At 65.6% G+C, this 114843-nt stretch carries 98 protein-coding genes, 2 tRNA genes and 1 riboswitch (2 of these 101 only partly in view); of the genes, 42 read left to right on the forward strand and 58 right to left on the reverse strand.

What is annotated here, in order from left to right; all coding sequences use genetic code 11:
* The 6 genes from VSR34_RS01665 to VSR34_RS01690 all read right to left on the reverse strand — a co-directional run.
* A protein-coding gene (locus tag VSR34_RS01665; protein WP_028210052.1) for a CTP synthase crosses the window boundary here: on the reverse strand, nt 1–223 show its 5' end (the start). The gene continues 1439 nt to the left of window position 1, outside the view; 223 of the gene's 1662 nt are visible here — the first part of the coding sequence; the start codon lies at nt 221–223; its stop codon lies beyond the left edge, outside the window.
* 138 nt (nt 224–361) lie between these two features.
* On the reverse strand, nt 362–1165 hold the full coding sequence (locus VSR34_RS01670; protein ID WP_342961708.1) for an alpha/beta hydrolase: 804 nt from the start codon (nt 1163–1165) through the stop codon (nt 362–364).
* Between the two features lie 82 nt (nt 1166–1247).
* On the reverse strand, nt 1248–3830 hold the full coding sequence (locus VSR34_RS01675) for a ComEC/Rec2 family competence protein (protein ID WP_342961709.1): 2583 nt from the start codon (nt 3828–3830) through the stop codon (nt 1248–1250).
* 155 nt (nt 3831–3985) lie between these two features.
* On the reverse strand, nt 3986–4774 hold the full coding sequence (locus VSR34_RS01680) for a TatD family hydrolase (RefSeq protein ID WP_342961710.1): 789 nt from the start codon (nt 4772–4774) through the stop codon (nt 3986–3988).
* A gap of 21 nt (nt 4775–4795) precedes the next feature.
* Nucleotides 4796–5527 (reverse strand): lipoprotein-releasing ABC transporter ATP-binding protein LolD, encoded by a 732-nt coding sequence (gene lolD / locus VSR34_RS01685; protein ID WP_028210056.1) that lies wholly within the window; start codon nt 5525–5527, stop codon nt 4796–4798.
* A complete protein-coding gene (locus VSR34_RS01690; RefSeq protein ID WP_028210057.1) occupies nt 5520–6773 on the reverse strand; it encodes a lipoprotein-releasing ABC transporter permease subunit in 1254 nt (417 codons plus the stop codon). Before VSR34_RS01690 ends, lolD begins: the two co-directional genes overlap by 8 nt.
* A gap of 397 nt (nt 6774–7170) precedes the next feature.
* On the opposite strand from VSR34_RS01690, the gene VSR34_RS01695 reads away from it, so the two are divergent.
* The 5 genes from VSR34_RS01695 to VSR34_RS01715 all read left to right on the forward strand — a co-directional run bounded on the left by VSR34_RS01695 (nt 7171) and on the right by VSR34_RS01715 (nt 13996).
* Nucleotides 7171–8292 carry a regulator gene (locus VSR34_RS01695; protein ID WP_342961711.1) on the forward strand — a complete coding sequence of 374 codons (1122 nt, stop codon included), beginning with the start codon at nt 7171–7173 and terminating at the stop codon, nt 8290–8292.
* 33 nt (nt 8293–8325) lie between these two features.
* Nucleotides 8326–10032, forward strand: a complete 1707-nt coding sequence (gene recJ, locus VSR34_RS01700; protein ID WP_342961712.1) for a single-stranded-DNA-specific exonuclease RecJ — start codon at nt 8326–8328, stop codon at nt 10030–10032.
* A gap of 107 nt (nt 10033–10139) precedes the next feature.
* Nucleotides 10140–11244, forward strand: a protein-coding gene (gene prfB, locus VSR34_RS01705; protein WP_167334409.1) for a peptide chain release factor 2 whose coding sequence is annotated in 2 segments (ribosomal slippage) — nt 10140–10220 and nt 10222–11244 — 1104 coding nt in all. Because the reading frame shifts where the segments join, the coding sequence is not laid out codon by codon here.
* Nucleotides 11245–11425: 181 nt separating this feature from the next.
* A complete protein-coding gene (lysS, locus tag VSR34_RS01710; protein ID WP_342961713.1) occupies nt 11426–12961 on the forward strand; it encodes a lysine--tRNA ligase in 1536 nt (511 codons plus the stop codon).
* Nucleotides 12962–13261: 300 nt separating this feature from the next.
* A complete protein-coding gene (locus tag VSR34_RS01715) occupies nt 13262–13996 on the forward strand; it encodes a glycine zipper 2TM domain-containing protein (protein ID WP_342961714.1) in 735 nt (244 codons plus the stop codon).
* Nucleotides 13997–14114: 118 nt separating this feature from the next.
* Here the strand turns inward: VSR34_RS01715 and iscX are convergent, their stop codons facing one another.
* The 12 genes from iscX to VSR34_RS01775 form a co-directional block, all read right to left on the reverse strand.
* On the reverse strand, nt 14115–14312 hold the full coding sequence (gene iscX / locus VSR34_RS01720) for a Fe-S cluster assembly protein IscX (RefSeq protein ID WP_342961715.1): 198 nt from the start codon (nt 14310–14312) through the stop codon (nt 14115–14117).
* A gap of 23 nt (nt 14313–14335) precedes the next feature.
* Nucleotides 14336–14677 carry an ISC system 2Fe-2S type ferredoxin gene (fdx, locus tag VSR34_RS01725; RefSeq protein ID WP_028210064.1) on the reverse strand — a complete coding sequence of 114 codons (342 nt, stop codon included), beginning with the start codon at nt 14675–14677 and terminating at the stop codon, nt 14336–14338.
* A 167-nt stretch (nt 14678–14844) separates the two neighbouring features.
* Nucleotides 14845–16716, reverse strand: coding sequence for a Fe-S protein assembly chaperone HscA (gene hscA / locus VSR34_RS01730; protein ID WP_342961716.1), 1872 nt, complete (start codon nt 16714–16716; stop codon nt 14845–14847).
* Between the two features lie 63 nt (nt 16717–16779).
* Nucleotides 16780–17328 carry a Fe-S protein assembly co-chaperone HscB gene (hscB, locus tag VSR34_RS01735; protein WP_028210066.1) on the reverse strand — a complete coding sequence of 183 codons (549 nt, stop codon included), beginning with the start codon at nt 17326–17328 and terminating at the stop codon, nt 16780–16782.
* A gap of 102 nt (nt 17329–17430) precedes the next feature.
* Nucleotides 17431–17754 (reverse strand): iron-sulfur cluster assembly protein IscA, encoded by a 324-nt coding sequence (iscA, locus tag VSR34_RS01740; RefSeq protein ID WP_028210067.1) that lies wholly within the window; start codon nt 17752–17754, stop codon nt 17431–17433.
* A gap of 142 nt (nt 17755–17896) precedes the next feature.
* Nucleotides 17897–18301 (reverse strand): Fe-S cluster assembly scaffold IscU, encoded by a 405-nt coding sequence (gene iscU, locus VSR34_RS01745; protein WP_028204173.1) that lies wholly within the window; start codon nt 18299–18301, stop codon nt 17897–17899.
* 142 nt (nt 18302–18443) lie between these two features.
* Nucleotides 18444–19667, reverse strand: coding sequence for an IscS subfamily cysteine desulfurase (locus VSR34_RS01750; protein WP_028210068.1), 1224 nt, complete (start codon nt 19665–19667; stop codon nt 18444–18446).
* An 84-nt stretch (nt 19668–19751) separates the two neighbouring features.
* Complete coding sequence (iscR, locus tag VSR34_RS01755; protein WP_028210069.1) at nt 19752–20285, reverse strand: Fe-S cluster assembly transcriptional regulator IscR; 534 nt, start codon at nt 20283–20285, stop codon at nt 19752–19754.
* Between the two features lie 181 nt (nt 20286–20466).
* Nucleotides 20467–20952, reverse strand: a complete 486-nt coding sequence (locus VSR34_RS01760) for a low molecular weight protein-tyrosine-phosphatase (RefSeq protein ID WP_342961717.1) — start codon at nt 20950–20952, stop codon at nt 20467–20469.
* Nucleotides 20953–21091: 139 nt separating this feature from the next.
* The gene (locus tag VSR34_RS01765; protein ID WP_028210071.1) at nt 21092–21322 is read right to left on the reverse strand and encodes a hypothetical protein; all 231 of its coding nucleotides are present in this window, start codon (nt 21320–21322) and stop codon (nt 21092–21094) included.
* 158 nt (nt 21323–21480) lie between these two features.
* Nucleotides 21481–22923 carry a lactate utilization protein B gene (locus VSR34_RS01770; protein ID WP_342961718.1) on the reverse strand — a complete coding sequence of 481 codons (1443 nt, stop codon included), beginning with the start codon at nt 22921–22923 and terminating at the stop codon, nt 21481–21483.
* A gap of 76 nt (nt 22924–22999) precedes the next feature.
* Nucleotides 23000–23722, reverse strand: a complete 723-nt coding sequence (locus VSR34_RS01775) for a (Fe-S)-binding protein (RefSeq protein ID WP_342961719.1) — start codon at nt 23720–23722, stop codon at nt 23000–23002.
* 188 nt (nt 23723–23910) lie between these two features.
* Here VSR34_RS01775 and VSR34_RS01780 point away from each other — a divergent pair, with 188 nt between their 5' ends.
* The gene (locus VSR34_RS01780) at nt 23911–24711 is read left to right on the forward strand and encodes an IclR family transcriptional regulator (RefSeq protein WP_028210073.1); all 801 of its coding nucleotides are present in this window, start codon (nt 23911–23913) and stop codon (nt 24709–24711) included.
* Nucleotides 24712–24864: 153 nt separating this feature from the next.
* Here the strand turns inward: VSR34_RS01780 and pbpG are convergent, their stop codons facing one another.
* Nucleotides 24865–26043, reverse strand: a complete 1179-nt coding sequence (gene pbpG / locus VSR34_RS01785) for a D-alanyl-D-alanine endopeptidase (protein ID WP_028210074.1) — start codon at nt 26041–26043, stop codon at nt 24865–24867.
* Nucleotides 26044–26724: 681 nt separating this feature from the next.
* Here pbpG and VSR34_RS01790 point away from each other — a divergent pair.
* A complete protein-coding gene (locus VSR34_RS01790; protein WP_028210075.1) occupies nt 26725–27300 on the forward strand; it encodes a phasin family protein in 576 nt (191 codons plus the stop codon).
* A gap of 253 nt (nt 27301–27553) precedes the next feature.
* Here VSR34_RS01790 and lpdA read toward each other — a convergent pair whose 3' ends face one another.
* The 3 genes from lpdA to aceE form a co-directional block, all read right to left on the reverse strand.
* Nucleotides 27554–29320 carry a dihydrolipoyl dehydrogenase gene (gene lpdA / locus VSR34_RS01795; protein WP_028210076.1) on the reverse strand — a complete coding sequence of 589 codons (1767 nt, stop codon included), beginning with the start codon at nt 29318–29320 and terminating at the stop codon, nt 27554–27556.
* A gap of 91 nt (nt 29321–29411) precedes the next feature.
* On the reverse strand, nt 29412–31088 hold the full coding sequence (aceF, locus tag VSR34_RS01800) for a dihydrolipoyllysine-residue acetyltransferase (protein WP_342961720.1): 1677 nt from the start codon (nt 31086–31088) through the stop codon (nt 29412–29414).
* 76 nt (nt 31089–31164) lie between these two features.
* On the reverse strand, nt 31165–33861 hold the full coding sequence (gene aceE, locus VSR34_RS01805; RefSeq protein ID WP_342961721.1) for a pyruvate dehydrogenase (acetyl-transferring), homodimeric type: 2697 nt from the start codon (nt 33859–33861) through the stop codon (nt 31165–31167).
* Between the two features lie 292 nt (nt 33862–34153).
* Between aceE and fixL the strand changes: the two genes are divergently transcribed.
* The 4 genes from fixL to VSR34_RS01825 all read left to right on the forward strand — a co-directional run bounded on the left by fixL (nt 34154) and on the right by VSR34_RS01825 (nt 40816).
* A complete protein-coding gene (gene fixL, locus VSR34_RS01810) occupies nt 34154–36667 on the forward strand; it encodes an oxygen sensor histidine kinase FixL (protein ID WP_028230466.1) in 2514 nt (837 codons plus the stop codon).
* Nucleotides 36664–37311 carry an oxygen response regulator transcription factor FixJ gene (fixJ, locus tag VSR34_RS01815; protein WP_028210080.1) on the forward strand — a complete coding sequence of 216 codons (648 nt, stop codon included), beginning with the start codon at nt 36664–36666 and terminating at the stop codon, nt 37309–37311. The genes fixL and fixJ overlap by 4 nt, the downstream gene beginning before the upstream one ends.
* A gap of 286 nt (nt 37312–37597) precedes the next feature.
* Nucleotides 37598–38452 (forward strand): bifunctional methylenetetrahydrofolate dehydrogenase/methenyltetrahydrofolate cyclohydrolase FolD, encoded by an 855-nt coding sequence (folD, locus tag VSR34_RS01820; RefSeq protein WP_342961722.1) that lies wholly within the window; start codon nt 37598–37600, stop codon nt 38450–38452.
* A gap of 264 nt (nt 38453–38716) precedes the next feature.
* Nucleotides 38717–40816: a M3 family metallopeptidase gene (locus tag VSR34_RS01825; RefSeq protein WP_342961723.1), complete on the forward strand. Its 2100-nt coding sequence runs from the start codon at nt 38717–38719 to the stop codon at nt 40814–40816.
* An 81-nt stretch (nt 40817–40897) separates the two neighbouring features.
* Here VSR34_RS01825 and VSR34_RS01830 read toward each other — a convergent pair whose 3' ends face one another.
* On the reverse strand, nt 40898–42184 hold the full coding sequence (locus tag VSR34_RS01830; protein WP_342961724.1) for an amidohydrolase family protein: 1287 nt from the start codon (nt 42182–42184) through the stop codon (nt 40898–40900).
* A 252-nt stretch (nt 42185–42436) separates the two neighbouring features.
* Between VSR34_RS01830 and VSR34_RS01835 the strand changes: the two genes are divergently transcribed.
* On the forward strand, nt 42437–43147 hold the full coding sequence (locus tag VSR34_RS01835) for an aspartate/glutamate racemase family protein (RefSeq protein WP_028210084.1): 711 nt from the start codon (nt 42437–42439) through the stop codon (nt 43145–43147).
* Between the two features lie 114 nt (nt 43148–43261).
* On the opposite strand, the gene VSR34_RS01840 is transcribed toward VSR34_RS01835, so the two are convergent.
* Nucleotides 43262–43338, reverse strand: a tRNA-Met gene (locus VSR34_RS01840).
* 140 nt (nt 43339–43478) lie between these two features.
* On the reverse strand, nt 43479–44021 hold the full coding sequence (locus tag VSR34_RS01845; protein WP_028210085.1) for a PadR family transcriptional regulator: 543 nt from the start codon (nt 44019–44021) through the stop codon (nt 43479–43481).
* Nucleotides 44022–44222: 201 nt separating this feature from the next.
* Between VSR34_RS01845 and VSR34_RS01850 the strand changes: the two genes are divergently transcribed.
* The 4 genes from VSR34_RS01850 (at nt 44223) to xth (ending at nt 46901) form a co-directional block, all read left to right on the forward strand.
* The gene (locus VSR34_RS01850) at nt 44223–45212 is read left to right on the forward strand and encodes a nitronate monooxygenase family protein (RefSeq protein WP_028210086.1); all 990 of its coding nucleotides are present in this window, start codon (nt 44223–44225) and stop codon (nt 45210–45212) included.
* A gap of 118 nt (nt 45213–45330) precedes the next feature.
* Nucleotides 45331–45612, forward strand: a complete 282-nt coding sequence (locus VSR34_RS01855) for a BrnT family toxin (protein ID WP_042289306.1) — start codon at nt 45331–45333, stop codon at nt 45610–45612.
* A complete protein-coding gene (locus VSR34_RS01860) occupies nt 45584–45859 on the forward strand; it encodes a BrnA antitoxin family protein (protein WP_028210088.1) in 276 nt (91 codons plus the stop codon). Before VSR34_RS01855 ends, VSR34_RS01860 begins: the two co-directional genes overlap by 29 nt.
* A 256-nt stretch (nt 45860–46115) precedes the next feature.
* Nucleotides 46116–46901, forward strand: coding sequence for an exodeoxyribonuclease III (gene xth, locus VSR34_RS01865; RefSeq protein ID WP_342961725.1), 786 nt, complete (start codon nt 46116–46118; stop codon nt 46899–46901).
* A gap of 9 nt (nt 46902–46910) precedes the next feature.
* On the opposite strand, the gene VSR34_RS01870 is transcribed toward xth, so the two are convergent.
* The 5 genes from VSR34_RS01870 to VSR34_RS01890 all read right to left on the reverse strand — a co-directional run bounded on the left by VSR34_RS01870 (nt 46911) and on the right by VSR34_RS01890 (nt 53913).
* Entirely contained in the window at nt 46911–49004 is a 2094-nt protein-coding gene (locus VSR34_RS01870) for a prolyl oligopeptidase family serine peptidase (protein ID WP_342961726.1), read from the reverse strand.
* A gap of 106 nt (nt 49005–49110) precedes the next feature.
* Entirely contained in the window at nt 49111–50694 is a 1584-nt protein-coding gene (gene ntrC / locus VSR34_RS01875) for a nitrogen regulation protein NR(I) (RefSeq protein WP_028210091.1), read from the reverse strand.
* Between the two features lie 78 nt (nt 50695–50772).
* A complete protein-coding gene (gene glnL, locus VSR34_RS01880) occupies nt 50773–51915 on the reverse strand; it encodes a nitrogen regulation protein NR(II) (RefSeq protein WP_028210092.1) in 1143 nt (380 codons plus the stop codon).
* A gap of 202 nt (nt 51916–52117) precedes the next feature.
* A complete protein-coding gene (glnA, locus tag VSR34_RS01885) occupies nt 52118–53533 on the reverse strand; it encodes a type I glutamate--ammonia ligase (RefSeq protein ID WP_028210093.1) in 1416 nt (471 codons plus the stop codon).
* A 110-nt stretch (nt 53534–53643) separates the two neighbouring features.
* A complete protein-coding gene (locus VSR34_RS01890; RefSeq protein WP_342961727.1) occupies nt 53644–53913 on the reverse strand; it encodes a hypothetical protein in 270 nt (89 codons plus the stop codon).
* A 100-nt stretch (nt 53914–54013) separates the two neighbouring features.
* Between VSR34_RS01890 and VSR34_RS01895 the strand changes: the two genes are divergently transcribed.
* Nucleotides 54014–54478: a rhodanese-like domain-containing protein gene (locus tag VSR34_RS01895; protein ID WP_028210094.1), complete on the forward strand. Its 465-nt coding sequence runs from the start codon at nt 54014–54016 to the stop codon at nt 54476–54478.
* 172 nt (nt 54479–54650) lie between these two features.
* On the opposite strand, the gene VSR34_RS01900 is transcribed toward VSR34_RS01895, so the two are convergent.
* From VSR34_RS01900 to hrpA, 5 genes are all read right to left on the reverse strand, one after another.
* Entirely contained in the window at nt 54651–55460 is an 810-nt protein-coding gene (locus VSR34_RS01900; RefSeq protein ID WP_028210095.1) for a competence/damage-inducible protein A, read from the reverse strand.
* Nucleotides 55461–55508: 48 nt separating this feature from the next.
* Nucleotides 55509–56342: an EI24 domain-containing protein gene (locus VSR34_RS01905; protein WP_342961728.1), complete on the reverse strand. Its 834-nt coding sequence runs from the start codon at nt 56340–56342 to the stop codon at nt 55509–55511.
* A gap of 140 nt (nt 56343–56482) precedes the next feature.
* Nucleotides 56483–57508 carry a sterol desaturase family protein gene (locus tag VSR34_RS01910; RefSeq protein WP_342961776.1) on the reverse strand — a complete coding sequence of 342 codons (1026 nt, stop codon included), beginning with the start codon at nt 57506–57508 and terminating at the stop codon, nt 56483–56485.
* 67 nt (nt 57509–57575) lie between these two features.
* Nucleotides 57576–58589 carry a beta-propeller fold lactonase family protein gene (locus VSR34_RS01915; RefSeq protein ID WP_342961729.1) on the reverse strand — a complete coding sequence of 338 codons (1014 nt, stop codon included), beginning with the start codon at nt 58587–58589 and terminating at the stop codon, nt 57576–57578.
* Between the two features lie 153 nt (nt 58590–58742).
* Nucleotides 58743–63464, reverse strand: a complete 4722-nt coding sequence (gene hrpA / locus VSR34_RS01920; RefSeq protein WP_342961730.1) for an ATP-dependent RNA helicase HrpA — start codon at nt 63462–63464, stop codon at nt 58743–58745.
* A 23-nt stretch (nt 63465–63487) separates the two neighbouring features.
* Between hrpA and argA the strand changes: the two genes are divergently transcribed.
* From argA to proP, 3 genes are all read left to right on the forward strand, one after another.
* The gene (argA, locus tag VSR34_RS01925) at nt 63488–64873 is read left to right on the forward strand and encodes an amino-acid N-acetyltransferase (RefSeq protein ID WP_028210099.1); all 1386 of its coding nucleotides are present in this window, start codon (nt 63488–63490) and stop codon (nt 64871–64873) included.
* A gap of 46 nt (nt 64874–64919) precedes the next feature.
* The gene (locus tag VSR34_RS01930; protein WP_028210100.1) at nt 64920–65195 is read left to right on the forward strand and encodes an oxidative damage protection protein; all 276 of its coding nucleotides are present in this window, start codon (nt 64920–64922) and stop codon (nt 65193–65195) included.
* 661 nt (nt 65196–65856) lie between these two features.
* Nucleotides 65857–67335 (forward strand): glycine betaine/L-proline transporter ProP, encoded by a 1479-nt coding sequence (proP, locus tag VSR34_RS01935; protein WP_154671172.1) that lies wholly within the window; start codon nt 65857–65859, stop codon nt 67333–67335.
* 70 nt (nt 67336–67405) lie between these two features.
* Here the strand turns inward: proP and VSR34_RS01940 are convergent, their stop codons facing one another.
* The 5 genes from VSR34_RS01940 to VSR34_RS01960 form a co-directional block, all read right to left on the reverse strand.
* A complete protein-coding gene (locus VSR34_RS01940) occupies nt 67406–67894 on the reverse strand; it encodes a metallophosphoesterase family protein (protein ID WP_028210102.1) in 489 nt (162 codons plus the stop codon).
* Nucleotides 67895–67935: 41 nt separating this feature from the next.
* Nucleotides 67936–68313 carry a cupin domain-containing protein gene (locus tag VSR34_RS01945; RefSeq protein ID WP_028210103.1) on the reverse strand — a complete coding sequence of 126 codons (378 nt, stop codon included), beginning with the start codon at nt 68311–68313 and terminating at the stop codon, nt 67936–67938.
* A gap of 23 nt (nt 68314–68336) precedes the next feature.
* Nucleotides 68337–69755, reverse strand: a complete 1419-nt coding sequence (locus tag VSR34_RS01950; protein WP_028210104.1) for an FAD-containing oxidoreductase — start codon at nt 69753–69755, stop codon at nt 68337–68339.
* Nucleotides 69756–70123: 368 nt separating this feature from the next.
* Nucleotides 70124–70342 (reverse strand): hypothetical protein, encoded by a 219-nt coding sequence (locus VSR34_RS01955; protein ID WP_028210105.1) that lies wholly within the window; start codon nt 70340–70342, stop codon nt 70124–70126.
* A 235-nt stretch (nt 70343–70577) separates the two neighbouring features.
* Entirely contained in the window at nt 70578–71192 is a 615-nt protein-coding gene (locus tag VSR34_RS01960; protein WP_028210106.1) for a glutathione S-transferase, read from the reverse strand.
* A gap of 468 nt (nt 71193–71660) precedes the next feature.
* Between VSR34_RS01960 and VSR34_RS01965 the strand changes: the two genes are divergently transcribed.
* From VSR34_RS01965 to VSR34_RS02005, 9 genes are all read left to right on the forward strand, one after another.
* On the forward strand, nt 71661–71909 hold the full coding sequence (locus tag VSR34_RS01965) for a hypothetical protein (protein ID WP_028210108.1): 249 nt from the start codon (nt 71661–71663) through the stop codon (nt 71907–71909).
* 345 nt (nt 71910–72254) lie between these two features.
* The gene (locus VSR34_RS01970) at nt 72255–72527 is read left to right on the forward strand and encodes a hypothetical protein (RefSeq protein ID WP_028210109.1); all 273 of its coding nucleotides are present in this window, start codon (nt 72255–72257) and stop codon (nt 72525–72527) included.
* A gap of 1049 nt (nt 72528–73576) precedes the next feature.
* Complete coding sequence (locus tag VSR34_RS01975) at nt 73577–74662, forward strand: LacI family DNA-binding transcriptional regulator (protein WP_342961731.1); 1086 nt, start codon at nt 73577–73579, stop codon at nt 74660–74662.
* Between the two features lie 180 nt (nt 74663–74842).
* Nucleotides 74843–75901 carry an ABC transporter substrate-binding protein gene (locus tag VSR34_RS01980; protein ID WP_342961777.1) on the forward strand — a complete coding sequence of 353 codons (1059 nt, stop codon included), beginning with the start codon at nt 74843–74845 and terminating at the stop codon, nt 75899–75901.
* Nucleotides 75902–75921: 20 nt separating this feature from the next.
* A complete protein-coding gene (locus VSR34_RS01985; RefSeq protein WP_028210111.1) occupies nt 75922–76746 on the forward strand; it encodes an ABC transporter permease in 825 nt (274 codons plus the stop codon).
* 28 nt (nt 76747–76774) lie between these two features.
* On the forward strand, nt 76775–77737 hold the full coding sequence (locus VSR34_RS01990; protein ID WP_342961732.1) for an ABC transporter permease: 963 nt from the start codon (nt 76775–76777) through the stop codon (nt 77735–77737).
* The gene (locus VSR34_RS01995; protein ID WP_342961733.1) at nt 77734–78786 is read left to right on the forward strand and encodes an ABC transporter ATP-binding protein; all 1053 of its coding nucleotides are present in this window, start codon (nt 77734–77736) and stop codon (nt 78784–78786) included. The genes VSR34_RS01990 and VSR34_RS01995 overlap by 4 nt, the downstream gene beginning before the upstream one ends.
* A gap of 22 nt (nt 78787–78808) precedes the next feature.
* Nucleotides 78809–79636: a phosphodiesterase gene (locus VSR34_RS02000; RefSeq protein ID WP_342961734.1), complete on the forward strand. Its 828-nt coding sequence runs from the start codon at nt 78809–78811 to the stop codon at nt 79634–79636.
* A 162-nt stretch (nt 79637–79798) separates the two neighbouring features.
* Nucleotides 79799–81013, forward strand: coding sequence for an MFS transporter (locus VSR34_RS02005; RefSeq protein ID WP_342961735.1), 1215 nt, complete (start codon nt 79799–79801; stop codon nt 81011–81013).
* Nucleotides 81014–81016: 3 nt separating this feature from the next.
* On the opposite strand, the gene VSR34_RS02010 is transcribed toward VSR34_RS02005, so the two are convergent.
* Entirely contained in the window at nt 81017–81583 is a 567-nt protein-coding gene (locus VSR34_RS02010) for a ferritin-like domain-containing protein (protein WP_028210115.1), read from the reverse strand.
* A gap of 29 nt (nt 81584–81612) precedes the next feature.
* Entirely contained in the window at nt 81613–81774 is a 162-nt protein-coding gene (locus tag VSR34_RS02015) for a DUF1328 family protein (RefSeq protein WP_028210116.1), read from the reverse strand.
* Between the two features lie 184 nt (nt 81775–81958).
* On the opposite strand from VSR34_RS02015, the gene VSR34_RS02020 reads away from it, so the two are divergent.
* A complete protein-coding gene (locus tag VSR34_RS02020) occupies nt 81959–82096 on the forward strand; it encodes an entericidin A/B family lipoprotein (RefSeq protein WP_028210117.1) in 138 nt (45 codons plus the stop codon).
* Between the two features lie 224 nt (nt 82097–82320).
* On the opposite strand, the gene VSR34_RS02025 is transcribed toward VSR34_RS02020, so the two are convergent.
* On the reverse strand, nt 82321–83274 hold the full coding sequence (locus VSR34_RS02025; RefSeq protein ID WP_081715837.1) for an EamA family transporter: 954 nt from the start codon (nt 83272–83274) through the stop codon (nt 82321–82323).
* A 704-nt stretch (nt 83275–83978) separates the two neighbouring features.
* Here VSR34_RS02025 and VSR34_RS02030 point away from each other — a divergent pair.
* From VSR34_RS02030 to VSR34_RS02050, 5 genes are all read left to right on the forward strand, one after another.
* A complete protein-coding gene (locus tag VSR34_RS02030) occupies nt 83979–84386 on the forward strand; it encodes a GreA/GreB family elongation factor (RefSeq protein ID WP_028210119.1) in 408 nt (135 codons plus the stop codon).
* Nucleotides 84387–84472: 86 nt separating this feature from the next.
* Nucleotides 84473–84602, forward strand: a riboswitch (TPP riboswitch).
* A 99-nt stretch (nt 84603–84701) separates the two neighbouring features.
* On the forward strand, nt 84702–86633 hold the full coding sequence (thiC, locus tag VSR34_RS02035; RefSeq protein WP_342961736.1) for a phosphomethylpyrimidine synthase ThiC: 1932 nt from the start codon (nt 84702–84704) through the stop codon (nt 86631–86633).
* A 190-nt stretch (nt 86634–86823) separates the two neighbouring features.
* On the forward strand, nt 86824–87045 hold the full coding sequence (locus VSR34_RS02040; protein WP_036017885.1) for a glycine zipper 2TM domain-containing protein: 222 nt from the start codon (nt 86824–86826) through the stop codon (nt 87043–87045).
* Between the two features lie 337 nt (nt 87046–87382).
* Nucleotides 87383–87859, forward strand: coding sequence for a hypothetical protein (locus VSR34_RS02045; RefSeq protein ID WP_051381355.1), 477 nt, complete (start codon nt 87383–87385; stop codon nt 87857–87859).
* Between the two features lie 233 nt (nt 87860–88092).
* Complete coding sequence (locus VSR34_RS02050) at nt 88093–89691, forward strand: L-lactate permease (RefSeq protein ID WP_028210123.1); 1599 nt, start codon at nt 88093–88095, stop codon at nt 89689–89691.
* 97 nt (nt 89692–89788) lie between these two features.
* Here the strand turns inward: VSR34_RS02050 and bamC are convergent, their stop codons facing one another.
* Nucleotides 89789–91033, reverse strand: coding sequence for an outer membrane protein assembly factor BamC (bamC, locus tag VSR34_RS02055; protein ID WP_342961737.1), 1245 nt, complete (start codon nt 91031–91033; stop codon nt 89789–89791).
* Nucleotides 91034–91406: 373 nt separating this feature from the next.
* Here bamC and VSR34_RS02060 point away from each other — a divergent pair, with 373 nt between their 5' ends.
* Complete coding sequence (locus tag VSR34_RS02060) at nt 91407–91877, forward strand: DUF2844 domain-containing protein (protein ID WP_342961738.1); 471 nt, start codon at nt 91407–91409, stop codon at nt 91875–91877.
* Nucleotides 91874–93175 carry a DUF3443 domain-containing protein gene (locus tag VSR34_RS02065; RefSeq protein ID WP_342961739.1) on the forward strand — a complete coding sequence of 434 codons (1302 nt, stop codon included), beginning with the start codon at nt 91874–91876 and terminating at the stop codon, nt 93173–93175. Before VSR34_RS02060 ends, VSR34_RS02065 begins: the two co-directional genes overlap by 4 nt.
* Nucleotides 93176–93279: 104 nt before the next feature.
* Here the strand turns inward: VSR34_RS02065 and VSR34_RS02070 are convergent, their stop codons facing one another.
* On the reverse strand, nt 93280–93828 hold the full coding sequence (locus tag VSR34_RS02070; RefSeq protein ID WP_342961740.1) for a hypothetical protein: 549 nt from the start codon (nt 93826–93828) through the stop codon (nt 93280–93282).
* Between the two features lie 152 nt (nt 93829–93980).
* On the opposite strand from VSR34_RS02070, the gene VSR34_RS02075 reads away from it, so the two are divergent.
* Entirely contained in the window at nt 93981–95726 is a 1746-nt protein-coding gene (locus tag VSR34_RS02075) for a VRR-NUC domain-containing protein (protein WP_342961741.1), read from the forward strand.
* Complete coding sequence (locus tag VSR34_RS02080; RefSeq protein WP_028210129.1) at nt 95723–98014, forward strand: ATP-dependent DNA helicase; 2292 nt, start codon at nt 95723–95725, stop codon at nt 98012–98014. Before VSR34_RS02075 ends, VSR34_RS02080 begins: the two co-directional genes overlap by 4 nt.
* Nucleotides 98015–98038: 24 nt before the next feature.
* Here VSR34_RS02080 and VSR34_RS02085 read toward each other — a convergent pair whose 3' ends face one another.
* The 5 genes from VSR34_RS02085 to xylA form a co-directional block, all read right to left on the reverse strand.
* Nucleotides 98039–99238, reverse strand: coding sequence for a sugar ABC transporter permease (locus tag VSR34_RS02085; RefSeq protein WP_028210130.1), 1200 nt, complete (start codon nt 99236–99238; stop codon nt 98039–98041).
* A complete protein-coding gene (gene xylG / locus VSR34_RS02090) occupies nt 99235–100788 on the reverse strand; it encodes a D-xylose ABC transporter ATP-binding protein (RefSeq protein ID WP_028210131.1) in 1554 nt (517 codons plus the stop codon). Before xylG ends, VSR34_RS02085 begins: the two co-directional genes overlap by 4 nt.
* Before the next feature lie 66 nt (nt 100789–100854).
* On the reverse strand, nt 100855–101883 hold the full coding sequence (gene xylF, locus VSR34_RS02095; protein ID WP_028210132.1) for a D-xylose ABC transporter substrate-binding protein: 1029 nt from the start codon (nt 101881–101883) through the stop codon (nt 100855–100857).
* Nucleotides 101884–102081: 198 nt separating this feature from the next.
* Nucleotides 102082–103572, reverse strand: coding sequence for a xylulokinase (gene xylB / locus VSR34_RS02100; protein WP_342961742.1), 1491 nt, complete (start codon nt 103570–103572; stop codon nt 102082–102084).
* A 115-nt stretch (nt 103573–103687) separates the two neighbouring features.
* Entirely contained in the window at nt 103688–105010 is a 1323-nt protein-coding gene (gene xylA / locus VSR34_RS02105) for a xylose isomerase (protein WP_028210134.1), read from the reverse strand.
* Nucleotides 105011–105313: 303 nt separating this feature from the next.
* Here xylA and VSR34_RS02110 point away from each other — a divergent pair, with 303 nt between their 5' ends.
* Complete coding sequence (locus VSR34_RS02110; protein WP_342961743.1) at nt 105314–106528, forward strand: DNA-binding transcriptional regulator; 1215 nt, start codon at nt 105314–105316, stop codon at nt 106526–106528.
* 49 nt (nt 106529–106577) lie between these two features.
* Complete coding sequence (locus VSR34_RS02115; RefSeq protein WP_342961744.1) at nt 106578–107678, forward strand: aldose epimerase family protein; 1101 nt, start codon at nt 106578–106580, stop codon at nt 107676–107678.
* 37 nt (nt 107679–107715) lie between these two features.
* Here VSR34_RS02115 and VSR34_RS02120 read toward each other — a convergent pair whose 3' ends face one another.
* The 3 genes from VSR34_RS02120 to VSR34_RS02130 form a co-directional block, all read right to left on the reverse strand.
* Nucleotides 107716–108576, reverse strand: coding sequence for a 3-hydroxybutyryl-CoA dehydrogenase (locus VSR34_RS02120; RefSeq protein ID WP_028210137.1), 861 nt, complete (start codon nt 108574–108576; stop codon nt 107716–107718).
* Nucleotides 108577–108761: 185 nt separating this feature from the next.
* The gene (locus VSR34_RS02125) at nt 108762–109082 is read right to left on the reverse strand and encodes a DUF190 domain-containing protein (RefSeq protein ID WP_036017891.1); all 321 of its coding nucleotides are present in this window, start codon (nt 109080–109082) and stop codon (nt 108762–108764) included.
* A gap of 112 nt (nt 109083–109194) precedes the next feature.
* Complete coding sequence (locus VSR34_RS02130; protein WP_081715831.1) at nt 109195–109764, reverse strand: acyloxyacyl hydrolase; 570 nt, start codon at nt 109762–109764, stop codon at nt 109195–109197.
* A 549-nt stretch (nt 109765–110313) separates the two neighbouring features.
* Here VSR34_RS02130 and VSR34_RS02135 point away from each other — a divergent pair.
* The gene (locus VSR34_RS02135; protein WP_342961745.1) at nt 110314–111738 is read left to right on the forward strand and encodes an MFS transporter; all 1425 of its coding nucleotides are present in this window, start codon (nt 110314–110316) and stop codon (nt 111736–111738) included.
* Nucleotides 111739–111871: 133 nt separating this feature from the next.
* Here the strand turns inward: VSR34_RS02135 and VSR34_RS02140 are convergent, their stop codons facing one another.
* From VSR34_RS02140 to pheT, 5 genes are all read right to left on the reverse strand, one after another.
* Entirely contained in the window at nt 111872–112810 is a 939-nt protein-coding gene (locus tag VSR34_RS02140; protein WP_342961746.1) for a DMT family transporter, read from the reverse strand.
* 631 nt (nt 112811–113441) lie between these two features.
* Nucleotides 113442–113518, reverse strand: a tRNA-Pro gene (locus VSR34_RS02145).
* Between the two features lie 126 nt (nt 113519–113644).
* The gene (locus VSR34_RS02150) at nt 113645–114043 is read right to left on the reverse strand and encodes a MerR family transcriptional regulator (protein ID WP_342961747.1); all 399 of its coding nucleotides are present in this window, start codon (nt 114041–114043) and stop codon (nt 113645–113647) included.
* 125 nt (nt 114044–114168) lie between these two features.
* Nucleotides 114169–114579: an integration host factor subunit alpha gene (locus VSR34_RS02155; RefSeq protein WP_028204248.1), complete on the reverse strand. Its 411-nt coding sequence runs from the start codon at nt 114577–114579 to the stop codon at nt 114169–114171.
* 90 nt (nt 114580–114669) lie between these two features.
* Nucleotides 114670–114843, reverse strand: the end of a protein-coding gene (gene pheT, locus VSR34_RS02160; protein ID WP_342961748.1) for a phenylalanine--tRNA ligase subunit beta. The gene runs 2271 nt beyond the window's last position; 174 of the gene's 2445 nt are visible here — the last part of the coding sequence; the start codon falls outside the window, past its right edge; it ends in the stop codon at nt 114670–114672.

A 114843-nucleotide genomic window follows, 5' to 3' on the forward strand; every position in this document is an offset into this window, starting at 1 on the left:
AGTGGCCGAGGTCGAGGTCGGTTTCCGCTCCGTCTTCCGTCACGAACACTTCGCCGTGCTGAAACGGGCTCATCGTGCCGGGGTCGACGTTGATGTAGGGATCGAGTTTGAGGAGGGTGACTTTCAGACCGCGCGATTCGAGGATCGCGGCGAGGGAGGCGGCGGCAATACCCTTGCCAAGGGAGGAAACTACGCCGCCGGTGACGAAAACATATTTGGTCATCGCTGGATGCTCGCGGGAAAAACGGATTATACCTGAAAGCAAGGGCTAACCCTGAATTTTGAGCGAGCGCGGCGCGGGTCGAATGCGTTGCGCCCCGCTCTCCCCCGCGCCGCCCCAGCAGCGCCGAATATCGATGGCTCAGGCTCCGTTTTCCATCGCGTAAAGCATGCGTTGCACCGCACGGGCAGTCTCGATCGGGCGCTCCATGGGATACAGATGGCTGCCCTCGATCCATTCGAAACGCTCGCCTGCAATGCGCCGCGTCGCCGCGAGTCCGACCTGACGGACTTCCCGCGATTGCGTGCCCGCGACGAAGCTCACCGGCACCGCCGAGCCGTGCACGAGCCGCGCGCCGAGCGTGTGCGGCAGCGTTCGGTAGATCATGTATTCGGTGTGGCGATCGAAGGCGAGCGTGCGGCCGCCCTCGGATGACGTCTGAGGAATGCCGAAGTCGATATAGTCGGACAGCACGCGCTCGTCCCAGCGCGCGAATGCGGCCTTCGAATGGAAATGCCGCCATGCCTCGTCGCGGCTCGCCCAGCTCGTGCGGCGCCTGCGCGTGGCGGCGGCGGGCGACAGGCGCTCGTCGAGACCGGTCCACTGCGATATGCGCAGCATGCTGCTGCGCCAGCCGGCGATCACGGGAGAATCGAGCATCACGACGCCCTTGACCCACTGCGGCTTCTTCAGCGCGGCCATCAGCGAGAGATAGCCGCCGAGCGAATGTCCGACGAGCCACACCGGATCCTCATAGGTACGTCCGATATCGTCCAGCAGTTGCTCGACGAGATGCGGCCAGTCGCGCGTGACAGGAAAGCGTGGGTCATGGCCGATCCGCTCGATGTAGCGCAGTTCGTAGTTGTCGGCCAGTTCGGCGAAGAACGTGCGATACGTCGAGGCCGGAAAGCCGTTCGCGTGCGAGAAATGGATGACGTTTTTCAAAGGCGGCTTGTCTCTCTATCTTGTTGATGTCTTTCGTTCGCGCTTCTGAGTTCTCACGTCGCATTGCCATCGGCCAGGCGCATCAGTCTCGCGTCGACGCGTCCATCCAATACCGCCGCTGCGTATCGCGAAAGCGCTCGACGGCGAGTGCGCCCGGGCGCGCATCGACGCGCGCCGCGCCGTCCGCGTCGCTACGCGCAAGCTCGATGCGGCGAGCCAGGTAGCGGGTGTAGACGCCCGGATACGGGTGATGAAAGCGATTCAAATAGCCTACCTGAAATATCGCGACGAGCGGCCAGACAGAGTCGAGGAACGGTTCAGTCGAAGAAGTGCGGCTACCGTGATGCGGCACGATCAGCACCTGCGCGCGCAGCCGCCCGGGATCGCGCGCCACGAGCGTGCGCTCGACGCCCGCCTCGATGTCCGCGGCGATCAGGGCGGAAACCGGTGCGCGCGGCGTCTCGAACGCGTCGCTCGCCGCGGTGGTCACCCGCAGGACGCAGCAATGCCCATTGGGTTTGCCCGTGAGCGGGCCGGCATCGGGCCACAGCACCTCGAAATCGACGCCGTCCCACTGCCAGCGCTGGCCTGCGGCGCATTGCACGGTCTGCGCACCCTTTGCGCGGGCGCTGACCCACAGCGGATGCGCGGGCAGAATGCCCGCCGCGAACTCGCCCACGTCGATCGAATCGAGCACGGCCTGTGCGCCGCCCGAATGATCGGAATCGTCGTGGCTGATCATGAGCGTATCGAGCCGCGCGATGCCGTGCGCCTGCAGAAACGGCACGACGATGCGCTCGCCCGCCTGTGTCGATTCCGGGCCGGGCCCCGCATCGAAGAGCAACGTATGCCGCGCCGTTTCGACCAGCACCGAGGTGCCCTGCCCGATGTCGAGCGCGGTGAGCCGGAACTGGCCCGGTAGCGGCCCCGTCGGCGCAGGCATGAGAAGCGGCAGCCAGGTGAATGGCGCGAGCCAGCGCATCGGCCAGCCGCGCGGCGCGAGGCACCAGGCGACGCCCACAGCCGCGCAGCCGAGTGCCCATGAGCCTGGCTGCGGCAATCGCAATACCGCCCACGGCAGACCTTCGAGAGCGCGCAGCACCTCGGCGAGCCAGTCGAGGCAGGTATGCGCCGCGCGCAACGCGACGGCGTCGAGGGGTGCCGGCAGCGCCGCACTCCCGATGACGAGCGGCGTGACGAGCATGCTCACGCAGGGAATCGCAAAAGCGTTGGCGAACGGGCCGATCAGTGGGATCTGCGCGAACCAGTACGCCGTGAGCGGGGCAAGCGCCAGCGTCACGGCCCATTGCACACGTGCGCTATCGCCCGCGCGCGCGGCAATCCTTCGCGCGGCACCGGGCCAACCGCCGCCCGGCACCACGGCGGCGGCGAGACGACGGAGCCAGCGCTGGCGCTCCTTTGGTTCGGCTCGATCGTGCATTGGATCGAGCTCGTCGACGGACAGCGCCTGCGACGCGTCCTTGCTCAGGCGCGGCACCCCGGTCGCCGCGAAAAGAATCGCCGCGACCGCGCAAAACGAGAGCCAGAATCCGGCCGCCGTCACGGCCCAGGGATCGCGCAGCAGCACGAGACCCAGCGCCCACGCGAGCACATGCGATCGCGCAACCTCCCGCCCGGCGAATAGTGCGAGCGCCACGACTGCAAGCATCCAGAGCGCACGCTGCACGGGTACGTTGAAACCGGCGAGCGCCGCGTAAATCCCGGCCGCGATCAGCGCGCCCGCCACCGCGGCTTTCTGCGCAGGCATCAGGAGCGGCGCCTCGACACCGCGCCAGCGGGCGCGCCGCCAGAGCGCGCCCGCCAGCCAGCCTGCAAGCCCTGCGACGAACGCGAGATGCAACCCGGAAATCGCCACCAGATGACTCGTGCCCGTATTGCGCATGAGGCGCCAGTCCGCGTCGCTCACCGAGTCTTGTGCTCCGGTTGCCAGCGCGATGACGATGCCGCGATGGGGAGCGTCGCCAAGCACAGCGTCGATGCGCGAGCGCAGCGCAGCGCGAGCGCGCTCGATACGCACGCCCACGCCCGATTCATCAACGGGAAGACGGGTGGCGCGCGCCGGATCGCTCACATAGCCCGTGGCGCGCACACCCCGCGCGAGCAAGGCGGCTTCCGTGTCGCGCAAGCCGAAGTTGCCGTTGCCGTGAGGACGCTTGAGGCGCACGGGCAGACGCCAGCGTGAGCCGGGCACGAGCGGCGGCAGCGGCGTCTCGCGCGGCACCCAGGACAGCTGGATCAAACGCGGAAGCGATGCGGCGGGCATCGATGCATGGGGGCCGCCCCAGGATTCAACGCGAAAGAGAAAGCTCGCCCCATTCGCGCCATAGGAAGGCAAGCTCGAGATATAGCCGCTGACGTCCAGATCGCGCGCCTGCCAGGCAGCGGGAAGCGCCTCTGCAAGCCGCAACTCGGCGCGCCACGAGGCGTAACCCACCCCTGCGCAGCCCCCCGCGAGCCACACCGCGGCCCAGCCGCTGACGACACGCCAGCGCCGCCCGTCGCCTCGCCCGAGTGCCCAGGTCGCCCATCCGGCAGCGAATGTGGTTGCCAGCACGAGCCCAGTCCACACGCCCCAGCCCGGCAATGCAGTCTGCCGCTGCAATACGATCACGCCCAGCGCAAACCCGCACCAAATGACTCGCATCCTGCCTCCTCGCAACGAGGGGGCCTGATGTACGAACTGACACGAACTGCCACGAAACGAACGAACTTGCACCAGCCGCGCGACGCGCCCGGATCACGTCGATCGCGCCGCGGCACGCATGCCGCGCACGCCACCACGCCACCCTCTGGCAACGATTATGCAGACGAAAGCGCGAGCCGAGGCAGCGCAGCCGCCGCGTTAGCCGTCGTGCCAAGAGCAAGTTCCCCGACGCTCAGGCCGCGCAAGCCCGCGAGCACAGCGCCGATGCCAGGCACCTGGTCGGGCGTGTTGCGTTTGCGGTAGAGCCATGCCGGCGAGATGTCGGGAGCATCGGTTTCCATGACGATCGACTCGAGCGGCAACTGCTCCGCAAGACGCCGGATCTGCAACGCGCGCTCGAACGTGACGTTGCCGCCGAAGCCCAGATGCATACCTTGGTCGATGAACGCGCGCGCCTGCTGAAAGCTCCCGTTGAACGCGTGCGCAATGCCGCTCGTCACGCCATTGCGCCGCAGGCCTTTCAGGACCTGATCCTGCGACTTGCGCACATGGCAGATCGCCGGCAAGCCGAACTCGCGCGCAAGGCGCAGCTGGGCATCGTAGAAGTGCTGCTGGCGCGCAGGGTCGAGGCCCGCAACGAAGTAATCCAGCCCGATCTCGCCGATGCCGACGAAGCGTGGATCGGCGAGACTCGCCTCGACTTCGCGCCGCAGCACTTCGAGGTCTTCGTCGTGCGCCTGCGGCGTATAGAGCGGATGGATGCCGAGCGCGTAGACCGCGCCCGCGGTGCGGTGCGCGAGCGCTCGAACCACCGCGAAATTCTCGCGCCCCACCGCCGGTATGACGATGCGCGACACGCCCGCCGCGTGCGCGGCCGACGCGACCGCGTCGCGGTCCGCGTCGAACTCGGCCGCGTCGAGATGGCAGTGGGTGTCGATCCACATGGCGTTCGTTCGCCGCGCGACTCAGACCGGCACGACCGGCTCTTCGTGCAACCTGCCGTCGCGCAGGCGCACGATGCGGTCGCAACGCGCAGCCAGATCGGGATCGTGCGTGACGATCACGAAGCTCGTGTCGAACTGGTCGGAAAGCTCGAGCATGAGATTGAAGACCGTGTCCGCGGTCGCGCCGTCGAGGTTGCCCGTGGGCTCGTCGGCCAGCACGCAGGCGGGCTTCGTCACGAGTGCGCGCGCGATCGCCACGCGCTGGCGCTCGCCGCCCGAAAGCTCACCCGGCCGGTTGCGCGCGCGATGCGCGAGGCCCACGCGCTCCAGTATCGTCATTGCCTCGGCGCGCGCGGCTTCCTGCGTCATGCGGCGAATGCGCAGCGGCATCGCCACGTTGTCGAGCGCCGAGAACTCGGGCAGCAAATGATGGAACTGATACACGAAGCCGAGCGCGCGATTGCGCAACTCGTTGCGCTCGCGCTCGGAAAGCTCCGTGAACGGCTTGCCGAGCACCGAGACCTTGCCAGCGCCCGGCTCGTCGAGGCCGCCGAGCACGTGCAGCAGCGTGCTCTTGCCCGAGCCCGAAGCGCCCACGACCGCGAGCTTCTCGCCGCGCTTCACCTTGAGTTCCGTGTCGTGCAGCACCTGCACGGCGAGCGCGCCCTGGCCGAACACCTTCGAAACGCCCTGTGCCTCGAGCACGTACGGATAGTCGCCGGCCGCGGCGACGAACGATTGACGGTCATTCATAGCGCAGCGCCTCCGCGGGACGAACCTTGGCCGCGCGCCAGCTCGGATAGAGCGTGGCGAGCGCGGACAGCACGAACGCGATCACGCCGATGCGGATCACGTCGGAAGCCACGAGTTCGGAAGGCAGCTCGCTGATGAAATACACGGATGGCGGCAGGAACTGGATGCCGAGCAGATGCTCGATTGCCGGCACGCTCCACGGAATGCTCCAGGCGATCAGACAGCCCAGTGCGATGCCGAGGCCGGTGCCCACGAAGCCGATCGTCACGCCCTGCACGACGAAAATCTTCATGATCGAGCCCGGCTGTGCGCCGAGCGTGCGCAGGATGGCGATATCGGCCTGCTTGTTGGTGACGGTCATGACGAGAGACGAAACGAGATTGAACGCGGCGACCGCGATGATCAACGTGAGGATGATGAACATCATGCGCTTTTCGATCTGCACGGCCGAGAACCACGTCTTGTTCTGCTGCGTCCAGTCGCGGATATAGAGGTCCCCGGAGAGCGTGTGCACGAGCTGGCGCGCCACCGCCGGCGCGCGCTGCATGTCCTTCAGGCGCAGGCGCACGCCGCTTGGCGCGCCAAGTCGATAGAGCACCTCGGCGTCGCGGATGTTGGTCAGTGCGAGCGAGCTGTCGTACTCGTAGTGGCCCGACTCGAACACGCCCACCACGGTGAACTGCTTCAGACGCGGCAGCATGCCGGCCGGCGTAATCGAGCCCTCGGGCGCGACGAGCGTGACCTTGTCGCCCACCGTCACGCCGAGGTTCACGGCGAGGTCCGCGCCGAGCACGATGCCGAAGCTGCCGGGCGTGAGGTCGTTAAGACTGCCCGCCTTCATCTCCCGGCCGATGTCCGAGACCTGCGGCTCTTCGGAGGGCTCGATGCCGCGCAGCGCCACGCCGTTCACGCTGTCGCCGCGCGTGAGCAGCGCCTGGGCGTCCACATAGGGCGCCGCGCCGATCACTTCGGGATTGGACTTCGCTTCCTTCGCGGTGAGCTGCCAGTCGGGCATCGTGCCCGTAGGCGAAAAGATTTCGATGTGCGCAAGCACGGAGAGCATGCGGTCGCGCACGTCGCGCTGGAAGCCGTTCATCACCGAGAGCACGACGATCAGCGCCGCGACGCCGAGCGCGATGCCCGACATCGAAACGAGCGCGATGAACGAGATAAAACCGTTGCCGGTCGTGCGTTTGCCGGCGCGGGTGTAGCGCCAGCCTATCTGCCATTCGTAGGGAAGTTTCAAGCGAATCCTTTTTGCGTCTTCGTTGCGCTGCTGCGGCCTCTGGCGGCGCGCCCTCTGGCGGCGCGCCCTCTGGCGGTGCGCCCTCTGGCGGTGCGCCCTCTGGAGGCGTGATGGCCGCGGGGCCAGTGCAGCGTAGCCGGAAGAATTTCGTGCCCGGCCGGGCGGCGATCAAGCGCGAAGTTTGCCATACTGGCGGCGCTTCACGGACTTTGGCACGGACTTTTGCGGTGACTTCCATCGCCCGCTCAGGGCTTCAACGACGTTTTGTCCGCGCTTTGTCCCATGCCGCGCCCGATTCACGCGCCCTCTCCTTCGAGCCGCTTTTCGGCCACAAGTGCCGCAGCCGGGGCGTGAACCCACCGTAAGGCGCGCCCGGCGCGCGGAGCGCCGAAGTACAATGCGCACCATCATGCCCGCCGACCGACTCCATCTCCTCGTTCCCTTCGCCTTGCCGTCGGCGGCCTCCGCCTCCACCGCGCTCGCGGGCCTCGAGTATCCGGCGCTCGCGAAACTGGTTGCGCGCGCGACGCTCGGCGAGCAGGTGATCGGCGAGGACTTTCAACGCACGCTGCCGCACGAGCGCTGGGTCGCGCGGCAGTTCGGCGCGCTCGGCCCGAGCGCCACCGGCGCACAACGCGCGCCGTCCGCCGACGACGAAGCACCGCTCGCACCCTACATGCTGCTCGCCGACGGCGGCACGCCCGGCGACGCCTCGTGGGCGTGCGTGCAGCCCGTGCATGTGCGTATCGCGCACGATCATCTGGTGCTGATCGACCCCGCGTCGCTCGAACTCGCCGACGCCGATGCCGCCACGCTCTACACCGTAGCGCGCCCGCTGATCGAGGAGCTGGGCGTGCGCGTCGAGGCCCCCACGCCGCAGCGCTGGTATCTCTCGTCGGAGGCATTCGGCGCGCTGGCCGGCGCGTCGCCGTTGCGCGCGAGCGGTCGGAACATCGAGATCTGGCTGCCGCACGAGGCCCACTCGGGCCAGCGTTCGCGAGCCTGGATGAAGGTGCAGAACGAAGTGCAGATGGCCTGGTTCGAGCACCCCGTCAACGAGGCGCGCGAGGCCCGCGGCTTGCCCGCCGTCAACTCGATCTGGTTCCACGCACAGGGCGCATTGCGCGCCGTCACGAGCCCGTTCGCGCGCGTGCGCTCCGATGCCGCCGCCACGCGCGGCCTCGCGCTCGCCGCGAAGGCGCAGGTGGACGCCACGCCGGCCACCTTCGGCGCGCTCATGAACACGCTTGATGCCGCGGGCCCGGGCGCGACGCTCGTCGAGCTGGACCCGTTCTCGCAAGCCTTCATCCAGCAGGACTGGGGCCGCTGGAACGCCGCCTTCGCGCAACTCGAGCGCGACTGGTTCGCACCCGCCCTCGCGGCGCTGCAAACGGGCGCACTCGCGGCGCTCGACCTCACGCTGTGCGGCGACACCGGCTCGGTCACGCTCTCCGTTACGCGCGGCGATCTGCGCAAATTCTGGCGACGCCGTCCGTTCGCGTCGCTCTTCGTCGAATGATCCCCGAATGACCTCTTTCTTCCGCCGCCCCGCATGACCCGAATCGTCACACGCGCCTGTTCGCCCGCCGACGCCGAAGCGCTCGTGCGCCACGGTCTGCACCCGGTGCTCGCGCGTCTCTATGCGTCACGCGGCATCTGCCAGCCCGACGAGATCGAAACCGGCCTCGCGCGCCTCATTCCGCCCGCGGGCATGAAGGGTCTGGACGACGCCGCCGTGCTGCTCGCCGACGCCCTCGCCGCGAATCGCCGCATGCTCGTCGTGGCCGACTACGATTGCGATGGCGCCACCGCCTGTGCCGTGGCCGTGCGCGGCCTGCGCATGCTCGGCGCGCAGATCGACTATCTCGTGCCGAACCGCTTCGAGTATGGCTATGGCCTCACGCCCGAGATCGTCGCGCTCGCGGCGCAGCGCAAAGGCGGCAAGCCCGATCTGCTCATCACCGTCGATAACGGCATCGCCAGCGTCGAAGGCGTGGAGGCCGCGAACGCGCTCGGCATCGACGTGCTCGTGACCGACCACCACCTGCCCGGCGACACGCTGCCCGCCGCGCGCGCCATCGTCAATCCGAACCAGCCAGGCTGCGAGTTTCCGAGCAAGTGCATTGCCGGCGTGGGCGTGATGTTCTATACGCTGCTCGCGCTGCGCGCCGAACTGCGCCGCCGCGGCGCGTTCAGCGACGCGAAGCCGGAGCCGCGTCTCGATGGCCTGCTCGATCTCGTCGCGCTCGGCACCGTCGCAGACGTCGTGAAGCTCGACTGCAACAACCGCGTGCTCGTCGCGCAGGGCTTGCAGCGCGTGCGCAACGGCCGCATGCAGCCGGGCATCGCGGCACTCTTTCGCGCCGCGGGCCGCGACGCGAAAAGCGCGTCCGGCTTCGACTTCGGCTTCGCGCTCGGCCCGCGCCTGAACGCGGCGGGACGTCTCTCGGACATGTCGCTCGGCATCGAGTGCCTGACGACCGACGATGTGGGCCGCGCGTGGGAACTGGCCCAACAGCTCGACGCGATGAACCGCGAGCGCCGCGAAATCGAGGCGGGGATGCAGCAACAGGCGCTCGCCGATCTCGCCGACGTCGACCCGCAGGGCAAGGCCACATTGACGCTCTTCAACGAAGCCTGGCACCAGGGCGTGATCGGCATCGTCGCGGGGCGGCTCAAGGAGCGCTTTCATCGCCCCTCGTTCACTTTCGCGCCCGCCGACGACGGCGGAGAACTCGTGAAGGGTTCGGGCCGCTCGATTCCCGGCTTTCATCTGCGCGACGCCGTCGATCTGATTTCGAAGCGCGAGCCCGGCCTCATCCACAAGTTCGGCGGCCACGCGATGGCCGCGGGCCTGACGATCGCCGCCGCCGACGTGCCACGCTTCGCCGAGGCGTTCGAGCGCGTGGGCCGCGAGTGGCTCACGCAAGAGGCGCTCGCGCGCACCCTGGAGACCGACGGCGATCTCGAAGACGCGTATTTCACGCCCGATTTCGTGGAAATGCTCGACGCCGCAGTGTGGGGCCAGGGCTTTCCGGCGCCCGTGTTCTCGGGCGAATTCGAAGTCGCCTCACAGGCGCTCGTGAAAGACAAGCATCTCAAGCTGCAACTGCTGCGCGGCCGCCAGCGCTTCAACGCGATCTGGTTCAATCACACCGAGTCGCTGCCGCAGCGCACGACCGTGGCCTACCGGCTCGTGCGCGACACCTGGAACGGCGTGTCGCGTGTGCAACTGGTGGTGGAGCACGCGGCGCTCTGACGCTTGCCGCGCGGTCCGCCCGACGCGTCCGCGCCGCCCTTGATCCAGGTCCAATCCAGGCCCAATCGGCTATAATTCAATGTTTTACACGCCGGATCACGACACAAATGGAAGCGGAACGTCTCAACGCGATCGAAGCCCTCTTGGCGGACCTGCGCACGCGCGCGGGCGAGCTACGGGGGTATCTTTGACTACGACGTAAAAGCCCGACGGCTCGTCGAAGTCAATAGCGAACTCGAAGACCCCAACGTCTGGAACGACTCCAAGCACGCGCAGGGTCTCGGCAAGGAAAAGAAACTGCTCGAAGGCGTCGTGCAGGTGCTCGACAGCATCGAGAACGACACGCGCGACACGCAGGATCTCTTCGAGATGGCGCGCGAGGAAGGCGACGACGACACGCTCGCCGCCATCGAATCCGACGCGCACGAGATCGAAAAGCGCGTGGCCGATGTCGAGTTCCGCCGCATGTTCGCGAATCCGGCCGACCCGAACAACGCGTTCATCGACATCCAGGCCGGCGCCGGCGGCACCGAAGCCTGCGACTGGGCGTCGATGCTGCTGCGCCAGTATCTGCGCTACTGCGAGCGCAAGGGCTTCAAGACCGAGGTGCTCGAAGAATCCGAAGGCGACGTCGCCGGCATCAAGAGCGCGACGATCAAGGTCGAAGGCGAATACGCCTACGGTTTCCTGCGCACCGAAACCGGCATTCACCGCCTCGTGCGCAAGTCGCCGTTCGACTCGTCGGGTGGGCGGCATACGTCGTTCTCGTCGGTGTTCGTGTATCCGGAAATCGACGATTCGTTCGAGATCGACGTCAATCCGGCCGATCTGCGCATCGACACCTTCCGCGCTTCGGGCGCGGGCGGTCAGCACATCAACAAGACCGACTCCGCCGTGCGTATCACGCACATGCCGTCGGGCATCGTCGTGCAATGCCAGAACGACCGCTCGCAGCACCGCAACCGCGCCGAAGCCATGGCGATGCTGAAGTCGCGCCTGTATGAAGCCGAAATGCGCAAGCGCCAGTCGGAGCAGGACAAACTGGAAGCCGGCAAGTCGGACGTGGGCTGGGGCCACCAGATCCGCTCCTATGTGCTGGACAACAGCCGCATCAAGGATCTGCGCACCAACGTCGAAATCAGCAACACCAAGGCCGTGCTCGACGGCGATCTCGACGACTTCATCAGCGCCAGCCTGAAACAGGGCGTGTAACGCAATCACTCGGGCGGCAGCACCGCCCTCTCCCGCTGCGCCGCCCGCTTTCGCTCCAGGGCGGCGCGCGCAGCAGGAACCGAAGTCCGCTTTTGCGTGCGCGTCCCACGAAGGACCACGCCGGGGCCGCAGCCCCGAACACTCGCCGAAACACCCGCGACTCAAAGAACTCCGAGCCATCATGACCGAACCGACCCAGCAGAACGCGCCCAGCGCCGCGCCCGAACTCGACGACAACCAGATCATCGCCGAGCGCCGCGAAAAACTGCGCGCACTGCGCGAGGCGGGCGTCGCCTATCCGAACGACTTCCGCCCCACTCACCACGCCGCCGACCTGCAGCGCGACTACGCCGACACCGACAAGGAGGCGCTCGAAGCGAAGCCGCTCGAAGTCGCCATCGCCGGCCGCATGATGCTCAAGCGCGTGATGGGCAAGGCGAGCTTCGCAACGGTGCGCGACGGCTCGGGCCAGATCCAGTTCTTCATCACGCCCGCCGACGTGGGCGAAGCGACCTACGAAGCGTTCAAGAAGTGGGACCTGGGCGACATCGTCGCGGCAAAGGGCGTGCTGTTCCGCACCAACAAGGGCGAGCTCTCGGTGCGCTGCACGGAACTGCGCCTGCTCTCGAAAGCGCTGCGTCCGCTGCCCGACAAGTTCCACGGCCTCGCCGACCAGGAAATGCGCTACCGCCAGCGCTACGTCGACCTGATCGTCACGCCCGAAGCGCGTCAGACTTTCCAGGCACGGACCAGGGCGGTTTCGTCGGTGCGCCGCTTCATGGCCGATGCCGGCTTCATGGAAGTCGAAACGCCGATGCTGCACCCGATCCCGGGCGGCGCAGCCGCGAAGCCGTTCGTCACTCACCACAACGCGCTCGACATGCAGATGTTCATGCGCATCGCGCCTGAGCTCTATCTCAAGCGCCTGATCGTGGGCGGCTTCGAGCGCGTGTTCGAAATCAACCGGAATTTCCGCAACGAAGGCGTGTCGCCGCGCCACAACCCGGAATTCACGATGATGGAGTTCTACGCCGCGTACACCGACTACGCATGGCTCATGGACTTCACCGAGCAACTGATCCGCCAGGCCGCCATCGATGCGACGGGCACTGCCGTGCTCACGTACCAGGGCCGCGAGCTCGATCTCTCGAAGCCGTTCCATCGTCTGACGATCGTGCAGGCGATCCAGAAGTACGCGCCGCAGTACACGAACGAGCAGCTCGGCGACGCGGCTTTCCTGCGCACGGAACTCAAGAAGTTCGGCGTGGACACGAACCAGCCGGCGTTCCTGAACGCGGGCGTGGGCTCGCTGCAACTGGCCCTCTTCGAAGAAACAGCCGAGTCGCAATTGTGGGAGCCGACCTACATCATCGACTACCCCGTCGAAGTCTCGCCGCTTGCGCGCGCCTCGGACACGCTGCCGGGCATCACCGAACGCTTCGAGCTCTTCATCACCGGCCGCGAAATCGCCAACGGCTTCTCGGAGCTCAACGATCCCGAAGACCAGGCGGCGCGCTTCAGGAAGCAGGTCGAGCAAAAGGACGCCGGCGACGAAGAAGCCATGTTCTACGACGCCGACTACATCCGCGCGCTCGAATACGGCATGCCCCCGACGGGCGGCTGCGGCATCGGTATCGACCGTCTCATCATGCTGCTCACGGACAGCGCAAGCATCCGCGACGTGATCCTCTTCCCGCACCTGCGCCGCGAAGAGTAAGCGGCACATCGCCTCGCAAGAAGGGCGCATGCGGTTCACGCCGCATGCGCCCTTTTTTCCTGGGGCGTTCCGGCGTGCAGGTTTGTAACCATCGGTAAAAAGTGCCCCCTGCCAGTGGGCCGGGAACAGGGGCGCCGGCTATACCGGTCTCGAAAACCGCGCCGCGCCTCGCTTCGCGACGATCAGCCCCCTTGCGCCTCGGCGCCGTCGCGGCGGAGGGTTACAAATTGAAACGCTCCCCGACCTGCGTTGTCTCAAACTGGCTGACAAGAGCCAACTCTGCAAAAGACGGAGCCTGTCATGAACACAACCGATCCTGCCACACCGAAACGCCGCCTACATCCGCTCATCGCGACCGCCGCGGCCACCGTCATCGTCGCGAGCCTCGCGGCCACCGCGGCCATCACGGGCGTCTTCCCGAAGGCCTCCAGCACAGCCGAACAAAGCGCCCAGGTTCAGACGGGGCAGACCACCCTGACGGCGCCGCCGCCGGCGATCGACTCGACCAGGGCGGTGGAGGCCTCGCAATACGCACAGAACGAACAGAATGCGCCCGCGGAGTCTCAACCGGCCCCGGCCCAGGCGCGACCGCAAACGGCTGTGCCGGTCGCCCCGGCGCAGCAATATGGACAACAGCCTGTCCAGCAGCCGCAGCCTTCGCAGCAGCAGTACGCGCAGGAGGCGCCGCCGCCGCGGGCTGCCTGCTCGACGTGCGGCACCGTCGTGGCGATCTCCGAAGTCAAGCAGGAAGGCCACGGCACCGGTATCGGGGCAGTGGGCGGCGCGGTGGCCGGCGGCGTGGTCGGCAACCAGTTCGGCTCGGGCAACGGCCGCACTGCGATGACGCTGCTCGGCGCACTAGGTGGCGGCTTCGCCGGCAACTCGGTCGAAAAGCATCTGCGCAGCACGACGAGCTATTCGGTGCGCGTGCGCATGGAGAACGGCAAGATGCGCTACTTCACATATCACCAGCCGCCGCCGTTCCGGGAGGGTGAGCGCGTGCGCGTGGAGAACGGCACGCTGGTCGCAGGCTGATCGCGCCGACCCTTCGCGCGGGTGGATCTGGCCAATGCGCGCGTAGCGGAACAAAAAAGGCGATTCGCCACTATGGCGAATCGCCTTTTCTCGTTTACATCCCTGGAAACGCCGCGAATCAATAGCCCGCTTCTTCGATCCATGCGGCCTGGATGGCTTCCAGGATCTTCTCGTTAGAGCGCTCGGGGTCATCCGCGAAACCGTCGAGTTCCGTGATCCAGCGGTGCAGATCGGTGAAGCGCACGTACTGCGGATCGACCTCCGGATGGGTGTCCGTCAACGCCATCGCGATGTCCTGTGTATCGGTCCATTTCATGGCTGCCCGCTCCTCTCTTTGGCTCAGTGGTTTTCCTTCGCGTGGTTGATCGAGTAACGCGGAATCTCGACCACCAGGTCGTCGTTCTCAGGCACGAGGGCCTGGCACGACAGCCGCGACGTCGGCTCGAGTCCCCATGCCTTGTCGAGCAGATCGTCTTCGTCCTCCTCCGACGGCTCGAGCGCCTCGAAGCCTTCGCGCACGATGATGTGACACGTCGTGCAGGCGCACGACTTCTCGCATGCGTGCTCGATTTCGATGCCGTGTTCGAGCAGCGCGTCGCACACGCTCTCACCCGGCTTGGCGTCGATGACGGCGCCCTCAGGGCACAGTTCGACATGGGGCAGCACCACGATTTGAGGCATTGTGATTTCCGTATCCAATAACTTTTCATCTCGGGCGCATGCCCCGCCTGCGACGGCGGCATGTGCCCATTCTACTGGCGCGGCGCGCTCCCCTGCATCGGGAAAGCACGCACGCGAGCGGCGTTCGCCAACGCCGCGTTTGTTCCAATCGCCACTCCGGCTCGTCTTTAGCCGATCTCGTCGAGCTTCTTGCCCGCCAGCGCGCGCTTGATGCCCTTGTCCATGCGGCGCGCGGCGAACTCGTCGGTGCCTTCGGATAGCGCCTTCGTTGCCGCTTCGATCGTGCCGGCGTCCTCGCCCTGCGCGACCTGCGCGAGCGCGGCGATCAGCGTGTCGACCTGCGCGCGTTCGGCCTCGTCGAGCAGCTCGCCGTCCGCGGCGAGCGCGGCGTTCGTCGCTTCGATGATGCGCTGCGCCTCGACCTGCGCCTCGCGCAGCGCGCGGGCGCGCATGTCGACTTCGGCGGTCTTGAAGCTGTCTTCGAGCATGCGGGCCACGTCGTCGTCGGCGAGACCGTAGGACGGCTTCACCACCACCGAGGCTTCCACCCCCGAATGTTGCTCGCGCGCGAACACCGACAACAGACCATCGGCGTCCACCTGGTAGGTCACGCGAATGCGCGCCGCGCCCGCCGCCATCGGCGGAATGCCGCGCAGCTCGAAGCGCGCCAGCGAGCGGCAGTCGGCCACGAGCTCGCGCTCGCCCTGCACCACGTGGATCGCCATGGCCGTCTGGCCGTCCTTGAACGTCGTGAAGTCCTGCGCGCGCGCGACCGGGATGGTCGAATTGCGTGGAATGATCTTCTCGACGAGCCCACCCATCGTCTCGACGCCGAGCGACAGCGGGATGACGTCGAGCAGCAGCCAGTCGTCGTCGCCGCCGCGGTTGCCCGCGAGCAGGTCGGCCTGGATCGCGGCGCCGAGCGCGACGACCTGGTCCGGGTCCAGGTTCGTGAGCGGCGCCTGTCCGAAGAACTGCTCCACGGCGCGGCGAATCACCGGCATGCGCGTCGCGCCACCCACCAGCACCACGCCCTTCACATCCTTTGCGGCGACTTTTGCGTCCCGCAGCGCCTTCTTCGTGGGCGTGAGCGTGCGCTGCACGAGCGCCTGCGTCAGCGCTTCGAAGCGCGGCTCGTCGATCGTCAGGGCGATCTGTTTGCCGTTCGAGAGCGTCGCGTCGATGCGCGCCTCGGGCGCGAACGAGAGTGCTTCCTTCGCGTCACGCACGCGGTCGAGCAGGAGGCGCACGTCTTCGGGCGCGAGCGTCGCGCGTTCGATGCCCGACTGCTCCAGCGCGTACGCAAAGAGCGCATGATCGAAATCGTCGCCGCCGAGCGCCGAGTCGCCGCCGGCCGCGAGCACTTCGAACACGCCCTTCGTGAGCTTGAGAATCGACAGGTCGAACGTGCCGCCGCCGAGATCGTAGACGGCATAGAGACCTTCGGCGCCGTTGTCGAGCCCGTACGCGATCGCGGCTGCGGTCGGCTCGTTGAGCAGGCGCAGCACGTTCAGGCCCGCGAGACGCGCGGCGTCCTTGGTCGCCTGGCGCTGGGCTTCGTCGAAGTACGCGGGCACGGTGATCACCGCGCCGACGAGTTCGTCGCCGAGCGTGTCTTCGGCGCGCTGGCGCAGCGTCGCGAGAATTTCCGCCGAGACTTCGACGGGGCTCTTCACGCCATCGGCGGTCTGGATCTGCACCATGCCCGGCGCGTCGACGAAGTCGTAAGGCGCGTTCGCCGCGCCTTCGACGTCGGCTTTGCCACGGCCCATGAAGCGCTTGACCGACACGATGGTGTTGCGCGGATCGGTGGCGGCCTCAGCCTTCGCCGTGCGGCCGATGCGGCGGCCGCCGTTCGCGAGATAGCGCACGACCGAGGGCAGCAGCACGTGCCCGTCTTCGTCGGGCAGCACGTCGGGCACGCCGCTGCGCACCGCGGCGACCAGCGAGTTCGTCGTGCCGAGGTCGATGCCGACGGCGAGTCGCCGCTGATGCGGCGCCGGCGCCATGCCGGGTTCGGAGATTTGCAGTAAGGCCATCTGTGTGATCTGCTTGTTAACCTGGGTTGGGCGCGAGCGCCCGATATCCGTTTCAGCCGGGGTTCAGCCTTCGAGCCGCTCGATCTGCGAGTCGATCTCGCCCGCCACGCGTTCGATGAACATGAGCTGGCGCACCGCCTCGGCCGCAGGCTGGTTCGAACCGCTGTCGAGCAGCGCCGCGAGCTTCGTGAAGCGCACGCGTTCGTCGTCGCGCAGCTCGCTCGCGAGCGCGTCGAGCGCGTCGATATTCTTCGCGCCGACCGCGTCTTCGATCGCCTCGCGCCACTCCATCTGCTGCATGAGGAACGCGGGCTCCATCGCCGTGTTGTTCTCCGCGCCGACGTCGATCCCGCGCAGATGCAGCAGATACTTCGCGCGCTTGAGCGGATCGCGCAGGGTCTGGTACGCCTCGTTCGTACGCGTCGCCCATTGCATGGCGATGCGCTTTTGCGCCTCGCCGGCGGCGGCGAAGCGGTCGGGATGCACTTGCGCCTGCACCGTGCGGTACGCGTGATCGAGCGCGTTCGCGTCGATCTCGAACCGCTCTGGCAAACCGAACAGCACGAAGTGGCTATCGGAGAGCGAGCGCGAAGGCGTGGAAGGCGTGGTCATCGGCTGGAATGTTCGGGTGGGGCTATCAGGCCTATCAGGCCTGTCAGGGCCATCAAAATCAAAAAGGCGGCACAGGCCGCCTTTTCACCGCTCTGCGCGGGCTCAAACGCGGAAGGACTCGCCGCAGCCGCACTCGTCCTTCACATTCGGGTTGTTGAACCGGAAGCCTTCGTTCAGGCCTTCGCGCACGAAGTCTAGCTGCGTGCCGTCGATATAGGCGAGGCTCTTCGGATCGACGATCACCTTCACGCCGTGGCTCTCGAAAACATTGTCCTCGGGCGCGAGCTCGTCGACGTACTCGAGCTTGTACGCAAGGCCCGAGCAGCCCGTCGTGCGCACGCCGAGGCGCAGGCCCACGCCCTTGCCGCGACGGGTCAGGTACTTCTGCACGTGCTGTGCCGCTTTTTCTGTCAACGTAATTGCCATAGCATCTTCGCCGCGCCCCGCGCCGCCCGGTCGGGCTTTCGCCTTACCTTGCGTCGCGACGCAACCCTGCTGCATCCAAAATCGTTAGTCCTGCGACGCCACGCCTCGTCGGCCGGCGCCGTCCCGCCTCAACACCGCGCGCTTACGCTGCGTCGGCCTTTGCTTCCGTCGTATGACGCTGGCGATAGTCGGCGACCGCTGCCTTGATCGCATCTTCCGCGAGAATCGAGCAGTGGATCTTCACCGGCGGCAGCGCCAGCTCTTCGGCGATCTGCGTGTTCTTGATGTCGAGCGCCTGGTCGAGTGTCTTGCCCTTCACCCACTCGGTCACGAGCGAGCTCGATGCGATCGCCGAGCCGCAACCGTAGGTCTTGAACTTCGCGTCTTCGATCACGCCGTCCGCGCCCACGCGGATCTGCAGCTTCATCACGTCGCCGCATGCCGGCGCGCCGACCATGCCGGTGCCCACCGCGTCGTCGTCTTTCGAGAACGAGCCGACGTTGCGCGGGTTTTCGTAGTGGTCCAGAACCTTGTCGCTATATGCCATGATCACACTCCTTCAATTCGTTGGCCGCGCTGCATGTTCGATGCGCTGCGGCCGGTTCGTTATTCGCTGCTGACTGCGCCACTGTCGCCTTGGTGCGGCTTCAATGCGGCGGCTTCAATGCGGTGGCTTCAATGCGGTGGCTTCAGTGCGCCGCCCACTGAATGGTCGACAGGTCGATGCCGTCCTGATGCATTTCCCACAGCGGCGAGAGCTCGCGCAGCTTGGCGATCTTCGTCTTCAGCAGATTGATGACGTAGTCGACGTCCTGTTCGGTCGTGAAGCGGCCCACCGTGAAGCGGATCGAGCTGTGCGCCAGCTCGTCGTTGCGGCCGAGCGCGCGCAGCACGTACGACGGCTCCAGCGACGCCGACGTGCACGCCGAGCCCGACGACACCGCCACGTCCTTGACCGCCATGATCAGCGACTCGCCTTCGACGAAATTGAAGCTGATGTTGAGGTTGTGCGGGACACGCTGTTCCATGTCGCCGTTCACGTAGGTTTCTTCGATTTCCTTCAGGCCGTTGAGGAGCTTGTCGCGCAGCATGCGCACCCGCTCGTTTTCGGTGGCCATCTCTTCGCGCGCGATGCGAAACGCCTCGCCCATGCCGACGATCTGGTGCGTGGCCAGCGTGCCCGAGCGCATGCCGCGCTCGTGGCCGCCACCGTGCATCTGCGCTTCGATGCGCACACGCGGCTTGCGGCGCACGTACAGCGCGCCAATGCCCTTCGGACCGTAAGTCTTGTGCGCCGAGAACGACATCAGGTCGACCTTGAGCTTTTGCAGGTCGATGGGCGCCTTGCCCGTGGATTGCGCGGCGTCCACGTGGAAAACGATGCCCTTTTCGCGGCAGATCTCGCCGATCGTCTCGATGTCCTGGATCACGCCGATCTCGTTGTTCACGTGCATCACGGAAACGAGGATCGTGTCCGGGCGCAGCGCGGCCTTGAACACGTCGAGGTCGATCAGGCCGTCGTCCTTGACGTCCAGATATGTCACTTCGTAGCCTTCGCGCTCGAGTTCGCGGCAGGTGTCGAGCACGGCCTTGTGCTCGGTCTTCACCGTGACGATGTGCTTGCCCTTGCTCTTGTAGAAGTGCGCGGCACCCTTGATCGCGAGGTTGTCCGATTCGGTCGCGCCGGAGGTCCAGATGATTTCGCGCGGGTCGGCGTTGACGAGCGCCGCGACCTGCTCGCGCGCTTCCTCGACGGCACGCTCCGCGTCCCAGCCGTAGGCGTGGCTGCGCGACGCCGGATTGCCGAACTGCTCGCGCAGATACGGGATCATCTTGTCCACCACGCGCGGGTCGACCGGGGTCGTCGCGCTGTAGTCCATGTAAATGGGCAGGTGGGGAATGTCGTTATTCATCTATCGCTCCGGGGAATCTTTTTGTGCTGCGCTGTACTGTGTATTGCGTTGCCGGCTCGTGTCGTGAACCGCTCGGGAAGGCGCTTACGAACCCGCCATGTTGAAGATCGAGTTCGGACCAAGCGGCATCGTCCTCACCGGCTCCACCGCCGGGGCCTCGGTGCGGCGGTCGCGCAGGACGGCGGGCGCCGCGCCTTCGCGGGCGCGCTGCTTGTCCACCAGGTCCTTGAGCGACACGGAATCGAGGTACTCGACCATCTTCTGGTTCAGCGTCGACCAGAGTTCGTGCGTCATGCAGTGGCCGTCGTGCTGCTTGGTGCCTTCGCAGGCGCCCTTGCCGCCGCACTGGGTGGCGTCGAGCGGTTCGTCAACGGCGATGATGATGTCCGCGACCGTGACATCCTCCGCGCGGCGCGCGAGGTTGTACCCGCCGCCCGGCCCGCGGACCGATTCGACGATTTCGTGACGGCGGAGCTTGCCGAACAGCTGTTCGAGGTACGACAGCGAAATATGCTGGCGCTGGCTGATACCCGCAAGCGTCACCGGGCCCTGCTCCTGGCGCAGGGCCAGGTCGATCATCGCCGTGACGGCGAAACGGCCTTTGGTGGTGAGTCTCATGATGTATGGGAACCGCAATTCTCGACAATTTTCGTCAAGTATAAATACATGACTAGTTTAGTCAAGTATCCGCATCGCGATTTGGGGTTATTACGTGTGTTGCGACCAGGGAAAATGGCGCGTTTTCTACGGCTGGCCAAATCTGGCCGCATCTGCCCGAATCTGGCAGATTGCGCGCCGCTCATTCAACCATCAGTTGCGGACGCAGTGCGGCCAGCAGGCCCGCGCAGGCTGTCTCGCACTGATCAAGCACCGTTTCGAAGCCCGCGTCGCCGCCGAAATAAGGGTCGACAACCACGCGCGCTTCGGCCTGCGGCGCGAATTCCATCAGCAGGCGGATCTTGTCGCGCTCCGCAGCGGGACAGATGCCCTGCAGCGCTACGACATTGGCCTCGTCCATCGCCACGATCAGATCGAAGCGCCGAAAATCCTCTTTGGCAATCTGCCGCGCACGCAGCGGCGCGAGATCGTAGCCCCGCTGACCGCCCGCACGCTGGGCGCGCTCATCGGGCGCCTCGCCGATGTGCCAGTCGCCCGTGCCAGCAGAATCGACTTCGAGGTGTTCCGTCAGTCCCGCTTCGTCGACGAGACGCCGCATCACGGCCTCCGCGGTGGGCGAGCGGCAGATGTTGCCAAGACAAACGAAGCAGACAGAAACCGTTTTCATTGCTGGGACGCTGGAGCGGCGGCCGGCACACAGCGCGCGTCGGCGAGTCGCCAATTATACAAAGGGCAACAATTATGCGCGGCGCGGCCGGTAGGCACGCCGACTCGCAGCGCCCCGGCAGCGTTGCGCGAGCGGTTCATCAGATCGCGTTCGACTGCGGCAGCCCCGCAGCGCCGGTCATCGCCTTCACGGGCGTCTTGCCGTCGCTGCCTACGAGGCCGTACGACACGGCGCGCGCGAGCTCGGCCGTGAACTGTCCGGCGGCGAGGGGCATTTGCTGCTCCGCGGTTTTCCACGCATGGATCCACGCGATCGCCGCGAGCGGCACGATGAGCGCCAGTGGCCAGTACACCGTTATTTTCTTTCTCATGATGCGACTCTCTATCGACTGTTGGGCGAAGAGCACGAGCGCACTATCGCCAGTCGAGATGATATAGAGAGTCGCAATCAGGAAAAACCCGCGCGGCACGAACACACTGTTGCGCCCGGCTAAATAGTCGGCGAACAACGCTTGACTATCACGGGAGGTCAAGCCTCGTCGGCGCGCCTGGACCTGGTCGTGTCGAGATGCGTGTTCCGGGCCGCATACAACTCGCGGAACGTGCGGCCAACCGGGGCAGGCATGTCGCGGCCGTTTGTCCAGCCGCGCGCGAACGGCAGCTTGCGGATGAGCCGCGCCTGCCCGCCCATGCGCTCCAGGATCCGGACGCCCAGGCGTGTGACGAGCCCATAGGCGCCCGGATGCAGCGCGAGCCAGCCCCACGCGGCCAGTGCAGCGCGTTCCCGCCAGGGGCGCAGATGGCGCTCGGTTTGTTTCTCGCGCAGCTTGCGCAAAAGATCCGAAAGCGGAATGCCGACCGGGCAGACGCTGTTGCATTCACCGCAGAGCGTCGCCGCCTGCGGCAGATCGAGGGCCTGGTCGATACCGACGTAGCTCGGCGTGAGCACGGAGCCCATCGGCCCCGGATAAACCCAGCCATAGGCATGGCCACCCACCTTTTGATAGACCGGGCAATGGTTCATGCAGGCGCCGCAACGGATGCAGCGCAGCATCTCCTGGAACTCGCCGCCGATGAGGCCAATGCGGCCGCCGTCCACTAGCACGACATACATGTGCTCGGGGCCGTCCTGGTCGTCGGACCCGCGCGGCCCCGTCAGCACCGAGAAGTAATTCGACGTGGCCTGCCCCGTCGCCGAGCGCGGCAGCAGGCGCATGGCGGTAGCGAGATCTTCGAGCGTGGGGAGCACCTTCTCGATGCCGGTGACCGCCACGTGCACGCGCGGCATCACGGTGCACATGCCCTCGTTGCCCTCGTTCGTCACCAGCACCACCGAGCCCGTTTCCGCGACGAGAAAGTTGCCGCCCGTCACCCCCATGTCGGCCGAGAGAAAGTGCGGGCGAAGCACTTCGCGCGCCTCGCGCGTCATGTCGGGGATTTCGGTCAGGCGCGGCTTACCGTGCGTCCTGGCAAAGAGCCCGGCGATCTCGTCCTTGTCCTTGTGGACGACGGGCGCAATGATGTGGCTGGGCGCCTCGTTGTCGTTGATCTGCAGGATGTACTCGCCCAGGTCGGTCTCGATGGACTGCACGCCCATTTCCGCCAGCACCGCGTTGAGCCGCATTTCCTCGGAGACCATCGACTTCGTCTTGATCACCTTGCGCACGTCGTGCCGGCGCGCAATGTCCGCGACCAGCTTCGCGGCGTCGCGCGCCGTTTCCGCATAGAGCACGGTCACGCCCCGCCGCGTGGCCTCGGTCTCGAACTGCTCGAGCCAGACATCGAGGTTTTCGAGCGCGCGATTGCGGCGAGCCTTGAGCGCCGCGCGCGTGGCTGGAAAGTCGATTGCCGTGATGGCCTCGGCGCGCGCGGAAACGAACTTCGTCGAGAGTTTCTTGAGGTTCTGCTGCAGACGCTGGTCGGCCAGCTTCTGGCCGGCGCGCGCCTTGAACTGCATCGATTGGACTTGCATGGTGTCAGCGCAATGGTGGGCGGGTTCGGGCGAGGCGTGACGAATGGGCGAGGAATCGGCGACGACGAGCGGCGCGTCAAACGTCGCCGGCCAGCACCTGCGCGATGTGCAGCACGCGCGTGGCGGTATCCCCGTTGCGGCGCAAACGACCTTCGATGTTCAGCATGCAGCCGAGGTCGCCGAGCACCACGGCGCCCGTACCGGTCGCCGCTACATTCGCGCATTTTTCGTCTGCAATGGCCGTCGAGATATCGCCGTATTTCACGGCAAAGGTGCCGCCGAAGCCGCAGCAATGCTCGCAGTCCTTCATTTCCCGCACTTCCACGCCGCGCTGGGCGAGCAGCGCGCGCGGCTGTTCCTTCACTCCGAGTTCGCGCAGGCCGGAACACGAATCGTGATAAGTCACGGGGCCGTTGAACTCCCCTTGGGGCAGCGTGACCTTCGCGACATTGACGAGGAAATCCGTGAGTTCATACACGCGCTCGCGCAGCTTGCCGTAACGCGCCATCAATTCTGGATCGTCCCGGAACAGGTCGCCGTAGTGCACTCGGACCATGCCGCCGCACGAGCCCGACGGCACCACCAGGTAGTCGAACTGCTCGAATTCGCGCAGTGTCTTTTCCGCGAGATCACGAGCGATCGCCCGCTCCCCCGAGTTATAGGCCGGCTGACCGCAGCAGGTTTGCGCGGGCGGCACGATGACCTCGTAGCCCGCATCTTCGAGCAGCTTCAGCGTCGAAAAGCCAATTTCAGGGCGCATCGTGTCGATGAGGCAGGTGACGAACAGACCGACTCGCATGGGAACTCCTCGTGAAAACCGTCCCCGATTATCCGCTGTTTCGCCGCCGTCACCAACGCGGGCCTGGGCTGCCTGGCCGGCTAAATATATTCCGCACTGCAGCGCACATCGGCCGCCAAGCGCTTACTTTTTTCACAATACGAGATACAATGCCTTTTCCGCCTCACGCGTCAAACGAATCTGAACCCATGAGCGACACCCATCCAGATCCGAAGACCTCGATTCAGGTGATCGAGCGCATGATGCGCCTGCTGGACGCGCTGGCCGCGCATAGCGACCCTGTGAGCCTGAAGGAACTTGCGCAACGCACCGAACTGCATCCTTCGACAGCGCACCGCATCCTCAACGACATGGTGAGTTGCCGTCTCGTCGACCGTTCCGATCCCGGCACGTACCGGCTCGGCATGCGCCTGCTCGAACTCGGCAACCTCGTGAAAGCGCGACTGTCCGTGCGCGACGCGGCGCTCACGCCCATGCGCGAACTGCACCGCCTCACGGGCCAGACCGTCAACCTTTCCGTGCGCCAGGGCGACGAGATCGTCTATATAGAACGCGCTTACTCGGAGCGTTCGGGCATGCAGGTGGTGCGCGCGATCGGCGGACGCGCCCCGTTGCACCTCACGTCGGTGGGCAAGCTCTTCCTCGCCGCCGACGAGGCGAACCGCGTGCGAGCCTACGCCACGCGTACCGGCCTGTCGGGCCATACGCGCAACAGCATTACCGATCTGGGCCGCCTCGAGCGCGAACTCGCTCATGTGCGCCAGCAATTCTGCGCACGCGATAACGAAGAACTCGAACTGGGCGTTCGCTGCATCGCGGCGGGTATTTACGACGACACCGGCAAACTGGTGGCGGGCCTTTCGCTTTCGGCCCCCGCCGATCGCCTGCAGGATTCGTGGCTCGGCCAGTTGAGCAAGACCGCGCTCACCATTTCAGAATCGCTCGGCTACCACCCGGAGCCCGCCGAAGGTAACGCCCAGCCCGCCTGAAGCTGGCCAGGACCGCCGTCCAGAGCCGCTTACGGAAACGAACGGAGCGGCAACCTCTCAAAGCAGAACGCCCCGCGATTGCGGGGCGTTTTCGTTGCAGTGCGAAATCAGTCCGCAACTCGCACATCGGCACGCTGCGTGCCGGACTACCGTTCAGGTGCCGGGACCGCTTGCATCCGCACTCGTGATACGCGGCTGCTGGTCGGCGCCGCCATTGTCGAGCCACGTACGCACGCGCGTAGCATCCGCGAAGCGCGAGTACTTGCCGCTCGAATCGAGCAGCACCATGATCACCGGACGATTGTGGATCGTGGATTGCATGACGAGGCACTCACCGGCTTCGTTGATGAAGCCTGTCTTCTGGAGGCCGATGTCCCACGAGGCGTTGCGCACCAGCGCGTTCGTGCTGTTGTAGGCAAGATTGCGCTTGCCCGTGAACACGTCGTAGCTGCGGTCGGTCGAGAACTGGCGAATCATCGGGTATTGGTAAGCCGCGTTCACCATCTTCACGAGATCCCGTGCGGTGGCGACGTTGCGGCTCGTCAGACCCGTGGAATTCTCGAAGTGCGTATCGGTCATGCCGAGCTGCTTCGCCTTCGCGTTCATCGCCGCGATGAACGCCGGACGGCCACCCGGGTAGTAGCGCGAGAGCGCCGCCGCCGCGCGGTTTTCCGAGGCCATCAACGCGATGTGCAGCATGTCTTCACGCGAAAGCACCGAACCCACCGAGAGACGCGAACCCGTGTTCTTCTCGTAATCGCGGTCTTCATCGGTCACTTCGATCGATTCCGAGAGGGGTGCCTTGGAATCGAGCACGACCATGGCGGTCATCAGCTTCGTGATCGAGGCGATCGGCACAACCGCATGCGAATTCTTGTCGAAGAGCGGCTCGAGCGTGTTCTGGTCGACCACGTAGGCCACACCCGAACGCAGCATCAGCGAGTCGGGCGTCTCGTGCAGGCCGAAGGCCTGGCCGACCGTCGGCTGGCGCGGCTCGAACGCCACGCGGCGCATCGCCGAATGATGGCGACCGTTCATCGTGTAGGTGACGCGGCGTTTTTTCGCCACCGGGCGCGCAACGTCTTCCTTCGAGGCGGCGCTGCGGGTTGTGGCCGCCTGGTTGCCGGCCGTTGCCGGCTCGGCCTTCGCAACCTTCTTGCTGGCTTTCTTCGCCTTGGCCGTTTTGGCCGGCGCGGCGTCTTGCGACGCAGCAAAGGCGCCTTCGGGCGCCACGAGCGTCGCACCGATGGCGACGGACACAGCAACCGACAACGCGGCGCTGATGACCGACGACGGCATCAGTGAGAACGACAGGAGCTTGTCGGATTTCATTGGTGTTCTTGATGGAGCGGCGGGATCGTTCGCCAAGTGTAGTAAAACCACAAAAAATTCGCAAATTGAAGCACTTATCGGCGCTCATTAAACCGAAATATGACCTTCGATTGAGCAGATCAATGCACTTCCCGCGTTCGATTGCGTTCGATGGAGGCAGACAATCCCCCCGCCACGACGCCGCTTGCTGAGAACGCTTACGGCGCACGCAAAGTGCGCTTGCTGCGTTAACGGCGTTCGTCGTACAGAACTTGAACTGAGGAAAATGCGGATGAACCGCCTGACCACCGGTGCCGCCGTGCCGCGCGACACGCGTTCGACTGCAATAGATCATTAACGTTCCATGTAGCAATTCGGTAGACGCATTCGGTGAAATCCCGCATCTGCTTTCACGCGAGATCAGGCGCACCTTGCAGAAAGCGGTTCTCCGCCGCTCCCCGAGCCCGCGCACTGGTTGCTGTCGCGATTGTCGCAGCCCTCCTAACCATCATGCATAAGTGATTGTTTAATAATAATTTGTTGAGATTGTGCGACGCACCAAAAAATCTTGACTTTCTTCCGCGAGATCCTAAAATCGAGGTAATGTTGCGACGCACAACGCGAGCGACAGAGCACCAGCGTAGTGCCACTTCTTACTTCAGGCGACCCAAGAAGGCCGCCGACCAATCCAGGAGCGTAAACATGAGTCTGCTGACCCCTGAGCAATTCGCCGCTGCCCAGAAAGCCAACGTCGAAACCCTGTTCGGCCTCACCGGCAAGGCATTCGAAGGCGTGGAAAAGCTCGTCGAATTGAACCTTCAGGCTGTCCGCTCGAATCTGGCGGAAACGCAGGAACACGCCCAGCGCGCACTGTCGGTCAAGGACGCGCAGGAATTCCTGGCCCTGCAAACGAGCTATGCCCAGCCGCTGACCGAAAAGCTGCTGTCGTATGGCCGTCACGTGTATGAAATCGCCTCGGCCACCCAGGCCGAGTTTGCGAAGGTCGCCGAAGCCCACTACGAAGAGCAGAACCGCAAGGTTCAGTCGCTCGTCGATAACGTCGCGAAGAATGCGCCGGCTGGCTCGGAAACCGCGGTCGCCGTGATCAAGTCGGCCATCAACGCCGCGAACACGACCTACGAAACGGTCCACAAGGCCACGAAGCAAGCCGTGGAAATGGCCGAAAGCAACTTCAACGCCGCCACCGCCGCCGCCAGCAAGGCCGCCGCACAGGCTTCGCGCTCGGCTGCCGCTTCGGCCACCAAGAAGCCGGTCTGAACGTAGTGCGTCGAACCCGGGGCCCGCACTGAAACAGCGCGGCGCCCGATGCCGGACCTGAACGCTCCGGCATGCCTCACGGCGTGCCACTTGCCCGGTCGCCGACCGGGATTTCTTTTTACGCTCAGGCGCCTCTCGTAGCACCGGCAGGACCACGCGGCACACAGCGTTACCCCAAATGCAAACGGCGCACTCCTCGCGGAGTGCGCCGTTTCTTCATGGGCGCCGCCCGGTGAGGCGGCGCGGCACGAGCTTACTTCTTCTTTTGCGGCGGCAAGTCGGTACACACGCCTTCATACAGCTCCGCAGCCATGCCGATCGACTCGCCCAGCGTCGGGTGCGGGTGGATCGTCTTGCCGATGTCGGTCGCGTCCGCGCCCATTTCCACCGCGAGGCACACTTCGCTGATGAGGTCGCCCGCGTTCAGGCCGACGATGCCGCCGCCGATCACGCGATGCGTCTCTTCGTCGAAGATCAGCTTCGTGAAGCCCTCGTCGCGGCCGTTGGCGATCGCACGGCCCGAAGCGGCCCACGGGAACACGGCCTTGCCGTACTTGATGCCTTCGGCCTTGCACTGGTCCTCGGTCTTGCCGGCCCACGCCACTTCCGGATCGGTGTAAGCCACCGACGGAATCTGCAGTGCGTCGAAGTACGCCTTCTCGCCGTGCGCGGCTTCCGCCGCCACATGGCCTTCGTGCACGGCCTTATGCGCGAGCATCGGCTGCCCGACCACGTCGCCGATCGCGAAGATGTGCGGCACGTTGGTGCGCATCTGCTTGTCGACTTCGATGAAGCCGCGATCCGTCACCGCCACGCCCGCCTTGTCCGCGCCGATCTTCTTGCCGTTGGGCGAGCGGCCCACGGCCACGAGCACGAGGTCGTAGCGCTGCGCCTCGGCCGGCGCCTTCTCGCCTTCGAAGCTCACATAGATGCCGTCCTGCTTCGCCTCGGCCTTCGTGGTTTTGGTCTTGAGCATGACGTTCGCGAAGCGCTTCGCGTTGTACTTCTCCCAGACCTTCACGAGATCGCGGTCCGCACCGGCCATGAGGACGTCGAGCATTTCCACGACGTCGATCTGCGCGCCGAGCGTCGCATAGACCGTCGCCATTTCCAGCCCGATGATGCCGCCGCCGATGACGAGCATCTTCTGCGGAATCTGGCGCAACTCCAGCGCGCCGGTCGAATCGACCACGCGCGGGTCTTCCGGCATGAACGGCAGCTTCACGGCCTGCGAGCCCGCCGCGATGATCGCCTGCTTGAACCTGACGATCTTCTTGCCGCCCTCGCCCACCACTTCCATGTGGTGCGGATCGAGGAACGCGCCCACGCCCGTCACGACTTCGACCTTGCGCGCCTTGGCCATGCCGGCGAGGCCACCGGTGAGCTTCTTGACGACGCCCGACTTGAAGTCGCGCAGGCGGTCGAGATCGATTTGCGGCTTGCCGAACGTGATGCCGTGCGAGGCGAGCTCTTCGGCTTCGTCGATCACGAGCGCCGTGTGCAGCAGCGCCTTCGACGGAATGCAGCCCACGTTCAGGCAGACGCCGCCGAGCGTCGAATAACGCTCGACCAGCACGGTCTTCATGCCGAGGTCGGCGGAGCGGAACGCCGCCGAGTAGCCGCCGGGGCCCGCGCCGAGCACGAGCATGTCGCACTCGACGTCCGCGTTGCCGCTGAAACTGCCGGCCTGCGGCGCCGGCGCAGCTGCCTTCGGTGCTTCGGCGGCCTTGGGTGCTTCAGCCTTGGGCGCCTCAGCCTTCGGCGCCGGCGCCGCTGCGCCTTCCGAAGCCTCGACCAGTGCGATCACCGTGCCTTGCGACGCCTTGTCGCCGGCCTTGATCTTCACTTCCTTGACGGTGCCCGCGACATCGCTCGGCACTTCCATCGTGGCCTTGTCCGACTCGAGCGAGAGCAGCGTCTGTTCTTTCTCGATCACGTCACCGGCCTTGATGTTGACTTCGATGACGTCGATGTCCTTGAAGTCGCCGATATCCGGCACTTTCACTTCGACGAGACTCATGGTGTCCCCTTTTGGACGACCGGCCGCGCCCGCCGCGGCGCGCACGCATTCACACGTGCGGCGCCGCCAGCGTAAGCCGGTCGATGCGGTTTTACAGAATCACGCGGCGGAAATCGCCGAGGATCGAAGCGAGGTACGCGTTGAAACGCGCGGCAGCCGCGCCGTCGATCACGCGGTGGTCGTACGAGAGCGAGAGCGGCAGCGTGAGGCGCGGCACGAACTGCTTGCCGTCCCACACCGGCTTCATGGCGCTCTTCGACAGACCGAGAATCGCGACTTCCGGCGCATTGATGATCGGCGTGAAATGCGTGCCGCCGATGCCGCCGAGCGACGAGATCGAGAAGCAGCCGCCTTGCATCTGGTCGGGCTTGAGCTTGCCGTCGCGCGCGAGCTTCGAGAGGTCGGCCATTTCCTTCGCGATGTCGACGAGACCCTTCTTGTCCGCGTCGCGGATCACGGGGACGACGAGGCCGTTCGGCGTGTCGGCGGCGAAGCCGATGTGGTAGTACTGCTTGAAGACGAGGTTGTCGCCGTCGAGGCTCGCGTTGAAGGTCGGGAACTTCTTGAGCGCCGCGACGCAGGCCTTGATGACGAACGCGAGCATCGTGAATTTCACGCCTGCCTTCTCGTTCTCCTTGTTCAGCTGCACGCGCAGCGCTTCGAGCTCGGTGATGTCCGCTTCGTCGTTGTTCGTGACGTGCGGGATCATGACCCAGTTGCGGTGCAGGTTCGCGCCGGAAATCTTCTTGATGCGCGAGAGCGGCTGCGTGTCGATCGGGCCGAACTTCGTGAAGTCGACCTTCGGCCACGGCAGCAGGTTCAGGCCCGCGCCACCTGCGGCGGGAGCGGCTGCAGCGCCGGCAGGCGCGGCGAGCGCGCCCGTCATCACGCCCTTCACGAACGCGGTGACGTCGTCCTGGGTAATGCGGCCCTTCGGACCCGTACCCGTCACGCGGGCGACGTCCACGCCGAGTTCGCGCGCGAACTTGCGCACCGAGGGTGAAGCATGGCTCGGACGGCGCGCGCCGCCTTCGCCAGCCGGGATGATCGGCGCCTGTGCGAGCGCCGACGGTGCGGCAGGCGCGGGCTGGGCTGCTGCGGGCGCAGGCGCGTCCGACGGCAGTTCGACGGGCTTCGCAGCCGGCGCGGCGGCCGCAGCCGAAGCACCTTCCGCTTCGACGACGACGATCTCCGTGCCTTCCGACACGTTGTCGCCGACCTTGACCAGGATTGCCTTGACGACGCCGGCCACCGGGCTCGGCACGTCCATCGTCGCCTTGTCCGATTCGAGCGTGACGAGCGACTGCTCCTTCTCGACACGGTCGCCGACCTTCACGCCGACCTCGATGACGGGCACGTCCTTATAGTCGCCGATGTCCGGCACCTTGACGGTTTGCGCGCCGCCGCCCGCGGCGGCCGGTGCAGCGGCCGGTGCCGGTGCAGCAGCAGCCGCTGCGGCAGGCGCCGGTGCGGCGGCAGCCGGTGCCGCTGCCGGGGCAGGTGCAGCGGCCGGAGCCGCAGCCGCGCCGGCGCCGTCCAGCACGAGCACGAGCGAGCCTTCCGACACGTTGTCGCCGACCTTGACCTTCACGTCCTTGACCGTGCCCGACGCCGGGCTCGGCACGTCCATCGTCGCCTTGTCGGACTCCAGCGTGATGAGGGATTGTTCTTTTTCGACGGTATCGCCCGCCTTTACCAGCACCTCGATCACAGGAATGTCCTTGTAATCGCCGATGTCCGGCACCTTGACTTCGATCGCTTGACTCATTGTTTTGTCTCCGGGGCCGCATAAAACGCGCCTCCCCGCTTCGGGGAGGCGCGCATGCCATGCACGGGGTGATGGGTTAGACGGTCATCGGGTTGGGTTTGGACGGATCGAGGTTGTACTTGGCGATGGCTTCGCCCACCACCTTGCGCTCGATCTTGCCTTCGTCCGCGAGCGCATTGAGCGCCGCGATCGTGGTCCAGTAGCGATCGACTTCGAAGAAGTGACGCAGCTTCTCACGCGTGTCCGAACGGCCGAAGCCGTCGGTGCCGAGCACCACGAACTTGCGCGGCACCAGACCGCGGATCTGGTCGACGAGCGCCCGCACGTAGTCGGTCGATGCGATGACCGGGCCTTGCGTGCCCTTGAGCAGCTTTTCGACGTGCGATTCGCGGCGCGGCTCGCTCGGGTGCAGCAGGTTCCAGCGCTCGACTTCATGGCCTTCGCGGGCCAGTTCGGTGAAGCTCGGCACGCTCCAGAGGTCGGCTTCGACGCCCCAGTCGTTCTTCAGCAGGTCGGCGGCGGCGATCACTTCGTTGAAGATCGTGCCCGCGCCCAGAAGTTGCACGCGCGGCGCCTTGGCGTTGTCCGCGCCCTTGCGGAACGCGTACATGCCCTTGATGATATCGGCCGCCACGCTCTCGCCCTGCGGAATCGCCGGGTGCTCGTAGTTCTCGTTCATCACCGTGATGTAATAGAACACGTCTTCCTGGTCCTGCACCATGCGGCGCAGACCATCCTGCATGATGACCGCGAGTTCATAGCCGAACGTCGGGTCGTAGCTCACGCAGTTCGGCACCGAAGCGGCCCACAGGAGCGAGTGGCCGTCTTCGTGCTGGAGGCCTTCGCCGTTGAGCGTCGTGCGGCCTGCCGTGCCGCCCAGCAGGAAGCCGCGCGAGCGCATGTCGCCCGCGGCCCATGCGAGGTCGCCGATGCGCTGGAAGCCGAACATCGAGTAGAAGATGTAGAACGGGATCATGATCTCGCCGTGCGTCGAGTACGACGTCGCGGCTGCGATCCAGTCCGACATGCCGCCGGCTTCGTTGATGCCTTCCTGCAGGATCTGACCCGTCTCCGATTCCTTGTAGAACATCAGCTGGTCGGAGTCTTCCGGCACGTACTTCTGGCCCTGCTGGTTCCAGATGCCGATCTGGCGGAACAGGCCTTCCATGCCGAAGGTGCGCGACTCGTCCGGCACGATGGGCACGACGCGCTTGCCGAGCGCCTTGTCCTTCAACAGGATGTTGAGGATACGCACGAACGCCATCGTCGTGGAGATCTCGCGGCCTTCGCCCGTGCCCTTGAGCAGCGGCTCGAACGCGTCGAGGCTCGGCACCGGGAGCGACTCGGCCTTCTGGCGGCGAGCCGGCAGGTAACCGCCGAGGTCCATGCGCTTCTGGCGCATGTATTCGAGTTCCTTCGAGCCTTCCTCGAACGTGAGATACGGCACGTCGACGATCTGCTCGTCCGTGATCGGCAGACGGAACTGGTCGCGGAACTTCTTGAGCTGATCCACCTGCATCTTCTTTTGCTGGTGGGTGATGTTCATCGCCTGGCCGGCTTCGCCCATGCCGTAGCCCTTGATCGTCTTCGCGAGGATGACGGTCGGCTGGCCCTTGGAGTTCGATGCCTCGTGGAACGCCGCGTAGATCTTGTGCGGGTCGTGGCCGCCACGGTTCAGGTTCCAGATGTCGTCGTCGGACCAGTCGGCGACCAGCGCCTTCAGCTCCGGCGAGTTGAAGAAGTGCTCACGCACGAAGGCGCCCGACTCCGACTTGTACGTCTGGTACTCGCCGTCGACGACTTCCATCATGCGGCGCATCAGCGCGCCCGATCTGTCACGCGCGAATAATGCGTCCCAGCGAGATCCCCAGATGACCTTGATGACGTTCCAGCCCGCGCCGCGGAACTCGCTTTCGAGCTCCTGGATGATCTTGCCGTTGCCGCGCACCGGACCGTCGAGGCGCTGCAGATTGCAGTTGATGACGAACACGAGGTTGTCCAGACGCTCGCGGCCGGCCATGCCGATCGCGCCGAGCGATTCGGGCTCGTCCGTCTCGCCGTCGCCGAGGAAGGCCCATACCTTGCGGCCCTCGGTCTTCGCGATGCCGCGCGCCTGCAGGTACTTCATGAAGCGCGCCTGGTAGATCGCCATGATCGGGCCGAGGCCCATCGAGACGGTCGGGAACTGCCAGAAGTCGGGCATGAGCCACGGGTGCGGGTACGACGAGATGCCCTCGCCGCCCACTTCCTGGCGGAAGTTGTCGAGCTGCTTTTCGGTCAGGCGGCCGAGCAGGAACGCGCGCGAGTAGACCCCCGGCGACGAGTGGCCCTGCACGAACACGAGATCGCCGCCGTGCTCGGCCGAAGGCGCGCGCCAGAAGTGGTTGTAACCGACGTCGTAGAGCGTGGCCGCCGAGGCGAACGAGGCGATATGGCCGCCGACGTTCGTATGCTTGCCCGCGCGCAGCACCATGGCCATGGCGTTCCAGCGCGTGTACGAGCGGATGCGGTGCTCGATGTCCTGGTCGCCGGGATTGCGGGCCTGGTTGGCGACCGGAATCGTGTTGATGTACGGCGTGTTGGCCGAGAACGGCAGATGCTCGCCGTGCACGCGCGCGAACTCGATCTGCTTCTCGATGAGGTAATGGGCGCGATCAGGGCCGACCGTCGAGATGACGCCGTCCAGCGCTTCGAGCCATTCGGCAGTTTCCTGGGGATCCTCGTCCTTGTCGGCGGCAACGTACTTTAGGACTTCGTCGGGTACAGCGGACATGCTCGTCTCCTGATGGGGGAACGCTGTTGATCGGGCCATGTTGGCGGCAGCGCTTGAGGCGCGACCGGGCCAACCGCAGCAGCTTCCGGGCGATTGTAATGACCCCCCTGGGCCTTGCGCAACAAAATTTTCGAATTGCGAGATGTGATTTTATAATGTGGAAAATTGCTGCAGCGCACGCTTAATCGTTCGCGCCCCTGTGGCGATAACGGTCAGTTTGCACCCGTTTATCGGCGATTTACTGCTTTTTTCGCGGCATTTCCGTGTCTTACGCTGCGCTACAATCCTTGCCATGTTGACCGAACGGCTTTTCGCACGCTCGGCGCGGCCGCCCGGAACGCCCGGCGAGTCGTCGCCGTCCCGCTGGCACCACGGACCCTGGTGGTCGAATTCCTATTTGCTGACGCCGCTCCTGTCGATCCTGGTGTTCCTGGTCGTCATGAGCCTGATCTTGTGGAGCCTCAACCGCCGCGAGCAACAGCAGCAGGAAGACACGCTTTACCGCAACGTCGCGTGGGCCCAGCAGCAGATCCGGCTTTCCATGACGGGCGCGCAGGAGCAACTGCAGGCGCTGGCGCGCGACCTCGCGGCGGGCCACAGCGATCCGCAATATTTCCAGACGTCCACCACGGACATCATGCAGGGCCATCCGGAGATCCTCTATCTCAACTGGTACACGAGCCAGCAGGAGCCGAGGTGGCCCAACACGGCAATGCCGCTGTTCGGCCAGCGCCTCGCCAAGCCCAACGACGCGCAAATGGACGAAGCCGTGAAGGCCGCCTTCGCCGAAGCGCGCTCGACGCGGCGCCAGGTGTACTCCCCGCTCATCTACGACGACGTCGGCAACGGCTACATCACGCTGCAAACGCCGGTATACCGCGATCGCGAGTTTCTTGGCTCAATCGCGGCCGTGTTCTCGGTCGAAGGCATTCTGAAGCACGACATCCCGCCCGAGCTGTCGGCCAAGTACAAGATCTCGATTCTCGACGCGAACGACCGCGAGCTCGCCACCACCTCGACGCGCCCGCGCCTGCCGCGCGACGTCTACTACGACCTGCCGCTCGATCCGCCGGGCCAGGGCGTTTCGGTACGCGTGTACTCGTTTCCGCAGATGACCAACTTCACGAACAACACGCTCGTGTGGCTGGTCGCGGGTCTGTCGTGCTTCGTGCTGTGGAGCCTCTGGAGTCTCTGGAAGCACACGCGCCAGCGCTTCGAGGCGCAGCAGGCGCTCTACGCGGAAGCATTCTTCCGTCGCGCGATGGAGAACTCGGTGCTGATCGGCATGCGCGTGCTGGACATGCACGGGCGCATCACGCACGTGAATCCGGCCTTCTGCCGCATGACTGGCTGGGATGAAAGCGACCTCGTGGGCAAGAATGCGCCGTTCCCCTACTGGCCGCGCGACGCCTACCCCGAAATGCAGCGCCAGCTCGACATGACGCTGCGCGGCAAGGCGCCCTCCTCGGGCTTCGAGCTGCGCGTGCGCCGCAAGGACGGCTCGCAGTTCCATGCCCGCCTTTACGTCTCGCCGCTCATCGACAGCTCGGGCCGTCAGACGGGCTGGATGTCGTCGATGACCGACATCACCGAACCGAAGCGCGCGCGCGAAGAGCTCGCCGCCGCGCACGAGCGCTTCACCACGGTGCTGGAGAGCCTCGACGCGGCCGTCTCCGTGCTCGCCGCCGACGAAGCCGAGCTGCTGTTCGCGAACCGCTATTACCGCCACCTCTTCGGCATCCGTCCGGACGGCCACCTCGAACTGGCCGGCGGCGGCGGCTTCGACTCGGCCAACGCCTCATCGGACTCGATCGACATGGTGGACGCCTTCGCGGGCCTGCCCGCCACCGCGCTCACGGAAAGCACGGCGGACGCACAGGAGGTGTACGTCGAGGGCATCCAGAAGTGGTTCGAAGTGCGCCGCCAGTACATCCAGTGGGTGGACGGCCACCTCGCGCAGATGCAGATCGCGACCGACATCACGACGCGCAAGCAGGCCCAGGAGCTGGCCCGCCAGCAGGACGAAAAGCTCCAGTTCACGAGCCGCCTGATGACGATGGGCGAGATGGCCTCCTCGCTTGCGCATGAACTGAACCAGCCGCTCGCCGCGATCAACAACTATGCATCCGGCACGGTCGCGCTCGTGAAGTCGGGCCGCGCCGCGCCCGACAACCTGCTGCCCGTGCTCGAGAAAACGGCCCAGCAAGCGGTGCGCGCGGGCATGATCATCAAGCGCATCCGCGAGTTCGTGAAGCGCAGCGAGCCCAAGCGCCAGGCCACGCGCGTGGCCGACATCGTGGCCGACGCCGTGGGCCTCGCCGAAATCGAGGCGCGCAAGCGCCGCATCCGCATCGTGACCGACATGCGCTCGCGCATGCCCGTGATCTACGTCGATCCGGTGCTGATCGAGCAGGTGCTCGTCAACCTGCTGAAAAACGCAGCCGAAGCCATGGCCGAGGCGCGTCCGAATGCGATCGATGCGATGATCCGCGTGATCGTGAAGCGCGAAGGCGGCAACGTGTGCATCAGCGTCGTGGACCAGGGTCCGGGCGTGGACGAAGCCACGGCCGAACGCCTCTTCGAACCGTTCTACAGTACGAAATCCGATGGCATGGGCATGGGCCTGAACATCTGCCGTTCCATCATCGAATCGCACCGCGGGCGTCTCTGGGTGGTCAACAACGTCGAATCCGACGGCCACATCAGCGGCGCAACGTTCCATTGCAGTCTGCCCATCGGCGAAACGGACAGCCCTTCGCGGGGCTCCGAAGAACCGACTCCACAAACCGTTACGGGAGAGCCATGAACAGCCCAGTCACCACCCAGGAAACCGTCTTTGTTGTCGATGACGATGAGGCCGTACGAGACTCCCTGCGTTGGCTCCTCGAAGCGAACGGCTACCGCGTCCAGTGCTTCAACAGCGCGGAGGAGTTCCTCGATGCTTATCAGCCGGCGCAGCAGGCCGGACAGATCGCCTGCCTGATACTCGACGTGCGCATGTCCGGTATGAGCGGCCTCGAACTGCAGGAACGCCTGATCGCCGAAAACGCCTCGCTGCCGATCATCTTCGTGACGGGTCACGGCGATGTCCCGATGGCCGTCTCGACCATGAAGAAGGGCGCGATGGATTTCATCGAAAAGCCCTTCGACGAAGCCGAGCTGCGCAAGCTCGTCGAGCGCATGCTCGACAAGGCGCGCAACGAAAGCAGCAACGTGCAGCAGCAGCGCGCTGCGGCCGAACGACTCGGCAAGCTCACGGCGCGCGAGCACCAGGTGCTCGAGCGCATCATCGCGGGCCGCCTGAACAAGCAGATCGCCGACGACCTCGGCATCAGCATCAAGACCGTGGAGGCGCACCGCGCCAACATCATGGAGAAGCTCAACGTCAACACGGTCGCCGACCTGCTGCGTCTCGCGCTCTCCAACAAGCCGCAACAGGCGCAGCAGTAAGCGCGCGGTCTTAAGTGCATTCGTGCGCCGTGGTGCGCGCGAATGCAGCCTGCGGCGCGCCGCCGCCGCATCTGGACCTCCTTCCCTTTACCGGTCTTCGCAGGTCGCCGCTCGCCCGTCCAGGCCGAAGCGCGGCCGCCGCGCGGGTATAATGTCGGCCTTCGCACAGAAGCCGGCCCCATGCCGCTCGCCTGCGCCCTGTGCTGTGCGCCAGCGCTCGCGCCTCCACGAGTCTCCACAAGCGCCCGCACGTGCCCGCAACGCCCACTTTCGATCCAGACCGACCATGACTGCCACCCTCATCGACGGCAACGCCCTCTCCAGGAAACTTCGCGCCGACGTGGCCACACGCGCCGCTGCCCTCACCGCCCGCGGCCATCAGCCGGGGCTGGCCGTCGTGCTGGTGGGCGACAATCCGGCGAGCGAAGTCTACGTGCGCAACAAGGTCAAGGCGTGCGAGGACAACGGCCTCCATTCGTCGTACGACCGCTATGCCGAATCGCTTTCCGAGGCCGATCTGCTCAAGCGCATCGACGAGCTGAACCGTGACCCGAAGATCCACGGCATTCTCGTGCAGCTGCCGCTGCCGAAGCACATCGACAGCCACAAGGTGATCGAGGCCATCGCGCCCGAGAAGGACGTGGACGGTTTTCACGTCGCCAACGCGGGCGCGCTCATGACGGGCCAGCCGCTCTTTCGCCCCTGCACGCCCTATGGCGTGATGAAGATGTTCGAGGAGTACAAGATCCCGCTCGAGGGCGCCAACGCCGTGGTGATCGGCCGCTCGAACATCGTCGGCAAGCCGATGGCGCTGCTGATGCTCGAAAAGGGCGCGACGGTCACGATCTGCCACAGCAAGACGCGCGACCTCGCGAAGCACACGCGCGACGCCGACATCGTGGTCGCCGCGGTGGGCAAACGCAACATCCTGACCGCCGACATGATCAAGCCCGGCGCGACCGTGATCGACGTGGGGATGAACCGCGACGACAACGGCAAGCTCTGCGGCGACGTCGATTTCGCGGGCCTGAAGGACGTGGCCGGTTTCATCACGCCGGTGCCGGGCGGCGTTGGCCCCATGACCATCACGATGCTGCTGGTGAACACGATCGAAGCGGCGGAACGCGCAGCAGGCGCGTAAGGCAGTTGCGATCGAGCATTGCGGCGTCACGCTCAAGAAGCGGCCCTCATGGGCCGCTTTTCTTTTGCTGCTCGGGCGGGAGCTCAGTGAGCCGGATGATCGAATCGGGCCGTGATTTCGCCGACTCCCTGCGACATCTGTTAATTTGATCGGATTCACCGGTTGGAAAGCGCCCCTCGCGCCCCAATACTCGCTCTAACGGGCGCGCGCAGCGCTGCCGCGCCCCCGTCCCCCGACCCGCGACAGACAGGAACAGGAAGCATCATGGCAACTACCCCCTCCGACAATCCGCTCCTCGATTTCACCGCCCTGCCGCGCTTTGGCGAAATCCGCCCCGAGCACGTCACGCCGGCGCTCGACGTGCTGCTCGCGAACGCAAAAGCAGCTGTCGAGCGCGCCGCGCAACCCATGACGCCCGCCCAATGGAGCGACGTGGTCGAGCCGGTCGAGCGCGCCACCGAGCCGCTCTCGCGTGCCTGGGGCGTGGTCGGCCACTTGAACGCCGTTGCCGACACGCCCGAGCTGCGGGCCGCCCATGGCGAGAACCTGCCGCGCGTGACCGAATTCTGGTCGAGCGTCGGCCAGAATCTGGAGCTCTTCAAGAAGTACAAGGCCATCACGCATCACGACTCGTTCGAGCTGCTCTCTGGCGAACGCAAGAAGATTCTCGAGAATTCGCTGCGCGACTTCCGTCTCTCGGGCGCGGAGTTGCCCGAAGAGCAGAAGCCGCGTTTCGCCGAACTGCAGGAGCGCCAGGCTGCGCTCGCGAAAGCCTTTTCCGACCACGTGCTCGACGCGACCAACGCCTACGCGTTCTACGCCACCCGTGAAGCCGAGCTCGCGGGCCTGCCCGAGGATGTGATCGCCGCCGCGCGCGAAGCCGCCGAGCGCGAGAATAAGGAAGGCTGGAAGTTCACGCTGCACTTCCCCTCGTACTTCCCGGTGCTCCAGTATTCGGAAAACCGCGCGATGCGCGAAACGATGTACCGCGCCTACGTGACGCGCGCTTCGGAGCTTGGGCCCGTCTACGGCGCTGGGAAAGCCGAATGGGACAACACCGCGATCATCGAAGAGCAGTTGAAACTGCGCGCCGAGGAAGCGAAGATGCTCGGCTACGACAACTTCGCCGAAGTCTCGCTCACGCCGAAGATGGCCGAAACGCCGGCCCAGGTGATGAGCTTTCTCGAAGACCTCGCCACGCGCGCGCGCCCGCATGCGGAGAAGGACTGGAAGGAGCTGCGCGACTTCGCGGCCAGCGAGCTGGGCCTCGCGCAGATCGAGCCGTGGGACATGGCGTTCGCCGCCGAGCGCCTGCGCCAGAAGCGCTACTCGTTTTCGGAAAACGAGGTGAAGCAATACTTCCCCGAAGACTTCGTGCTCCAGGGCCTCTTCAAGGTCACGGAAACGCTGTTCGGCGTGCACATTCGCCCCGACAGTGCGCCGGTATGGAATCCCGACGTGCGTTTTTTCCGCGTCGAGAACGCAGATGGCACACTGGTCGCGCAGTTCTATCTCGACCTCTACGCGCGCGAAGGCAAGCGCGGCGGCGCATGGATGGACGATGCACGCTCGCGCCGCAAGCTCGACGGCAACGGCGTGCAAACGCCGGTCGCGTATCTGACCTGCAACTTCTCCGCGCCGGTGGGCGGCCGCCCCGCGTGCTTCACGCACGACGAAGTCATCACGCTCTTCCACGAGTTCGGCCACGGCCTGCACCACATGCTCACGCGCGTCGACGAACTTGGCGTCTCGGGCATCAACGGTGTGGAGTGGGACGCCGTCGAACTGCCCTCGCAGTTCATGGAGAACTTCTGCTGGGAATGGGACGTCGTGCGCGAAATGAGCTCGCACGTCGAAACGGGCAAGCCACTGCCGCGCGAACTCTTCGACAAGATGCTCGCGGCGAAGAATTTCCAGAGCGGTCTCGGCACCCTGCGCCAGATCGTGTTCTCGATGTTCGACATGGCGCTGCATGTGGACTTCGACGCCTCGAAGGGCAAGAGCGCGAACGACCTCGCACGCGAGATCAACGAGCGCTATCACGTCATTGCGCAGGCTTCGTTCTCGCGCTGGCCGAACACGTTCAGCCACATCTTTGCGGGCGGCTACGCGGCCGGCTACTACAGCTACAAGTGGGCAGAGGTGCTCTCCGCCGACGCGTACGCGGCCTTCGAGGAAGCGGCACAGGCCGCGAAGTCGAGCGTGCTCGACGAAAGCACTGGTACGCGCTACCGCAAGGAAATTCTGGAAGTGGGCGGCAGCCGCCCGGCGATGGAATCGTTCAAGGCCTTCCGCGGCCGCGAGCCGAATATCGACGCGCTGCTGCGTCACAACGGCATGGAGCAGCCGCCGGCACAGCAATAGGCATGTGACATGCTTGTAAGCGGTCCGAACTAAAACCGCGCATGGGATGCACCCATGCGCGGTTTTTCCTTGCCTCACGCCTTATCGATGTAGCCTGAAATCGACAGTTTCGGGGCGCCCGGCGAGCGCAAGCGCCGCGCGCTGCTCGGGCTGCCGGCTCACCACCCTGCCCCGGCTCACCACCGCGAGGCGCGCCGCGCGCAGCCGGATCGCCTCGATGGGATCGCGGGCGTCGAGCACCACGAGGTTCGCGGCGCAACCGGGCGCCACGCCGTAGTCTTCGAGACCGAGAATGCTCGCCGCGTTGACGGTCACTGCGTCGAAGCATGCGCGAGAGGCATCGGTGCCCGTCATCTGCGCGACGTGCAACCCCATATGCGCGACTTCGAGCATGTCGCCCGAGCCGAAGCTGTACCACGGGTCCATCACGCAGTCGTGACCGAACGCGACGGTCACGCCCGCCGCCATCAACTCGGGAACGCGCGTCATGCCGCGACGCTTCGGATAGGTGTCGGAGCGCCCCTGCAGCGTGATGTTGATGAGCGGATTCGCGATCGCCGCGACACCCGACTCGCGCATCAGCGGAATCAGTTTGCTCACGTAGTAGTTGTCCATCGAATGCATCGACGTGAGATGCGAACCCGCCACGCGCCCATGCAGGCCGAGCCGATGCGTTTGCGCCGCGAGCGTTTCGATGTGGCGCGAGAGCGGGTCGTCGGATTCGTCGCAATGCATATCCACGCGCAAGCCCTTTTCAGCGGCGAACTCGCAGAGCAGGCGCACCGACTCGGCGCCGTCCGCCATCGTTCGCTCGAAGTGCGGAATGCCGCCTACCACATCCACGCCCATCGCGATCGCGCGCTTTAGGTTGTCGAATGCCCCGGGGCTGCGCAGCACGCCATCCTGCGGAAACGCCACGAGTTGCAGATCGAGATACGGCGCGACGCGGCGTTTCACTTCGAGCAGCGCTTCGACGGCGAGCAGACGCCCGTCGCATACATCGACGTGCGAGCGGATCGCCAGCAGCCCGCGCGCGACGGCCCAGTCGCAATACTGGAGCGCGCGCTCGATGAGCGCCTCCTGCGTGAGTTGCGGTTTGAGTTCTCCCCACAGCGCGATGCCTTCGAGCAGCGTGCCCGAAGTGTTCACACGCGGTAGCCCGTACGAGAGCGTGGCATCCATATGGAAATGGGCGTCGACGAACGGTGCGCTCACCAGCGCACCAGCCGCGTCGATCTCCTCGCGCGCCGCCGCGGCGAGATGCGGCTCGACGGCGGCGATACGCCCCCCCTCGATGCCGATATCCACCGAGGGATGCCCGGCGGGATGCGTATGCGCGAGCACCGCGCGGCGAATGATCAGGTCCATTTGCGGCTCCTTGTTCTGGCATGGCGAAAACGCATCGTCCGCGTCGATTCTATCGACGCCAGAATGACGGCGCCATCGCCGCGAGCCAACACAAACGCGAAGACGCTCACGTGGGCGCGACGTTCGGACAAGACGTCGCGATGCTCGCCATTTCCGTACCGCGGTGGAATCGCGAAACCGTATCTGGACGACGGCCTGCACGCGCCTATACTCGTGCCGACTGACCCGTCCATGAGCATGCGAGGCAAATCGATGAAAACGATCGGTGTGATCGGAGGAATGAGCTGGGAATCGTCGGCCGAGTATTACCGGCTGCTGAACCGCCATGCGAAGGCGCGTTTGGGCGGTCATCACAACGCGCGCAGCCTGATGGTGACGGTGGATTTCGCGCAGGTCGAGGCGCTTCAGCGCGCGGGCGACTGGGACGCACTCGGCGCGCAGATGGCCGAGGCCGCGCAGCAACTCGAACGCGGCGGCGCGGATATCGTGCTGCTCGCGACGAACACCATGCATCGCGTTCGAGCGGCGATCGAGGCGGTCATTTCGATCCCCTTCCTGCATATCGCCGACCCGACAGGCCAGGCGTTGCGCGCCGCAGGCTACACGCGTGCGGGCCTGCTCGGCACGCGCTACACGATGGAGCAGGACTTCTACGTGGGGCGGCTACGCGAGGCGCATGGCATCGAAGCCGTCGTGCCTGACGAGCACGATCGTGCGGACATCCATCGCATCATCTACGATGAGTTGTGTCACGGCATGGTGGATGACGAATCGCGGCGCACCTACCAACGCGTGATCGATAGCCTCGCGGCTCGTGGTGCGCAGGCGGTCATTCTCGGTTGCACCGAAATCACGCTGCTGATCGGCCCTCGCGATTCGACGTTGCCGGTGTTCGATACCACGGCGTTGCACGCGCAGGCAGCGGTGGACTGGGCGATTGGGGGCGAGGCAAGCGCTCGGTGACGAGCCTTGTAGACAACGCGCCTTGCACAGGCGCGGAAAACAAAAAACCCGCTCTGAGCGGGTTCATTGATCGGCGCGAAGCCTTGGTGCTGCTTAAGACCTGACTAATACGTTTGGTTGCGGGGGTAGGATTTGAACCTACGACCTTCGGGTTATGAGCCCGACGAGCTGCCAGACTGCTCCACCCCGCGTCCGTCAGAGAAAAGAATTATAGGGCCTCTCGCGACGCTCGTCAACTAACTTTTTGGACACGCATGAATTAATGCGTCTTCGAACGCAATCGCAGACACACTGTGCCACTCACCAATTACTTCGGATAACCAGGCAAATCTCATTGTGCCGCTGCCGGATCCACCAGCGGCCTCACCTCGGCCGCCCATGCGAGCCACATCTCCTGAGTGAGAATACCCGCCTTCAGAATCGCGTACTGAATCTGCTGACCGCGCGTGAGCGAAGCGCCGCCGAAGTCCCGCTGCTCGATCTCCCGATAAACCGCGAGCCGCGCACGATTTTCGCCGATGAGCCTCTCCAGTTCGTTGGCCAGGCCGAGCGGACCGATTACGGCGTCGGCACGCAGCTTGAGCAGGAACACATTGCGCGAGTCGAGATCGAGCGGCGTCTCGCGCGCCCAGCGCACCACCTCGTTGCGCCCCACCGGCAGCACGCAATACACCTTCTTGCGTGTGGCCGCGGCCGCGTCGTCCTCGATGACGGACACCCAGCCAGCGTCGACCATGCGGCCAAGCTCGCGATAGATCTGCTGATGGGTGGCGTGCCAGAAGTAACCGATCGCGCGATCGAAGCGCCGCGCGAGGTCGTAGCCCGACGAAGGCTTTTCCAGCAAGGCAATGAGGATGGCGTGCGGGGTGGACATGCGCCGATTCTAAACCACGCTTCCGATCAGGCTGCCGCTGTTGTGGCTCGAATTTTTCCACTATGCAACTGGTTGCATAGTGTCCGGCGGTTTGCTATGTTTGGTCCTGCCCGCTGGCGCAATGAAGGAAGGCCCCGCATCGCGCCAGCAACGAACAATGCGGCGGCCACACCCGGCCGCCGCCCAGTCCAGGAGATCTAGATGTCTCTGCCCGCCGTGCTGCGCCGCGGCCTGTCGATTCCGGTCGTCGGCTCGCCGCTCTTCATCATTTCGAACCCCGATCTCGTGATCGCCCAATGCAAGGCGGGCGTCGTCGGCTCCTTCCCCGCCCTCAACGCGCGGCCCGCGCACGTGCTGGGCGAATGGCTGGACCGCATCACCACCGAACTCGCCGAGTACAACGCGAAGCACCCTGAAGCTCCCGCGGCGCCCTTCGCCGTGAACCAGATCGTGCACAAGTCGAACGACCGCCTCGAGCACGACCTTGGCGTGTGCGCGCAATACAAGGTGCCGATCATCATCACGTCGCTCGGCGCGCGGGAGGAAGTCAATCACGCGATCCACGCATGGGGCGGCATCGTCTTGCACGACGTGATCAACAATACGTTCGCGAAGAAGGCCATCGAGAAAGGCGCGGACGGCCTGATCGCCGTCGCCGCCGGTGCGGGCGGCCATGCAGGCACGCTCTCGCCGTTCGCGCTCGTCCACGAGATTCGCGAATGGTTCGACGGCCCGCTGCTGCTCTCGGGCGCGATCGGCAACGGCAACGCGATTCTCGCGGCGCAGGCCGCTGGCGCCGACCTCGCCTACGTCGGCTCGGCCTTCATCGCCACGCACGAGGCGAACGCCGTCGACGCGTACAAGCAGATGATCGTCGAAGGCAGCGCGGGCGACATCGTCTACTCGAATCTCTTCACGGGCGTGCATGGCAACTATCTGCGCCAGAGCATCGTGCAGAGCGGACTCGATCCGGACGCGCTGCCGGAATCGGATCCTTCGGCGATGAATTTCGGCTCGACGCGCGTGAAGCCGTGGAAGGACATCTGGGGCTCGGGCCAGGGCATCGGCGCCGTGAAGAGCATCGTGCCGGCTGCCGAGCTGATCGCGCGGCTCAAGCGCGAGTACGAAGCGGCGCGCGTGCGTCTGGGCGTCGCCGCCGCGCCGCAAGCCGAGGAGCAGACCGCGCTCTGATGCGCGGCGCCGACGAAGCCAGTCGGCGAGCCGGGTGCGCTGTGTGGAGGGGTTCGGCGGCAATAACGTAGTTACAGGAATACCTTGCCCCCGTATGTTTTTGTAACTACAATAACCAGTGAAAACGACCAACGATCCGATCAAGAGCGAAGCCAACCCCCGCAAGCACCGCGTCTCTCTCGCCCTGGCAGAGCGGATCGACTGGTCATCCGTATGGTGCATGCCCGACGATCGCAAGGACTATGGCGAGCTGCGCGAAATTGGCTATGCGGTAATCGAATCCCGGCTCTATTGCGTCGTGTTCACACAGCGTGGCGACATCTTCCGGGTCATCAGTCTGCGCAAAGCCAACAACCGGGAGATTGACCGCTATGAAGAAGCCACCCAGATTGATCCGTAACACACCTGACGAAGAAGCCGCGATTGCTCGCGGCATCGCGGCTGACGCAGACACGTTCGAACCCACCGACGAACAGTTCGCGCAGATGAAGCGACGTGGCGGGCGACCCAAACTAGCCAATCCGAAGGTTGCGGTAACGGTGCGCTATGACGCCGATATCGTCGAACGTTTCAAGGCGGGCGGTGATGGCTGGCAAACCCGGATGAACAACGCCTTGCGCGAATGGCTGGCGACGCATCACGCGTGATGAGGACCGGTGCCATGAGCAAAACAGAATGCCGTTCCGTTGCTGAACGGCATTCTGTTTTAGCGGTATGCGCATTTTGCGGTTAACAGGATCGAGAGCCGGGGTATAGCCGCCAGCACTGATACGATGGCGGAAAAACGACAGGCAGAGCATCAGGCGAGCCCGTCCGGACCGGGTAGTCAAATGGGTAGCCAGAGCCCAAAGTACCGGTCGCCTACCGACATAAATCATTGATATACAACGGCTTCGTCTTTATATGAAAATCGCCACCTGGAACGTCAACTCCCTCAAGGTCCGTCTGCAGCACGTCATCGACTGGCTCAATGCGAGCAAGACCGACGTGCTGTGCCTCCAGGAGCTTAAGCTTCCCGACGAAAAATTTCCGCGCGCCGATCTCGAGGCGCACGGCTATCGCAGCTGGTTCGCCGGCCAGAAGACCTATAACGGCGTGGGCATCCTCGTGCGCGAGGGCCTCTTCGTCGACGAAGCCACGATCGTGCGCAACATTCCCGGCTTCGAAGATGCGCAGCAACGCGTGATCGCCGCGACGGTAGGCGACGTGCGCGTGGTGAGCGCCTATTTTCCCAACGGACAGGCGCCGGGCACGGAGAAGTTCGCGTACAAGCTGCGATGGCTCGACGCCATGCACGACTGGCTCGCGCAGGAGATGCAGCGCTACCCGAAGCTCGCGCTGCTCGGCGACTACAACATCGCTCCCGAAGACCGCGACGTGCACGACCCCAAGGCGTGGGAAGGCCAGAACCTCGTCTCGCCGGAAGAGCGCGCGCAGTTCCGCCGCCTGATCGAACTCGGTTTCGTGGATGCATTCCGCCGGTTCGAGCAGCCCGAAAAAACCTTTACGTGGTGGGACTATCGCATGTTCGCGTTTCGCCGCAACGCGGGCCTGCGCATCGACCACGTGCTGCTCTCGCCGGCGCTCGCGGCGCATCTCACCGCATGCGAAGTGGACAAGGTTCCGCGCAAATGGGATCAGCCCTCCGACCACACGCCGGTGATCGCCACGCTCGATCTCGGCAATTGAGCGCCTTCCTCACCAGTTCGCCGCGAGCGTCGTCCACAGGAAGCGATAGACGAGCGCGTCATACTGCGCGCGCTCGAGCGAATCGCTGCCGGGGCCGTGGCCGCCTTCGGTGTTCTCCAGGTACCACACGTTCGCGTGCCCCTGCTGCAGCATGCGCGCGACCATCTTGCGCGCGTGCGAGGGGTGCACGCGGTCGTCGCTCGTCGAAGTCGTGAAGAGCGTGGCAGGGTAAGTCACGCCGGGCTTGACATGGTGGTAAGGCGAATACGCGGCCAGCGCGAGCGCTTCTTCGGCATCCTGAGGATCACCGTATTCGTCGATCCACGAGGCGCCCGCGTGCAGCAGCGGATAGCGCTGCATGTCGAGCAGCGGCACCTCGCACACCACGGCGCCGAATAGCTCGGGTCGCTGCACCATGCACGCGCCCACGAGCAGCCCGCCGTTGCTGCCGCCCTTGATGCCCAGCTGCGCGGCGCTGGTGTAGCCGTCGGCGATCAACTGCCCGGCCACTGCGATGAAGTCGTCGAACGAGCGCTGCCGATGTTCGCGCTGCGCCTCCACGTGCCAGGCGGTGCCGTACTCGCCGCCGCCGCGAATGTGGGCGATTGCCACCACGCCGCCCTGCTCCAGCCAGCCGATGCCCGAGCCCACGAGATATTGCGGCGTGAGCGCGATTGCAAAGCCGCCATAGCCCGTAAGCAGACACGGCGACGCCTTGCGAGCCCCGCCTTCCAGCACGGCCTTCGGGCCGATGACCGTAAACGGTACGCTCGTCCCGTCGGCGGAACGCGCGTGCGAGCGGATCACGGTGAGCGGTCCGGCCTCGAACTGCGTGGGCCATCGGTCGAGCAATTCCCACTTCTGGAGATCGGTCTGCGCGAGATCGGCGAGCCAGTATTCGGGCGGCAGCAGGTAGTCGTCCACGTCGACGAACACTTCGTCGTTGAGCGTGTCTTCGATCGGCGAGACGTCCACTTGCGAACTTGCGCGCGTAGGGAACGCCCGCGGCTCCCAGCGCCATGCGCCATCCGTTTGCCGGGGCTGCCAGAGCATCGTGCGGCTCTCCACGTCGTCGAGCCAGGAGACGATCAGGACGTTTTTCGTATTGCTCCAGTCACACGCCGAAGTGACGGGCGTTGGCGTGAAGAGCGGCGTGAACGCGCGGCTGCCCGCAAGGAAAGCGTCTTCGCGGATCGCGAGCAGCGCGCCGCCCTTGTACGTGACGTCGGAAGCGACCCAGTCGAGCCGGGGCTCCAGCAGCAGCCAGCCGTGCCACGCCCCGACTGCCACATGCGTGGGCACGTCGTACATCTGCCAGTTGCCCCGCTCATCGAGACGATAGGTGTACGAATCGAAGAAGTCCACGCTGCGCACGACGTCGTGACGCTTCTCGACCGGATCGTAGTCGCCCTCCACGCTGATGTCGTCGAACTCGCCGCGGAACACCACGGGCGCGTCGGCGAGCGCCGTACCGCGCGTCCAGCGGCGCACCTCGCGCGGATAGCCCGAACGCGTGAGCATCTTGTTCCCGTTCCTGCCGCCCGCGTCCCACCCGACGTACACCGCATCGCGGTCGATCCAGGAGATCGTGTGCTTGCCCTCCTTCGCGATGGCAAAACCATCTTCCATGAACTCACGGCGCACGATATCGAACTCGCGCACCACGACCGCGTCGGAGCCGCCATCGGAAAGCTGGATCAGCGCGCGGTCGCCGTCCGGGTAGAGGATGTCGATGCCCGCGCAAACCCACGGCATGCCCTCTTTTGCACCGAGGGCGTCGAAGTCGATGAGCGTCTGCCACTGCGGCTCGTGCGCGCGCCAATCGGCCCACAGCGCACGGCGCCACAGGCCCTTGGGATTGTCCTCGTCCTCCCAGAGGTCGTAGGCCCACTCCTGCCAGCGGCTCGGGATCACCGGCCGCTCGCGCGGCAGGTAGGCCTGCGCGAGGCGCTTCTCCAGCGCATCGAAACGCGCGCCGCCCTGCCACGCGGCACGCGTGCGCGCGTTCTGCTCTTCGACCCAGGCCATGACGGCAGGATCGTCGAGCGATTCGAGAGAAAGGAACGGATCGGCCTCGGCGGGCCACGGGGAAGTCACGGGCATGATCGGTCGTCGACAGGAAAACAGCGACGATTATGCCCTGTGCGCGCGCCGGCGCACTGCGCATCGGGCTGCCTTGCGTTGCACGAGGCCGGCCCGATGCGAAAGATCACTCGAGATTGAGCTCCTGGATCTTGCGCGTGATCGTGTTGCGGCCGATGCCCAGGCGCTCGGCCGCCTCGACCTTGCGCCCGCGCGTGAAGTCGAGCGCCTCGCGGATCACGGCGGCCTCGAAGCGGCGCGAGAGTTCGTCCATGACGTCCGCGCTGTTCTCGCGCAAGAGACGCGCGACTTCCGTGCGCAGACCACTCTCCCACACGCTGAGCGGCGAGACGGCCGTGCCGTTGGACGCGCCGAACGCGGGCGTGCCGAACACCACGCCACCCGCCACGCCGCCGATAGCGCCAGGCATCCCCGCAGCCGCCACGTGCGACGCATGGTTCGCGCCGTTCGTCGCCAGAGCCGAGACCGCAGCCGACGAGGCATCGGCAGCGCCCGCGGCTTCACCGAGGGGCGATGCAGCACCGGGCGCAGCGTGCGCGGGCATGAGGTCAGGCGGAAGATCCTTGATCTCGATGGTCTGCGCAGGCGCCATCACCGTGAGCCAGTTCGCGAGGTTCTCCAGTTGGCGAACGTTGCCGGGGAACGGCAGCGCGGACATCCAGGCAAGCGCCTCGTCCGACACGCGCTTGGGCTCCACGCCCAGTTCGCGCGCGCTCTTCTGCAGGAAGTGGCGCGTGAGCAGCGGAATATCCTCGCTGCGCTCGCGCAGCGCGGGCAGACGCAAGCGAATCACGTTGAGGCGGTGATACAAGTCCTCGCGAAACAACCCCTGGCGCACGCGCGTCTCCAGGTTCTGATGCGTCGCGGCGATCACGCGCACGTTCGCACGCAGCGGGTTGTGTCCGCCCACGCGGTAGAACTGCCCGTCCGAGAGCACGCGCAAGAGGCGCGTTTGGAGATCGAACGGCATGTCGCCGATTTCGTCGAGGAACAGCGTGCCGTTCTCGGCCTGCTCGAAGCGGCCCTGACGCATGGCCTGGGCGCCCGTGAACGCGCCGCGCTCGTGGCCGAACAATTCGGATTCCAGAAGATCCTTTGGAATGGCGGCAGTATTGAGCGCAATGAACGGACCGTTCGCGCGTGGGCTATGTCGGTGCAAAGCGCGCGCGACAAGCTCCTTTCCGGTGCCAGACTCGCCCGTGATGAGCACCGTGGCCGCCGAATGCGAAAGCCGCCCGATGGCGCGGAACATGTCCTGCATGGCCGGCGCCTGGCCGAGCATCTCGGGCGCTTCGGCGGGACGCTCGTCCCATTGCTGCTCGCCGCGCATGCTTTCGTCCACGGCGCGGCGAATCAGCTCGACGGCCTTGTCGACGTCGAAGGGCTTGGCGAGATACTCGAACGCGCCGCCCTGAAATGCGGCAACCGCGCTATCGAGGTCCGAGAACGCCGTCATGATGATGACGGGCAAGCCCGGCAAGCGCTCGCGCACGGTCTGCAGCAATTCGAGGCCGGAGCCGCCGGGCATGCGGATGTCGGAGACGAGCACCTGCGGGCTGTCGTGATCGAGCGCGCTCGCGGCTTCGCGCACGTTCGAGAAGCTGCGGGTGGCGAAGTTCTCGCGGGCGAGTGCCTTTTCGAGCACCCAGCGTATCGATTGATCGTCGTCTACTATCCAGATCGGCTTCATAAGATCGGTCAGAAGTCCTGGTGGCGTGCGGTATCGGTAAATCTGAAATCAGCTTCGGTTATCGGCTCGATGATCCGTTCAGCTATCGAGCGGCAACAGAATCTGAAACTCGGTGTGTCCGGGCCGGCTATCGACTTCGATGAGTCCGTCGTGCTGCTGGACGAACGTCTGCGCGAGCGTGAGGCCGAGACCGCTGCCATCCTCGCGTCCGGAGACGAGCGGATAGAAGATGCGATCGCGGATTTCCTCGGGAATGCCGGGCCCGTTGTCCGTGATATGCAAGTCCAGTGCCAGCTTGCACAAGCGTTTGGATATCGTGACCTTGCGCGCGACGCGCGTGCGCAACTCGATGCGCGCATCGCCCTGCGAAATGCGTTCGCGCAGCGCCTGCGCCGCGTTGCGCACGATGTTCAGCAGTGCCTGGATCAGCTGCTCCTTGTCGCCGCGCAGGTCGGGCACGCTCACGTCGTAGTCGCGCTCGATCGTGAGGCCGCGCGGGAATTCCGCGAGGATCACGGCGCGCACGCGCTCGCATACCTCGTGGATGTTCACGTCGCCGACGATGTGCGGATGCCGGTGCGGCTCCAGCAGCCGGTCGACGAGCGTCTGCAGGCGGTCCGACTCCTTGATGATCACCTGCGTGTACTCGCGCAATTCGTCGCGCTCCAGCGCGCCGAGTTCGAATTCGAGCAGTTGCGCCGCGCCGCGAATGCCGCCCAGCGGGTTCTTGATCTCGTGCGCGAGATTGCGGATGAGATGCTTGTTCACGGCCGTGAGGTCGTGGATGCGCTCTTCGCGATCGCTGCGCAGGTGCCGCTCGTTCTCGAAGAGCTCTAGCAGCACGTAATCGGGGGCGCTCTCGAGAAAGCCCACGACCACATGCACGTTCAGCGGCTCGCGGCCGGGGCGCTCCAGCGAAGCGTCGAGACGCGTCGCGTGAAAGCGATGCGCGGCAATCGATGCGATCGTCGTGAGCAGTTCGTCCGCGTTCGAGAAGAGATCGGACCACGCCATCTGCGCGAGCTGACGGCGCGAGAGATCGAGCATCGCCTCGGCCGAAGGATTCGCGAAGGCGACGCGCAGCGTGCGCTTGTCGAGCACGAGCACGACTGTGGGCAGCGCCTCGAAGCCGGGCAGCAGGCCCGACTCGACGAGTTGCCCGTCGTCGGAAAGCGGATCCGCGTGGCCTTTTCTAGCCTTGATCAGATTCTTGAGCACCATGTTTCAGGCCAGCCACCTTGCGGCACGCCGGCAACGGTCCAGGTCGTGAAGAACGGGGCACAACTTCGTGCCAATCATGCGGCCCAACGAAAAAGGGACGGCACCGCCGTCCCTTCGAGACCATTTCGCAACGCGATTGCTGCGAGTCGGACGAACTGAACCGGCGCTTCGCTGAACCGGATCCAGCGAAGCGCCATCGCCATTACAGCGAGTAGTACAGTTCGAACTCGACCGGGTGCGTGGTCATGCGCACGCGTTGCAGTTCGCCTTCCTTCAGCGCGAGGTAAGCGTCGATCATGCCGTCGGTGAACACACCACCGCGCGTCAGGAACTCGCGATCCTTGTCGAGCGCTTCCAGCGCCTGGTCGAGGCCGGCGCAAACGGTCGGGATCTTTGCATCCTCTTCCGGCGGCAGGTCGTACAGGTTCTTGTCGGCGGCTTCGCCCGGGTGGATCTTGTTCTGCACGCCGTCCAGACCTGCCATCATCAGCGCCGAGAAGCACAGGTACGGGTTGGCCAGCGGATCCGGGAAGCGCGTTTCGATACGGCGGCCCTTCGGATTCGAGACGTGCGGAATACGGATCGATGCCGAACGGTTGCGTGCCGAGTAAGCGAGCTTGACCGGTGCTTCGAAGTGCGGAACGAGACGCTTGTACGAGTTCGTGCCCGGGTTCGTGATGGCGTTCAGCGCGCGAGCGTGCTTGATGATGCCGCCGATGTAGAACAGCGCGAATTCCGAGAGGCCTGCGTAGCCGTTACCCGCGAACAGGTTCTGGCCGTCCTTCCAGATCGACTGGTGAACGTGCATGCCCGAACCGTTGTCGCCGACGACCGGCTTCGGCATGAACGTCGCCGTCTTGCCGTACGTGTGCGCCACGTTGTGGACGATGTACTTCAGTTGCTGCGTCCAGTCCGCGCGCTGAACCAGCGTCGAGAACTTCGTACCGATTTCGTTCTGGCCCTGGCCCGCGACTTCGTGGTGGTGGACTTCGACCGGAATGCCGATCTGCTCGAGCAGCAGACACATTTCCGAGCGGATGTCCTGGAACGTGTCGACCGGCGCGACCGGGAAGTAGCCGCCCTTCGTGCCCGGACGGTGACCCGTGTTGCCGCCTTCGATTTCGCGGCCCGACGACCAGGGCGCTTCATCCGAACCGATCTTCACGAAGCAGCCCGACTGGTCCGTGTTCCACTGGACCGAGTCGAAAATGAAGAATTCCGGCTCCGGACCGAAGAAGGCCGTGTCGCCGAGGCCCGTGCTCTTCAGGTACGCTTCGGCGCGCTTGGCGAGCGAACGCGGGTCGCGCTCGTAGCCCTTGCCGTCGGCCGGCTCGACCACGTCGCAGGTCAGCACGAGCGTCGATTCCTCGTAGAACGGGTCGATGTACGCCGTGTTGGGGTCCGGCACGAGCAGCATGTCCGAGGCTTCGATGCCCTTCCAGCCGGCGATCGAGGAACCGTCAAACGCATGGCCCGACTCGAACTTGTCTTCGTCGAATGCCGACAGCGGAACCGAAACGTGCTGCTCCTTGCCGCGCGTGTCGGTGAAGCGGAAGTCGACAAACTTGACGTCTTCGTCCTTGACGAGCTGCATGACGTCGGCCACGGATTTACTCATAACCTTTTCTCCTGATTAACGATTTCGGCGAACGCTGCCGCCGTCCCAATCTTGTTGATCCTCGCCGGCCGCCTCCTTCCCAGGTCTGTCCCGCTGACCCGGTTGGCCGGCTACGAATCGATCGCGACGTATAAAGCAGCTTCCATGCCATGCATGCGCCAAGCTGGCGCAAATCCCTTTCGCGACGCGCACTTGGAGTGAAAAAACGTGCGCGGCGCATTGGTGGTGCCGCCGGTGCGGCGGCCTATCGGCACCAAACCCGTGCAATCCCGAATTTGGCGCGCGAATCTCTCTTCATTATGGTGCAAAAGCACCGACATGCACCAACTCAATGCATCCCTCCTTCGCCCGCAAGTGCGTGGCGTCTGCATCATCTGCATGATGCGCTCTCCGGTACGCGGATCGCGCTTCGCGCTTCGCGCTCGCCGCCGCGCGCTAGAATGATTTTTTGGTCCAACGCGAAACAGGAGATCCGTTGTCATGAGTACGCTCGAACAGTTGTACGCCCAGGCCGAAAAGCGCCGCGTCGAGAACCAGTTGCCCTACGCGGGCGCGGTTTCCCCTGCAGAGGCATTCGAGCTTCTGCAACTCGACCCGCGAGCACGCCTCGTCGACGTGCGCACGCGCGCGGAGCTCGACTGGGTCGGCCGCCCCGTGGTCGGCGATGGCCAGTACGCCCATGTCGAATGGACCCGCTACCCGGGCGGGGTGCCCAACGCCGAGTTCCTCGCCCAACTCCGGAGCGCCGTCGAAGGCGACGCGCCCGTCCTGTTCCTCTGCCGCAGCGCCGCGCGCTCCAAGCTCGCCGCCATCGAAGCCGCCAAGGCCGGCTTCACGAAAGCCTACGACCTGCTCGAAGGCTTCGAGGGTGACAAGGACAGCCAGGGGCACAGAAAAACCGTTAGCGGCTGGTGCTTCCGTGGCCTGCCGTGGATCGGGGCATAAGCCTCGCCACGGCGGCGCTGCCCCGCGCCCAGCCCAGCACAGCGGGCCACTCTGGGCGCCGCGTGTGACACGCCGATGATGCGCCGCCGCGCCGTCTGACACGCTGCGGCCGCCGGCGCACTCCTCGCTACCCGGCGCGCGGCCCGCTGCGGCGCTCGCCATCGGCAGATGCCTAGCCCGGCGCGGCCGGCTCGACCACATCGCCGCCCAGTTCATGCACGCCTTCGCGCAGCTTCACGAAGGCAGCCGCCACCGCCTCGGGCTCGCCCTTCACGCCAAGATCGATGTGCCGGCGCGCGTAAATGCCGCCCCGCTCCGTGTCGCCCACGCTCGGCAGACTGAACACGCGCACACCGGGAAAATCGCGCTCGATGCGCTCCATGAGCGGCGTGAGCGTCGACTCCGGCAACTCGAACACGAGCAGCGACTTCTCGGCATGCGGCGTCTGATGATGCAGATGCGCGTACTTCGTGTCGAGCACCCACTCGATCATCGGCCAGGCCATCACGGGGAAGCCCGGCATGAAGTGATGATCGCGAATCGAGAAGCCCGGGATCTTGTTGTAGCCGTTCGGGATGATCTCGCAGCCCTGCGGGAACGTGCCCATCTGGAAACGGTGCTGATTCTCGGGCGACTGGTAGTTCACCGGTTCGGGGCCCGTATGCATGTCGCGAATGCGCTCGCTGATGGCCGCCCTTGCGTCGGGATGCAGCACGAGCGGCACGCCCAGCGCCGCCGCCGCGCACTGGCGCGTGTGGTCGTCCGGCGTCGCGCCGATGCCGCCCGTCGAGAACACGATGTCGCCCGAAGCGAACGAGCGCCGCAGCGTTTCCGTGATGCGCGCGGGATCGTCGCCCACGTACTGGGCCCACTCGAGCGCAAGTCCGCGCGCGCCGAGCAGTTCGATGACCTTCGGCAGATGCTTGTCGGAGCGGCGCCCCGAGAGAATCTCGTCGCCGATGATGATGACGCCAAATGCCATGTGTCGCCTCGCTGAATGTGTCCTGCTGATTATCTTGATGAGGGAGCGTCAGCGCACGACCGTCACGTCGCCGGACGCCGGCTGCGCGTCGTGCGCGCGCATGCGCTGGAGCGCGCGCAAGCAGTAGTGCCCGAACCAGAGCGCAGTGAAAACCAGAATGAACGCATAGATCCAGATGGTCACTGCCGCCAGCACCGGGAAGAACAGGAGCAGCCACGCGGATACGGCCCAGATCGCCGTGGGCAGGGAGCCGAGCAGCCCGCTCACCACGCCGATCACGAGCAGCGGCAGCCGGTGGCTGCGCACCAGCGCGCGCCGCTCCTCGACGCTCGCGTGCAGCGCCAGCGCGTCGTAGGTCATCACACGATACGTGAGCCAGCCCCAGAGCAGCGGCGGGATCAGCGCGAAGAACGGGGGAATGAGCCAGAGCGGCAGCGTCACGACCATCACGATCAGGCAAACGAAGGTGGTGACGAGCGAATGGAACAGGCTGCCGTACCAGCTGCCGCCGCGCCGCAATTCGAGCATCGCGTACTGGCGCTTCGAAAGATGACGGATCACGCGCGGCATCGAAATCGCGACGATCAGCAGCAGAACCGTGATGACGATGAGCGGAATCGTCAGGACGATGACGAGAAATGGCGCGATCGTTGCGCGCAGCCCGCCGAACCCGAGCACGTCGAACAGATGATAGACGTAGTTCATCGACGTCCAGTTCGCCAGCGCCCCCCGCATGAGGTCGAGCAGCGGCTGCCAGAACAGATAGAGCACGGCCCCCCACGCCAGCGCGGCCACCAGAAACGGCACGAACGTGAGAACCAGCATGGCGGGATGGAACACGCTCGAGAGCGCGCGTCCGAACGAACGCAACAGGTCATTCATGCGAGCGGAATACGGCGAAAAGGACGGGTGGAGAACACGGTGTCGGCAAAATCGGGGAAGCTGGCCGACAGGATAAACCACCGGGGCGCACGGCGGGCAAAGCGCGGGCGGCCGGCGGCGAAGGCAAGCGTCCGGTGCGCTCAGGAGACGGTGGCGTCGTCGCGCGCCGCGGCCTCGGTGGTCTGTGCAGCCTGTGCAGCCGCCCCGGCGCGAGCGAGCGTGCGCAGGCGCCGCGCGATGCGGGCGAACGCATAACCCTGTTGCGCCCAGAAACCCTCGCCATAGCACACGCCTTCGAGCTGGTCGCGTATGCCGGTGGGCTCGATCTCGCGATTGAACGACGCGCTGCCGAACATCATGTCCCACCACGGGAACAGCACGCCGAAATTGCAGCCATACGTGGTGCCCTCATGGCCATAGCCGATGGCGTGATGGCGGCGGTGAAAACGCGGGCTCACGACGAGGCGCTCGCCGAGCCAGCCGAAGTGCAGGCGGATGTTGGCGTGCTGCACGTTCTGCACGAAGTTCGTCAACGCGACGAGCACCACGAACTGGGCCGGCGGCACGCCGATCACGAGCGCCACCGCGGCAAACATGCAGGATTGCCCGAGCACGTCGAGCAAATGGTTGCGGTTATCGCACCAGAGCGACATCTTGCGCTGGCTGTGGTGCACGGCGTGCAGTTCCCACCAGATGCCGTAGCGATGCGACAGCCGGTGGTACCAGTAACCGCAGAAGTCGAGCACCACGAGGTAGATCGCGAACGCCACGAGCGGCTGCGTGGTCACACCCGGCCAGAGATTGTCGAGGTCCACGCTCTTCACGCCCATCAGCCGCAGCGCGCTTTGCGCGCGGTCGAAGAACGGCTGCATCGTGAAGAAGAACAGCAGGTTCAGAACGCCGAGCCGCGTGATCCACGTGTAGAGCGCATCGATCCCAACGCCCTTGCGGTCGCGCCACTTCTCCACCGGCGCGAGCGCTTCGAGCGGGCGCAGCAGCGCATACATGAGACCCACTTCGAGCACGCCGACGATCACCCAGTAGAGCGCGTCGTAGGTGTCGTCTTCCACGTCCATCATGCCGATGTGAAACAGCATCGGCTGGACGACATTGACGAAGAGAAGCGACTGGAGCCACGAGACGAGATCACCGGCGCCCGCGCCCACCGCGTGCCCCGCCTCGGCAACGAATGCCAGCACAGCCGCCGCCATCTCCACGCGCCCCTCTTCCTCTTTATGCCCCGTTCGGCGCCGTGACGGGCGCGCGATCGTAGAAGTAGATGCCGTGCGGCGAGCGGCCCACGGCGATCGTCTTGATGAGCTTCTTCGTCTGCATGTCGATCAGGCCGATGTGCTTCGCGAAGCGGAACGTCACCCACAGGTAGCGCTTGTCGGCGGTGAGTTCCATGTCGTCGGGCCCGGGCATCAGGCCGCTGATCTCGCCGGTCTTTTCGAGCGTTTCCTCGTCGATGATGCTGATGACGTTCGACACCCGGCTCGACACCAGCACGTGACGGCCATCGACGAGCGAGCGGAAGTTGTGGGCGGCCTTGCCCACCTGGATCGTTTTGACGATCTTCTGGTTGCGCCAGTCGACCACGGCAACGTAGTCGGCGCCGGTCATGCCGATGAGCAGGTACTTGTCGCCGGGCGTGAGCCACAGGCCGGCCGGTGCGGGGCCGACCTTCATCTTCCAGAGGACCTTCTGCGTGGGCAGATCGACCGCCGCGATTTCGCCCGACACCTGAAGCGACACGAACACGGTACGGCTGTCGTTGGTGAACGCAAGGTGGCTCGGCATGGCCGAGAGCGGCAGGCGCTTCGCGAGCGTGATATTGCTGCCGCCCGCGTAGTTGTAGATATCGAGGCGGTCGAGGCGCAGGCCCGTCGTGACGAACCACTTGCGGTCAGGCGAGAAGCCGAGCTGGTACGGGTCTTCGATGTTCTCGACCCAGTGCTGCACCTTGCCGGTTTTGGGGTCGACGAACAGCAGGTTGTTCGACACCGAGTTCGCGACGATCAGCGCACTGTTGTCCGGCGTGGGGAAAAGGTGATGCGGCTCCTTGCCCGTGGGCACGGTGCCGACGACTTCGTGTGTCTTGTCGTCGATGAGGCTCAGCGTAGCTTCGCCCGAATTGAGGACGATGATGTTGTCCGCATGCGCGGACGTTGAAGCGAGCGCAGCGAAAGCGAGCGCGACGCCGACGGCCTTGCTGGCGATGCGGCTGAGAGTTGCGTTGTTCGGCATTGAAGTATCGTTCCCGGGCAGATGCGTGCGTGATTGTAGAACGTCTGTTTGCCTGCAAGGTTGACGTAGGGCCCTTGAAAAATGCAAAGAACGCAGATATGCGGCCGTTTTCGGACCAGTGTTATGGCCCGTAATGCGCGGCCGCAGTGCCGTTCAGCGCTGCATCGACTCCCAGACCTTGTGCAGGCGCTTCACCGAAACCGGCATCGGCGTGCGCAACTCCTGCGCGAAGAGCGAAATGCGCAGTTCTTCGAGCAGCCAGCGGAATTCCGAGAGACGAGGATCGAACACGCCGCCGCGCTGCGAGAGCGCGCGCTGGTATTGCTGCGCGAGCGGCTGAAATTCGGCGGCCTGGCGCGCGTCGCGCGCGGGATCGGCGCGCAGCTTGTCGATGCGCAGCGCAACGCCCTTCAGGTAGCGCGGGAAATGCACGAGCTGCGCATACGGCGTCTCCAGAATGAAGCGTTTGCTGATGAGCGCATCGACCTGTGCCTGCATGTCGGTCGCGGGCGCACCGAAGGCCCTGGCCTGCACAAGCTTCTTCGCGAGCGCCGCGTATTCCGCGAGGATCTGCCCCACTAGCCGCGCGATTTCCTGGGCGAGCAGCGAGAGACGTCCGCGGCCTTCGTCCTTGCGCGCGTGAAAGCTCGCGTCGTCGTCGGGCAGCGGTTCTTGCAGGCAGGCGCGGTCGAGCGCGAGTTCGATCAGCTGGTCGCGCAATTCCTCCTGCGTCGCCCGCGTCATGAACTGCATCGCCATTTCGCGCAGGCCCGGCAGATTCTTCTCCAGATAGCGAATGGGCTCGCGCAACTGCAGCGCGAACAACCGCCGCAGGCCAGCGCGATGAATACGCGCCGCCTCCTCCGGCGAATCGAATACTTCCACGTCGCAATGCGTGCCGCGATCGACCAGCGCCGGATAGCCGAACAGCGTCTGTCCGCCGCGCCGGATTTCCAGCAGCTCGGGCAACTTGCCGAAATTCCACGTCGTGAGGTTTTCGTAGAGGGCGGTGGCGGGCGTCGCTTCGCCGGGCGTCGCTTCGCCGGGCGTCGCTTCGCCGCGCGTCGCTTCGCCTGCTGCGGGCGTGTGCGGCGCGAGGCTCCTCTGCGGTGCTTTGCCGGCTGCCGCTTGCTGCGCTGTTTCGGCAGCAGCGCCACCCTGCGCATGCGTTTCCAGCGCGGCAAGCGCCGTCGCGCTCGCGAGCTTCTGAAACTGCTGCTGAGCCTGGGCGCCGAGTTCGGCGCGCAGTTGCGCGAGGTTGCGGCCCATGGCGAGCTGCCGGCCGTGCTCGTCGATCACCTTGAAGTTCATGAAGAGATGCGCGGGAAGCGTTTCGAGCTTGAAGTCGGCCGACTTCAACGCGATCTGCTTCTGCTCGCGCACGTCGGCAATCAACGCCTCCAGCAGGCCACCTGCGCCGAAGCGTTCGCCGCCCGCGCGCCCGGCGAAGCCAGCCGCGTACTCGGGCAGCGGCACGCAGTGGCGGCGCAGCTTTTGCGGCAGCGACTTCAGGAGCAGTTGCGCCTTCTCCTTGAGCATGCCGGGCACGAGCCATTCGCAGCGGCGCGCGTCGACCTGGTTGAGCGCGTAGAGCGGCACCGCGAGGGTCACGCCGTCGCGCGGCGAGCCCGGCTCGAAGTGATACGTGAGCGCCATCGCCACGCCCGACATCGTCATGCGCTTCGGGAACAGGTCGGTCGTCACGCCCGCCGCTTCGTGGCGCATCAGGTCGTCGCGCGAGAGGAACAAGAGACGCAGCTTGTCCTCGGGCTGGCCGCTCTTCTTCACCTCGTCGCGATACCAGCGCTCGAACGACGCGCCCGAATAGATGCCCTCGGGAATCGCCTGATCGTAGAAGCCGTAGATCAACTCGTCGTCGACGAGCACGTCCTGGCGGCGCGACTTGTGTTCGAGCTGCTCGATGTCGGCGAGCAGCTTGCGGTTGTGCGCGAAAAATGCGAGCTTCGTGTCGAACTCGCCTTCCACGAGCGCGCCGCGAATGAAGAGTTCGCGCGCGCGCGCCGGATCCTGCCTGCCAAACGCCACCCTGCGGCGCTGATACACCGGCAAGCCATAAAGCACGCCGCGCTCGAACGCGCTGACCTGTGCGGCCCGTTTTTCCCAATGCGGCTCGGAGAGCGACTTCTTCAGCAAGTGCGCGCCCACCTTCTCCAGCCATTCGGGCTCGATCTTGGCGATACAGCGCGCGTAGAGCCGGCTCGTTTCGACGAGTTCGGCGGCGACGACCCAGCGCCCCGCCTTCTTCACGAGCGCCGAGCCCGGCCACAAGTGGAACTTGATGCCGCGCGCGCCGAGGTAATGCGGTTCGTCGTCGGCCTTCAGGCCGATGTTGCCGAGCAGGCCCGTGAGCAGCGCGTGATGGATCTGCTCATAGGTCGCGTCGGCTTCGTTGATGCGCCAGCCGTGCTCGCGCACCACCGTCAGCAGTTGTGAGTGGACGTCGCGCCATTCTCGCAAGCGCAGATGCGAGAGGAAGTTCGCACGGCACGCATCGAGCAGTTGGCGGTTGGACTTCTTGTGCGCGACTGCATCCTCGAACCAGGCCCAGATCTTGAGCCATTGCAGAAACTCGGAGCGCTCGTCGGCGAAACGGCGATGGGCCTGGTCCGCCTGCTCCTGCGCCTCGATGGGCCGGTCGCGCGGGTCCTGGACCGAGAGCGCGCTCGCGATCACGAGCACTTCGCGCAGCGACTGCTCGTCGCGCGCGCCGAGAATCATGCGGCCCACGCGCGGATCGAGCGGCAGGCGCGCGAGTTCGCGGCCGAGCGGTGTGAGCGCGTTGTCGTCGTCCACGGCGCCCAGCTCGTTGAGCAGCTGGTAGCCGTCGGCGATCGCGCGGCCCGGCGGCGGCTCGATGAACGGGAACGTCTCGATCGCCGTGAGATGCAGCGACTTCATTCGCAGGATCACGGCGGCCAGCGACGAGCGCAGGATCTCCGGATCGGAAAAGCGCGGGCGCGCGACGAAATCCGACTCTTCATAGAGCCGGATGCAGATGCCGTCCGCGACGCGCCCGCAGCGGCCCGCGCGCTGGTTTGCGGCAGCCTGCGAGATCGACTCGATCTGCAACTGCTCGACCTTGTTGCGGTACGAGTAGCGCTTGACGCGAGCGAGGCCCGTGTCGACCACGTAGCGGATGCCCGGCACCGTCAGCGAGGTTTCCGCGACGTTGGTCGCGAGCACGATGCGGCGCGCGTTCGAGGGCTTGAACACGCGCTCCTGCTCCTGCGCCGAGAGGCGCGCGAAAAGTGGCAGGATTTCGGTGTGCGGCGGATGGTGCTTGCGCAGCGCCTCGGCGGCATCGCGAATCTCGCGCTCGCCGGGCAGGAACACCAGCACGTCGCCCGAGCCTTCGCGGCAGAGTTCGTCGACGGCGTCGACGATCGCTTCCATGAGGTCGCGGTCGGTGTCGCGCTGCGACTTGCCGCTCTTTTCGCGCCCCGCCGTGCCCTGTGCGTTCTTCACCGCCGGGCTGTCTTCCTGCACCGGCCGATAGCGCACCTCGACGGGATACAAGCGCCCGCTGACCTCGATCACGGGTGCCGGCTTCTCGTCGCTGCCGAAGTGGCGCGCGAACCGGTCCGCGTCGATGGTCGCGGAGGTCACGATCAGCTTGAGGTCGGGCCGGCGCGGCAGGATCTCCTTCAGATAGCCGAGCAAAAAGTCGATGTTCAGGCTCCGCTCGTGCGCCTCGTCGATGATGATCGTGTCATAGGCCTTGAGCAGCGGATCGGTCTGCGTCTCGGCGAGCAGGATCCCGTCGGTCATGAGCTTGACCGAGGCGCCCGGCGAGAGATTGTCGGTGAAGCGCACCTTGTAGCCGACCACTTCGCCGAACGGCGTGTTCAGTTCGTCGGCGATACGCCGCGCGGTGGCCGACGCCGCGATCCGCCGCGGCTGCGTATGGCCGATCAGACCCGTGCCGCCCGCGCCGAGGCCGCGACCCAGCGCGAGCGCGATCTTCGGCAACTGCGTGGTCTTGCCCGAGCCCGTCTCGCCGCTCACGATCACGACCTGATTCGCTTCTAGCGCGCGCGCAATTTCTTCGCGGCGGCCGGATACCGGCAGCGCCTCGGGGAACGTGATGGGCGGCACCTTGTTCGGCTCGATCACGCGACGCGGCTCACGTTCGCCACGCGGCTTGCCCGGGTTGCCTTCCTTCGCTTCGTTGCCCTGCGGGCGTTCACTGCGCTCATTGGGGGAGCGTGTGGCGCGCTCCGCTTGCGGTCGCGGCGCGCGTTGCGGTTGTGCCGGTCGCGCCGGCTTTTGCTGCGGAGACGGATCGCGCGGCTGCGCATGTCCCGAGCCGCCGGGCGCATCGGGCCGCGTATGTTGCCCACGTTGCCTACGTTGCGTGTGTTCGCGCGAGGCTTCATCGGACGGCGTGTGCCCCGCCTGCTTTTGTGTTTGCGCGCGCGTCTCGCGCGGCGAGTCCGGCTTGCGTGCCTCATCGCGCGGCGCGCGCGCTTCGCGCTGCTGCGCACGTTGCGCGCCTTGCGGTGCGCGGCTCGCCTCGCCGCGCGCCGGCTCGCGACGGCGCGCACGCTCATCCTGCGCGTGCGTGGCGGCGGCATCGCCCTGTTTCACGCCGCTTTCGGCACGCGCGCCTTGCGCGTCTTTCGCCCTCGCGGGCTGCGCCAGCGCCTGCTCCGTTGCGCGCTTATCCTGCACGCGTGCGCCGCCCAGCACGCCGCCGCCCATGAGCGCGGCAAGCTTGTCCGCCGACGCGAGCTTTTGCCCGTCGCCGTACTTCTGCGACGCGCTTTTCCGCTGCGCGCCGTCCTGCGCCGATTCCTTCCCGGCCGGGGTGTTGCTGCCCTGCGCCGAGGCAGGTCTTTTGGGTACATTCGACATGGGGGCGCATTATAATCCCGGGCATGAATTCCCAAACCGACCTCGCCCCCGCCACCGACAGCGCGCCCGCCGCCGCTGCGGATCCCGACTCGCAGATCCTCGCGCAGCACGCGCAGTTCGTCGACTGGATGCGATCGGTCGCGCCCTACATCCACAGGTTCCAGGGCAAGACGTTCGTCGTCGCGTTCGGCGGCGAGGTCGTCCACCAGAATCTGCTCAACGCGCTCGTCGCCGACATCGCGCTGCTGCAGGCCATGGGCATCCAGATCGTGCTCGTGCACGGCTCGCGCCCGCAGGCCGAAGAGCAGATGAGCCTGCACGGCGTCGAATCCGAGTTCTCGCACGGCATGCGCATCACGAATGCCCGCGCGCTCGAGTCCGCGAAGGAAGCGGCCGGCGAAGTGCGTCTCGACATCGAGGCCGCGATCAGCCAGGGTCTGCCGAACACGCCGATGGCGCACGCACACATCAGCGTGGTGTCGGGCAATTTCGTGACGGCGCGACCGGTCGGCATTCTCGACGGCGTCGACTTCCAGCACACGGGCGTCGTGCGCAAGATCGACGCGGATTCGATCCGCCATTCGCTCGCGAGCCGCAAGCTCGTGCTGCTCTCGCCGCTCGGTTTCTCGCCCACGGGCGAGGCGTTCAACCTCTCGATGGAAGATGTCGCTTCGGCGGCGGGCATTGCGCTGCGCGCCGACAAGATCATTTTCCTCACCGAAACGCCGGGCCTGATCGACGAAGATGGCGAGCTGATCCGCGAAATGTCGCTCGACGACGCCTACAAGCTGCAGGAAAGCGGCACCGTGCTCGGCGACGCGGGCTTCTATCTGAAGCACTCGATTCGCGCCTGCCGCGGCGGCGTGGGCCGTGCGCACATCATTCCTTATGCGCTCGACGGCAGCGTCCTGCTCGAACTGTTCCTGCACGACGGCGTGGGCACCATGATCTCGTACGAGAACCTGGAAAGCCTGCGCGAGGCCACACCCGATGACGTCGGCGGCATTCTCACGCTGATCGAGCCGCTCGAAAGCGACGGCACGCTCGTGCGCCGCGGCCGCCACCAGATCGAGCGCGACATCGACCACTTCTCGGTGATCGAGCACGATGGCGTGCTGTTCGGCTGCGCGGCGCTCTACGCGTACTCGCAGGAGCGCATCGGCGAAATGGCGTGTCTCACGGTCTCGCCCGAGGCGCAAGGCTCCGGCGACGGGGAGCGGCTCTTGCGGCGCATCGAACAGCGCGCGCGGGCACGCGGCCTCACCCGCATTTTCGTGCTCACCACGCGCACGGAACACTGGTTCCTCAAGCGCGGCTTCGTCAAGGTAACGGTGGACGACCTGCCCGAAGACCGCCGGCGGCTCTACAACTGGCAGCGCAAGTCGCTCGTGCTGATGAAACAGCTCTGAGCGCCCGCTCACGCCACCCCCACATACGATCAAGGAGAAGCACAGCATGGCCCGTATGATTCAATGCGCGAAGCTCGGCAAGGAAGCCGAGGGTCTCGACTTTCCCCCGCTGCCCGGCGAACTCGGCAAGCGCATCTACGAAAACGTCTCGAAGGAGGCGTGGCAGCAGTGGCTCAAGCAGCAGACCATGCTGATCAACGAAAACCGCCTGAACATGGCCGATCCGCGCGCACGTCAGTATCTGATGAAGCAAACGGAAAAGTACTTTTTCGGCGAAGGCGCCGACCAGGCCGCCGGCTATGTGCCGCCGACCGAAGGCTAAGGCCTGCTGGAACTCTCTCAGGAAGTGCTCTGCGCCAGTCGGTGGCGCAGCACAGCCGACCGAAAACCGCGCCCCGGGCGCGGTTTTTTTATGTGCTTCATGCGCGTTGCAGGCGCAGGAAACGGTTCCATGAAATCGGCGCAATCGCCCGCCACACGGGCATCTGGCCCGCTTCGAGGAACCCCGCCTGGCAAGCGATTTGCAGGATCTTCGGCGATCATGCTACCATTGGGCCTCGTTCAACAGGCTATTCCATCAAATAGCCATCAATCGGCATTCGTCAGTGTTGCGGCGGCGGCACTTCCCGTATCGCGGCAGAACGCCATCGCCCCGAGTGCACACATCGCAGAAAGACACGCTCCGTAACGCGGGCTGCTTTTTGATTTCAACGGCGCTTTACCGGGCACCCCCGTGCCGGTCCAGCGTCCTCATGTGCCCTGCCCCCCTTCCACGGCCACGCAGGCGCAACGCTTAAACACAACTCGTCCGAGTGTCGTTTCGCGGCGCTTCAGCATTGCTTTCGTGCGCCTCTTGCCTGGCGCGGCACAGCAGCGGCCGCCATCCGGCGACGCGCGGTGCGCGAAATGTCGTCGCTAACCCGAAACGGTACTCTCCGGCAACCGTGGCGAGCCTCGTCTTACGCTCGTCGCAGTCATTGGAGATGCAGACCTTGACCGCTTCCACTTCCGCCACACCGGCGGCATACGCCGACCTCACTGTCGACGACATCACGATCGTCGACCAGGGCCTTCTCAAACGCGCCGTCGGCGCCATGGCGCTCGGCAACGCCATGGAATGGTTCGACTTCGGCGTGTACAGCTACCTCGCCGTCACGCTCGGCCAGGTGTTCTTCCCCTCGAGCAGCGCGTCAGCACAGCTCATTGCGACGTTCGGCACGTTCGCGGCCGCATTCCTCGTGCGCCCGATCGGCGGCATCGTGTTCGGGCCGCTGGGCGACCGTATCGGCCGCCAGCGCGTGCTCGCGATGACGATGATCATGATGGCCTGCGGCACCTTCGCGATCGGGCTGATCCCGTCGTACCACTCGATCGGCATTGCCGCGCCCGCGCTCCTGCTCGTGGCGCGTCTCGTCCAGGGCTTCTCGACAGGCGGCGAATATGGCGGCGCGGCGACCTTCATCGCCGAGTTCGCCACCGACAAGCGCCGCGGCTTCCTGGGCAGCTTCCTCGAGTTCGGCACGCTGATCGGCTACGTCCTGGGCGCGGGCACCGTTGCCCTGCTGACGGCCATGCTCTCGCACGAGCAGCTGCTCGACTGGGGCTGGCGCGTGCCGTTCATGATCGCCGGCCCGCTCGGCCTCGTCGGTCTCTATATCCGCACGAAGCTCGAAGAAACGCCCGCGTTCAAGCGCGAAGCGCAACTGCGCGAAGCCGAGGAACACGCGCGCCCGAAGCTCACGCTGCACGCGCTGCTCACCCGCCATCTGCGCCCCTTCCTGCTATGCGTGGGCCTCGTGCTGATCTTCAACGTGACCGACTACATGGCGCTCTCGTACCTGCCGAGCTACCTCTCGGCCACGCTGCACTTCAACGAGACGCATAGCCTCTTCCTCGTGCTCATCGTGATGGTCCTCATGATGCCGATGACGCTCGCGCTCGGGCGCCTGTCCGATGCCGTCGGCCGCAAGCCCGTGATGCTCGGGGGCTGCGTGGGGCTCATCCTGCTCTCGATCCCGGCACTCACGCTGATCCAGACGGGTACGCTCTTGCCGGTATTCTTCGGCCTCCTGATTCTCGGCGCGCTGCTCTCGTGCTTCACGGGCGTGATGCCATCGGCGCTGCCGGCGCTGTTCCCGACCGCGATCCGCTACAGCGCGCTCGCCATCGGCTTCAACGTGTCGGTGTCGCTGTTCGGCGGCACGACGCCGCTCGTGGCGGCGTGGCTCGTCGAGCACACGCAGAATCTGATGATGCCCGCGTACTACCTGATGGGCGCGGCGGTGATCGGCATCGTCTCGGTGCTCGCAATGCCCGAAACGGCGCGCCGTCCGCTGCCGGGTTCGGCGCCGAGCGTCAGCAGCAAGTCGGAAGCGCATGCGGTGCTGCGCGGCGCGCGTCTCGCGCGCGAACTCGACGAGGAATACGCCCTCGCCGACGCGGTGCGTGCCGTGCGCGCCTGATACGGGATTAAACCGCCCGCATCGAAAGGCCAGCTTCGTGCTGGCCTTTTTTCTTGCTGGCCCGACAGCGCTATTCGACGAGGTTGACGTGCTCGACGTGCAGTGCGCCGTCGCTTGCTATCGTCAACATCGCCGCCGAGACGGGCAGCCTGAAGCGCCGCGGCCCCGCGCTGCCGGGATTCACGAACAGCACGCCATCGCGCGTTTCGAGCGCTGGCTTGTGCGAATGCCCGCTCACGACGAGCGCAATGCCTTCAACAGCGGGATTGCCTTGCAGATCGGCCAGTTCGTGTACCACGGCGAGCCGCACGCCGCCCAGTTCCACCGTGGTCTGCAGGGGCAGCGCCTCCGCCCACGCGCCACGATCGTTGTTGCCGCGCACTGCGGTAAGCGGCGCGATGGCCGCGAGCGTGTCGAGCACAGCCGCGTCGCAGATGTCACCAGCGTGCACGATCGCGTCCGAGCCCTTGACGAATGCAAGGAGCTCGGGGCGCAGCAGATTGTGCGTATCGGCAACCAGCGCAACGTGCAGCGGACGCAGCGGGTGTTTCGCGGACATGGCGGAACGGCTCGGCTATGGAACAGCGATTATCGCCGCGCTCACGCCTTTGCGTCGTCGTTCTCATTCGCTCCCGCGCCGATATACACCGCCAGCCACACGCTCGGCGCGGTTGGATCGGTCCAGGACACGCGGTGGCGGCAATGCGCCGGCAGGTGCACATAGTCGCCAGGCAGCAGGCGCCGCGGCGGCACGGCCGCATCCTCGAACGCCAGCGTCGCCGCGCCGGAGAGCAGCACCACCCACTCCTCGCGCGCGTCGTCGTACCAGAAGCCCGGCGGGCTCGCCTGCCCCGTCGAGACGATGCGCTCGATCGACAGCCCATCGCGCGAAACGAGCGTATCCAGACGCTCCTTGTCCGCGTCGTGGACGATGCCTGCGAATAGATTGCCGAATGCGGCGGTTAGCGGTTCGTTCATCCGGAAGCACTCACGTGTTGGTTTCAAGCGAGGGGTTTCAGGCCGTCGAGCAAGGTCGGCACCAGTTCGCTCACGGTGGGGTGCACGTGCATCGCGTATTGCAGCGTCGTGTAGGGCGCGCCGGCCGTCATCGTGTCGATGAACGTGTGGATCGCCTCGTCGCCTTCGATGCCGAATATCGCCGCGCCGAGGATGCGTTGCGTCTGCGGGTCGACCATCGCCTTCATGAAACCGCCGGTTTCGCCGCGCTCGCGCGCGCGGCCTACGCGTGACATCGGCATCGTGGCGATGAGCGCAGGCTTGCCGCGCTCGCGCACTTCGCGCTCGCTCAACCCCACGCGGGCAAGCGGCGGATCGACATACACCGCGTACGCGGGAATGCGGGTGTCGGCGCTGCGCGCCTTGCCGTCGAGCAGATTCGCCGCGACGATCTGGAAGTCGTCGTATGACGAGTGCGTGAACGCACCGCGGCCGTTCACGTCGCCGAGCGCCCAGATGCCTTCCACGGCCGTGCGCAACTGGCCATCCACGGCAATGAGCCCGTGCGTGTCGGTCTCGATGCCCGCGGCGTCGAGGCCCAGGTCGTCGGTGTTCGGCACGCGTCCCGTCGCGAACAGCAGGTGCGAAGCATCGAGCGGACCGCTGTCGAGCGCGATGCGCACGCCTGCGTCGCCTTCGAGCGGCGCCACGCTGCGCGGCTGCGCGCCGAAACGAAACGCCACACCTTCGCGCGCGAGAAGGTCCTGCACGGCGTGCGAAAAGTCTTCATCCTCGCGCGAGAGGATGCGTTGCCCGCGCACCAGCACCGTCACGCGGCTGCCGAATCGGCGGAACATCTGCGCGAATTCGAGCGCCACGTAGCTGGCGCCGCAGATCGCCAGATGTTCGGGCAATTGCTCGAGCGCGAGCAGCGTCGAGTTGGTTTCGTAGCGAATTGTTTCGAGGCCCGGAATGGCGGGGATCTGCGCGCGCGTGCCCGTGTTGATGAAAATTTCGGGTGCTTCGAGATCGGCCTGGGCGCCGTCGTGGGTGCTCACGCGCACCGCATGCGCGCCTGAGAAGCGGGCATGACCCTTGAACACGGTGACATTCGGCGCCTCGCGCAGCCAGCGCTCGACCCCGTCACGCGAAGCCCCGACGATGCGCTCCTTGCGCGCCTTCACGAACGCGAGGTCGACGTGAACATTGCCTGCGGGCACGCCACTCGCCAGTTCGCCACCGCCGATTCGCACGCCGAAGTCGGCCGCGTGCCGCGCAACGTGGGCGGCACGCGCGCAAGCGACATACGCCTTGGTCGGCGTGCACCCCACGTTCACACAGGTGCCGCCAAACGCCGCGCGCTCGATCACAGCCGTCTTGCGGCCGCTCTGCCCGAGCCGCACGGCGAGAGGCGGCCCGCTCTGCCCCGTGCCGATCACGATCGCATCGAATCGTTGTGCCATGCCGCTCTCCTTTGCCGTTGTCACGCGTTGAGCCGGGATGCCGCCCCGCAATGCACATCCGCCAGACGCGGCCGCTCGCGCCATCTTACGCGCGCCGAATGGCAACGGCGCGCAGCGTGATGGTGTGCCTCCGCGTGCAGTGCGAAGGCGAATGACGCAGGCGCAAAAAAAAAGAGCCGCCTCGCACGACGAGGCGGCTCACAGGGTGACGTCACAACAGCAAACGGGCGAAGCCGCTGCGCGTCAGGGGGACTGTCGAACGCACTGCGCGCTTGCGTCAGGCGTTCGGTGAATGCGTTATTGGGGCTTGGTCTTACCGTGGGGCAAACCGGCGTGCAGTCGCTCGCCCGCGCGATCCGGGCGCCGGATCAATGCGAGCAATGCGCGCAATGCGCAGCCGCGACTTCATCGCGGTCTGCGCTCCACAATTCGCGCGAGCGCTGAAATGCGGCGCGCGCACCGCGCGTAGCCATCATCAGCCCGACTTGCCCCATGTTGAAGTCGAGCGACACCATCATCTGCATCAAGTCCACCATCGGCAGGACCAGCGCAGGCTGATACAACTGTCGTTCGATAAAGGATTTCATGACCCGCTCCCGCTGCACGCCCCGCGTCCTGGTGACGTAAGGCCATTCGATGTTTGTGATTGTATGAATGCAGCGTGCGCTGATAAATGGCTCGTCCGCGAAGTCACTTGTCAAGAATCGCGAACAATGGGAACAGGTGCGCCGGCACCGGGCTCGGCGCGGCACTTTCGCCGGCCGGCCGCAGTGCCTCCTTGCGACGCATTGCGCGATGTGGCTCGCCAACGCGCGTCCGCCTCTAGACGAGGGGCGTGGCGACGAACTCCGGCAGCGTCTCGGCGCGCGCGGAGAGCGCGGCGATCGCCGGGTACCGTGCGGGATCCACGGAACCGGGCAAGATGTGCTGATTGAACCGCCATGCGACGGCCGCCGTGATATCGGCCTGCGTGATGCGGCCCGCGCACAGCCAGCCGCCGCGGCCCGCGACGAGTTGCTCGAGGACCGCCCACGCCGCGTGCATCTGGGCGTTCACGCGTTCGAACCACGGCTCGTGCTGGCGCTCGGCGGGACGCAGTTCGCGCTCGTAGACCTGCTGCACCGTCTTTTCCATGGCCGCGAGCGCGAAACCGTTCACGCGCAGTGCGAACGCGCGCTCTTGCGTTTCCTCCGGCATGAGCCGCCGCGCGGCAGGCACCTTGCGGTCCAGATAGTCGAGAATCAGCGTCGAATCGATCAGCTGGGTGCCATCGTCGTCGATGAACGTGGGCGCCTTCACGACCGGGTTGATCCGGGCAAATTCGCCGTACTGGCGAAATACCGAAATGCTGTGGTGCTCGAACTCGAGCCCGAGGACATGCAGCGAAATCGCGACGCGACGCACATATGGGGAGTCCATCATACCGATCAACTGCATGGGGTTTACCTCATCCTGGAAAAAGGGGTGGGGCGTCGATCTTGCAGTAAGCGCCGCCCCATTTCAAGCGGCGTCTCGAGTGTTTTCGACACCCTGCTTTGGGACCACCAGCAAACGGTGTCATATGACGCCGTCCCGCGGCTCGTTGTGCAAAAACGCACCGTGTCGATGTGCCACGCTCTCTTCTCCGCGCAACGGGACTACATTCGTTACCTGACGTCCGGACTGATGCGTCGCGGCATTGCTGCAATGCAGCGCTCCGCCCTCTCACGGAAACGCTGCTTCGGGATGCCGCGCCGCTCAAGGCGCAGCCACCCGCGGGAGTCAAGCGCAGGATGCCGAAGCATTACGCAGATCGCATGAAAGCGCGTTTCGGCGCGCCACATGTGCTGCGGTGCATGGCCGGGAAACTCCTGGATTCGGACGCCGAACGGCTGAGATAGTCTCAATGCACAAGGAGACGAAATCATGAGACAAGCATTCAATGTTGGCATCGTCATCATCCTCGCCCTCCTCCTCGCGAACCGTGCCATGACACGTGTGCAGGCTCACGAGGCTGGCTCGCTCACCTGCGCCCAGGGCTCCGCACTCGTCAAAGCGGAAGCGCTCGTACGAGGATTCGGCGAGCGCGGCGCAAGCAGCCAGAGCGAGAACTTCCTCTCGTCGTGCCTCGTGTCGGGCCAAGGACAGGTCGGCGACCTGATCGCCCACGACTAAGAGGTAGGGGCTGCGGGAGGCGCACGTTAGCCCGGCACGTGCCGGCTGACAGCGCGGCGCGCGAAGCCACGCGCGCGATGGTTGCTTCGGCACCTGCCGCGGCCGCGCATGGTCCGTCAGGTCAACCTTGGGCACCGCACGGGCACACAGGGCTAATCGCCTTCCACCGCGGGGCACTATTCCATGCCCCGCACCGAATAGTCCTGCCTGTTTCCGGGTGTCCTGCCCGTAAATTCCCGAGCGTCAAAAAACGCGGAGCGATCCGGTTGCTCTCGCCTCGAATTCCTTTTGTGTTGCCAATGCCGATGGTTGGCGGCGAGAATGCTCGCGGACCACGGAGAATGTATGAAAGGTTTTGTCCTGTTGTTTGGAGTCAGTTTCCTCTCGGCGTGCACATCGGTGACCGCCGTTAATTCGAGACAGGACGGGCATCTCACCGTCACGAGCCGTGCACGCTGGGATATCGTTTCCTGGAACCGCGTGCGCACGGCCGGGCTCCACAAGGCAGAAGACTACTGCGAAAAGCAAAAAAAGCAGTTGCACACCGTGGAAATTCACAGCGAAGGGCTGCATGGCGTGACAACTCAGACAGTAGAGGTAATCTTCGACTGCATCTGAGGCGGCGCTTCACGCTTTCGGCGCCAGCCCCGCCGGACGGGCCTTCCTGTCAAACATGCCAGCCCTCGTCGCCCCACCTCTTTGCTAAACCGCAATAGTTTGTTGTCGTTCACCCTGATACTCAATCCGCATGGGCGCGCTAGACTGACGATACATTTTGTTACGCTTAGAGGCGCGTCATGTTGACCGCATTTTTCATCGCCTGCCCATTCGGTATCGCGGCGTTATTCGGGTTTGCACGGCTGATCAATCCTCATACCGGGAAAATCGGTAATCGTTGAGCGCGCAAGCGCCTCTTTTCGGCACAGCGCTCGACCGAGCTTCGCACTGCAAGCCTCCGCAACTGACCGGTTTTCTTCCGGCAGGCATCGCCGTCTTCTTCCGCTTATTTCTTTGCCGCAGGCACGCCGCCGTGCGTCCGCATTCGATGCGCCGCGCCAGTGAAAAACCCGCGAAGCGTTGAGCCGTCGCGGGTTCTCTGAATCCAGCGGAATCCGCTGAAAGGACATCTGGTGCCGGGGACCGGACTTGAACCGGCAAGCCGTTAGGCGGCGGATTTTCGTCACACTGCGTCTTTCGACGCCGCCCTACCCATGATGGGCGAGCGTTCGTGCGCTGGACTATGCCTTCGCCGTCGCCACGTGCAGCGTTTGCACGCCGCGCGCCGCCTTAGGCGCCCCCCGTCTAGTCTCTACACCTTCCGGGCCCGCAGTGTTACGCCGCGGCCGGCTTGGCTCGGCGTTGCCTCGGCGCCTCGCGCGTTATGCGCCTCGAGGCCCAGGGGTTTCGCCGAATTTGAGGGGTTCTGCACCGGCCGTTTCCGGTCGGGCACTCAATCGTTATTTAAGTCCGCTATGTTTACCAATTTCATCACCCCGGCAGGGCGGACGCGATTCTACCATTGCCCGGCACGCGTCCCAAATGGGCTCCCCGGGGCCAGACGATCCGCGCCGGCGGTCCTTTGCCTGCCTGTCCGTCATCTGCAGGTCATACGCCTTTTTCATAATCGGCCCTATCGAAAACGTTTACAACGAGCCGGGGCCCCTCGCATGACGCCAACCATCAAGGATGTCGCCGCCCACGCGGGATTCTCGATTGCCACTGTCTCACGCGCGATCAATGCGCCTCACACGGTCAACCCCGTCACGCTCGCGCGCGTGCGCGAAGCGATCGACGCGCTGAAGTTCCGCCCCAATCCGCTCGGACGCCAGTTGCGCGGCGAGCGCACCCGCCTGATCGGCGTCGTGCTGCCCACGCTGGCCAACCCCGTGTTCGCCGAGTGCCTGCAGGGCATCGACGAACTCGCCGCGGCGCAGGGTTTTCGCCTCATGCTGATGACCACGCAGTACGACGCCGATCGCGAGCGTCACGCGATCGAAACGTTGCGCGCGCAACGGGTCGAAGGGTTGATCCTGACCGTGGCGGACGCAGACACCCACCCGCTGCTCGACGAGCTCGATGCAGACGGCCCGCTCTACGTCCTGATGCATAACGACACGAAGCGTCGCCCTTCGGTATCGGTGGACAACCACCAGGCGGCGTGCGACGGCGTGCGCGCGCTGATCGCGCATGGCCATCGCCGCATCCTCATGCTGGCCGGCACGCTGGCCGCCTCCGACCGCGCACGTCAGCGCCATGCGGGCTATTCCCACGCAATGCAACAGGCAGGCCTTGCGCCCGCGCCGGCGCTGGAGATCGATTTCAACGCGGACGAACTCGCGCCCTCGGTGCTCGCGCATCTGACGAGCGGGCCCGCACGCCCCACGGCCCTCTTCTGCAGCAACGACCTGCTCGCGATGGTCGTGATGCGCGGACTGCGCCGCGCTCGCCTGCGCGTGCCGCAGGACATGTCGATTCTCGGCTTCGACGGCCTCGCGATGAGCGAACTGCTCGCGCCACCACTCGCGAGCATCGGCACGCCGAACCGCGGGATCGGCCGCGAAGCATGGCAGTGCCTGATGGCGCGCATCGGCGGCCAGTACGAGGGTCCGCTCGCGCATACGCTGCCGCATACGCTGCGCATGGGCGGCACCATCGCCGCGATTGCGCATGGACGGGCTGCTCATGCGATGCATGTCGCGCGCGCCAACGGACTGGCCAACCGAGATCTCGAACCCGGCGACGCGCCTTCGTAAGCGCTCGCGCCGCAGAAGAAAAGACCATCCGGGCCGCGCACGCACGCGGCCTCCATCAAACCGCACGTTTTCCGACCGATCTGGAGACCCGCCGTGATCCGACGATTCGCATCTACCGGCCCGCTTTCGCCTTCGCCCGCGCGCGCCGTCCTGCGCGCGCTCGCCGCGCCGTTGCAACGCATGAGGCGCCTGTCCTGCGCGCTGCCCTCTGCAGCGAAAAGCGCCGCAAGGGCCGCCGCAAGCACTGCAGCGCTTGTGGCCGGTCTTGCCGCGCTCGGTGCGCCGCTCGCCGCGCAGGCAGAACAGACTGCGATCTGCTACAACTGCCCGCCCGAGTGGGCCGACTGGGCGAGCCAGATCCAGGCCATCCATAAAGAAACTGGCATTCGCGTGCCGTTCGACAACAAGAACTCCGGCCAGTCCATCGCGCAACTCATGGCTGAGCAAAAAAGCCCGGTCGCCGACGTGGTCTACCTCGGTGTCTCGTCGGCGTTTCAGGCGAAGGACAAGGGCGTGATCGCACCGTACAAGCCCGCGCACTGGAACGACATTCCCGCCGACCTGAAGGACCCGCAAGGCTACTGGTTCGCGATCCATTCGGGCACGCTGGGCTTCTTCGTCAACAAGGACGCGCTGGAAGGCAAGCCGGTGCCGCGCTCGTGGGCCGACCTCCTCAAGCCCGCGTACAAGGGCATGGTCGGTTACCTCGACCCGTCCAGCGCATTCGTGGGCTATGCGGGCGCCGTAGCCGTGAATCTCGCGCTGGGCGGCTCGCTCGACAACTTCCAGCCGGCCTTCGACTGGTTCAGCAAGCTCAAGGCCAATCAGCCCATCGTGCCTAAGCAGACGGCTTACGCACGCGTCCTCTCGGGCGAGATCCCGATCCTGCTCGACTACGACTTCGACGCCTACCGCGCGAAGTACAAGGATCACGCGAACGTCGAATTCGTGATCCCGAAGGAAGGCACGATTTCCGTGCCCTACGTCATGAGTCTCGTGAAGAACGGGCCGCACGAAGCCAACGGCAAGAAGGTGCTCGACTTCGTGCTCTCCGACGAAGGCCAGAAGCTCTGGGCCAATGCCTGGCTGCGCCCGGTGCGGGCCAGCGCGCTCTCGCCCGAAGCGGCCTCGAAGTTCTTGCCCGCGACCGACTACGCACGCGCGAAAAGCGTGGATTTCGCCAGGATGGCGGCCCAGCAGCAAGCCTTCGGCGAGCGCTACCTGCAGATCATGCACTGAGACCCGAGCCCCGCACGACCATGCATGACCTCACTTTCCCGCTGCGCTGGCGCATCGCGCTCGTCGCGCCTGCGCTCGCGGTCTTCCTCGCGTTCTGGCTGCTGCCCATGGTTGCGCTCGTGCAGGTGAGCGCCGACGGGCATCTGATCGAGACTTACCGCGCACTGCTAACGAACGGCCGCTATATGAAAAGCCTTGGCGCGACGATTGCGCTCTCGGCCGCCGTGACCGCGGCAACGCTAGTGATTTCCACGATCTGCGGCCTCCTGCTCGCGCGGCACGCGTTCGCGGGCCGCCGCGCGCTCGTTGCGCTGCTCACCTTTCCGCTGGCGTTTCCTGGCGTCGTCGTGGGCTTCATGGTCATCATGCTCGCGGGGCGCCAGGGGTTGATCGGCGCGCTTTCGCTGCGCCTCGCCGGCGAGCGCTGGGTCTTCGCCTACTCGATGGCCGGGCTCTTCGCGGGCTACCTGTACTTCTCGATTCCGCGCGTGATCGTGACGGTCATGGCCTGCGCAAGCCAGCTCGACGGCTCGCTCGAAGAGGCCGCGCGTTCACTGGGCGCATCGTCGTGGCGCGTGCTCTGCGACGTGATCCTGCCCGCGCTCGCGCCCGGCCTCGTCGCCGCGGGTGCAATCTGTTTCGCAACCGCGATGGGCGCGTTCGGCACGGCCTTCACGCTCGCCACCGACATCGACGTCCTGCCGATGACCATCTATACCGAGTTCACCCTGAACGCCAACATGGTGACGGCCGCCGGCCTTTCCATCGTGCTCGGCCTCGTCACGTGGGCGGTGCTCACGCTGGCGCGCAACGTGACAGGCGCGGCCGTCGCAGCGACGGCATGAGCGCACCGCGGTTTTCGAGGACTCCCAAATGAATTCGCTCGCCAAACCCGCCACGCCCGGCACTCGAGCCATGCAAACTGCGCAGGAGGCACACGACGCGCCGGATAGCCCGCCAGGCGCGCCGCGCCGGCTCGCCCTGCCCTCGGCGCGTGCGTGGCTCGCGTGCGCGCAATGGCTCGTGATGCTCGCCACCTGCGCGTTTCTCATCGTGCCCGTGGTGATGTCGATCGTCGCGGGTCTCACGGTCAACTACTTTCGCGGCGTGGCGAGCGGACTCACGCTGCGCTGGCTCGATGAGGTCTGGACGCAGTATCACGGGAGCGTGTTCCTCTCGCTCGAAGTCGCCGCTGCCACGCTCGCCGTGACGCTCGTCACCGGCGTGCCTGCGGGCTATGCACTCGCGCGCAGCCGCACACGCCTCTCGCGTGTGATCGAAGAGCTGCTCGTGCTACCCGTGGCGCTACCAGGCCTCGCCTCGGCGCTCGCGCTGCTCGTGGTGTACGGCGGCTTCAGCGCGTTTCGCATGAGCGCGGCGTTCATCGTCGTCGGTCACGTCGTGTTCACGCTGCCGTTCATGGTGCGCCCCGTAGCGGCCGTGTGTGCGTCGGCGGATTTGCGCACGCTCGAAGAAGGCGCGGCGAGCCTCGGCGCGACCTTCTGGCAGCGCTTCACGACAGTCGTGCTGCCCAACGCGCGACCCGGCATCGTGGCGGGCGCCCTTGCCGTGCTCACGCTTTCGATCGGCGAATTCAATCTCACCTGGATGCTGCACACGCCCGACACCAGGACACTGCCCGTCGGCCTCGCGGATACCTACGCGTCGCTGCGCATCGAATTGGGCAGCGCCTACACGATTCTGTTCTTCCTCATGACCATGCCGTTGCTCGTGGCCATGCAATGGCTCGGCGTGGAGGTGCCCGGTGCGTCCGGAAAACCATCCGCCAGGCGGCGTGTGGCGGGTACGCAAAAGAACAACAAGGACTCCGAATGAAACTCGAACCGATTCCGATTTCGCTCACGCGCTGCGCAAAGACCTTTCGCGGCACGCGTGTGCTCGAACCGCTCGATCTCACGATCGGCGCGGGCGAAACGCTCGTGCTGCTCGGGCCTTCCGGCTGCGGCAAGACCACCACGCTGCGCATGATCGCGGGACTGGAAACACCCGATGCCGGCGGCCGCGTCGCCTTCGGCGAAGAGGACGTGACCGCGCAGCCCATCGAGCGGCGCAAAGTCGGCATGGTGTTCCAGAACTACGCGCTCTTTCCCAACCTCGACGTGCGCGGCAACATCGGCTACGGCCTGAAGATCCAGCGCGTTCCCGCCGCCGACGCACGCGCTCGCGTCGACGAACTGCTCGCGATGATGCGGCTCGAAGCGCACGCGACCAAGCCCATTCATCAACTTTCGGGCGGCCAGCGCCAGCGTGTCGCGCTCGCACGCGCGCTCGCGCCGCGCCCGCGCGTGCTGCTGCTCGACGAGCCGCTGACGGCGCTCGATGCGCGCCTGCGCGACACCTTGCGCGGCGAGATGAACGCGCTGCTGCGCGAATTGGGCGTGACGACCGTCTATGTCACGCACGACCAGGCCGAGGCAATGGAACTGGGCGACCGTATCGTGGTGATGAGCGCGGGGCGCATCGAGCAGATCGGCACCCCGCGCGAGATCTACTACCAGCCGGCGAGCCGCGCGGTCGCGCAATTCATCGGCACGCTCAACCGTATCGCAGGACAATGGCAAGATGGCATGCTGCGCACCAATGGCGGCGCGGTGGGAGCCGTCGCGCGCCAAAAGACGGACGACACCGCCGGCATCGCGGAACTCTATTTCCGCCCCGAAGACGCGACGCTCGTCGACCCGGCCGCCGCGCAATTGCGCGGTGTGATCGAACGGGCGACCTTTCTCGGCGAGCGCACGCGCCTCACGATCGGCGGCGCCGCGCCCGACGCGCTGCTCGTCGACGTGCCGGGCCGCGTCGAGCTCGCGCACGGCACGCCGGTCGGCATCTCCATCGCCGCTGAAGCGCTGATTGCGCTCGCCTGAAACTTTCAAGTCGAGGACTCCCATGCTGCTCGCCCAGATCAGCGACCTGCACATCAAGCCGCCTGGCGCGCTCGCCTATCGCCGCGTCGATACGGCGGCGAGTCTCGCGCGCACCATCGCGCGGCTGAACGCGCTCACGCCGCGCCCGGACGCCGTGCTCATGACCGGCGACCTGGTCGATCGCGGCTCGGTCGAGGAATACCAGCACCTCAAGACGCTGCTCGAGAGGCTCGAGATTCCGTACTGGCTGCTGATCGGCAACCATGATGCGCGTGGGCCGCTGCGCGAAGTGTTTGCCGAGCGGCCGGAACTGCGCCAAGGCGGCGAGTTCGTTCAGTACGCGGCGAACGTGGGCCCGCTGCGCGTGATCGCGCTCGACTCGATGCAGCCTGGGCAAAGCGCGGGCACGCTCTGCGAAACGCGGCTCGCGTGGCTCGCCGAGCAACTCGACGCCGCGCGCGGCCAGCCCGTGGTCGTCGCGTTGCACCACCCGCCGTTCGATTGCGGCATCGGCCACATGGATGCGATGCGGCTCGATGCGACCGCGGCGCGAGCGCTCGAAGCGCTCATCGCCCGGCATCCCAACGTCGAGCGCGTGCTGTGCGGTCACGTGCACCGTCCCATGTTCGTGCGCTTCGGCGGCACGATCGCCGCGGCCGTGCCCGCGCCCGCGCATCAGGTCACGCTCGACCTTGCGCCCGATGCGCCCTCGACCTTCACGCTCGAGCCACCCGCCTTCGCACTGCATCGTTACGAGCCGCAGCGCGGGATCGTGACGCACCACGGGTATGTCGATACATTCGACGGCCCGTACCCGTTCTACGAACCTTCCGGCGAATTGATCGACTGACTAAGCGACTGACTGCGCGGCTGAATGTGCCTGCCGGCGAATGCGCCCGCGCAGGCGCACCGGCACGCACACCGCGCGCCAGCGCGATTGCGCGCGCTCCGGTATGATCGGCACGCTCGAAGCCAGCCTTTCGTATCGACGGGCGCCGCCCGCATTGCGCACATGTCCACACCCGAATCCGCAGCCGCCGACGAAAGCCGGTCGCTGTCCGGCCTGCTGCTCCTGCTCGCGATCATCGCGGGCGTGACGGTGGCGAACATCTACTTCAACCAGCCGCTGCTCGACGATTTCCGCAAGAGCTTCCCGGCCGGCGCGGCATGGATCGGCGCCGTGCCTGCGGGCACCCAGCTCGGCTACGCGGCCGGCATGCTGCTGCTCGCGCCGCTGGGCGACCGCTTCGACCGCAAACGCATCATCCTGCTGCAGACGGCCGGCTTGTGCGTCGCCCTGCTCGTAGCCGCCACCGCGCCCTCGCTCGCCGTGCTGGTCGGCGCAAGCCTCGCGATCGGCATACTCGCCACGATCGCGCAGCAGGCCGTGCCGTTCTCGGCGGAGCTCGCGCCGCCCGAAGTGCGTGGCCGCGCGGTGGGCACCGTCATGAGCGGCCTCCTGCTCGGCATCCTGCTCGCGCGCACCGCGGCGGGCTTTGTCGGTCAGTACTTCGGCTGGCGCGCGGTGTTCGGGGCGTCGATCGTCGCGCTGCTGGCGCTCGCGGTCGTGATCGTGAAGAAACTGCCGAAGAGCCAGCCGACTTCGACGCTCGGCTACGGCAAGCTGCTCGGCTCGATGTGGCATCTCGTGCTCGAGTTACCGGGCTTACGCGAAGCGTCCGCGACGGGTGCATGCCTGTTCGCCGCGTTCAGTCTCTTCTGGCCCGTGCTCACGCTGCTGCTCGCGGGCAAGCCCTTCCATCTCGGGCCGCAGGCGGCGGGGCTGTTCGGCATCGTCGGCGCGGCGGGCGCGCTGGCCGCGCCGGTCGCGGGCCGCTCCGCCGACAAGCGCGGGCCGCGCGCGGTCATCACGCTGTCGATCGCGCTGATGGCCGTCGCGTTCGTCATCTTCGCGCTCTCGGGCAAGAGCCTGATCGGCCTCGTGATCGGCGTGATCGTCCTCGACGTCGGCGTGCAGGCCGCGCAGATCTCGAACCAGTCGCGCATCTACGCGTTGCGGCCCGAAGCGCGCAGCCGCGTGAACACCGTCTTCATGGTGTGCTACTTCATCGGCGGCGCAACGGGCGCCGCCGTGGGCGTGAGCGCCTGGCGCGCGTTCGGCTGGATCGGCGTGTGCGGGGCCGGTCTCGCATTCACCGCGCTCGCGGGCTGGATTCACTATGCAACGCGCCCGCGCGCAGCCGAAGGCGCACAGGCTTCGTCGTGAGCGCTACTTGCGTGCATAGAGCAAATCGGTCATGTCGTCGGCGTGCTCCTCCTCTGTTGCGAGGATCTCCTCGAAGATGCGCCGCGTCGTGGTGTCGTCATGGCCGAGATAGTGGATGATCGCGCGATAGCTTTCTATCGCGATGCGCTCCGCGATGAGGTTCTCGCGGATCATGTCTCTGAGGTCGGTGCCTTCCTTGTATTCCGAGTGCGATCGTCCGAGCAGCGTCGCCGGCGAGAAGTCGGGCTCGCCGCCTAGCTGCACGATGCGCGCGGCAAGCATGTCGGCGTGCTGCTGCTCCTCGTTCGCATGCTGGAGAAACTCAGCAGCCACCGACTCGGACTCGATACCCTTCGCCATGAAATGGTGCCGCTTGTAGCGCAGCACGCACACGAGTTCCGTCGCGAGCGCATCGTTGAGCAGCTTGAGCACGGTCTCGCGGTTCGCGGGGTAGTCCGGCGTGACCGGCCCCTGGTCGAGATTGCTGCGCGCCTCGTTACGCACGCGCTTGAGGTCGAACTCGAACGTAGCCTGTGTCTTCGACATCTGAATCTCCTTGCTGGATGACATGCATGAATGGGTTTTACATGGGACGCGCGCTATCCACGCATGACGCCCAGCAGCAGCGTGACCACGAAGACCACGAGGAAAATGTAGAACAGGATCCTGGCGATCTCAGCCGCGCCCGCTGCAATGCCCGTGAAGCCGAAGACGGCTGCGATGATCGCAATGATGAAAAACACGATGGCGTAATGAAGCATGGGTAGTCCTCCTCATCCCTTGATCATCCGTCGTCATTCTCTCGGGCGGATATGCTGCGCTGTGTCGCGCGTGCGCCTGCGCTTGAGCAAACACCGGACCCGGCCGCGCGCGCAAGCCGCACACATGACCGGGCACGCGCGATGCTTGACAGTCGTCTCCTTTGGCACCGTGGAGGACTTCCTCATGAAACGCATGATTGCCCTCTTTCTGATTACCGCTTCGATGGCAGCGCTCGCGGCCTGCAACACGATGGCGGGCGCCGGCGAGGATGTATCCGCAGGCGGTCACGCCCTCACGAACTCGGCGGAAAAGGCGAAATAGTCACCGGTGAACGGTAAAGCCACCGGCATGACCACCCATTGCGGGTGCCACGAGTCTTCGGAGCGTGCGCAGATGCCCGCGTGCATGCCGGATCAACGCGATGCGTTGGCGGCCGCGCCTGCATAAATTGCACGGCGCGATGCCGCGTGCGTCGCGTGTCGCGTGAGCGGATTGCGGGTGCGCGCGACGATAGCGGCGCGCGGTGACGGGTGGCGCGTGAGCGCTCAGGAAGTGCGGCGGCGGTCGTCGAACAGGAACGACAACCCCACGCTGCCGAGAATCAGCACGGTCGCGACGATGGTGCCGCCCGTGACCGCCTCGCCGAGCAACAGCGCGCCGAGGGCGACGGCGACGACCGGATTCACGTACATGCAGCTGCTCGCGACGAGGGGGCTGGTGTGCCGGATCAGGTAGCCGTAGGCGACATACGCTGCCATCGTGCCGATCAGGAGCAGATAGAGGAACGCAACGAGCGGCAGGACATGAAGCTCCGCCATGCGTTCGCCGCTGATCAACGCGACCGCCGTCGACATGGCGCCGCCCAGTCCGATCTGCAGCGCCGTGGCGAGAAAGAGATCGGAGGGCAACGCGAGATGCCCCGCCAGATGGGCGCCGATCGCCCAGAAAAGGGCGCCGCACAGAATGGCGAGACTGCCGCCCGCCGAGCCCGAGGCGCCGCCGCCATGGCTCAGGATCGCGATGCCCACGAGGCCGAGCGCGACCGCCGCCCACTCGGCCTTCGCAACGCGCCGCCCGGTGACGGCCGAAATCACTGTCGCGAAGAGCGGAACCGTGGCGACCATCACGGCCGCCGTGCCGGTGCCCACGGTCCGCATGCCGTAGGCGAGCATGCCGCTCGACAGCCCTACGAGCAGCGTGCCCACCACGCCCGCGTTGCGCACTTCGATCAGCGTCGGCATGACGGGTCGTCGGCGCATCGCGAAGACGAAGAGACCCACCCCGGCGAGCAGGTTGCGCAGACCGGAAAGCAGGAGCGGCGGGAACGCATCGAGCGCGACTTTCACGCCGAGATACGTCGAGCCCCAGACGAAGTAGACGACGGCAAGCGAGAGCGCGACGCGCCCGCCGCGCGATTGTGGCAGCCGCACACGGCGCACGAGACGCCATGACGCCGCCGCGGCAAGGGAAGCCGCTTCGAGGAACGAACGGAAAGACATGCGCGAAGGCACACGCGGGGGCATCGTCATATCGCCGCGGCGCGTGAAGGAAAGGACCGCGGGCGCCCCGGCATAAAAGCGGCGGGACGGATGAAACTCGACGGCATGGGGCAGGTGCGCAAGGACGCAAAAAAACGGAGTACGAAAGACACCCGAGACGGGCGACCCGCATTATGCAACAAGGTCTGGGGCCGTGGATGCTTTCGGTACGCTTTATGCGCACCGATGTTGACAGACCGCGCCACGAGACAAGGGACGCATCCCAGAGACCTTGGATTCGAACGCCTGCGGGGTCACGTTAGCGAGATCGTGCTACGATGCTCAAATCTTTCGATTAACTTTCAGCCATCTGGCAAGTCATCGCTCACCATGCGGCCGCCCGTTTCGCGCTACCTGTTCGCCCCGCTGCCGCGCACCCAGCGCATGGCGCCGGCGCACGGCCGCGCGGCGCGCATGAAAGCTGCCGTCTGCCTGCCTCTGCGCGCCCGCGCGCCTTCACGCGCCCCGCTCACCGCCGCCCGGCGCCTGTACTGAACTTGCCTCCTTTGCCGCACCGGAGCCGTTCGGGCGGGCTCCGGGCCGAACCGTTGCGCCCCACAGTGCCCCGGCCGTGCCACGGAGGTGCCCAGTGCGCTCCACTGCTCAGTGTCGAGCGCCAGCCCTCCCGACCCGACAACGCTTTCTGATTCGCAAGGAGAACATCCATGACGAAGAAAATCCGCTACCTGACCGAACTCGATGTCGCGCGCCTCGAAAAATGCGCCGCCGAGCCCGGCGCCGCGACTGCCCGCCAAACCATGCTCGACGACGTCCTCGAACACGCCGTGATCGTGGAAGCGCGCGACGTCGCCGCCAATGTCGTCACGATGAATTCGCAGGTGACGCTCGTGAACGAGCGCAGCGGCGAAACGCTCACTTACACCGTCGTTTATCCGCATGACGCCAACGTCGACGCCGGCCGCCTCAACGTGTTCTCGCCCGCAGGCCTTGCGCTGCTCGGCGCGAAGCGCGGCAACACCGTTCACTTCACGACGCCAGGCGGCGCCGTGGAAACGCTGAAGATCGAGCGCATCCTGTTTCAACCCGAGGCCTCGAACGATTTCACGCTGTAAAGTTCGGCGCGCGGCACGCCTCGCCTGGCACAACTCGGGCGAGAAGGCACTTGCCAGATCGTCGCAGCGCGGTGTATCGTTTGGCCTTGCTTACGCGGGGGTCCTGCGTCATGCGCCGCATCGAACGGAAGTCGTGCAGCGTATTTCGCGGGTGAGAAATACCCTTTGAACCTGATCTGGATAATGCCAGCGCAGGGAAGCGTCCGGACTTCGCATCGCTCAACGCCTCACCTCATCACAGCGAAGTCCGTCCACGTTCCGTCTCAACTCCTGCTAAGCCGTTGTTCCCACTTGGCTTTCCCTGGAGAGAGACGCATGAACGCGAATCCGAAGTTCATTTCCGCCAACGCGCACGTCGACGAAGCCGCGATCGCGCCGCTGCCCAATTCCCGCAAGATCTACGTGACGGGTTCGCAGCCCGACATCCGCGTACCGATGCGCGAAATCAGCCAGTCCGATACCCCGACGGGTTTCGGCGGTGAAAAGAACCCGCCGATCTACGTCTACGACACCTCGGGTCCGTACACCGACCCCGAAGCGAAGATCGATATTCGCGCGGGCCTGCCGGCACTGCGCCAGAACTGGATCGAAAAGCGCGGCGACACCGAAGCGCTGCCGGGCCTCTCCTCCGAATACGGCCGCGAGCGCGCCGCCGACCCCGCGACGGCGGAACTGCGCTTTCCGGGCCTGCACCGCACGCCGCGCCGCGCGAAAGCCGGCAAGAACGTCACGCAGATGCACTACGCGCGCCAGGGCATCATCACGCCGGAGATGGAATACATCGCGATTCGCGAAAACCAGCGCCGCGCGGAGTATCTGGAAAGCCTCAAGGCGAGCGGCCCGAACGGCGCGAAGCTCGCGGCGATGATGGGCCGCCAGCATGGGGGCCAGGCGTTCGGCGCCGCGGCCTTCGGCGCCAACGCGCTCAAGGAAATCACGCCCGAATTCGTGCGCGAAGAAGTCGCGCGCGGCCGCGCGATCATCCCCGCGAACATCAACCACCCGGAAAGCGAGCCGATGATCATCGGCCGCAACTTCCTCGTGAAGATCAACGCGAACATCGGCAATTCGGCGGTGACATCGTCGATCGGCGAAGAGGTCGACAAGATGACGTGGGCGATCCGCTGGGGCGGCGACACGGTCATGGATCTCTCGACCGGCAAGCACATTCACGAAACGCGCGAGTGGATCATCCGCAACTCGCCGGTGCCGATCGGCACGGTGCCGATCTATCAGGCGCTCGAAAAGGTCAACGGCAAGGCCGAAGACCTCACGTGGGAGATGTTCCGCGATACGCTCATCGAACAGGCCGAGCAAGGCGTGGACTACTTCACGATCCATGCGGGCGTGCGCCTCCAGTACGTGCCGCTGACCGCGAACCGCATGACGGGCATCGTCTCGCGCGGCGGGTCGATCATGGCCAAGTGGTGCCTCGCTCATCATAAGGAATCCTTCATTTACGAGCATTTCGAAGAGATCTGCGAAATCATGAAGGCCTACGACGTGAGCTTCTCGCTCGGCGACGGCCTGCGTCCCGGCTCGATCTACGACGCCAACGACGAAGCGCAACTCGGCGAGCTCAAGACGCTGGGCGAACTCACGCAGATCGCGTGGAAGCACGACGTGCAGGTGATGATCGAAGGCCCGGGTCACGTGCCGATGCAACTCATCAAGGAAAACATGGACCTGCAGCTGGAATGGTGCGACGAAGCACCCTTCTACACGCTCGGGCCGCTCACCACGGACATCGCGCCGGGCTACGACCACATCACCTCGGGCATTGGCGCGGCGATGATCGGCTGGTTCGGCACGGCCATGCTTTGCTATGTGACGCCGAAGGAACATCTGGGTCTGCCGAACAAGGACGACGTGAAGGAAGGCATCATCACGTACAAGCTCGCGGCGCACGCGGCCGACCTGGCGAAAGGCCATGCGGGGGCACAGGTGCGCGACAACGCGTTGTCGAAGGCGCGCTTCGAGTTCCGCTGGGAAGACCAGTTCAACCTCGGCCTCGATCCGGACAAGGCGCGCGAGTTCCACGACGAAACGCTGCCCAAGGACTCGGCCAAGGTCGCGCACTTCTGCTCGATGTGCGGCCCGCACTTCTGCTCGATGAAGATCACGCAGGACGTGCGCGACTTCGCTGCAAAGCAAGGTGTGAGCGACGACGAGGCCCTGAAGAAAGGCATGGAAGTGAAGGCCGTCGAGTTCATCAAGCAAGGCGCCGAGATCTATCAGCGCCAGTAAGCGCGGACGGTGTTCCGGCGGACGCGCGCCGTCCGCCGAAACATTTTCTAACGACTCCCACAACTCGCTGACAAGCGCACACACCCGGATACGGGTCGCGTGCCTACGATGAACGTATCGGAGGTGCGGCGTGCGCGCGATGCCCGTGCCGCACCGCGCATTCCACATCGCTTTGCGTGGGAGTCGAAAAATGAAAACGCTCAAACGTGCACGCAGTTTAGTCACGGTGACGACCCTCGTCGCCGTGCTCGGCAGCCTGGGAGCTTGCGACAACATGTCGAGACGCGACCGCGATACCGTGATCGGCGCGGGCGTGGGCGGCGCCGCGGGTGCGGCCATCGGCGGCAATGCGCTCTCCACGGTGGGCGGCGCGGCAGTTGGCGGCATTATTGGGAATCAGGTGGGCAAGTAATTCGCGGACGCACGTGCCGTCACGCGTCGACGATGCGGCTACCTGAATAGCGGCACGATCGAAGCGACGGCACAGAACAGAAACGACGCGACAGGCAGCACGCCGTTCAAGGCGTGCAACAGGGAAGGACGCGCGGTGCAGACCCTCAGAGGTCTGCACCGCGTTTCTTTTGGGTCCTCGCAAGTTGGGACGCAGCACGCCCTGAAACATTCGGTGAACGGGTCACCGCCCCGCCGTAACACACGGCGCGCGCGCCCGGCGTAAGCTCGAACGGTCGAACGGCCCGGGCCAGAAGGCGATAACCCGCGCTGCGGTTCGCCCTCTTGCGGAGCTCGCCATGAAACACTCGTCCGTGTTCCTGATTGCCGCCGCACCCTCATCGGTCCGCAATGAGCGCTCCGCGCGAACGCTGCGCCCTGCGCCAAAGCTCGGCGCCGCTGCGGCAGCGCTCCTCGCGCTTTCCGGCTGCTACTACTATCCCCCCTACGCCTACGGACCCTACTACTACGGCACCGTGCCTATAGCGAGCGCCCAGCAGGAGGCCATGGTCACGCAAACTGCGCCTAATCCGGCGCCGGCCGCCGTGCCGGACGCCCAGTATCCGGGCCCACTCTATTCTTCGCCGCCCGTCGCGTTGGCCGTGCCTGCGTGGCCCGCGTACCCCGCCGCTTATCCTCCGTACCCTGCGTATCCCGCTGCGTATCCGGCGTACTACCCATGGCCGGCGTACGGCTGGGGCTGGGGTGTGCCGGCCGTTTCGTTCGGCTTCGGCTACTGGAGCGGCGGCGGCGGCGGCAGGCACGGGCACCACTGACGGGCTCCAGCGATCCTCGCAGCTCCAACGCGGGATCCAGCATAAAACGGTGCCAGACCGTACTTTCCCTCCTTGACGCCCGTGACTCGCTACCTATCCTCCAAGTATGCCCGCTGGGATTGAAGCATCGCCTTAACTCAGCCGTCCCATCAGCCATTGCACTCCACAGCCGACGACGCGCCCCGGCGCACGCACCTGCTGCGCCGACAACGAATCACAACCAAGGAGACGTGATGTTCCATCAGCTGTTGACCCCTATCGGCAATTCGCTGTTGTTCTCATTCCTCGTGGCCGTGCTGCCTATCGTCACGGTGCTCGCCCTGCTCGGCTGGGCGCGGCGGCCCGCATGGCAGGCCTCGTTGGCGGGCCTCGTGGTCGGTCTGATCGTTGCGATCGCGGGCTGGCAGTTCCCCATCAACCTCGCGATCAGTTCGGTGCTCGCGGGTGTGGTGTTCGCGCTTTGGCCGGTCATGTGGATCGTCGTCACGGCGATCCTGCTGTACAACATCGCGCTGCGCTCGGGCCGCTTCGCGGCCTTTCGCATGTGGCTGCTCGACAATCTGCCCAACGACCGGCGCATCGTGCTGGTCGTGGTCGGCTTTTCGTTCGGCGCGCTGTTCGAAGGCATTTCCGGCTTCGGCACGCCGATCGCCATCACGAGTTCGCTGCTCATCATGCTTGGCTTCCCGGCACTCGAAGCCCTCACGTTCACGCTCATCTTCAATACGGCGCCGGTGGCGTTCGGCGCGCTCGGCGTGCCGATTACCGTGCTGGGCGCGGTCACGCACCTGCCCTCCGACCTGCTCGGCCAGATGGTCGGCCGCCAGCTGCCGTTCTTTGCGCTGCTGCTGCCGTTTTATGTGATTGGGATCTACGCGGGCGTGGGCGGCATGCTGCGCGTCTGGCCCGTGCTGCTGGTGTCGGGCGGCAGCTTCGCCATCACGCAGTTCATCACGGCCAACTTCATCAATTACAGCCTCACCGACGTGCTCTCGTCGCTCGTCTCGCTGATCCTCACCATCCTTTTCCTGCGCGTATGGAAACCCGTGACGGATCCTCACTTCGCCATCAAGGTCGATCGCGCCAACGAAGCGCGCGGCGCGGTGTCGGGTGCGCAAGGCTGGTATCCGTGGATCATCGTCGCGGCCGTCGTGATCATCTGGACGGTCGCGAAGGTCTTCACGATCGGCGAGGTGAAGGTGCCGTGGCCCGGTCTCGACAAGGCCGTCTACATCACGCTCTACAACACGCCGTACGGCGCAATCTGGGACTTCCAGCCGCTCGCCACCGGCACGGCCATTCTCGTTGCGGCGATCATCACGGCGTTCGTCGTGCGCCTGAAGCCCGCGGACTTCGGCGGCGCAATCGTCGATACGTGGGTGCAGACGCGCATCGCCATCCTGACCGTCGCGACCATCGTCGGGCTCGCGTTCCTCATGAACTACTCGGGGCTCACCTATACGCTGGGCCTCGCCGTCGCTTCGGTCGGCGCGTTCTTTCCGCTGGTTTCAGCCTTCCTCGGCTGGGTCGCGGTGTTCCTCTCGGGTAGCGACACTTCGGGCAATGCGCTGTTCGGCAACCTGCAGGTGGTGGCCGCCAAGCAGCTCAACCTCAACCCCATTCTCATGGCGGCGACCAACTCCTCGGGCGGCGTGATGGGCAAGATGATCTCGCCGCAGAACATCGCAACGGGCGTTGCCACCACCGATCTCAAGGGCAAGGAAGGCCACGTATTCGCGAAGACCTTCAAGCACTCCATCCTGTTGACGGTGCTGCTCGGCGTCCTCGTGTGGCTGCAGCAGAACGTGCTGACGTGGATGATTCCGCACTGAGCCGCCGCCCGTCGGCGCACGCATGAAAAAACCCGCCTGCGCGGCCAGGCGCAGGCGGGTTTTTTCGTCAGCCAGCGGGCGCCGGCCTGTGCGAGGTTTAGTGGAGTTCGTCGACCACGAGGCTCATGATTTCCTGCGCAGGGCGCGAGGAATCAATCTGCCCGTTGTCGTCCACGATTGCCACGCGCGTCTGGTTGTCGGTCACGGCGCGCACGTTGAGCTTGTACTGCTTGGCAACCTTCTCCTTGCGACCGTGGAAGACCTGGTTCCAGAAGCCCTGCTCGTCCGAACTCAAGTCCTTCGGGTCGACATAACGCACGTAGTAGATGCCCTTCGTGCGGTCGCGGTCGTCCACGGTGAAATTGGCGCGGTCGAGCGCGATGCCCACGCGCACCCACGCGCGATCGTACGGCTCGCCCAGCGTGAGCTCAGTTGAGCTGTACTGGCCGGACGTGCCCTGCGCATCACCCTTTGACGCACCGCTGCCCGACTGCCCGCCCACGGCCGCGACATTCTGCGCGGCGACGGCTGCTGCGGCGGCGTCCCCGCCCTTCGACTTCGCGGCGGTGCCCTTGCTGTTCGCCTTGGCGTCGGCTTCGGCTGCGACCTGCGCGTCGGGCACGCCCGGCTTTGCGTTCGCGAGCGTCATCATGAGGCGCTTGAGGTACTCCGCTTCGAGCGCAGGATCGTTGGGCTTCGGCACCCACTTGCTCGTCTCGTTGTTGGTACCCGAGAGCTGCTCGCTCAGCCCCTTCTGGCTGATGAACACATACGTGCCGCCACTGGGCGACGTTTCGAGGCGCGTGCGGTACTTGTTGCGCTCAGCGGTCACGTACGAGTTCCCCGTGGCCCACGAAAGCGTGTTGCGGATGAGACCGTCGCTGATCTTCGGATGGGTTTCGTTCCAGTCCGTTTCCATCACGCCCTTGTCGCGCTGGTCGACCACGAGCAGGAAACCTTGCTCCTGCCAGAAGCGGCGCACCTGCGCCCACACCTGGTCGGGCGTGCGGCTGTCGATGACGAGCCAGCTTTCCGTGCCGTCGCGCTGGATGTGCATGCCCGGCACCTGCGGAACCACCTGGGTCTGGTCGGACTGCGGCGCGGCGGCCTGGGTCTGCTTGAGCGAGGACAGCGAGGTCTCGCCACCTTGCGGCGCCAGCGAGCGCTGGTCGGACGCTTCGTCGAGCATGTTCGGCGGCACGGCGAGCGACGACTGCTTCGCCTTGGCGTCACTACGGTAATCGATCTTGCCTGGCGTCGGCGAGCTGCAGCCGGCGACCAGCCCGCCCGCCATCAGAAGCGCCAGCGCGCGTGCGGCAAGACGTTGATGAAAATCACTCATGTTCGGGTAATCCCTTCGGCTACGCCACGGCCAGTTTGCGTGGATCAACCAAACATTTTACCGGCCAGGCGGCCCGCTGTGCAAAAACTGCGGAGGGACTTCATGTCCTCGCGTGACGACCTCCGTCGTGGGCGTCCGCATCGCCCGAACTGTCGACCCGTAACATTTCTCCACATTTGAGCCGAGGCAATCCCGCCCTTGTCTCGCCTGCATTTCCCTTTTATTTCAATGAACTAGCGGCGAACCGCGACTGAACGCGACGTTGCGCTCGGCCGCCATGACAGCGCGCACCTCTTGCGAAAACGACCCCGGTGCTAATTTCGCTTCGAAATCTCAAAAAAGAAGTTCACACAAAGCAGGACCGGAGAGCGTCATGAAAACTTACAGCTTCGCCCAGGCGGGCCGCGCCGCGGCCTTCTCCTGCGCGCTCGGTAGCCTCGGCATCGCCACCACCGCATACGCCGCGCTCGGCGACATCGCGGCAATGCCTGCCGGCGCCGTCACACGCGCCGTTTCGGGCGGCGCCGCTCGCGTTGTCAGTTATGTCGACGCGAGCGGCACGAGCGTCAGCGAATATGTCGCCGGCGGCACCGGGACGGTGTTCGCGTACACGTGGCAAGGGCCCGCGCAGCCCAACCTGGAAATACTGCTCGGCCGCTATGCACCCGACTGGCGCAGCGCGGCCGCTGCGCTGCACGCGGCCGGCGGCGACGACCTGCACGCTGCGCGTGTCGACGGCTCGCAGGTCGTAGTCGAGACGGGCGGCCACATGCGCGCGTACGCAGGACGCGCGTGGCTACCCGCCGCGCTACCCGTCGGCATCGGCGAGGGAGATTTGCAATGAGCGACCTCCCCCACCCGCGGCTTTCCTGTCTCGCCCGCGCCCGGCTGGGCGCCGGAGTCGCCGGCTTTGCGCTCTGCGCGCTGCTGGCCGCCTGTGGCGGCGGCGGCTCCGGCACTGCGTCGGGCAATGCAACGGCATCAGCGAGCGCGACACCCAAGGCGAGCACGCCGTCGCTCGCCAGCACGGGCAACCCGAGCGGCACGGTGCCGCAATCGGCCACGCCGAACGTCCTTGCCGTGACGGTCGGCCCCACGCCCACCTCGACGCGCAACATGCTGATGGCGAGCGTCACGGTCTGCGTGCCGGGCACCGCGACCTGCGCAACCGTCGACAACGTGCAAGTCGACACGGGATCGCAGGGCTTGCGCCTGCTCGCCTCGGCGCTGCCAGCGGGCTTCGCGCTGCCCGCAGTGACGGCTGGCGCGGGTGCCGACATCGCTGGCGAATGTTCGGTATTCGGCACGGGCTACACGTGGGGCGCCGTACGGCGCGCCGACGTGAAGCTCGCGGGCGAGGTCGCCGCCTCGCTGCCGATCCAGCTCATCGCGGACCCGGCGGTGCCCGCCGTGCCCTCCGGTTGCTCCGGGCTCGGCCTCGCGATGAATAGCGCCGCCACGCTGCACGCGAACGGCATTCTCGGCATCGGACCGTTCAGCGAGGATTGCGGCGTCTCCTGCGTGAACACATCACAATCCGCGTGGTACTACGCGTGTCCCGCGAGCGGCTGCACGGCGAGCGTGCAACCGCTCGCGCAGCAGGTCGGCAACCCGGTCGCGGGCTTTGCCGCCGACAACAACGGCGTGGTCATCGCGCTGCCCGACGTGGCCGCCGACGGGTCGTCTACGGTTAGCGGGTCGCTGATCTTCGGCATCGGCACGCAGGCGAACAACACGCTCGGCAGCGCGACCGTGCTGCACGCAAACGCGAACACCGGCTATGTGAAGACGACGACGTCGGATGGCACCGTCTACTCGCAGAGCTATCTCGACACGGGCTCGAATGCGCTGTACTTCAACAGCTCGACCATGGCGCGCTGTGGCATCTGGTATTGCCCGAGTTCTCCTGTCAGCCTCGCCGCCACGATCACCGGACTCGATGGCGTGAGTGCTTCCGTGGCTCTCTCGGTGACGGGTCCGGCAACGCTTCTCGCCACCGGCAACTGGGCGTTCAGCAATCTCGCGGGCTACAACGCCTATGCGTTCGACTGGGGACTGCCATTCTTCTTCGGGCGGCGTGTGTTCACGGCGATCGAGGCGCAGGCCACGCCTGCGGGCAATGGGCCGTACTTCGCGTTCTGAGCGCGGCCTCAGCGACGAGATTGCCGTGACACGCGAGTCACGGGCGAGTCAGAAATGACGAAGGCCTCTTGCGAGGCCTTGGTGTAACGGCACGGCGGTTCGCCTCAGTCGCTTTCGGCGTTCGCGTCCGGCGTGGTCTTCGCGAGCGGCGCGGGGGCGAGCCAGCGGAACGTCGCCAGGCCGGTTTCGTTGAACGTGCACTCCGCAGCCGTTGGCGTGACCGGGGCTTTCTTGATGCCGAGTTTTGCGGCAAGTGCCGCGACCGGCGTGGTCGGTTTGTCCTCCACGCCAGCGCCCGCCGTTGCGCCGGGCGCCGTCGGAACGGACATCGTGCCGGGCAACGCCGCGGCCTGTGCGACCGGTGCGGTGGCCGTCGTCGCGTGCGGCGCACTCGCCGCCGTGGGCGATGACGCTTGCGCCGAAACCGCGGCGTCGGACGCGGCCCCATGATCGACCTGCCCTTCGACCACGACGCGCGCGCCGCGCCAGGTCGTCGCGCTATGCGTGACCTTCAGCCCGCCGAAGGCCGTAGCGGCGAGCCGGTTGCGCATCTCCTCTTCGCAGGCGCTGGTGTTGCGGTACTGCGCCGCGCATCCCGCGAGCAGCGTGATCGCGGCCGCGAGGCCGGCGAAGCATGCGTTACGTTTGTTCATCGCTCTTCCGTTTTCAGGCTGCGGCAATTGTAGCGTAGGTCAGGGGAATCCCTTACGGCGCTCGAGCCCCCCGTTCGCCCTCGCGCCCGTGCACAACCGGACAGCGGCGCAGCCTGCTATCATCGCCGCTGTATATCCGTACAGTACCGCGCGTGCTTCCCGACTCTCCCGATCCGTTCTACTACCTCGCGAACTTCGAGCGCGCGCTGGCGTGGCTCGACGAGCGCTGCGCCGACCTGTTCGACGACGCCGAGCGCCGCTTTGCCGCCGACTTCGCGCACTTGCCGCGCGCCTCGCGCGCGCTCTTCGTGCGCATGCTGATGCGCAAGGGGCCGCATTTCCGCGCAAGCCGCCTCGCATACGAGGAGATCGGCTGCCCGCGCGCAGCGGCGGCACCGCTCGTCGCGGCGCGCTGGATCGACGACGCGCCCATGCTCGACCTCGCTGCCCTCGCCCCGCTTGTAATGAAGGCCGAATTGCAAGCGCTCGCCACACGCCTTGGCATCGCGCTCGAACCCCGCGCCACGCGTGCGGCCATGCTCGCCGCGCTTGGCTCACACTATGCCGCCGCGCCCCAGCCTCGTGCGTGGGACGCCTGGTTCCCCGCTTCGCCCGACACCGTGTTGCTGTTCACCGCCGCGCCGCTCTGCGAGCGCCTGCGGCTCATGTTCTTCGGCAACCTGCATCAGGACTGGTCCGAGTTCGTGCTCGCCGATCTCGGCGTCTATCGCTACGAGAGCGTGCCGCTCGACGATGCGTCGCGCGCGTTCCAGCGCCGCGAGGATATCGACACCTATCTCGCGCTGCGCGATTGCCGCGACGAACTAGACCGTGCCGCACAGGCCGCGGACTCCAATGGCGCCTGCGCACTCAACGCCGCCATTGCGACGACGCTCGCCGCGCTCGACGCGCTTGCCCCGCGCACGCAGGTCAACGCGTGGCTGCGCGCGCGTCATGACAAGCTGCGTCACGCCGCGGGACTCGCCGCCGAGCGCGCGGGCGACCCCGAACTCGCGTGGCGCGCGTATCTCGACTGCGGGCATCCCGAATCGCGCTACCGGCGCGTGCGCGTGCTCGAACAGTTGGACCGCCGGGACGAAGCGCTCGCGCTCGCAACGGCCATTGCCGAAGCGCCCCTTAACGAAGAAGAGGGCCAGCGCGCGGCGCGCACGCGCTCACGCCTCGCACGCACGCGCGCGAAGTCGAAAGCGACAGCGGAGCCGGGGTTCGCGCAGCGCGAACTGGCGCTGGTTGCAGCGCCTGCGGGACTGCGCGTCGAAGAAGCCGCCCGGCTCTCGCTAACCACGGCGCAAGCGCCGGTGTTCTACGTGGAGAACACGCTGATCAACGCCCTTTTCGGCCTGCTCTGCTGGCCCGCGTTGTTCGCGCCGCTGCCTGGCGCGTTCTTCCATCCGTTCCAGCGCGGCCCCGCCGACCTGCACGCAGCCGATTTCGTCGCAAGGCGTGCTTCGCAGTTCGAAGCATGTCTCGCCGAACTCGATACCCACGCGTACCGCGATTCGATCCTGCGGCGCTATGCGGACAAGGCCGGCATTCAGTCGCCCTTCGTCGCATGGCCCGCGTTGAGCGGCGAGCTGCTTGCGCTCGCGCTCGATTGTTTCCCCGCCGCCCATCTGCGCCTCTGGTTCGAGCGGCTGCTGCGCGAGCCGGTTGCGAACCGTTCGGGTCTGCCCGACCTCGTGCGCTTCTGGCCGCACGAGGGGCGCTACGAGCTCATCGAAGTAAAAGGGCCCGGCGATCGTCTGCAGGACAACCAGCGCCGCTGGCTTGCGTATTGCGCGCAGCATGGCATGCCCGTCTCGGTCTTGCTGGTGCGCTGGCCCGACTCTGACTCTACCGGCACAGCCGCCGCCTCGCAGGCGTTGCGCGCGCCATGAGCTACACCGTCGCCGTGCGCACGCTATGCGAGTTCACCGCCAAACGCGGCGACCTCGACTTGCGCTTCACGCCGTCTCCCGACGCGAGCGATGGCCGCGCCGGCCACGCCGCCATCGCCGCACGGCGCCCGCCGGGCTACGAGACCGAAGTCGCGCTTTCGGGCACATTCGAAACGCTGACGGTGCGCGGCCGCGCCGACGGCTACGACCCGGCGCGCCGCAGGCTCGAAGAGTTCAAGACCTATCGCGGCGATCTCGAAGCGATGCGCGAAAACCAGCGCGCGCTGCACTGGGCGCAGTTGCGCGTCTATGGGGCGCTCCTGTGCGAAAAGCTCGGCCTCGAGGCGCTCGAACTCGCGCTCGTCTACTACGACATCGGCTCGGGCCGCGAGACGGCGCTCGTCGAACACGCCAGCGCTTCGGAGCTGCGCGCCGCGTTCGAGACGCAATGCCGCCGCTTCGTTGCATGGGCCGACCAGGAATGCGGCCATCGGGCTGAGCGTGACGCCGCACTCGCCACGCTGTGCCTGCCGCACCCTTCGTTTCGACACGGCCAGCGCGAGCTCGCCGAGGCCGTCTGGCGCGCGGCCACCCAGGGGCGCTGCCTGCTGGCGCAGGCGCCGACGGGCATCGGCAAGACCATCGGCACGCTGTTTCCGCAGTTGAAGGCCTGCCCACGCGCCGCGATCGACAAGGTCGTGTTCCTGAGCGCGAAAAGCTCGGGACGCCAACTGGCGCTCGACGCCCTAGCCACGCTCGCCGGCGCTAACTGCGCCCCGTCCCCCGATGCAGCAGGTAGAAGGTTGCCGCTGCGCGTACTCGAACTGGTTGCGCGCGAGAAGGCGTGCGAGCATCCCGAAGCGGCGTGCCATGGCGAATCGTGCCCGCTGGCGCGGGGTTTCTACGACCGCTTGCCCGCCGCGCGAGCGGCGGCGCTCGATCGCGTGCGGCTCGATCGCGCGGCGCTGCGCGAAGTGGCGAGCGAGCACGCCGTATGCCCGTATTACCTCGGCCAGGAGCTCGCGCGCTGGAGCGATGTGATCGTCGGCGACTACAACTACTGGTTCGACACGAGCGCCATGCTGTTCATGCTCGCCGTTCACAACCAGTGGCGCGCGAGTGTGCTGGTGGACGAGGCGCACAACCTGCCCGAGCGCGCCCGCGCAATGTATTCGGCGGAACTCGTGCAAACGCGTATCGACGGCGTGCGCCGTGCCGCGAGCGCGCCGCTCAAGCGTGCGCTCGCACGCCTGCAGAAGCACTGGAACGCGCAGAACACCGTGCAACCGGGTGCCTGGCGTGCAAGCGACACCTTGCCCGAGGGCCTCGTTGCCGCGCTTGGCGACGTGATCGGTGCGATCGGCGACCAGCTCGCCGAGCCGGCGCTAGTGCGCGACCCCGAGCTGGAGCGCTTCTATTTCGATGTCCTGCATTTCACGCGCATCGCGGAACGCTTCGACAAGCATTCGCTGTTCGACGTAACGCCGCTGCCGCAGCAGAGCGCGCGCCGCCCGCGCTCGACGCTCGCGATCCGCAACATCGTGCCTGCGGAAGCCTTGCGCCCGCGTATCGCCACGGCGCACAGCACGACGATGTTTTCGGCGACGCTCTCGCCCACACACTACTACACCGACATGCTCGGACTGCCCGCCAGCACGGTGAGCGTCGACATCGACACGCCGTTCCGCGCTGAACAGCTCGACGTGCGCATCGCCCGCCATATCTCGACGCGCTACAAGGACCGCGAGCGTTCGCTCGAAGCGCTCGTCGCGCGCGTGGCGGAACAATATGCCGAGCGCCCGGGCAACTATTTGTGTTTTTTCAGCAGCTACGACTATCTGCAGCGAGCCGCCGATTCGTTCATCGCGCGCCACCCCGAGGTGGACGTATGGCTTCAGTCGCGGACGATGGACGAAGCCAGCCAGCAGGCCTTCGTCGCACGCTTCGTGGAAGGCGGCTGCGGCATTGGCTTCGCGGTGCTGGGCGGCGCGTTCGGCGAAGGCATCGACCTGCCCGGCACGCGCCTCATCGGCACGTTCATCGCCACGCTCGGCATGCCCCAGGTGAACGCCGTGAACGAAGCGATGCGCGCGAGAATGGACACGCTCTACGGCGAAGGCTTCGACTACACCTACCTGATTCCCGGCCTGCGCAAGGTCGTGCAGGCCGCCGGCCGCGTGATCCGCACCGAGCAGGATCGCGGCGTCGTGCATCTGCTCGACGACCGCTTCGCGCAACCCGGCGTGCGCGCGCTGCTCCCGGCGTGGTGGCGTATCGCTGTCAGTTGATCTGCATTCCGAACCAGATACAACTCAACGGCGGTTCGATCCCGACACCACGTCGATCCACACGGCGAGAACCAGGATGCCGCCCTTCACGATCATCTGCCAGTATGCGTCCACGTCGAGCATCGACATGCCGTTATCGAGGCTCGCCATCACGAGCGCACCGATCAGCGCGCCGTACACGGTGCCGGAGCCGCCGCGCATTGAGGTGCCGCCGATAAAGCATGCCGCGATCGCGTCGAGTTCGCCCATCGTGCCCGCGGAGGGCGACCCCGCCGCAAGACGCGCCGTGTTGACGATGCCCGCGAACGCGCACATGAGCCCCATGAGCGCGAAGATCGCAAGCTTCACGCGGTTCGTGTTGACGCCCGAAAGTCGCGTGGCTTCGAGGTTGGAGCCCACCGCGTAGATGCGCCGGCCGAACACGGTTTGCGTGGCGATCCATGTGAACACGCCGAGCAGCGCAAGCAGCAGCAGCACGGGCACCGGAATGCCCCCATAGCTGTCGAGCATCAGCACGAAAGCAAGCAGGATCGCGCCCGCGCCGACGATCTTCGCGGCGTCCTGCCAGAGCGGCACGACGCTCAGTTGATAGCGCCTGCGGTTCGCGCGCTGGCGCACCGTGAGCACCGCGAGCAGCACGAAGAGCGCGAGCGCCAGCACGTCGCCGGCCACACGCGGCAAATACCCCTGCCCGAGAAACACGAAGTGATCGGACACCGGAGCGATGGTCGAGCCGCCGGTGATGCCGAGCAGCACGCCGCGAAACGCGAGCATGCCGCCGAGGCCCACGATGAACGACGGCACGCGCCGGTACGTCGACCACCAGCCGTTGAAGAGACCCACGAGCACGCCGAGCGCGAGCACCACCGGCACGGTCACGCCGATGGGCCAGCCGCGGTTCACGTCGAGAATCGCAGCCACGCCGCCGAGCAAGCCCAGCAGCGAGCCGACTGAAAGATCGATCTCGCCCGCGATGATGACGAACACCATCCCGCACGCGAGCATGCCGGTGATCGACATCTGCCGCAGCAGGTTCGACACGTTGCGTGGCGTGACGAACGCGCCATGCGTGAGCAGCGAAAAGAACAGCCAGATCACCGCCACCGCGAGCAGCAGCGCGAGGATCTTGTAGCGTGAGAAGAGTTGCTGGAAACGCTGCGCATAGCCCTGGCTGGCTTGCGGCAGGCCTTGGCGTGCGCCTTGGGTCGTGACGTCGGGTGTCATACTGCACTCGCTGTATCGGGTTGGGCGCGCACGCTCTGGATCGCCGCGCCGAGAATGTCTTCCTGCGTGAGGTCTTCGTTGACGAAGTCGCCGCGCAACTCGCCCTCGCCGATCACCAGCACGCGATCGCTGATGCCGAGCACCTCGGGCAGCTCGGACGAGACCATCACGATCGCCACGCCGCGTTTGGCCAGCTGGAAGATCAGCTTGTAGATCTCGTACTTCGCGCCGACGTCCACGCCTCGCGTGGGCTCGTCGAGAATCAGCACTTTCGGCTCGGTGAGCAGCATCTTGGTGAGCACCGCCTTCTGCTGATTGCCGCCCGAGAGGCTCGCGATCGACAACATGGGATTTGCCGCGCGCACCGAAAGGCGCTGCATCTCGGTGCGGATCGTGTCGAATTCCGCGGCGGTATCGATGCGTCCGTGCTTCGAAAAACGCTGCAGCACCGAGAGCGTGATGTTGTGCCCCACGCCCAGTTGCGGCACGATGCCGTGGCGCTTGCGGTCCTCGGGCACCATGGCGATGCCCGCGTTGATCGCGTCGAGCGGCGAACGGATCTTCAGCGGCTTGCCTTCGAGCATCACCGTTGCCGTGCACACCCCCGCATAGGCGCCGAAGATCGCCTGCATCGTTTCGGTCCGGCCCGCGCCCACGAGTCCGGCCACGCCCAGGATCTCGCCACGCCGCAGCGAGAACGAGACGTCGTCCACGCGCTTGCGGCGCGGGTTCGTCACGTCGTAGCAGGTCACGTTGCGCGCCTCGAATACGACCTCGCCGATGTCGTGCGGCTCGCGCGGAAAGAGATTGCGGATCTCGCGCCCCACCATCATCGCGATGATGCGGTCGGTCGTGAGCGCCGCCATCGGTTCGGTGGCCACGTGGCGTCCGTCGCGAATCACGCTGACCGTGTCGCACACGGCTTCGACTTCGTCGAGCTTGTGCGAGATGTAGACGCACGCCACGCCGCGCCGCTTGAGGTCGCGCACGATGTCGAGCAGGATCTTCGTTTCCGCCGCCGTGAGCGAGGACGACGGCTCGTCGAGAATCAGCAGCTTCGCGCGCTTGTTGAGCGCTTTCGCGATCTCGATGAGCTGCTGGTGGCCGCCGCCATAGTTCATCACCGGCTGCGCCACGTTGATCGCGTCGATGTTCAGCTCGCGCAGCAATTCGTCGGCGCGCTGGTACATCGCCGCGTAGTTCATGCGGCCGCCCGGCAACGTGATCTCGTTGCCGAGAAAAATGTTCTCCGCAACCGATAGCTCGGGCACGAGCATCAGTTCCTGATGGATGATGACGATGCCGGCGCGCTCGGTGTCACGCACGCTCTGCGCTTCGAGCGGCGCGCCTTCCCACTGGATCTCGCCGCTCCAGGTGCCGTGCGGGTACACGCCCGACAGCACTTTCATGAGCGTGGATTTGCCGGCGCCGTTCTCGCCGCACAGCCCCACGCATTCGCCGGGCCGCACCGTGAGATCGATGCCGTCGAGCGCTTTCACACCCGCAAAGGATTTGACGATGCCGCGCATCGTCAGCAAGGGTTCGGTCATACGCTGGTTACTCGCTGCGAAGGCCCGCGCGCGCCGTGGCGTGCGCGGGCCGCCTGGCCCACGGCGTTACTGGCTGGCCAGTTGCGCCTGCGTGTAGAAGCCGTCCTTCACGACGACGTCGACGTTGCTCTTCGTCAGCAGCGTGGGCTGCAGCAGCACGGTGTCGACCTTCTTCTTGCCGTTGTCATACTGCGCGTTGTACGCGGGCTTCTGAGCCTTCGCGAGATCGACGGCGAGCTTCGCAGCCTCGCCCGCGATGAGCTTGAGCGGCTTGTAGACCGTCATGGTTTGCGTGCCCGCCACCACGCGCTTGACCGCCGCGAGGTCCGCGTCCTGGCCCGACACCGGCACCTTGCCCGCGAGATGCTGCGCGGCGAGCGCCTGGATCGCGCCGCCCGCCGTGCCGTCGTTCGAGGCGACGATTGCGTCGATCTTGTTGTTGTTCGCGGTGAGCGCGTCTTCCGTGATGCGCAGCGCAGTCGAAGCGCTCCATTCCGGCACCCACTGCTGGCCGACCACCTTGATGTCGCCGCGGTCGATCGCGGGCTTGAGAACCTTCAGTTGTCCTTCACGCAGCATCTTCGCGTTGTTGTCCGTCGGCGCGCCGCCCAGCAGGAAGTAATTGCCCTTGGGCTGCGCGTCGTAGACACCCTTCGCCTGGAGCTCGCCCACCTTCTCGTTGTCGAACGAGATATAGGCGTCGATGTCGGCGTCGAGGATCAGCCGGTCATAGGAGACGACCTTGATGCCCGCCTTCTTCGCCTCGGCCACGACATTGCCCAGCGTCTTCGAATTGAACGGCACGATCACGATGACGTCGACGCCACGCGAAATCAGGTTTTCGATCTGCGAAATCTGGCGCGCTTCGCTCGCGTCGGCCGATTGCACCGACACTTTCGCGCCCAGCTTCTCGGCCGCGGCGACGAAGTAGTCGCGATCGCGCGACCAGCGCTCGACGCGCAAGTCGTCGATGCAGAAGCCGATTTCGGGATGATCCTTGCTCGCATGCGCGAGCGGTGCCGCGAGCGACAGGCTCGCAAGCACAGCGCCGCAGATGAGCGAACTCAGAACAGAACGACGTTTGGCGAAATTCATGTCTCCATACTCCTCTTGATGCCAATGCACGCCGACGCGCGTACGCGTCGCCGCCACGGCGACTGGTTATCGGATAGATGCCGATTCAATGGCGCAACACACACAAAAACGGCCTGGCGTGCGGGCTACCTGTAGGACTGCCAATCGACTGCACGGCTACGCTGGGCGTGCAGTTCTTTTCCACCCCGACGCCTCCTTTCAGGCGCCGGTTGCGAAAACCGGTTCGAGTGCGCGATACAGCGCACCAAAGGTCGGGCGCCGCGCTTCGCGATACCATGCGTGGCGCGCGGCGTCGGGCTCACGCACCGCGAGCACGGGCGGTTGCGGGCAGACTTCGTCGAGCGACGCGCCAGGTTCGAGCGCGAGATGCGCGAGGCGGGCGGCGCCCAGCGCCGGGCCGACTTCGCCGCCCGTGCGCAGCGTGAGCGCGCGACCACTGATATCGGCGAGCATCTGGGTCCACCAGGCGCTGCGCGAGCCGCCCCCGATCACCGTGATCGTGTCGGGCACGAGGCCCGCCGCATGTAGCGCGTCAACGCCGTCGAGCAAGGCGAAGCCCACGCCTTCGAGCGTCGCGTTCGCGAGATCGGCCCGCGAGGTCTGCGGGGTCATGCCGTAAAACACTCCCTTCGCGTTGACGTTGTTGTGCGGCGTGCGCTCGCCGCTCAGGTATGGCAGGAACCACGGCCGGCGCGCATCGCGCCCGGCGCTCGAGTTCGCTTCGGCGTCGGCGAGCAGTGCCGCTACGCTCTCGTAGCCCGTTAGCTGCGCCGTGAAGTCGAGGCAACTGGCCGCGTTGAGCATCACGGACATCAGATGCCACGTTTGCGGCAATGCATGGCAGAAGCTGTGAACCGCGGAATCGGGATTGGCGAGAAAGCCGTCCGAGACGGCGAAATACACCCCCGAGGTGCCAAGCGAAAGCATCGCATCGCCGGGCCGTACGATGCCCACGCCCACGGCACCAGCCGCGTTGTCGCCACCGCCCGCCACAACGGGGATTTCGCGCAAGCCGAATTGCCGGGCAAGCTCTGGCCGCAGCGTGCCGGTCACCTGGTTGCCCTCGAATACTTCGGGCATTTGCGCGCGCGTGAGGCCGCACGCCGCCAGCAGCGTATCGCTATAGTCGCGCTTTGCAATGTCGAGCCACAGGGTGCCGGCCGCATCGGAGGCGTCCGTGGCGAAAACGCCCGTGAGCAGCCAGCGCAAATAATCCTTTGGCAGCAGGACGTGTGAGATGCGGGAGAAAATTTCCGGCTCGTGCTTGCGCACCCATAGCAGTTTCGGCGCCGTGAACCCCGGCATCGCGAGGTTGCCCGCGATGGCGTGCAGCTGCGGCACGGCGCGCTCCAGCTCGATACATTCGTTGTCCGAACGACCGTCGTTCCACAGGATCGCTGGGCGCAGCACCTCGCCTCGCGCATCGAGCAGCGTCGCGCCGTGCATCTGGCCGGTCAGGCCAAGCGCTTCGATGCGAGCCGGGTCGATGCCGCGTCCGCGCGCTTCCTCGATGAGCGCGCGCAATGCGCTCTGCGTGGCGAGCCACCAGTCCTGCGGCGCCTGCTCGGACCAGCGAGGGTGCGGCCGGCTCACGCTGAGCGCCGCGCTCGCGCTGCCGAGCACGTCGCCCGCGCGATCGAGCAGCACGGCCTTCACGCCCGACGTGCCGAGGTCGATACCGATGAACATGTCTCCGTCCTTCTTTTTTGCGCCAGTTTGCCTTCAACGCCAACCGGCGCAATTGCGAATTTGACGGCGCGCCTTGATGATTTTTCGCGGACCTCCCTCGCGCGCCGCGACAGGACTAGCGCTGACCAAAAATCGCCTGGTTCACGACGTTTTCGAGCCGCTCCTGCTGGCCGCTTGCGTGCTGCGGATTCATGCCGTGCGCGAGCGCGTCGGTAGCCAGCGACGAGAGCGAATAGCCGCCCGCGAGAATCTTGCGGCCGAACTCGCTGTCCCAGCCCGCGTAGCGCTGAGTGCGGAACTGCTCGAGGCGGTCGTTTTCCACCAGCACCGCCGCGCGTTCCAGCGCGAGCGCGAGCACGTCGATGGCGCCCACGTGGCCATAGAACATGTCTTCGGGATCGATGCTCTGGCGCCGCACCTTCGCGTCGAAATTCATGCCGCCCGTCGTGAAACCGCCGTGGCGCAGGATCTCGTAGAACGCGAGCGTGAGTTCTTCGACGCTATTGGGGAACTGGTCGGTATCCCAGCCGTTCTGCGGGTCGCCGCGATTCGCGTCCACGCTGCCGAACACGCCCAGCGCGAACGCCGTTGCGATTTCGTGATGGAACGAGTGGCCGGCGAGCGTCGCGTGATTTGCCTCGATGTTCACGCGAATCTCGCTCTGCAGGCCGTACTGCGTGAGAAAGCCGTGCACCGTGGCGACGTCGTAGTCGTACTGGTGCTTGGTCGGCTCCTGGGGCTTCGGTTCGATCAGCAGCGTGCCGGCGAAGCCGGTGCGGTGCTTGTGCTCGACCACCATCGAGAGAAAGCGCGCAAACTGCTCGCGTTCGCGCTTGAGGTCGGTATTGAGCAGCGTATCGTAGCCCTCGCGGCCGCCCCACAGCACGTAGTTCTCGCCGCCGAGCGTGCGCGTCGCGTCGAGCGCATGGCAAACCTGCGTGGCGGCATAGGCGAAGATTTCGGGGTTGGGGCTCGTGGCCGCACCGCCCGCGTAGCGCGGATTCGAAAACAGGTTGGCGGTGCCCCAGAGCAGTTTCACGCCGCTCGCCTGCTGGCGCTCGCCGAGGTAGTCGACCATGCGCTTGAAGTTTTCCGTGTAGTCCTTCAGGTCCTTGCCTTCCGGAGCCACATCGGTGTCGTGAAACGTGTAATACGGTGTGCCGAGTTTCGAGAAGAATTCGAACGCGGCATCGGCCTTCTGGCGCGCGCGCTCCATGGCGTCGCCGGGCTGCTGCCACGGCCGGTGAAACGCGCCCTGCCCGAAGATGTCGTTGCCGGGCCAGACGAACGAATGCCAGTAGCACACGGCGATGCGAAGATGCTCCTCGAGCGTCTTGCCGAGCACCTTCCTCGTACGGTCGTAGTGATGGTACGCAAGCGGGTTGTCCGACTGCGGGCCTTCGTATCGAATTGCGGGGATATGTTCGAAATACGACATGATGTCTCCAGTGTTGTTGCAGCGCAGCGCGCAGCGTGCACCCTCTGTGTGATGCCATACTGCCCGCGACGAGCAAAGCGCGGCAATTGCGAAATTGCGCTAGACCCTTAATGTTTCCTGCCGAGTGGCGCGGCAGGGGCGTCCGCGAGCCCGAATCTGGGCCTAAAATAGCCGGACGCTTAAAACGACGCGCCAAGGGCGCGAGAGACATCGTAGCGCGACGCTCATTTGAACGCACCGCGCCCGAACCGGAGAGATGGCGGCTTTGCGCGGGCACGCCGCGCGAAACACCGCCGAGCTGACATGACCCGCGCCCCCGCTTCCCAGTCACCCCACCGCATCGCGTTGCTATTCAACGCGAACAAGGTGTACGACCGCGAAATCATTGCCGGAATCGGCGACTACCTACGTTCCACGCGCGTGGCGTGGGATCTCTTTCTCGAAGAGGATTTTCGCTGCCGCCTCGCGGGCATCGAGCGCTTCGACGGCGATGGCATCATCGCCGACTTCGACGACCCTGCCGTGGCCGAGGCGTTGCGCGGCTGCCCGCTGCCGGTCGTGGCCGTGGGTTCGTCGTTCGAGGATGCGACGCAGTACCCGCCCGAGCTGCCGTACATCGCGACCGACAACCGCAAACTGGTCTCGCTCGCGTGGACGCATCTGATCGGCGCAGGCCTGCCGAATCTCGCCATGTACAGCCTGCCCGTGGCGCAGGAAAACCGCTGGGCGCAGGAGCGCGAGCTGGCGTTCCAGGCGCTCGGCCGCAAGGAAGGCGTGCCCGCGCCGATCTACCGCGGCCAGGCCACCAGCGCCAGCGCCTGGAACCAGGCCATCGAGCAGCTGAGCGTCTGGCTGCACAGCCTGCCCAAACCCGTGGGCGTGATCGCCGTGACCGACGCCCGGGCGCGGCATTTGCTGCAGGCATGTCTGATTCACGGCATTGCGGTGCCCGAGCAGGTGGCGATCATCGGCATCGACAACGATCCCCTCACCCGCACGCTCACGCGCATCCCGCTTTCGTCGGTCATCCAGGGAACGGAGGAAATGGGCAAGACGGCGGCACACTTGCTGCACCAGATGCTGCGCGGTGCACGTTTTCCGGGACAACGCATTCTGGTTCCACCCGTCGGCATCAATGTGCTCGATTCGACCCGGCACGAACCGCTCTCGAGCCCCCATGTCATGCGTGCACGGCACTTCATCCGCCAATACGCCTGCCAGGGCATCAAGACCGAGCAGGTGGCCGACTACGTGGGCGTGTCGCGCTCGTCTCTGGAAGAATATTTCCGGCGTGAACTCCAGTGCACGGTCCATCAGGAGATCCTGCGCCACAAGCTCGATGCCGCCAAGGCGATGCTCGCCAGTCGCGACGCATCGAGTGCCGAGGTGGCGATCCGCTGCGGATTCACGTCCCTGCAGTACATGTATGCCGTATTCCGGCGCGAACTCGATTGCACGCCGCGCGAATACCAGGACAGCGTGGCGAACGCTTCCGCCCCGCGGCTGTCCACCCCATGAAGCCGGCTTCGGCCGCCCAGGGATTCAGCAACACTTTTCATTTCACCTCATGAACACTCTTGCTGCCCATCTGAGTTCGGAACCGTGGGGCGCGCTGCCCGGCGGCGACGCCGTCCGGCTCTACACGCTGCGCAACGCGCAGGGAATGAAGGTGATGGTGAGCGACCTCGGCGCGACGCTCGTCTCGTGGCTCGCGCCCGATCGCGCCGGCCGCCTCGCGGACATCCTCCTCGGCCACGACACGCCCGCCGACTATCTCGCGGCTTCGACGTACATGGGCGGCCTGATCGGGCGCTGGGCCAACCGCATCGCGGGTGCGCGCTTCATGCTCGACGGCATCGACTACGCACTCGATCGCAACGAGAACGGCAATCTGCTGCATGGCGGCGCCAACGGTTTTCACCGGCAGATGTGGCTGGCGGATGAGGACCGGGGTTCGCTGGTACTACGGCTCGATTCGCCCGAAGGGGATTGCGGCTTTCCCGGGAACGTCAGCGTGAAAGTGCGCTATACGCTAGCCGACGACGGCACGCTGACGATCGACTACGAGGGCGTGGCCGACGCTCCCACCCCGCTCAACCTCACGAGCCACGGCTACTTCAATCTCTCCGGCGAAGCGAGCCCGGACATTCGCGGCCATGTACTGACGATCGACGCCGACGCGTTCCTCGAGGTCGATCCCCAGTTGATTCCGTGTCGCATCGCCGACGTCTCGGGCAGCGCGTTCGATTTCCGCCATGGCGCGCCGCTCGGCGCGCGGCTCGACTGGCCGAACGCCCAGCTCGAACGCGCGCGCGGCTTCGACCACTGCTACGTGCTGCGCGCGCCCGAGAGCACGGCAGGCACGCTGCACGCCGCGCCGGGCCGTTGGCCGGTGCGCCCCGTGGCGCGGGTCTATGATCCGGGCAGCGGGCGCGAGCTTGCCGTCGCGACCGACCAGCGCGGCTTGCAGCTCTATACGGGGAATTATCTGGAGGGACAGCCGGGGCGCAGGGGCGCGACGTGCGCTCGCTACGCGGGGCTGTGCCTCGAAGCGGGCGGCTTCCCGAACCAGATCAACATGGAAGCGCCCGCATGCGATGAAGTGGTGCTGCGGCCCGGCAAGGCGTACCAGCAGGTCACGCAGTACCGGGTCAGCGTGCTCACATGAAGCCGAATGCAGGCGTCTGCGCCTGCATTCCGGTGCGTCAGGACACCTTGTCGTACTGATACACGCCACGGCCGGTCTTGCGGCCCAGATGGCCTGCCGCGACCATCTCGCGCAGCAGCGGGCAGGCACGATACTTCGAGTCACCGAAGTCCTTCAGAAAAACGTCCATCACCGAAAGACACACGTCGAGGCCGACCAGGTCCGCCAGGGCAAGCGGTCCGATCGGGTGATTCGCGCCGAGCTTCATGCCCGCGTCGATTTCCTCGGCGCTCGCAATGCCGTCCGCGAGCACGAAAAACGCCTCATTGATCATCGGCACCAGAATGCGGTTCACCACGAAGCCCGGTGCATTCTTGACGGCGATCGGCGTCTTCTCGAGACGCAGCGCCATCTCGCGCACCGCCTCGGCAACTTCCGGCCGCGTCTGCAGCCCGCGGATCACCTCGACGAGCGGCATCATCGGCACCGGGTTGAAGAAGTGCATGCCGATGAAGCGTGACGGATCGGCGAGCGTGGTCGCGAGCGCCGTGATCGAGATCGACGACGTGTTCGTTGCAACGATCGCGTCGGGGCGAGCCGCGGCCTCGATCTGCTTGAGGATGCGCATCTTGAGGTCGACGTTCTCGGTCGCCGCCTCGATCACGAGATCGGCGCTCGCGAGACGCTGGTAGTCGGTGGTCGTTTCGATGCGCGCGAGCGCGGCATCGCGCGCGCCGGCTTCGAGCTTGCCCTTCGAGACGAGCCGCTCGAGGCTGTGCGTGAGCGTGGCGACACCCTTGGCGAGCGCCGCGTCGGTGACGTCGATCATCACCGCCTTGAGCCCCGCCACCGCTACCGCTTGCGCGATGCCATTGCCCATCGTGCCCGCGCCCACGATCCCTACAGTTTCGATTGCCATGCCTGCTCCTCACTCCTTGTCTGCGACGCCGGCGTGTCGCCTGTGAAATATGCCGGTCATGCGGCGCAACCCGTGGTGCACCGCACCAAAAACGACAGTTTAACGGGTTGCGGGAGACCATCATAATTTGCGCGACGGCAGCGACTGCGGCATAGCGCACTCGCGGCGGGCAGACAGGAAACCGCTCAGACGCCGCCAAGGCGGCCGTAGTCGATCGAGCTGCGGGTATAGAAGAGTTCGACGCCGCCCTGCCCGAGCGTGACGAGCAGCGCATCGATGGACGGATCGTCGGCGACGATCAGCACCACGGCGGGCTCGTCGGCGAGATCGAAGAAGTGGGCGGCGTGCAGCTTTCCATGAGCATCGAGGCCCTCGTAGCCTTCGAGCACGGTAATCCCGAAGGCGCCCTGTGCGCGCGCGGCTTCCATGATCCACGAGACCGCCGACTTATGCCCTTTCTTGTCCTTGCGGCTCGTATAAATCGTGAGTTGACTGCCTGCGGCCATGGGAACCTCGATGGATTCGGCGGTGCGAAAAATCGGTGCCGCGCGACGGGCGGGATGCAAAAAAATTCTAGCACGTGGCTCGCTTCGTCCCAGCTGGTGAGCATCGCGCCTGCTAGAAGTTGTACTGGAAATAGATCTGGCTGAAGTTCATGCCGGGATTCGGCTGCTTGATGTCCGCGTTCGACAAATGCTGGAAGCGGAATCCGACCTGATAGTTACCGTGCTCGCCAAACTGCGCGCCCACGCCGACCATGTTCGCGAACTGAAACGACGTCGAGGTGGCGCGGTCCGGCGTCTGCCGCAAATGCGACAGAAAGCGTATGCCCACGCCCGCCTCGATGAACGGCTTGAACCAGCCGGTGTCCTTGATGAAGCGAAAAACCGGCGTCACGCCGAATTCCCAGATATGGGAGTAGACGGCATCGGCGGCGTCCAGCTTCCAGTAGGCGACGTGCCCCTCGCCGACCACCGTGAAGTGATAACCGCCAATGTGCCACCACTGCAGGCCCGGATCCCAGACGAGGCCCAGGTCGAGCTTCTTGACGTCGTGCGCCGCGACGCCCGGACCGATCTGGATGCCGAAGCTGTTCTCCGCACGCGCGCCGGCCGTGCAGAACGCGCAGAGCACGATGACGGCTCCGGGGGCGGAACGTGCCTGCCAGGTCAATTTTCTTGATTTCATGTATTTCCCGGGTCGATCAATTCATTCCGGGCACACGCATCATTTAATGAAATCTGATTCCGTCGCCCTGCAACGTTCAATTCATTCAAGCAGATATGAGAAAGAAATCTAGCCGCGAGAAGGCGACAGCGCTCGTGCACGGCATTACCGCACGTCCGGGAAACGCCCTCCACGTCGTGATTCCTGACTACCGACTTTCAATATCGTGAATGCAGCCAATCAAATGCGTTGACCTTTTAGCAGAAGAATTTTCCTGCCGTCACCCGCGGACTTTACCCGCCGCTCGAAATTACCGGCTATTTATGAAGAAAATTGGATTCACGCAATGCGATTAACAGATATTCGCTGACGCGCGCATTCGTGTGAATAAAACAGCGCCCTCGATGCGGGTATTCCCGAATCCAGACGAAGGAACACGGCCGTTGTACCCAAATTGAGGACAGCCTATACGCGAGGCGCTCTGATAATCGGCTCTAAACCCTGATACACGGCAAACAACAACGCAATAACCCTTGCCATGATCACGCCCCGGTGCTTTGGAGGAGACACATGAGCCCTACCCCGCAAGCGCATGCTTCGCATGTGCCGCAACCGTCCGCGCAATCATCCGCGCGGGTGCAGTCGAGCCACGCAGCCGCCACTGAACGGGTGACGCGCAAAGTGTCGCGTCATTTGCTCGGCTTCCTGTTCCTGCTGTTCGTCGTCTCGTTCCTCGACCGGATCAACATCGGCTTCGCAGGGCTGACGATGATGAAGGATCTCGGCCTGTCGAGCACGCAGTTCGGCTTCGCCACCACGCTCTTCTATATCGCGTATATCGCGTGCGGAATTCCTGGCAATTTGATGCTCGCACGCGTGGGTGCGCGCCGCTGGATCAGCTTCATCATGATCGCGTGGGGCCTCGCCTCCACCGCGACGATGTTCGCCACTAACGCCACCACGCTCTACTGGCTGCGCATGCTGGTTGGCGTGACCGAGGCGGGTTTTCTGCCCGGCATGCTGCTTTACCTCACCTGCTGGTTCCCGAGCGCGTGGCGCGCGCGGGCGAATGCCCTCTTTATGATCGCCATGCCCGTGACGGCTGCGCTCGGCTCCGCAGTCTCAGGCTACATCCTCAAGCTCGACGGCCACGCCGGGCTTGCGGGCTGGCAGTGGCTCTTCGTGCTGGAAGGCATGCCTGCCGCGCTGCTCGGCTGCGTGGCGTATTGCTATCTGGACGACACGCCGCGTGCCGCGCGCTGGCTCAGCACGGAAGAAAAACGCACGCTCGAAGCTGCCCTCGCCGAGCCTGCGAACGCGCAAGCCTCGCCCACGGCGCACGCGGCAAGCAAGCCCGGCCTCTGGCAGCAGTTGCGCTCGCCGGTGGTCCTGCGCTTCGCGGCGGCGTACTTCTGCCTCGTCAACACGCTGGCGATGGTCGCCGTATGGGCCCCGCTGATCGTGAAGGGCTTCAGTGCGGGCGCGAGCAATGTCACCGTGGGCCTCATCGCGACGATTCCGCAGATCGTGACCATCGTCGCGATGATCGCGTGGGGCCGCCGCTCGGACCGGCATCAGGAACGCAAATGGCACCTCGTGGCACCGATGCTGCTCTCCGGGCTCGGTTGCGTGATGACCGCGCAAAACGGCGCGCCGCTCGTTCAACTGCTCGGCGTATGCCTCGCATCGGCGGGCTCGTACACGGCGATGTCGATCTTCTGGACCACGCCGGACCAGGCGTTCACGCCGCAAGCGCGCGCGGTGGGCATTGCCGTGATCAACGCGATCGGCAATATCAGCTCGGCGGCAAACCCGCTCGTCGTGGGATGGCTCAAGGATGCGACACACAGCTATGCCGCGGGACTCATCTATTCCGCGGCGCTGCTTGTGGTGGGGACGGTGATCGTCGCGACACTGCCCGTTGGGAACAACGATAGAAGCGGCCGAGGCGATCGCGACGAACGAGCACAGCGCGCGCCGCGCGCGGCCGCATGAGCATGCATTGCGCCCGATTCGGCGGCAGCGCATGCCACCCGCGTGTGTGTCCAGACGAACTGTGCGGCGCGTTTGGCCGCGCTCACCGCGCGCGGCGCACGCACCGTCGCCAGGGCATGTGAGGACACACTTGCTAGCGCTCCGCGCCCGCCCCGCTGCGCCGCGCGGCGATTCCCGGTAGCCGCTTCACGAAACCGGTCGCGAGCGCGGTGCCGAGGAGGATCGCGGCGCACGCCTCGACCATGCCCATCGAAACCCGCTCGCCGAGAAAGAGCGCGCCCCACAGAATGCCGAACATCGGGATCACGAACGTCACCGTGATTGCGCGCGCCGGCCCGACCGATGCAATCAGACGGAAGAACAACAGATAGGCAACGCCGGTGCACGCCACGCCGAGACCGAGAACCGCGCCCCAGGCATCGAGCGAAACAGTCGCAGCGGGCCAGGTCGCCACGGCGAACGGCGCGAGCACGACGCTCGCGCTCGTCATCGTGCCGGCGGCCACCGTGAGGGGGTCCACGCCGGTGAGATGGCGCTTCGTGTAGCTTGCGGCAACGCCGTAGAGCGCCGCAGCAACCAGTGCCGCGAGAGCTGCCAGCGCGGCGCTCGTGGACGATACCCCATCGCCGGCGTGCGTCGCGATCTGGTCCCAGACGAGCGCAAGCACGCCCGCAAAGCCGATGGCAAGCCCGACCACGCGCAGCCCGCTCAAACGATCCTTGAGCCAGATGTATGCGACCACTGCGCCCCACAGCGGCGTGGTCGCGTTGATGACGGACGTGACACCCGCTGAGAGCGTGAGTTCGGCCCACGCGAACAGGCAGAACGGCGCAGCCGAATTGAGGATGCCGACGACGAAGAGGGGCCACGCACGCTCGCGCAACGCGCCCAGCGCCTCGCGCGCGGGGCGCCGGGAGAACAGCACTAGCAGCAGGAACAGCGCCCCGATGCCGACCCGCAGGGCCATCAGCGGCGCTACGCCGAAATCGGTCACACCGACGCGTATGAACAGAAACGATCCGCCCCATAGGGCGGCGAGAAAAACCAGTTGCGCGAGTTCGATCGGGTTCATTGAGGTATCGCTGTCAAGGGCACGGGGTGCGCGCGGAGGGGCGCGATCGTTCGAATCACGGGCGCGGAGGTACGCGTATCGTAAGGCGAATGGCACGCGCCGTATAACGAAGGATTCTCACCGATATGTGAGAAAAATTAACAGCCGGATCTTGCGGTGTCGTTCGTATTTCGCGGCATTGCTTACGGCACTCGACTCGATCGGCGAGGATCGCGATGGCACTTTCAGGCAGCTTGATATGAAGAGGAAGCGGCTTTCTGGATATCCGGCTCGCGTTCTTGCGAAGCCGTTTGGCAGGATTCCTGATCGACGTCTTGCGTAACCAGGGCATGCGCTGCTCGAGCAGTTCGATATCGGGACAACGATGAACCGTGGGGTGCTGAAGCCGAGGATTGAGTGGCTGCAAGCGGTAGCGTGATCGGAAAGCGGCTCGAGGCGACAGAGCCACCATATGATTGGTCCCCGCGAACCGCAATGGCGCTGCCTGACGCTGCCTCGCGCTGCCGCCTTCGCGAACATCCGGAAACCGCCTCACCGAGGCGCCAACCTTGAATGCCAGCGGTTTATCCCCGCGGGCAGACGCTGCAACGAAAAAGGACTTACGGCTTTCACCGTAAGTCCTTGATTTTCCTGGTCGGGGCGAGAGGATTTGAACCTCCGACCACCTGCACCCCATGCAGGTACGCTACCAGGCTGCGCTACGCCCCGAGAGCTAGAGAGTATAACAGACAGTTTCTCTAATTAGAACCGCTTCAAGCGCAATTCGTGAACTGCGCGTGAACTGCACGTGAACTGCGCGTGAACGGCACACCCACAAGCGTTTCGAACAAGGTTTCAGCGGCCCAGTGAATCGAGCACATGGAGCAACTCCTTGCGCAACTGGTCGACGTCCACGAGCGCCATCGTGCCTTTGGTAGCGGGCTCGCCTGATGCTTCGGCCTGGGCCGATTCGCCGACCATCGCCCCATGTGAATCCAGACGATTGCGCGCGCCGTTGATCGTGAACCCCTGCTCATAGAGCAGTTCGCGAATCCGCCGGATCAACAACACTTCGTGATGCTGGTAATAGCGACGATTGCCGCGCCGCTTCACCGGCTTCAACTGCGTGAACTCCTGCTCCCAATACCGCAGCACATGCGGCTTCACGCCGCACAGTTCGCTCACCTCGCCAATGGTGAAGTAGCGCTTGGCGGGGATGGGAGGCAAGACGACCTTTTCGCTTGTCGATGTCATCGCCGGATTGCCGTCGTGGTGGTTGCGCAATGAGGCGTCGCCGCCTGGGTCCTTGAAGTCCGCTATTTTCCGCCTGGTTGTCGCCCGCCATGTTGCCACCGCCGCGAGGCTGCCAACTCAGCGCATCAACGCGGGAAACTCGCTTCGGCGCCGCTCTCCACGAGCGCCTTGAGCTTCTGGCTCGCATGGAACGTCACGACGCGGCGCGCCGCGATAGGAATCGCTTCGCCCGTCTTCGGATTGCGGCCGGGTCGTTGCGGCTTGTCGCGCAACTGGAAATTGCCGAAGCCCGACAGCTTCACGCTATCGCCGCTTTCCAGCGCGTCGCGAATCACCTCGAAGAAGGCTTCGACCATGTCCTTCGCCTCGCGCTTGTTGAGACCGACGTTGTCGAACAGCAGCTCAGCGAGTTCGGCTTTCGTCAGCGTGGGCGTGTCGTTCGTGGCGCTTGCCGACGAGGCAGGAATGTCGCGAATCATGGCGCTACGCTGTGCCGCAAGAAGGGCTTCGAAATCACTCGAGTTCATTTCGTTCATCTATCTTTGAAATGGCGCGCTTCCGGTTGCTGGCAAGACTTGCAACCACACAAACCGGAAGCCGATGTCGGTACGTGATAGCCGAGGAGCTTATCCGCGCAACCGGGCGCCATACACTCGAGCCAGGCGATCCACCAGGGACTTGATGGCCGCATCGACCGTTTCGTCCTGAAGGGTTCCGCCAGTATCTTGCAGGGTCACCCGGAAGGCAAGGCTTTTCTCGTCCGCGCCAAGTCCGGAAGTATTTGATTTTGCACGAAATTC

Source organism: Paraburkholderia sp. JHI2823 (assembly GCF_038900695.1).
GTDB lineage: Bacteria > Pseudomonadota > Gammaproteobacteria > Burkholderiales > Burkholderiaceae > Paraburkholderia > Paraburkholderia mimosarum.

What these genes read in the sequence shown, in the direction of transcription:
- VSR34_RS01675 (WP_342961709.1), bottom strand. Translation starts at nt 3,830, where the DNA reads ATGCGAGTCATTTGGTGCGGGTTTGCGCTGGGCGTGATCGTATTGCAG.
- VSR34_RS01680 (WP_342961710.1), bottom strand. Translation starts at nt 4,774, where the DNA reads ATGTGGATCGACACCCACTGCCATCTCGACGCGGCCGAGTTCGACGCG.
- lolD (WP_028210056.1), bottom strand. Translation starts at nt 5,527, where the DNA reads ATGAATGACCGTCAATCGTTCGTCGCCGCGGCCGGCGACTATCCGTAC.
- VSR34_RS01695 (WP_342961711.1), top strand. Translation starts at nt 7,171, where the DNA reads ATGCGCACCATCATGCCCGCCGACCGACTCCATCTCCTCGTTCCCTTC.
- recJ (WP_342961712.1), top strand. Translation starts at nt 8,326, where the DNA reads ATGACCCGAATCGTCACACGCGCCTGTTCGCCCGCCGACGCCGAAGCG.
- lysS (WP_342961713.1), top strand. Translation starts at nt 11,426, where the DNA reads ATGACCGAACCGACCCAGCAGAACGCGCCCAGCGCCGCGCCCGAACTC.
- VSR34_RS01715 (WP_342961714.1), top strand. Translation starts at nt 13,262, where the DNA reads ATGAACACAACCGATCCTGCCACACCGAAACGCCGCCTACATCCGCTC.
- iscX (WP_342961715.1), bottom strand. Translation starts at nt 14,312, where the DNA reads ATGAAATGGACCGATACACAGGACATCGCGATGGCGTTGACGGACACC.
- fdx (WP_028210064.1), bottom strand. Translation starts at nt 14,677, where the DNA reads ATGCCTCAAATCGTGGTGCTGCCCCATGTCGAACTGTGCCCTGAGGGC.
- hscA (WP_342961716.1), bottom strand. Translation starts at nt 16,716, where the DNA reads ATGGCCTTACTGCAAATCTCCGAACCCGGCATGGCGCCGGCGCCGCAT.
- hscB (WP_028210066.1), bottom strand. Translation starts at nt 17,328, where the DNA reads ATGACCACGCCTTCCACGCCTTCGCGCTCGCTCTCCGATAGCCACTTC.
- iscA (WP_028210067.1), bottom strand. Translation starts at nt 17,754, where the DNA reads ATGGCAATTACGTTGACAGAAAAAGCGGCACAGCACGTGCAGAAGTAC.
- iscU (WP_028204173.1), bottom strand. Translation starts at nt 18,301, where the DNA reads ATGGCATATAGCGACAAGGTTCTGGACCACTACGAAAACCCGCGCAAC.
- VSR34_RS01750 (WP_028210068.1), bottom strand. Translation starts at nt 19,667, where the DNA reads ATGAATAACGACATTCCCCACCTGCCCATTTACATGGACTACAGCGCG.
- iscR (WP_028210069.1), bottom strand. Translation starts at nt 20,285, where the DNA reads ATGAGACTCACCACCAAAGGCCGTTTCGCCGTCACGGCGATGATCGAC.
- VSR34_RS01760 (WP_342961717.1), bottom strand. Translation starts at nt 20,952, where the DNA reads ATGAAAACGGTTTCTGTCTGCTTCGTTTGTCTTGGCAACATCTGCCGC.
- VSR34_RS01765 (WP_028210071.1), bottom strand. Translation starts at nt 21,322, where the DNA reads ATGAGAAAGAAAATAACGGTGTACTGGCCACTGGCGCTCATCGTGCCG.
- VSR34_RS01770 (WP_342961718.1), bottom strand. Translation starts at nt 22,923, where the DNA reads ATGCAAGTCCAATCGATGCAGTTCAAGGCGCGCGCCGGCCAGAAGCTG.
- VSR34_RS01775 (WP_342961719.1), bottom strand. Translation starts at nt 23,722, where the DNA reads ATGCGAGTCGGTCTGTTCGTCACCTGCCTCATCGACACGATGCGCCCT.
- VSR34_RS01780 (WP_028210073.1), top strand. Translation starts at nt 23,911, where the DNA reads ATGAGCGACACCCATCCAGATCCGAAGACCTCGATTCAGGTGATCGAG.
- pbpG (WP_028210074.1), bottom strand. Translation starts at nt 26,043, where the DNA reads ATGAAATCCGACAAGCTCCTGTCGTTCTCACTGATGCCGTCGTCGGTC.
- VSR34_RS01790 (WP_028210075.1), top strand. Translation starts at nt 26,725, where the DNA reads ATGAGTCTGCTGACCCCTGAGCAATTCGCCGCTGCCCAGAAAGCCAAC.
- lpdA (WP_028210076.1), bottom strand. Translation starts at nt 29,320, where the DNA reads ATGAGTCTCGTCGAAGTGAAAGTGCCGGATATCGGCGACTTCAAGGAC.
- aceF (WP_342961720.1), bottom strand. Translation starts at nt 31,088, where the DNA reads ATGAGTCAAGCGATCGAAGTCAAGGTGCCGGACATCGGCGATTACAAG.
- aceE (WP_342961721.1), bottom strand. Translation starts at nt 33,861, where the DNA reads ATGTCCGCTGTACCCGACGAAGTCCTAAAGTACGTTGCCGCCGACAAG.
- fixL (WP_028230466.1), top strand. Translation starts at nt 34,154, where the DNA reads ATGTTGACCGAACGGCTTTTCGCACGCTCGGCGCGGCCGCCCGGAACG.
- fixJ (WP_028210080.1), top strand. Translation starts at nt 36,664, where the DNA reads ATGAACAGCCCAGTCACCACCCAGGAAACCGTCTTTGTTGTCGATGAC.
- folD (WP_342961722.1), top strand. Translation starts at nt 37,598, where the DNA reads ATGACTGCCACCCTCATCGACGGCAACGCCCTCTCCAGGAAACTTCGC.
- VSR34_RS01825 (WP_342961723.1), top strand. Translation starts at nt 38,717, where the DNA reads ATGGCAACTACCCCCTCCGACAATCCGCTCCTCGATTTCACCGCCCTG.
- VSR34_RS01830 (WP_342961724.1), bottom strand. Translation starts at nt 42,184, where the DNA reads ATGGACCTGATCATTCGCCGCGCGGTGCTCGCGCATACGCATCCCGCC.
- VSR34_RS01835 (WP_028210084.1), top strand. Translation starts at nt 42,437, where the DNA reads ATGAAAACGATCGGTGTGATCGGAGGAATGAGCTGGGAATCGTCGGCC.
- VSR34_RS01845 (WP_028210085.1), bottom strand. Translation starts at nt 44,021, where the DNA reads ATGTCCACCCCGCACGCCATCCTCATTGCCTTGCTGGAAAAGCCTTCG.
- VSR34_RS01850 (WP_028210086.1), top strand. Translation starts at nt 44,223, where the DNA reads ATGTCTCTGCCCGCCGTGCTGCGCCGCGGCCTGTCGATTCCGGTCGTC.
- VSR34_RS01860 (WP_028210088.1), top strand. Translation starts at nt 45,584, where the DNA reads ATGAAGAAGCCACCCAGATTGATCCGTAACACACCTGACGAAGAAGCC.
- xth (WP_342961725.1), top strand. Translation starts at nt 46,116, where the DNA reads ATGAAAATCGCCACCTGGAACGTCAACTCCCTCAAGGTCCGTCTGCAG.
- VSR34_RS01870 (WP_342961726.1), bottom strand. Translation starts at nt 49,004, where the DNA reads ATGCCCGTGACTTCCCCGTGGCCCGCCGAGGCCGATCCGTTCCTTTCT.
- ntrC (WP_028210091.1), bottom strand. Translation starts at nt 50,694, where the DNA reads ATGAAGCCGATCTGGATAGTAGACGACGATCAATCGATACGCTGGGTG.
- glnL (WP_028210092.1), bottom strand. Translation starts at nt 51,915, where the DNA reads ATGGTGCTCAAGAATCTGATCAAGGCTAGAAAAGGCCACGCGGATCCG.
- glnA (WP_028210093.1), bottom strand. Translation starts at nt 53,533, where the DNA reads ATGAGTAAATCCGTGGCCGACGTCATGCAGCTCGTCAAGGACGAAGAC.
- VSR34_RS01890 (WP_342961727.1), bottom strand. Translation starts at nt 53,913, where the DNA reads ATGCAGATGATGCAGACGCCACGCACTTGCGGGCGAAGGAGGGATGCA.
- VSR34_RS01895 (WP_028210094.1), top strand. Translation starts at nt 54,014, where the DNA reads ATGAGTACGCTCGAACAGTTGTACGCCCAGGCCGAAAAGCGCCGCGTC.
- VSR34_RS01900 (WP_028210095.1), bottom strand. Translation starts at nt 55,460, where the DNA reads ATGGCATTTGGCGTCATCATCATCGGCGACGAGATTCTCTCGGGGCGC.
- VSR34_RS01905 (WP_342961728.1), bottom strand. Translation starts at nt 56,342, where the DNA reads ATGAATGACCTGTTGCGTTCGTTCGGACGCGCGCTCTCGAGCGTGTTC.
- VSR34_RS01915 (WP_342961729.1), bottom strand. Translation starts at nt 58,589, where the DNA reads ATGCCGAACAACGCAACTCTCAGCCGCATCGCCAGCAAGGCCGTCGGC.
- hrpA (WP_342961730.1), bottom strand. Translation starts at nt 63,464, where the DNA reads ATGTCGAATGTACCCAAAAGACCTGCCTCGGCGCAGGGCAGCAACACC.
- argA (WP_028210099.1), top strand. Translation starts at nt 63,488, where the DNA reads ATGAATTCCCAAACCGACCTCGCCCCCGCCACCGACAGCGCGCCCGCC.
- VSR34_RS01930 (WP_028210100.1), top strand. Translation starts at nt 64,920, where the DNA reads ATGGCCCGTATGATTCAATGCGCGAAGCTCGGCAAGGAAGCCGAGGGT.
- proP (WP_154671172.1), top strand. Translation starts at nt 65,857, where the DNA reads ATGCAGACCTTGACCGCTTCCACTTCCGCCACACCGGCGGCATACGCC.
- VSR34_RS01940 (WP_028210102.1), bottom strand. Translation starts at nt 67,894, where the DNA reads ATGTCCGCGAAACACCCGCTGCGTCCGCTGCACGTTGCGCTGGTTGCC.
- VSR34_RS01945 (WP_028210103.1), bottom strand. Translation starts at nt 68,313, where the DNA reads ATGAACGAACCGCTAACCGCCGCATTCGGCAATCTATTCGCAGGCATC.
- VSR34_RS01950 (WP_028210104.1), bottom strand. Translation starts at nt 69,755, where the DNA reads ATGGCACAACGATTCGATGCGATCGTGATCGGCACGGGGCAGAGCGGG.
- VSR34_RS01955 (WP_028210105.1), bottom strand. Translation starts at nt 70,342, where the DNA reads ATGAAATCCTTTATCGAACGACAGTTGTATCAGCCTGCGCTGGTCCTG.
- VSR34_RS01960 (WP_028210106.1), bottom strand. Translation starts at nt 71,192, where the DNA reads ATGCAGTTGATCGGTATGATGGACTCCCCATATGTGCGTCGCGTCGCG.
- VSR34_RS01965 (WP_028210108.1), top strand. Translation starts at nt 71,661, where the DNA reads ATGAGACAAGCATTCAATGTTGGCATCGTCATCATCCTCGCCCTCCTC.
- VSR34_RS01970 (WP_028210109.1), top strand. Translation starts at nt 72,255, where the DNA reads ATGAAAGGTTTTGTCCTGTTGTTTGGAGTCAGTTTCCTCTCGGCGTGC.
- VSR34_RS01975 (WP_342961731.1), top strand. Translation starts at nt 73,577, where the DNA reads ATGACGCCAACCATCAAGGATGTCGCCGCCCACGCGGGATTCTCGATT.
- VSR34_RS01980 (WP_342961777.1), top strand. Translation starts at nt 74,843, where the DNA reads ATGAGGCGCCTGTCCTGCGCGCTGCCCTCTGCAGCGAAAAGCGCCGCA.
- VSR34_RS01985 (WP_028210111.1), top strand. Translation starts at nt 75,922, where the DNA reads ATGCATGACCTCACTTTCCCGCTGCGCTGGCGCATCGCGCTCGTCGCG.
- VSR34_RS01990 (WP_342961732.1), top strand. Translation starts at nt 76,775, where the DNA reads ATGAATTCGCTCGCCAAACCCGCCACGCCCGGCACTCGAGCCATGCAA.
- VSR34_RS01995 (WP_342961733.1), top strand. Translation starts at nt 77,734, where the DNA reads ATGAAACTCGAACCGATTCCGATTTCGCTCACGCGCTGCGCAAAGACC.
- VSR34_RS02000 (WP_342961734.1), top strand. Translation starts at nt 78,809, where the DNA reads ATGCTGCTCGCCCAGATCAGCGACCTGCACATCAAGCCGCCTGGCGCG.
- VSR34_RS02005 (WP_342961735.1), top strand. Translation starts at nt 79,799, where the DNA reads ATGTCCACACCCGAATCCGCAGCCGCCGACGAAAGCCGGTCGCTGTCC.
- VSR34_RS02010 (WP_028210115.1), bottom strand. Translation starts at nt 81,583, where the DNA reads ATGTCATCCAGCAAGGAGATTCAGATGTCGAAGACACAGGCTACGTTC.
- VSR34_RS02015 (WP_028210116.1), bottom strand. Translation starts at nt 81,774, where the DNA reads ATGCTTCATTACGCCATCGTGTTTTTCATCATTGCGATCATCGCAGCC.
- VSR34_RS02020 (WP_028210117.1), top strand. Translation starts at nt 81,959, where the DNA reads ATGAAACGCATGATTGCCCTCTTTCTGATTACCGCTTCGATGGCAGCG.
- VSR34_RS02025 (WP_081715837.1), bottom strand. Translation starts at nt 83,274, where the DNA reads ATGTCTTTCCGTTCGTTCCTCGAAGCGGCTTCCCTTGCCGCGGCGGCG.
- VSR34_RS02030 (WP_028210119.1), top strand. Translation starts at nt 83,979, where the DNA reads ATGACGAAGAAAATCCGCTACCTGACCGAACTCGATGTCGCGCGCCTC.
- thiC (WP_342961736.1), top strand. Translation starts at nt 84,702, where the DNA reads ATGAACGCGAATCCGAAGTTCATTTCCGCCAACGCGCACGTCGACGAA.
- VSR34_RS02040 (WP_036017885.1), top strand. Translation starts at nt 86,824, where the DNA reads ATGAAAACGCTCAAACGTGCACGCAGTTTAGTCACGGTGACGACCCTC.
- VSR34_RS02045 (WP_051381355.1), top strand. Translation starts at nt 87,383, where the DNA reads ATGAAACACTCGTCCGTGTTCCTGATTGCCGCCGCACCCTCATCGGTC.
- VSR34_RS02050 (WP_028210123.1), top strand. Translation starts at nt 88,093, where the DNA reads ATGTTCCATCAGCTGTTGACCCCTATCGGCAATTCGCTGTTGTTCTCA.
- bamC (WP_342961737.1), bottom strand. Translation starts at nt 91,033, where the DNA reads ATGAGTGATTTTCATCAACGTCTTGCCGCACGCGCGCTGGCGCTTCTG.
- VSR34_RS02060 (WP_342961738.1), top strand. Translation starts at nt 91,407, where the DNA reads ATGAAAACTTACAGCTTCGCCCAGGCGGGCCGCGCCGCGGCCTTCTCC.
- VSR34_RS02065 (WP_342961739.1), top strand. Translation starts at nt 91,874, where the DNA reads ATGAGCGACCTCCCCCACCCGCGGCTTTCCTGTCTCGCCCGCGCCCGG.
- VSR34_RS02070 (WP_342961740.1), bottom strand. Translation starts at nt 93,828, where the DNA reads ATGAACAAACGTAACGCATGCTTCGCCGGCCTCGCGGCCGCGATCACG.
- VSR34_RS02080 (WP_028210129.1), top strand. Translation starts at nt 95,723, where the DNA reads ATGAGCTACACCGTCGCCGTGCGCACGCTATGCGAGTTCACCGCCAAA.
- VSR34_RS02085 (WP_028210130.1), bottom strand. Translation starts at nt 99,238, where the DNA reads ATGACACCCGACGTCACGACCCAAGGCGCACGCCAAGGCCTGCCGCAA.
- xylG (WP_028210131.1), bottom strand. Translation starts at nt 100,788, where the DNA reads ATGACCGAACCCTTGCTGACGATGCGCGGCATCGTCAAATCCTTTGCG.
- xylF (WP_028210132.1), bottom strand. Translation starts at nt 101,883, where the DNA reads ATGAATTTCGCCAAACGTCGTTCTGTTCTGAGTTCGCTCATCTGCGGC.
- xylB (WP_342961742.1), bottom strand. Translation starts at nt 103,572, where the DNA reads ATGTTCATCGGTATCGACCTCGGCACGTCGGGCGTGAAGGCCGTGCTG.
- xylA (WP_028210134.1), bottom strand. Translation starts at nt 105,010, where the DNA reads ATGTCGTATTTCGAACATATCCCCGCAATTCGATACGAAGGCCCGCAG.
- VSR34_RS02110 (WP_342961743.1), top strand. Translation starts at nt 105,314, where the DNA reads ATGACCCGCGCCCCCGCTTCCCAGTCACCCCACCGCATCGCGTTGCTA.
- VSR34_RS02115 (WP_342961744.1), top strand. Translation starts at nt 106,578, where the DNA reads ATGAACACTCTTGCTGCCCATCTGAGTTCGGAACCGTGGGGCGCGCTG.
- VSR34_RS02120 (WP_028210137.1), bottom strand. Translation starts at nt 108,576, where the DNA reads ATGGCAATCGAAACTGTAGGGATCGTGGGCGCGGGCACGATGGGCAAT.
- VSR34_RS02125 (WP_036017891.1), bottom strand. Translation starts at nt 109,082, where the DNA reads ATGGCCGCAGGCAGTCAACTCACGATTTATACGAGCCGCAAGGACAAG.
- VSR34_RS02130 (WP_081715831.1), bottom strand. Translation starts at nt 109,764, where the DNA reads ATGAAATCAAGAAAATTGACCTGGCAGGCACGTTCCGCCCCCGGAGCC.
- VSR34_RS02135 (WP_342961745.1), top strand. Translation starts at nt 110,314, where the DNA reads ATGAGCCCTACCCCGCAAGCGCATGCTTCGCATGTGCCGCAACCGTCC.
- VSR34_RS02140 (WP_342961746.1), bottom strand. Translation starts at nt 112,810, where the DNA reads ATGAACCCGATCGAACTCGCGCAACTGGTTTTTCTCGCCGCCCTATGG.
- VSR34_RS02150 (WP_342961747.1), bottom strand. Translation starts at nt 114,043, where the DNA reads ATGACATCGACAAGCGAAAAGGTCGTCTTGCCTCCCATCCCCGCCAAG.
- VSR34_RS02155 (WP_028204248.1), bottom strand. Translation starts at nt 114,579, where the DNA reads ATGAACGAAATGAACTCGAGTGATTTCGAAGCCCTTCTTGCGGCACAG.